At 64.3% G+C, this 111,893-nt stretch carries 109 protein-coding genes, 1 tRNA gene and 2 pseudogenes (2 of these 112 running past the window's edge); 31 read left to right on the top strand and 81 right to left on the bottom strand.

The window, feature by feature from the left end:
* The 9 genes from tolA to aspS form a co-directional block, all read right to left on the bottom strand.
* A protein-coding gene (tolA, locus tag C722_RS0119475; protein WP_026083970.1) for a cell envelope integrity protein TolA crosses the window boundary here: on the bottom strand, window positions 1-526 show its 5' end (the start). It extends 581 nt beyond the left edge of the window; 526 of the gene's 1,107 nt are visible here — the first part of the coding sequence; its start codon is at window positions 524-526; its stop codon lies beyond the left edge, outside the window.
* Window positions 523-969, bottom strand: coding sequence for a protein TolR (tolR, locus tag C722_RS0119470; RefSeq protein WP_017642119.1), 447 nt, complete (start codon window positions 967-969; stop codon window positions 523-525). The genes tolA and tolR overlap by 4 nt, the downstream gene beginning before the upstream one ends.
* Window positions 970-980: 11 nt before the next feature.
* Window positions 981-1,673 carry a protein TolQ gene (gene tolQ, locus C722_RS0119465; protein ID WP_026083969.1) on the bottom strand — a complete coding sequence of 231 codons (693 nt, stop codon included), beginning with the start codon at window positions 1,671-1,673 and terminating at the stop codon, window positions 981-983.
* Window positions 1,674-1,675: 2 nt separating this feature from the next.
* Window positions 1,676-2,125 carry a tol-pal system-associated acyl-CoA thioesterase gene (gene ybgC, locus C722_RS0119460; RefSeq protein ID WP_017642117.1) on the bottom strand — a complete coding sequence of 150 codons (450 nt, stop codon included), beginning with the start codon at window positions 2,123-2,125 and terminating at the stop codon, window positions 1,676-1,678.
* A 51-nt stretch (window positions 2,126-2,176) separates the two neighbouring features.
* Complete coding sequence (gene ruvB, locus C722_RS0119455; protein WP_017642116.1) at window positions 2,177-3,229, bottom strand: Holliday junction branch migration DNA helicase RuvB; 1,053 nt, start codon at window positions 3,227-3,229, stop codon at window positions 2,177-2,179.
* A gap of 4 nt (window positions 3,230-3,233) precedes the next feature.
* A complete protein-coding gene (gene ruvA, locus C722_RS0119450) occupies window positions 3,234-3,836 on the bottom strand; it encodes a Holliday junction branch migration protein RuvA (protein ID WP_017642115.1) in 603 nt (200 codons plus the stop codon).
* A gap of 46 nt (window positions 3,837-3,882) precedes the next feature.
* A complete protein-coding gene (gene ruvC, locus C722_RS0119445; protein WP_007160336.1) occupies window positions 3,883-4,443 on the bottom strand; it encodes a crossover junction endodeoxyribonuclease RuvC in 561 nt (186 codons plus the stop codon).
* A complete protein-coding gene (locus C722_RS0119440) occupies window positions 4,443-5,189 on the bottom strand; it encodes a YebC/PmpR family DNA-binding transcriptional regulator (protein WP_017642114.1) in 747 nt (248 codons plus the stop codon). The genes ruvC and C722_RS0119440 overlap by 1 nt, the downstream gene beginning before the upstream one ends.
* A 105-nt stretch (window positions 5,190-5,294) precedes the next feature.
* Window positions 5,295-7,070: an aspartate--tRNA ligase gene (aspS, locus tag C722_RS0119435; protein ID WP_017642113.1), complete on the bottom strand. Its 1,776-nt coding sequence runs from the start codon at window positions 7,068-7,070 to the stop codon at window positions 5,295-5,297.
* Window positions 7,071-7,281: 211 nt separating this feature from the next.
* Between aspS and C722_RS0119430 the strand changes: the two genes are divergently transcribed.
* The 3 genes and pseudogenes from C722_RS0119430 to C722_RS26785 all read left to right on the top strand — a co-directional run bounded on the left by C722_RS0119430 (window position 7,282) and on the right by C722_RS26785 (window position 8,563).
* On the top strand, window positions 7,282-7,752 hold the full coding sequence (locus C722_RS0119430; RefSeq protein ID WP_017642112.1) for a Dps family protein: 471 nt from the start codon (window positions 7,282-7,284) through the stop codon (window positions 7,750-7,752).
* Between the two features lie 166 nt (window positions 7,753-7,918).
* Window positions 7,919-8,227 (top strand): annotated as a pseudogene (locus tag C722_RS26845) (cold shock domain-containing protein membrane protein); the annotation flags it as partial.
* 120 nt (window positions 8,228-8,347) lie between these two features.
* A complete protein-coding gene (locus tag C722_RS26785) occupies window positions 8,348-8,563 on the top strand; it encodes a cold shock domain-containing protein (RefSeq protein WP_160923550.1) in 216 nt (71 codons plus the stop codon).
* A gap of 58 nt (window positions 8,564-8,621) precedes the next feature.
* Here C722_RS26785 and C722_RS0119420 read toward each other — a convergent pair whose 3' ends face one another.
* Complete coding sequence (locus C722_RS0119420; protein ID WP_017642110.1) at window positions 8,622-10,712, bottom strand: LTA synthase family protein; 2,091 nt, start codon at window positions 10,710-10,712, stop codon at window positions 8,622-8,624.
* Window positions 10,713-11,029: 317 nt separating this feature from the next.
* Between C722_RS0119420 and C722_RS0119415 the strand changes: the two genes are divergently transcribed.
* Genes C722_RS0119415 through C722_RS0119390 form a run of 6 tightly spaced genes read left to right on the top strand, consistent with a single transcriptional unit; the run spans window position 11,030 to window position 17,661 of the window.
* A complete protein-coding gene (locus C722_RS0119415) occupies window positions 11,030-11,989 on the top strand; it encodes a MoxR family ATPase (protein WP_017642109.1) in 960 nt (319 codons plus the stop codon).
* Between the two features lies 1 nt (window position 11,990).
* Entirely contained in the window at window positions 11,991-12,929 is a 939-nt protein-coding gene (locus C722_RS0119410; protein ID WP_017642108.1) for a DUF58 domain-containing protein, read from the top strand.
* Window positions 12,926-13,420 (top strand): DUF4381 domain-containing protein, encoded by a 495-nt coding sequence (locus tag C722_RS0119405; protein ID WP_017642107.1) that lies wholly within the window; start codon window positions 12,926-12,928, stop codon window positions 13,418-13,420. Before C722_RS0119410 ends, C722_RS0119405 begins: the two co-directional genes overlap by 4 nt.
* A complete protein-coding gene (locus C722_RS0119400) occupies window positions 13,413-14,411 on the top strand; it encodes a VWA domain-containing protein (protein ID WP_017642106.1) in 999 nt (332 codons plus the stop codon). Before C722_RS0119405 ends, C722_RS0119400 begins: the two co-directional genes overlap by 8 nt.
* The gene (locus C722_RS0119395; protein ID WP_017642105.1) at window positions 14,408-16,081 is read left to right on the top strand and encodes a tetratricopeptide repeat protein; all 1,674 of its coding nucleotides are present in this window, start codon (window positions 14,408-14,410) and stop codon (window positions 16,079-16,081) included. The genes C722_RS0119400 and C722_RS0119395 overlap by 4 nt, the downstream gene beginning before the upstream one ends.
* A complete protein-coding gene (locus tag C722_RS0119390) occupies window positions 16,078-17,661 on the top strand; it encodes a BatD family protein (protein WP_017642104.1) in 1,584 nt (527 codons plus the stop codon). Before C722_RS0119395 ends, C722_RS0119390 begins: the two co-directional genes overlap by 4 nt.
* Here C722_RS0119390 and C722_RS0119385 read toward each other — a convergent pair.
* Window positions 17,649-18,314, bottom strand: coding sequence for a YceH family protein (locus tag C722_RS0119385; protein WP_017642103.1), 666 nt, complete (start codon window positions 18,312-18,314; stop codon window positions 17,649-17,651). The two genes, C722_RS0119390 and C722_RS0119385, sit on opposite strands and share 13 nt — an antisense overlap.
* 198 nt (window positions 18,315-18,512) lie before the next feature.
* A complete protein-coding gene (gene yedA, locus C722_RS0119380; protein WP_017642102.1) occupies window positions 18,513-19,418 on the bottom strand; it encodes a drug/metabolite exporter YedA in 906 nt (301 codons plus the stop codon).
* A 149-nt stretch (window positions 19,419-19,567) separates the two neighbouring features.
* Between yedA and C722_RS0119375 the strand changes: the two genes are divergently transcribed.
* Entirely contained in the window at window positions 19,568-20,005 is a 438-nt protein-coding gene (locus tag C722_RS0119375; protein WP_017642101.1) for an Lrp/AsnC family transcriptional regulator, read from the top strand.
* A 59-nt stretch (window positions 20,006-20,064) separates the two neighbouring features.
* Here C722_RS0119375 and C722_RS0119370 read toward each other — a convergent pair whose 3' ends face one another.
* Complete coding sequence (locus C722_RS0119370; protein ID WP_017642100.1) at window positions 20,065-20,841, bottom strand: DUF2076 domain-containing protein; 777 nt, start codon at window positions 20,839-20,841, stop codon at window positions 20,065-20,067.
* 274 nt (window positions 20,842-21,115) lie between these two features.
* On the opposite strand from C722_RS0119370, the gene C722_RS0119365 reads away from it, so the two are divergent.
* Both C722_RS0119365 and C722_RS0119360 read left to right on the top strand, forming a co-directional pair.
* A complete protein-coding gene (locus tag C722_RS0119365; protein ID WP_017642099.1) occupies window positions 21,116-21,682 on the top strand; it encodes a cysteine hydrolase family protein in 567 nt (188 codons plus the stop codon).
* Window positions 21,683-21,712: 30 nt separating this feature from the next.
* Window positions 21,713-22,357 carry a YciC family protein gene (locus tag C722_RS0119360; protein WP_017642098.1) on the top strand — a complete coding sequence of 215 codons (645 nt, stop codon included), beginning with the start codon at window positions 21,713-21,715 and terminating at the stop codon, window positions 22,355-22,357.
* Window positions 22,358-22,366: 9 nt separating this feature from the next.
* Here the strand turns inward: C722_RS0119360 and C722_RS0119355 are convergent, their stop codons facing one another.
* Window positions 22,367-22,906: a DUF2058 domain-containing protein gene (locus C722_RS0119355; RefSeq protein ID WP_017642097.1), complete on the bottom strand. Its 540-nt coding sequence runs from the start codon at window positions 22,904-22,906 to the stop codon at window positions 22,367-22,369.
* A gap of 170 nt (window positions 22,907-23,076) precedes the next feature.
* Between C722_RS0119355 and C722_RS0119350 the strand changes: the two genes are divergently transcribed.
* On the top strand, window positions 23,077-24,000 hold the full coding sequence (locus C722_RS0119350; RefSeq protein ID WP_017642096.1) for an aspartyl/asparaginyl beta-hydroxylase domain-containing protein: 924 nt from the start codon (window positions 23,077-23,079) through the stop codon (window positions 23,998-24,000).
* 25 nt (window positions 24,001-24,025) lie between these two features.
* Here C722_RS0119350 and C722_RS0119345 read toward each other — a convergent pair whose 3' ends face one another.
* The 14 genes from C722_RS0119345 to flhA all read right to left on the bottom strand — a co-directional run bounded on the left by C722_RS0119345 (window position 24,026) and on the right by flhA (window position 38,448).
* Entirely contained in the window at window positions 24,026-24,442 is a 417-nt protein-coding gene (locus tag C722_RS0119345) for a DUF2802 domain-containing protein (RefSeq protein WP_007160356.1), read from the bottom strand.
* The gene (locus C722_RS0119340) at window positions 24,442-24,921 is read right to left on the bottom strand and encodes a chemotaxis protein CheW (protein ID WP_007160357.1); all 480 of its coding nucleotides are present in this window, start codon (window positions 24,919-24,921) and stop codon (window positions 24,442-24,444) included. Before C722_RS0119340 ends, C722_RS0119345 begins: the two co-directional genes overlap by 1 nt.
* A gap of 73 nt (window positions 24,922-24,994) precedes the next feature.
* Window positions 24,995-25,900 carry a chemotaxis protein CheW gene (locus C722_RS0119335; RefSeq protein WP_017642095.1) on the bottom strand — a complete coding sequence of 302 codons (906 nt, stop codon included), beginning with the start codon at window positions 25,898-25,900 and terminating at the stop codon, window positions 24,995-24,997.
* Window positions 25,901-25,957: 57 nt separating this feature from the next.
* Window positions 25,958-26,746, bottom strand: a complete 789-nt coding sequence (locus C722_RS0119330) for a ParA family protein (RefSeq protein WP_017642094.1) — start codon at window positions 26,744-26,746, stop codon at window positions 25,958-25,960.
* A gap of 35 nt (window positions 26,747-26,781) precedes the next feature.
* On the bottom strand, window positions 26,782-27,645 hold the full coding sequence (motD, locus tag C722_RS0119325; protein ID WP_017642093.1) for a flagellar motor protein MotD: 864 nt from the start codon (window positions 27,643-27,645) through the stop codon (window positions 26,782-26,784).
* Between the two features lie 173 nt (window positions 27,646-27,818).
* The gene (locus C722_RS0119320; protein WP_026083965.1) at window positions 27,819-28,559 is read right to left on the bottom strand and encodes a flagellar motor protein; all 741 of its coding nucleotides are present in this window, start codon (window positions 28,557-28,559) and stop codon (window positions 27,819-27,821) included.
* 34 nt (window positions 28,560-28,593) lie between these two features.
* Entirely contained in the window at window positions 28,594-29,712 is a 1,119-nt protein-coding gene (locus C722_RS0119315; RefSeq protein WP_017642091.1) for a chemotaxis response regulator protein-glutamate methylesterase, read from the bottom strand.
* An 82-nt stretch (window positions 29,713-29,794) separates the two neighbouring features.
* Entirely contained in the window at window positions 29,795-32,026 is a 2,232-nt protein-coding gene (locus tag C722_RS0119310) for a chemotaxis protein CheA (protein ID WP_017642090.1), read from the bottom strand.
* A 26-nt stretch (window positions 32,027-32,052) separates the two neighbouring features.
* Complete coding sequence (locus C722_RS0119305; protein ID WP_017642089.1) at window positions 32,053-32,841, bottom strand: protein phosphatase CheZ; 789 nt, start codon at window positions 32,839-32,841, stop codon at window positions 32,053-32,055.
* 19 nt (window positions 32,842-32,860) lie between these two features.
* A complete protein-coding gene (locus tag C722_RS0119300; RefSeq protein WP_169853335.1) occupies window positions 32,861-33,235 on the bottom strand; it encodes a chemotaxis response regulator CheY in 375 nt (124 codons plus the stop codon).
* 87 nt (window positions 33,236-33,322) lie between these two features.
* Window positions 33,323-34,063, bottom strand: coding sequence for an RNA polymerase sigma factor FliA (fliA, locus tag C722_RS0119295; RefSeq protein WP_026083964.1), 741 nt, complete (start codon window positions 34,061-34,063; stop codon window positions 33,323-33,325).
* Window positions 34,060-34,890 carry a flagellar synthesis regulator FleN gene (fleN, locus tag C722_RS0119290; protein WP_017642087.1) on the bottom strand — a complete coding sequence of 277 codons (831 nt, stop codon included), beginning with the start codon at window positions 34,888-34,890 and terminating at the stop codon, window positions 34,060-34,062. Before fleN ends, fliA begins: the two co-directional genes overlap by 4 nt.
* Before the next feature lie 92 nt (window positions 34,891-34,982).
* Window positions 34,983-36,311: a flagellar biosynthesis protein FlhF gene (gene flhF / locus C722_RS0119285; protein WP_017642086.1), complete on the bottom strand. Its 1,329-nt coding sequence runs from the start codon at window positions 36,309-36,311 to the stop codon at window positions 34,983-34,985.
* A gap of 10 nt (window positions 36,312-36,321) precedes the next feature.
* A complete protein-coding gene (gene flhA, locus C722_RS0119280) occupies window positions 36,322-38,448 on the bottom strand; it encodes a flagellar biosynthesis protein FlhA (RefSeq protein WP_037064353.1) in 2,127 nt (708 codons plus the stop codon).
* A gap of 225 nt (window positions 38,449-38,673) precedes the next feature.
* On the opposite strand from flhA, the gene sodC reads away from it, so the two are divergent.
* A complete protein-coding gene (sodC, locus tag C722_RS0119275) occupies window positions 38,674-39,201 on the top strand; it encodes a superoxide dismutase family protein (protein WP_017642084.1) in 528 nt (175 codons plus the stop codon).
* Here sodC and flhB read toward each other — a convergent pair.
* From flhB to uvrB, 33 genes and pseudogenes are all read right to left on the bottom strand, one after another.
* Window positions 39,194-40,342 (bottom strand): flagellar biosynthesis protein FlhB, encoded by a 1,149-nt coding sequence (gene flhB, locus C722_RS0119270; protein ID WP_017642083.1) that lies wholly within the window; start codon window positions 40,340-40,342, stop codon window positions 39,194-39,196. The genes sodC and flhB overlap by 8 nt on opposite strands.
* Window positions 40,343-40,354: 12 nt before the next feature.
* The gene (gene fliR, locus C722_RS0119265) at window positions 40,355-41,131 is read right to left on the bottom strand and encodes a flagellar biosynthetic protein FliR (RefSeq protein WP_017642082.1); all 777 of its coding nucleotides are present in this window, start codon (window positions 41,129-41,131) and stop codon (window positions 40,355-40,357) included.
* A 3-nt stretch (window positions 41,132-41,134) separates the two neighbouring features.
* On the bottom strand, window positions 41,135-41,404 hold the full coding sequence (gene fliQ / locus C722_RS0119260; protein WP_017642081.1) for a flagellar biosynthesis protein FliQ: 270 nt from the start codon (window positions 41,402-41,404) through the stop codon (window positions 41,135-41,137).
* Window positions 41,405-41,432: 28 nt separating this feature from the next.
* The gene (fliP, locus tag C722_RS0119255) at window positions 41,433-42,230 is read right to left on the bottom strand and encodes a flagellar type III secretion system pore protein FliP (protein WP_017642080.1); all 798 of its coding nucleotides are present in this window, start codon (window positions 42,228-42,230) and stop codon (window positions 41,433-41,435) included.
* Window positions 42,227-42,640, bottom strand: a complete 414-nt coding sequence (gene fliO, locus C722_RS0119250; protein WP_017642079.1) for a flagellar biosynthetic protein FliO — start codon at window positions 42,638-42,640, stop codon at window positions 42,227-42,229. Before fliO ends, fliP begins: the two co-directional genes overlap by 4 nt.
* Before the next feature lie 3 nt (window positions 42,641-42,643).
* On the bottom strand, window positions 42,644-43,099 hold the full coding sequence (fliN, locus tag C722_RS0119245; RefSeq protein ID WP_017642078.1) for a flagellar motor switch protein FliN: 456 nt from the start codon (window positions 43,097-43,099) through the stop codon (window positions 42,644-42,646).
* Between the two features lie 55 nt (window positions 43,100-43,154).
* Window positions 43,155-44,126 (bottom strand): flagellar motor switch protein FliM, encoded by a 972-nt coding sequence (fliM, locus tag C722_RS0119240; protein ID WP_017642077.1) that lies wholly within the window; start codon window positions 44,124-44,126, stop codon window positions 43,155-43,157.
* An 8-nt stretch (window positions 44,127-44,134) separates the two neighbouring features.
* Complete coding sequence (gene fliL / locus C722_RS0119235; protein ID WP_017642076.1) at window positions 44,135-44,656, bottom strand: flagellar basal body-associated protein FliL; 522 nt, start codon at window positions 44,654-44,656, stop codon at window positions 44,135-44,137.
* Between the two features lie 119 nt (window positions 44,657-44,775).
* Window positions 44,776-46,182, bottom strand: a complete 1,407-nt coding sequence (locus C722_RS0119230) for a flagellar hook-length control protein FliK (RefSeq protein ID WP_017642075.1) — start codon at window positions 46,180-46,182, stop codon at window positions 44,776-44,778.
* A gap of 75 nt (window positions 46,183-46,257) precedes the next feature.
* Entirely contained in the window at window positions 46,258-46,614 is a 357-nt protein-coding gene (locus C722_RS0119225; protein WP_017642074.1) for an Hpt domain-containing protein, read from the bottom strand.
* 46 nt (window positions 46,615-46,660) lie between these two features.
* Window positions 46,661-47,104 carry a flagellar export protein FliJ gene (gene fliJ / locus C722_RS0119220; RefSeq protein WP_017642073.1) on the bottom strand — a complete coding sequence of 148 codons (444 nt, stop codon included), beginning with the start codon at window positions 47,102-47,104 and terminating at the stop codon, window positions 46,661-46,663.
* 6 nt (window positions 47,105-47,110) lie between these two features.
* Complete coding sequence (fliI, locus tag C722_RS0119215; RefSeq protein WP_017642072.1) at window positions 47,111-48,457, bottom strand: flagellar protein export ATPase FliI; 1,347 nt, start codon at window positions 48,455-48,457, stop codon at window positions 47,111-47,113.
* A complete protein-coding gene (fliH, locus tag C722_RS0119210) occupies window positions 48,447-49,226 on the bottom strand; it encodes a flagellar assembly protein FliH (protein ID WP_017642071.1) in 780 nt (259 codons plus the stop codon). Before fliH ends, fliI begins: the two co-directional genes overlap by 11 nt.
* 67 nt (window positions 49,227-49,293) lie before the next feature.
* Complete coding sequence (gene fliG / locus C722_RS0119205) at window positions 49,294-50,304, bottom strand: flagellar motor switch protein FliG (RefSeq protein WP_017642070.1); 1,011 nt, start codon at window positions 50,302-50,304, stop codon at window positions 49,294-49,296.
* Window positions 50,291-52,099 carry a flagellar basal-body MS-ring/collar protein FliF gene (gene fliF / locus C722_RS0119200; protein ID WP_017642069.1) on the bottom strand — a complete coding sequence of 603 codons (1,809 nt, stop codon included), beginning with the start codon at window positions 52,097-52,099 and terminating at the stop codon, window positions 50,291-50,293. The genes fliG and fliF overlap by 14 nt, the downstream gene beginning before the upstream one ends.
* 14 nt (window positions 52,100-52,113) lie before the next feature.
* Window positions 52,114-52,455 (bottom strand): flagellar hook-basal body complex protein FliE, encoded by a 342-nt coding sequence (fliE, locus tag C722_RS0119195; RefSeq protein WP_017642068.1) that lies wholly within the window; start codon window positions 52,453-52,455, stop codon window positions 52,114-52,116.
* 145 nt (window positions 52,456-52,600) lie between these two features.
* Window positions 52,601-52,894: a ComEA family DNA-binding protein gene (locus tag C722_RS0119190; protein ID WP_017642067.1), complete on the bottom strand. Its 294-nt coding sequence runs from the start codon at window positions 52,892-52,894 to the stop codon at window positions 52,601-52,603.
* A gap of 59 nt (window positions 52,895-52,953) precedes the next feature.
* Window positions 52,954-53,868: a dTDP-4-dehydrorhamnose reductase gene (rfbD, locus tag C722_RS0119185; protein WP_017642066.1), complete on the bottom strand. Its 915-nt coding sequence runs from the start codon at window positions 53,866-53,868 to the stop codon at window positions 52,954-52,956.
* Window positions 53,865-54,401: a dTDP-4-dehydrorhamnose 3,5-epimerase gene (gene rfbC, locus C722_RS0119180; protein WP_017642065.1), complete on the bottom strand. Its 537-nt coding sequence runs from the start codon at window positions 54,399-54,401 to the stop codon at window positions 53,865-53,867. Before rfbC ends, rfbD begins: the two co-directional genes overlap by 4 nt.
* Entirely contained in the window at window positions 54,401-55,282 is an 882-nt protein-coding gene (gene rfbA, locus C722_RS0119175) for a glucose-1-phosphate thymidylyltransferase RfbA (protein ID WP_007160390.1), read from the bottom strand. The genes rfbC and rfbA overlap by 1 nt, the downstream gene beginning before the upstream one ends.
* Before the next feature lie 72 nt (window positions 55,283-55,354).
* Window positions 55,355-56,419 (bottom strand): dTDP-glucose 4,6-dehydratase, encoded by a 1,065-nt coding sequence (gene rfbB, locus C722_RS0119170; protein WP_017642064.1) that lies wholly within the window; start codon window positions 56,417-56,419, stop codon window positions 55,355-55,357.
* Window positions 56,420-56,640: 221 nt separating this feature from the next.
* Window positions 56,641-58,623, bottom strand: coding sequence for a nucleoside-diphosphate sugar epimerase/dehydratase (locus tag C722_RS0119165; RefSeq protein WP_017642063.1), 1,983 nt, complete (start codon window positions 58,621-58,623; stop codon window positions 56,641-56,643).
* Window positions 58,624-58,633: 10 nt separating this feature from the next.
* Window positions 58,634-59,692: a glycosyltransferase family 4 protein gene (locus C722_RS0119160; RefSeq protein ID WP_017642062.1), complete on the bottom strand. Its 1,059-nt coding sequence runs from the start codon at window positions 59,690-59,692 to the stop codon at window positions 58,634-58,636.
* Window positions 59,689-60,663 carry an NAD-dependent epimerase/dehydratase family protein gene (locus C722_RS0119155; protein ID WP_017642061.1) on the bottom strand — a complete coding sequence of 325 codons (975 nt, stop codon included), beginning with the start codon at window positions 60,661-60,663 and terminating at the stop codon, window positions 59,689-59,691. Before C722_RS0119155 ends, C722_RS0119160 begins: the two co-directional genes overlap by 4 nt.
* Window positions 60,664-60,802: 139 nt before the next feature.
* Window positions 60,803-61,024, bottom strand: a complete 222-nt coding sequence (locus tag C722_RS0119150; RefSeq protein ID WP_017642060.1) for a hypothetical protein — start codon at window positions 61,022-61,024, stop codon at window positions 60,803-60,805.
* A 244-nt stretch (window positions 61,025-61,268) separates the two neighbouring features.
* Complete coding sequence (gene ihfB / locus C722_RS0119145; RefSeq protein ID WP_007160396.1) at window positions 61,269-61,556, bottom strand: integration host factor subunit beta; 288 nt, start codon at window positions 61,554-61,556, stop codon at window positions 61,269-61,271.
* A gap of 188 nt (window positions 61,557-61,744) precedes the next feature.
* On the bottom strand, window positions 61,745-63,424 hold the full coding sequence (gene rpsA / locus C722_RS0119140; protein ID WP_017642059.1) for a 30S ribosomal protein S1: 1,680 nt from the start codon (window positions 63,422-63,424) through the stop codon (window positions 61,745-61,747).
* 140 nt (window positions 63,425-63,564) lie between these two features.
* Entirely contained in the window at window positions 63,565-64,251 is a 687-nt protein-coding gene (cmk, locus tag C722_RS0119135) for a (d)CMP kinase (protein ID WP_007160398.1), read from the bottom strand.
* 20 nt (window positions 64,252-64,271) lie between these two features.
* Window positions 64,272-65,195: pseudogene (locus tag C722_RS0119130) on the bottom strand (prephenate dehydrogenase/arogenate dehydrogenase family protein); the annotation flags it as partial.
* Window positions 65,188-66,300: a histidinol-phosphate transaminase gene (hisC, locus tag C722_RS0119125; protein WP_017642057.1), complete on the bottom strand. Its 1,113-nt coding sequence runs from the start codon at window positions 66,298-66,300 to the stop codon at window positions 65,188-65,190. The pseudogene C722_RS0119130 and the gene hisC, both read right to left, overlap by 8 nt.
* Before the next feature lie 160 nt (window positions 66,301-66,460).
* Window positions 66,461-66,589: a hypothetical protein gene (locus tag C722_RS26780; protein ID WP_017642056.1), complete on the bottom strand. Its 129-nt coding sequence runs from the start codon at window positions 66,587-66,589 to the stop codon at window positions 66,461-66,463.
* 57 nt (window positions 66,590-66,646) lie between these two features.
* Window positions 66,647-68,128: a glutamate--tRNA ligase gene (gene gltX / locus C722_RS0119115; RefSeq protein WP_017642055.1), complete on the bottom strand. Its 1,482-nt coding sequence runs from the start codon at window positions 68,126-68,128 to the stop codon at window positions 66,647-66,649.
* Window positions 68,129-68,206: 78 nt separating this feature from the next.
* A complete protein-coding gene (uvrB, locus tag C722_RS0119110) occupies window positions 68,207-70,216 on the bottom strand; it encodes an excinuclease ABC subunit UvrB (RefSeq protein WP_017642054.1) in 2,010 nt (669 codons plus the stop codon).
* 247 nt (window positions 70,217-70,463) lie between these two features.
* Between uvrB and C722_RS0119105 the strand changes: the two genes are divergently transcribed.
* Together C722_RS0119105 and C722_RS0119100 are read left to right on the top strand one after the other, a co-directional pair.
* Entirely contained in the window at window positions 70,464-71,666 is a 1,203-nt protein-coding gene (locus tag C722_RS0119105) for an amino acid aminotransferase (RefSeq protein WP_017642053.1), read from the top strand.
* An 82-nt stretch (window positions 71,667-71,748) separates the two neighbouring features.
* Window positions 71,749-71,824 (top strand) — tRNA-Asn (locus C722_RS0119100).
* An 82-nt stretch (window positions 71,825-71,906) separates the two neighbouring features.
* On the opposite strand, the gene C722_RS0119095 is transcribed toward C722_RS0119100, so the two are convergent.
* Window positions 71,907-72,281: a response regulator gene (locus C722_RS0119095; protein ID WP_017642052.1), complete on the bottom strand. Its 375-nt coding sequence runs from the start codon at window positions 72,279-72,281 to the stop codon at window positions 71,907-71,909.
* Window positions 72,282-72,543: 262 nt separating this feature from the next.
* Here C722_RS0119095 and C722_RS0119090 point away from each other — a divergent pair, with 262 nt between their 5' ends.
* The 3 genes from C722_RS0119090 to C722_RS0119080 all read left to right on the top strand — a co-directional run bounded on the left by C722_RS0119090 (window position 72,544) and on the right by C722_RS0119080 (window position 74,592).
* On the top strand, window positions 72,544-73,557 hold the full coding sequence (locus tag C722_RS0119090) for a sensor histidine kinase (RefSeq protein ID WP_017642051.1): 1,014 nt from the start codon (window positions 72,544-72,546) through the stop codon (window positions 73,555-73,557).
* Window positions 73,558-73,635: 78 nt separating this feature from the next.
* Window positions 73,636-73,974: a zinc ribbon domain-containing protein YjdM gene (locus C722_RS0119085; protein WP_026083960.1), complete on the top strand. Its 339-nt coding sequence runs from the start codon at window positions 73,636-73,638 to the stop codon at window positions 73,972-73,974.
* 75 nt (window positions 73,975-74,049) lie between these two features.
* Complete coding sequence (locus C722_RS0119080) at window positions 74,050-74,592, top strand: invasion associated locus B family protein (RefSeq protein ID WP_017642049.1); 543 nt, start codon at window positions 74,050-74,052, stop codon at window positions 74,590-74,592.
* Window positions 74,593-74,595: 3 nt separating this feature from the next.
* On the opposite strand, the gene C722_RS0119075 is transcribed toward C722_RS0119080, so the two are convergent.
* From C722_RS0119075 to C722_RS0119065, 3 genes are all read right to left on the bottom strand, one after another.
* Window positions 74,596-75,333 carry a hypothetical protein gene (locus C722_RS0119075; protein ID WP_051226183.1) on the bottom strand — a complete coding sequence of 246 codons (738 nt, stop codon included), beginning with the start codon at window positions 75,331-75,333 and terminating at the stop codon, window positions 74,596-74,598.
* A 212-nt stretch (window positions 75,334-75,545) separates the two neighbouring features.
* Window positions 75,546-77,039 (bottom strand): CoA-acylating methylmalonate-semialdehyde dehydrogenase, encoded by a 1,494-nt coding sequence (locus C722_RS0119070; RefSeq protein WP_017642047.1) that lies wholly within the window; start codon window positions 77,037-77,039, stop codon window positions 75,546-75,548.
* Window positions 77,040-77,096: 57 nt separating this feature from the next.
* A complete protein-coding gene (locus C722_RS0119065) occupies window positions 77,097-78,443 on the bottom strand; it encodes an aspartate aminotransferase family protein (RefSeq protein ID WP_017642046.1) in 1,347 nt (448 codons plus the stop codon).
* 352 nt (window positions 78,444-78,795) lie between these two features.
* Here C722_RS0119065 and C722_RS0119060 point away from each other — a divergent pair, with 352 nt between their 5' ends.
* From C722_RS0119060 to C722_RS0119010, 11 genes are all read left to right on the top strand, one after another.
* Window positions 78,796-79,641 carry a transporter substrate-binding domain-containing protein gene (locus C722_RS0119060; protein ID WP_017642045.1) on the top strand — a complete coding sequence of 282 codons (846 nt, stop codon included), beginning with the start codon at window positions 78,796-78,798 and terminating at the stop codon, window positions 79,639-79,641.
* Window positions 79,642-79,696: 55 nt separating this feature from the next.
* A complete protein-coding gene (locus C722_RS0119055; protein ID WP_017642044.1) occupies window positions 79,697-80,518 on the top strand; it encodes an ATP-binding cassette domain-containing protein in 822 nt (273 codons plus the stop codon).
* 10 nt (window positions 80,519-80,528) lie between these two features.
* Entirely contained in the window at window positions 80,529-81,200 is a 672-nt protein-coding gene (locus C722_RS0119050) for an amino acid ABC transporter permease (RefSeq protein ID WP_017642043.1), read from the top strand.
* A gap of 7 nt (window positions 81,201-81,207) precedes the next feature.
* Window positions 81,208-81,873 carry an amino acid ABC transporter permease gene (locus C722_RS0119045; protein WP_026083959.1) on the top strand — a complete coding sequence of 222 codons (666 nt, stop codon included), beginning with the start codon at window positions 81,208-81,210 and terminating at the stop codon, window positions 81,871-81,873.
* 25 nt (window positions 81,874-81,898) lie between these two features.
* Complete coding sequence (locus tag C722_RS0119040) at window positions 81,899-82,777, top strand: dihydrodipicolinate synthase family protein (RefSeq protein ID WP_017642041.1); 879 nt, start codon at window positions 81,899-81,901, stop codon at window positions 82,775-82,777.
* 189 nt (window positions 82,778-82,966) lie between these two features.
* Window positions 82,967-84,226 carry an FAD-binding oxidoreductase gene (locus C722_RS0119035; RefSeq protein ID WP_026083958.1) on the top strand — a complete coding sequence of 420 codons (1,260 nt, stop codon included), beginning with the start codon at window positions 82,967-82,969 and terminating at the stop codon, window positions 84,224-84,226.
* A 13-nt stretch (window positions 84,227-84,239) separates the two neighbouring features.
* Window positions 84,240-85,721 carry an aldehyde dehydrogenase family protein gene (locus tag C722_RS0119030; protein WP_017642039.1) on the top strand — a complete coding sequence of 494 codons (1,482 nt, stop codon included), beginning with the start codon at window positions 84,240-84,242 and terminating at the stop codon, window positions 85,719-85,721.
* A 10-nt stretch (window positions 85,722-85,731) separates the two neighbouring features.
* Window positions 85,732-86,757, top strand: coding sequence for a proline racemase family protein (locus tag C722_RS0119025; RefSeq protein ID WP_017642038.1), 1,026 nt, complete (start codon window positions 85,732-85,734; stop codon window positions 86,755-86,757).
* A 57-nt stretch (window positions 86,758-86,814) separates the two neighbouring features.
* Complete coding sequence (locus C722_RS0119020) at window positions 86,815-87,522, top strand: GntR family transcriptional regulator (RefSeq protein ID WP_017642037.1); 708 nt, start codon at window positions 86,815-86,817, stop codon at window positions 87,520-87,522.
* A 356-nt stretch (window positions 87,523-87,878) separates the two neighbouring features.
* Complete coding sequence (locus C722_RS0119015; RefSeq protein ID WP_017642036.1) at window positions 87,879-88,877, top strand: acyltransferase; 999 nt, start codon at window positions 87,879-87,881, stop codon at window positions 88,875-88,877.
* A 62-nt stretch (window positions 88,878-88,939) separates the two neighbouring features.
* Window positions 88,940-89,860: a LysR family transcriptional regulator gene (locus C722_RS0119010; RefSeq protein WP_017642035.1), complete on the top strand. Its 921-nt coding sequence runs from the start codon at window positions 88,940-88,942 to the stop codon at window positions 89,858-89,860.
* Here the strand turns inward: C722_RS0119010 and C722_RS0119005 are convergent.
* Window positions 89,857-90,585, bottom strand: a complete 729-nt coding sequence (locus C722_RS0119005) for an SDR family oxidoreductase (protein WP_017642034.1) — start codon at window positions 90,583-90,585, stop codon at window positions 89,857-89,859. The genes C722_RS0119010 and C722_RS0119005 overlap by 4 nt on opposite strands.
* Before the next feature lie 162 nt (window positions 90,586-90,747).
* On the opposite strand from C722_RS0119005, the gene C722_RS0119000 reads away from it, so the two are divergent.
* The gene (locus C722_RS0119000) at window positions 90,748-91,650 is read left to right on the top strand and encodes a LysR family transcriptional regulator (protein WP_017642033.1); all 903 of its coding nucleotides are present in this window, start codon (window positions 90,748-90,750) and stop codon (window positions 91,648-91,650) included.
* 211 nt (window positions 91,651-91,861) lie between these two features.
* On the opposite strand, the gene C722_RS0118995 is transcribed toward C722_RS0119000, so the two are convergent.
* The 15 genes from C722_RS0118995 to C722_RS26315 form a co-directional block, all read right to left on the bottom strand.
* Entirely contained in the window at window positions 91,862-92,680 is an 819-nt protein-coding gene (locus tag C722_RS0118995) for a Cof-type HAD-IIB family hydrolase (protein WP_026083991.1), read from the bottom strand.
* Entirely contained in the window at window positions 92,662-94,203 is a 1,542-nt protein-coding gene (gene zwf, locus C722_RS25160; protein WP_051226181.1) for a glucose-6-phosphate dehydrogenase, read from the bottom strand. Before zwf ends, C722_RS0118995 begins: the two co-directional genes overlap by 19 nt.
* A 96-nt stretch (window positions 94,204-94,299) precedes the next feature.
* Window positions 94,300-95,277, bottom strand: coding sequence for a phosphogluconate dehydrogenase (NAD(+)-dependent, decarboxylating) (gene gnd, locus C722_RS0118980; RefSeq protein ID WP_017642029.1), 978 nt, complete (start codon window positions 95,275-95,277; stop codon window positions 94,300-94,302).
* A gap of 18 nt (window positions 95,278-95,295) precedes the next feature.
* Entirely contained in the window at window positions 95,296-98,115 is a 2,820-nt protein-coding gene (locus C722_RS0118975; RefSeq protein WP_017642028.1) for a bifunctional transaldolase/phosoglucose isomerase, read from the bottom strand.
* Window positions 98,112-100,196 carry a transketolase gene (gene tkt, locus C722_RS0118970; protein ID WP_017642027.1) on the bottom strand — a complete coding sequence of 695 codons (2,085 nt, stop codon included), beginning with the start codon at window positions 100,194-100,196 and terminating at the stop codon, window positions 98,112-98,114. Before tkt ends, C722_RS0118975 begins: the two co-directional genes overlap by 4 nt.
* Before the next feature lie 240 nt (window positions 100,197-100,436).
* Window positions 100,437-101,819: a sigma-54 dependent transcriptional regulator gene (locus C722_RS0118965; RefSeq protein ID WP_017642026.1), complete on the bottom strand. Its 1,383-nt coding sequence runs from the start codon at window positions 101,817-101,819 to the stop codon at window positions 100,437-100,439.
* Entirely contained in the window at window positions 101,816-103,015 is a 1,200-nt protein-coding gene (locus tag C722_RS0118960; RefSeq protein ID WP_026083957.1) for an ATP-binding protein, read from the bottom strand. The genes C722_RS0118965 and C722_RS0118960 overlap by 4 nt, the downstream gene beginning before the upstream one ends.
* A gap of 193 nt (window positions 103,016-103,208) precedes the next feature.
* Window positions 103,209-104,687 carry a sigma-54 dependent transcriptional regulator gene (locus tag C722_RS0118955; RefSeq protein WP_017642024.1) on the bottom strand — a complete coding sequence of 493 codons (1,479 nt, stop codon included), beginning with the start codon at window positions 104,685-104,687 and terminating at the stop codon, window positions 103,209-103,211.
* A gap of 164 nt (window positions 104,688-104,851) precedes the next feature.
* Complete coding sequence (locus C722_RS0118950; protein WP_017642023.1) at window positions 104,852-105,163, bottom strand: flagellar protein FliT; 312 nt, start codon at window positions 105,161-105,163, stop codon at window positions 104,852-104,854.
* Between the two features lie 14 nt (window positions 105,164-105,177).
* Window positions 105,178-105,558 (bottom strand): flagellar export chaperone FliS, encoded by a 381-nt coding sequence (fliS, locus tag C722_RS0118945; protein ID WP_026083956.1) that lies wholly within the window; start codon window positions 105,556-105,558, stop codon window positions 105,178-105,180.
* A gap of 94 nt (window positions 105,559-105,652) precedes the next feature.
* On the bottom strand, window positions 105,653-107,107 hold the full coding sequence (fliD, locus tag C722_RS0118940; RefSeq protein ID WP_017642021.1) for a flagellar filament capping protein FliD: 1,455 nt from the start codon (window positions 107,105-107,107) through the stop codon (window positions 105,653-105,655).
* A 71-nt stretch (window positions 107,108-107,178) separates the two neighbouring features.
* Entirely contained in the window at window positions 107,179-107,568 is a 390-nt protein-coding gene (locus C722_RS25155; protein ID WP_026083955.1) for a flagellar protein FlaG, read from the bottom strand.
* Between the two features lie 72 nt (window positions 107,569-107,640).
* Complete coding sequence (locus C722_RS0118930; RefSeq protein ID WP_017642019.1) at window positions 107,641-109,083, bottom strand: flagellin; 1,443 nt, start codon at window positions 109,081-109,083, stop codon at window positions 107,641-107,643.
* Between the two features lie 495 nt (window positions 109,084-109,578).
* On the bottom strand, window positions 109,579-110,331 hold the full coding sequence (locus tag C722_RS25915) for a capsular polysaccharide synthesis protein (protein ID WP_081594607.1): 753 nt from the start codon (window positions 110,329-110,331) through the stop codon (window positions 109,579-109,581).
* Between the two features lie 60 nt (window positions 110,332-110,391).
* Window positions 110,392-111,893, bottom strand: partial view of a hypothetical protein gene (locus C722_RS26315; protein WP_157225856.1) — the 3' portion only. It continues 607 nt past the right edge of the window; 1,502 of the gene's 2,109 nt are visible here — the last part of the coding sequence; its start codon lies off the right edge, out of view; the stop codon is at window positions 110,392-110,394.

Raw genomic sequence — 111,893 nt, 5'->3', positions numbered from 1 at the left:
CTTCGTCGGCTTTCTTCTTGGCGATGTCCGCCTGCTTCTTCTGCTCGGCAGCCTGCTTGGCTTCCGCAGCCGCCTTGGCGGCCTCGGACTGTTTCTCGGCCTCAGCCTTGGCCTCGGCGGCCTTGGCCGCCGCTTCCGCTTGCTGCGCCTTTCGAGCGTCGTCGGCTTTCTTTTGTTCCGCGGCCTGGTGCTGGGCTTCCTTCTGTTGCTGAGCCGCCTTGGCCGCCGCCGCTTCACGCTGGGCTTCCTGCTGCTCGCGACGCTGCTCCAGCTGCTCCTGCTCGTACTGTTTGGCCGCGGTCTTCTTCGCCTCCCCTGCCAACTTTTGCTCGGTCTGGACCTGCGCCGAGCTCTTCGACTTGAGCTGGACCAGGGTCGCTTGAACCACCGGGCGCGACTGGGGCAATTCAGGGGTAAAGGCGAAGCTGACAAACAGCAGGCCGAAAATCAGCACATGCAGGGCGACTGCCCAGATGACCGGCCAGAAATAACTTTCGGACGACGAACGCTCGCGGTGTCGCATCAAGGCGCCTCGGTAATCAACCCGACGTTGGGCACGCCGGCCTGTTGCAAGGCACCCATGGCACCGGCGACGACACCATAGTTGGCAGCCTTGTCACCGCGGATGAACACCTGGGTGTCAGCACGCTGACGCATGATGGCACCGACCTGCTGACTCAGTTGCGGCAGCGACACGGCGGTCTCGGACTTGGCCTTCTGATCGGTATCCACCTCGGACCCGACGTTCCAGTAGTAGGTACCGTCGGACTTCACCGAGACGGTGAGGATCTGCTTGTCGTTGTCTTGCGGTAGGGCCTGACTGTCGACCTTGGGCAGGTCGACCTTGACGCCCTGATTGAGCATGGGCGCCGTCACCATGAAGATGACGAGGAGCACCAACATCACGTCGATGTAGGGCACCACGTTCATCTCGGCGACGGGCTTGCGTTTCTGGCGGCGAGGAACCATGGGATACCTCTTTATTCGTCGCTGGCGTGGACTTTGCGGTGCAGGATGGCCTGGAACTCGTCCGCAAAGGTGTAGTAGCGGTTGATCAGCATTTCCGAACGGGCGGCGAAGCGGTTGTAGGCCACGACGGCGGGAATGGCGGCGAACAGACCGATGGCGGTGGCGATCAGGGCCTCGGCGATGCCGGGCGCCACGGTGGCCAGGGTCGCCTGCTGCGCCGTGGACAGGCCACGGAAGGAGTTCATGATGCCCCAGACGGTACCGAACAGACCCACGTAGGGGCTGGTGGAACCGACGGTGGCCAGGAACGGCAGGGCCTGCTCGAGCTTCTCTTCCTCACGGGAGATGGCGACGCGCATGGCGCGCGAGACGCCTTCCATCACGGCATCGGGATCCACGCCGGGCTGCTGACGCAGGCGGGAGAACTCCTTGAAGCCGGCGCGGAAGATCTGCTCGACGCCGGAGTCCGGGTCGGGGTTGCTGCCGGCCTGGCGATACAGCTTGGACAGATCGATGCCCGACCAGAATTTTTCTTCGAAGGCATCCAGGGAACGCTTGGCGGCACGCATGGCATTGCCGCGCTGGATGATCATGATCCAGGACGTGACAGAGGCTGCGACCAGGATGAGCATCACCAGTTGCACTACCAGACTGGCATTGGCGACGAGGCTCCACATGGACATATGGTCGACGTTGGGTTGCACGCTTAATCTCCTGATTGAATTGACGCCGGATTTCCGGCAAGAACCGTTCGCATGGCCGTCGGGATCGCCCGGGGCCTGAAGCTGTCAGCACGCACGCAGGCGACCGTCACCCACCCTTCACAGAGCAGGACCTCGTCTTCTGCCCGCCGCACCTCTTGGTAAAACCTGAGGCTGGCGCGCTTCGCCTCGACCACCTCGGCGCCGATCAGCAGTTCGTCATCCAGGCGCGCGGGCGCATGGTAGCGCGCTTCGCTGCTGTGGACGACAAAGAGCAGACCGTCCCGGGCGAGTTCGGACTGGGCATAGCCCAGCGCGCGCAGTCGCTCGGTGCGGGCGCGTTCCATGAACTTGAGGTAGTTGACGTAGTAGACGATGCCGCCGGCATCGGTATCTTCGTAGTAGACACGACACCTGAGGACGGACGGCGACGGGCTCCGCGATTGCGCGTGCATACTCTAGAACCTAGCCTCGCCGTTGCCAATCAGAAATGTTCGCAACTGCATTTAGTTACCATTGACCTCGAACAGATCGGGCGTACCGCCCTGGGCCAGACGCGTCGGCAGGTTGAGTCCGAAGTGCAGATAGGCATGCCGGGTCACCACCCGCCCGCGCGGCGTGCGCATGATATAGCCTTGCTGGATCAAATAGGGTTCCAGCACGTCTTCGATGGTGTGACGCTCTTCGCTGATGGCTGCCGCCAGGCTGTCCACCCCTACCGGGCCGCCGTCGAACTTGTCGATCATGGTCAGCAGCAGACGGCGATCCTGGTGATCGAAGCCCTGGGCGTCGACGTCCAGCAGGTCGAGGGCACGACTGGCGATGTCGTGGCTGATATGGCCCTGCCCGCGGACCTCGGCGAAGTCCCGCACCCGCCGCAGCAGGCGGTTGGCGATCCGCGGCGTGCCCCGTGCCCGGCGGGCGATTTCCATCGCCCCTTCGGCTTCGATGGCAAGGCCCAGAATGCCGGCCGAACGCGTGACGATGGTGGCCAGGTCCGCGGTGCCGTAGAACTCCAGGCGCTGAACGATCCCGAAGCGGTCACGCAGCGGATTGGTCAGCATGCCGGCGCGGGTGGTCGCCCCGACCAGGGTGAAGGGCGGCAGATCCAGCTTGATGGAGCGCGCCGCCGGACCCTCGCCGATCATGATGTCGAGCTGGTAGTCCTCCATCGCCGGATAGAGCACCTCCTCGACGATGGGCGAGAGCCGATGGATCTCGTCGATGAAGAGCACATCGCCCGCTTCCAGGTTGGTCAGCAGCGCCGCGAGATCGCCCGGGCGCTCCAGCACGGGGCCTGAGGTACTCTTGAGGGAAACCTGCATTTCCTGGGCGATGATGTTGGCCAGGGTGGTCTTGCCCAGGCCGGGTGGGCCGAAGATCAGGGTGTGGTCGAGGGCCTCGCCCCGGCCCTTGGCCGCCTGGATGAACAGGCCCATCTGGTCGCGCACCACCGGCTGGCCAATGTAGTCGGCCAGGCGCACCGGACGGATGGCGCGATCCTGGAATTCCTCTCGGTCGCGGCCACCGGCCGAGATCAGGCGATCGGTTTCTATCATGGGATCAGACCATGCCCTTCAGGGCGCGACGGATGAGTTCCTCGCTGGAAAGGTCTTCCCCTTCCACGGCAGCGACGGCGCGACTGGCTTCCTGGGGCTTGAAGCCCAGGGCGACCAGGGCGCTGACCGCATCGGCCTCGGCGCTGGCGGCGCCGGCGGCCTGGTTCGGCAGAACCAGAGGCGCGATGGTCGGCAGATTTTCCCAGGCCTTGAAGCGGTCCTTGAGCTCGACCAGCAGGCGTTCGGCGGTCTTCTTGCCCACTCCCGGCACCTTGACCAGGACAGAGGTGTCCTGGGCCTGAACACAGCGAACCAATTCATCCACCTCGAGACTGGACATCAACGCCAGGGCCAGCTTGGGGCCGACACCATTGAGCCGGATCAGCTCGCGAAACAGCTCTCGCTCGCGTTTTTCGCCAAACCCGTACAGCAGGTGCGCATCTTCCCGTACCACGAGGTGGGTATGCAATGTGACGACCTCGCCCTGGGCCGGCAGCCGATAAAGGGTCGTCATGGGCACTTCGACCTCATAGCCGACTCCGCCCACGTCGAGCAGGAGATGGGGCGGCTGCTTTTCCGCCAGGGTGCCACGTAGACGACCGATCACAGGGATACCTTCCTACTTCTGGAGCGAGATGTTTGAGCGGATGAAACTAGAGACGCAGCCGGCCGCCGCGGCGGCGAGTCGCCAGCAGGCCATGGGGGACCAGGCTCTGCCGGGTATGGGCATGGCACAAGGCAATGGCGAGGGCGTCGGAGGCGTCGATCTGGGGCTTTTCGGTCAGCCGCAGCAGGTGCATGACCATCAGCATCACCTGCTGCTTGTCCGCTCCGCCGTTGCCGACCACGGCCTGCTTGACCTGACTCGCGGTGTATTCGGAGATCTCCAGGCCACCCTCGGCGCCAGCGACGATGGCCGCGCCCCGAGCCTGACCCAGCTTGAGCGCCGAGTCGGCGTTGCGCGCCATGAACACCTGCTCGATGCCCATGGTGACCGGCCCGTACTGGGCGATGACGTCGCGCACACCGCGATAGACGATCTGCAACCGCTCAGGCAACGGACCGTTACCGGTGCGGATGCAGCCGGAGGCCACGTACTCGCAGCCCCGCCCAGTGTCGCGCACCACGCCGAAGCCGGTCAGCCGCGAGCCCGGGTCGATGCCCAGCACCAGGGTACCGGGCGCATCGGGCGGCAGGCGCTCGTAGAGGGACATCAACCGAGCTGCGCCATGACGTCGTCGGGGATGTCGGCATTGGAATAGACGTTCTGCACGTCGTCCAGGTCTTCGAGCATGTCGATCAGCTTGAGCACCTTCTGCGCGGTATCCAGATCCAGGGTCGCGGAGGTCGAGGGGATCATGGTCACCTCGGCTTCGTCGGCCTTGTAGCCGGCGGCGGTCAGGGCTTCGTTGACGGCGATGAAGTCGGCGAAGCTGGTGAAGACGTCGATGGAGCCATCGTCGTTGGCCACCACGTCATCGGCACCCGCTTCCAGCGCGGCTTCCATCAAGGCGTCTTCGTCCAGGCCAGGGGCGTAGCTGATCTGGCCCTTGCGCTCGAACAGATAGGCGACCGAGCCGTCGGTACCCAGGTTGCCACCGCACTTATTGAAGGCATGCCGGACTTCGGCCGCGGTACGGTTGCGGTTGTCGGTCATGGCTTCGACGATGATGGCGACGCCACTTGGGGCGTAGCCTTCATAGGTCAGTTCCTCGACGTTCTCGCCTTCGCCGGCGCCCACGCCACGGGCGATGGCCCGGTCGATGGTGTCGCGGGTCATGTTGGCGGTGAGCGCCTTGTCCACCGCCAGGCGCAGACGGGGGTTGTCGGCTGGAACGCCGCCGCCCTGGCGCGCGGCCACGGTCAGCTCACGGATGATCTTGGTGAAAATCTTGCCTTTCTTGGCATCCTGGCGTTCTTTGCGATGCTTGATGTTGGCCCATTTGGAATGACCGGCCATAAGCTACTCCAATGTCTTGACGAAGACTGCGCCGGCCGCAAGGGCCGCGACGCAATGAAAAAGGAAACGGAGGGCGCCGACTTGGGCGCCCTCCTCCGATAAGGCTTATTCCGCCTTGGCCTGCTCGCGCAGGCGGATGTGCAGCTCGCGCAGGGCCTTGGCGTCGACGGCGCCGGGCGCCTGGGTCATGACGTCGGCCGCGCTCTGGGTCTTCGGGAAGGCGATGACTTCACGAATCGACGAGGCGCCGGTCATCAGCATCACCAGACGATCCAGGCCGAAGGCCAGGCCGCCATGGGGCGGTGCGCCGAACTTCAGGGCGTCCAGCAGGAAGCCGAACTTCTCTTCCTGTTCCGCTTCGCTGATCCCCAGCACCTCGAAGACGGCTTGCTGCATCTTCTTGTCGTGGATACGAATGGAACCGCCGCCCAGTTCGGTGCCGTTGAGCACCATGTCGTAGGCGCGCGACAGCGCGGCACCGGGGTTGGCCTTGAGCTCTTGCGGGCTGCACTTGGGCGAGGTGAAGGGGTGGTGCATGGCGGTCAGGCTGCCATCGTCGTTTTCCTCGAACATCGGGAAGTCGACCACCCACAGCGGCGCCCACTGGCAGGTCAGCAGGTTGAGGTCGTGACCGAGCTTGATGCGCAGCGCGCCCAGGGCTTCGGAGACGATCTTGGTCTTGTCCGCGCCAAAGAACACGATGTCGCCATCCACCGCGCCGACGCGGTCGAGGATGACGTTGATGTTGTCCAGCGGGATGTTCTTGACGATGGGCGACTGCAGACCCTCGACGCCAGCGGCGCGCTCGTTGACCTTGATGTAGGCCAGGCCCTTGGCGCCGTAGATGCCGACGAACTTGGTGTAGTCGTCGATCTGCTTGCGCGGCATGCTCGCCCCGCCCGGTACCCGCAGCGCGGCGACGCGGCACTTGGGATCGTTGGCCGGACCGGCGAAGACCTTGAAGTCGACGTCCTTGAGCTGGTCTTCCACGTCCACCAGTTCCAGCGGAATGCGCAGGTCCGGCTTGTCGGAACCGAAGCGACGCATGGCTTCGGCCAGGGTCATGTGCGGCAGCGTACCGAATTCGACGTCCAGCACTTCCTTGAACAGGTTGCGCACCATGGTCTCGGTGATGTCCATGATGTCTTTTTCATCGAGGAAGCTGGTCTCGATGTCGATCTGAGTGAATTCCGGCTGGCGGTCGGCGCGCAGGTCTTCGTCACGGAAGCACTTGGCGATCTGATAGTAGCGGTCGAAGCCGGCGACCATCAGCAGCTGCTTGAACAGCTGGGGCGACTGCGGCAGGGCGAAGAAGCTGCCGGGATGGGTGCGGCTGGGCACCAAATAGTCGCGGGCACCCTCGGGGGTAGCACGGGTCAGGATCGGGGTTTCCACGTCGAGGAAACCGTTTTCGTCCAGGTAGCGGCGGATGCTGGAGGTGATGCGCGAACGCAGCTTCAGCTTCTCGGCCATCTCCGGACGACGCAGGTCGATGAAGCGATAGCGCAGGCGGGTCTCTTCACCGACGTCGGTGTATTCGTTGAGCGGGAACGGCGGGGTCTCCGCTTCGTTGAGCACTTCCAGCTCATAGCCCAGCACCTCGATGGCACCGGACGCCATGTTGGCGTTGCGCGCGCCCTCGGGACGCAGGCGTACCTTGCCGGTGAGCTTGACCACGTATTCGCTGCGCACGCGGTCGGCCTTGGCGAAGGTTTCGGCGCGATCCGGATCGAACACCACCTGGGCCAGGCCTTCGCGATCGCGGATGTCGAGGAAGATGACCCCGCCGTGGTCACGGCGGCGGTGGACCCAACCGCAGAGGGTGATTTCCTGGCCGTCCAGGCTCTCGTTCAACTGGCCGCAATAGTGGCTGCGCATCATGGTCGTGGTTTCGCTTCTCTAGAACAGGCTGAATGCGTGGAGGCGCCGGGCCAGCAAGACCGGGCGCTCGACTGAACGGGAGATTCTATATCATCCGCCACGATTTTACCGTAGCCGGGCACGCAGCTCGACATGCCAACACTGGCTAAACGGCCAGCGGTTCTGTGATAGCCTCGGAGCCTTTCGTAACCGCCGCACAGGAGCCATCAGCATGGAAATCAACATCGGCATCGCCGAACAGGATCGCGCCCAGATCGCCGAGGGCCTGTCGCGCCTGCTGGCCGACACCTACACCCTCTATCTGAAGACCCATAACTTCCACTGGAACGTGACCGGGCCGATGTTCAACACCCTGCACCTCATGTTCGAGACGCAGTACACCGAACTGGCCGTGGCGGTGGACGACATCGCCGAGCGCATCCGCGCCCTGGGCTTCCCGGCACCGGGCACCTACGCCGCCTATGCGCGCCTGTCGAGCATCAAGGAAGAGGAAGGCGTACCGGACGCCGAGGCGATGATCCGCCTGCTGGTGCAGGGTCAGGAAGCCGTGGTGCGCACCGCGCGGGGCATCTTCCCGCTGCTGGACAAGGTCAACGACGAGCCCACCGCCGATCTGCTGACCCAGCGCATGCAGACCCACGAGAAGACCGCCTGGATGCTGCGCAGCCTGCTCGCCGCCTGAGTCCGGGCACCGTCGCAGGCGCGGACCTGCGACGGTGCCACGATTGAGTGGCCTTCACCTTTTGGGTTTAATAAGGACGCGCACCTAGCGCCGGGTCACGCCGCTGTCGAGCACTGTTTCGGCAGTTTCGGCAGACCCGTGTTCTCTATCCCAAGGTGATTTCACATTGAACACGTTATCTACTGTCCATGTCGTGGTGGGCGCTGCTGCGCTCCTGTTATCGGCAATTCCCGGACTGCAGTCCGACACCTCGTCCTTCGATCAACCCGAGTCCATCCATCTGGCCCTGCTGGGTCTTGCCACCCTCCTCTTCACGCCTTTCTCCCGTAGCCGCAGCAGCGGTGCCCAGAAACTCGCCAGCGCCCTGCTGGTGATCGCCGTCGTGGCCCAGACCTTTATCCTGCTGGCGCCCCTCGAGCAGATCGGCGGCCTGCCGGCCGAATTGCTGCCGCTGGGGCTGACCCTGGTCGCCGCTCTGGCCAGCCTGCCGGAAAAGTTTCGCCCCACGGCAGGCAACGCCGCGGTGGCCGACAGCGAGATTCGTCCGCGGCAGGCCGCGCGTCCCGCCCCTGCCGCCGCCGCTCCGGCCCGTCCGCTGGCCGATGACCGCGAGCGCGGCACGGTGAAATGGTTCAACACCTCCAAGGGCTTCGGCTTCATCTCCCGCGACACCGGCGACGACATCTTCGTGCACTTCCGCGCGATCCGTGGCGAAGGTCATAGAGTGCTGATGGAAGGCCAGCGCGTGGAATTCTCGGTGATCCAGCGCGACAAGGGCCTGCAGGCCGAAGACGTGGTCATCGCGGCCTGATCGCTGCCGGCAAAAAAGAAAGGCCGCCCTCGGGCGGCCTTTTTCATGGACGACGAGACTACTGCCGCTGAGCCTCGGCAGCCTTGCTGTCGGTCATGCCGGTGGTATTGCCCAGCAGGCTGGCGGTCGCGGTCTGGATAAAGGCCTCCAGGCGCTTCTGCAGCTCGGGCGCACTGGCGTCGCCCTTGAGCACCTCGCCACCGGCCTGGGTGCCCAGGTGATAGCGATAGAGCACGGCGTCGCGGTCGCGCGGCTTGACCAGGATGCGATCGCCGGTGACCAGGGCCACGGTCTGGTCGCTGCCCGAGGGCTTGATCACGGCCACGCCCTGATCGCCCTGGGGCAAGCTCAGCAGGTCACGGCCCCAGCACTGGTGCTGAGTCGGCTTGCCGAAGCGCGCCAGCACGGTGGGCACCACGTCGATCTGGCTACCCACGGTGTCGCGACGGGCGCCAAAGGTGTCCTGCACGCCCGGACCGATCAGCAGCAGCGGTACGTTGAAGCGCGACAGGTCCATCTCGGTGATCTGCTCGTTGTTGCCGAAGCCATGGTCGCCGAGGATGACGAACAGGGTGTCCTGGTACCAGGGCTCGTGCTGGACCTTGGCGAAGAACTGACCCAACGACCAGTCGGCGTAGCGCATGGCGGTCAGGTGCTCGTCGAGCGAGCCGTGGCCAGTGACCGGCGCGACCGGCAGGTCCTTGGGCAGCGCATAGGGGGTGTGGTTGGACAGGGTCTGCAAGAGCGCATAGAAGGGCTTGCCGTCCGGCGCCTTGGCCAGCTTGTCCAGTTCCTGCACCGAGCGATCGAACATGTCCTGGTCGGAGACACCCCAGGTTGGATCCATGAACACCGGATTGACGAAGTCCTCGCGCCCGACGAACCGGGTCATGCCCTGGTTGCTGAAGAAGCCGGACTGGTTGTCCCACTGGAAGTTGCCGTTGTAGACGTAGACGTCGTCGAAGCCACGGGTACTGAGCAGCTGCGGCAGGCCGGAGAACTGGTGCGCGCCCTCGGGCATGCGCATCAGATACTCGAAGGCCGGCAGATTGGGGAAGCAGGCCATGGTGGCGAACATGCCCTGGTGGGTATGGGTGCCGTTGGAGAAGAAGCGGGTGAACAGGGTGCCCTGCTTGGCCAGGGCGTCGAAGTTCGGCGTGATGCCGTCTTCATTGCCCAGGGCGCCGATGTAGCGACCGGCCATGCTTTCCATGAGGATCACCACCACGTTGCGCACCTTGGGCAGCTGGCCGTCGGCGGGCGGGGTATAGATCCGGCGGACGGCGGCCTTGTCGGCGTCGATCAGCTCATCGCGCGGGGTCAGCAGCAGCTGCCGGGTGGTGGCCAGCGCCTCGGCGGCCGGCATGGTGGCCTTCCAGCTGTTGTCGCGGTGATCGGAAAAACTGTTCTCGGCGGCGTCGATCAGGGTCAGGGTACCGTTCAGGCCGAGGTGGTTGGCGAACATCGAATCGGTGGTATAGGCGTCGCCCCAGCGCAGCGGCGGCCCGGATCTCAGGGTGCCGCGGGCGGCGATGACGGCCACCACCAGGCAGAGCATGAACACCGCACCCCGGCGGTACCAGGCGGCCGGTCGCAGCACGGCATGGCGCCGGGTGGCTCGTTCGATGCCAAAGAACACCAGGCCCAGCAGCAGGGTCGCCACCGCCCAGGCCAGCAGCAGGCGCACCACCGGGAAACCGTTCCAGATCATGCTGGTGACGGTGTGCAGGTCCTCCTGCAGGTACTGGAACACCAGGCTATTCAGCCGCTGGTGGAATTCCCGATAGAAGTTTAGCTCGGCGACGCCCAGCAACAGGCAGAGGCTGGCGGCCAGGGTGAACCAGCCGGCCTGCAGCCGGCGTGCGGCCATGGCTCTCAGGCTGAACAGGCAGAACAGCGAGGGGGCGCAGATATAGACCACCAGGCGCAGGTCGAAGCGGGCGCCGTTGAAGAAGGCTTCGGCAAAGGTCGCGAAGGGCGACTCACCGATCAGATCGGTGTTGTAGCCCAGCAGCGCCAGACGCAGCAGGGTGAACATGACCAGCAGCGCCAGGCCGCAGCCCAGGACGAAGCTCAGGTGGCTGCCCAGCGTCGGCAGCGGGCGAGCGCCCGCGGCGCGCGGGGTTTGGGGGACTTCCGTTTGCGACATGAAAACACCTTGTCAAAAGCAGCAGGGATTCGCGGCGGGTGGCCAGCGGCTCGGGATCGGCCACGCAGAGGCCTCGGGCGCGGTCGGTAGGCGTGGGAGTTTAACCATCCAGCGGTAGCACGCCAGTCTTGCCGCACCGCGCCATGCCGAAGCGAGACCTCTGCCGCGTCGACAGTCGCCCAGCCTGAGCAGGAGCACGTCAAAATTTCGTCAAGGGCTGCTCTGGACGCGACGTCAGCGCAGGCATGGGCGGCAGCCGCCGCTTGCAGTAAAATCCAGCACCCTTGACCGCTCCAGCGCCGTATTCAGGATGCCCCATGGCTCACCGTGACGCTCTGCAGGTGCTTCGCACCTACCTGACCAGCCAGATCCTCGGCCAGGAAACCCTGGTGGAGCGCCTGCTCATCGCAGTCCTGGCGGATGGTCACCTGTTGGTGGAAGGCGCCCCGGGGCTGGCCAAGACCAAGGCCATCAAGGACCTGGCGGAAGGCCTGGAAGCGGACTTCCACCGCATCCAGTTCACCCCCGACCTGCTGCCGGCCGACATCACCGGCACCGAGATCTATCGTCCCGACACGGCGAGCTTCTCCTTCCAGCAGGGCCCGATCTTCCACAACCTGGTCCTGGCCGACGAGATCAACCGGGCGCCGGCCAAGGTGCAGTCGGCGCTGCTGGAAGCCATGGCCGAGCGCCAGGTGAGCATCGGCCGCACCTCCTATCCCCTGCCCGACCTGTTCCTGGTGATGGCCACCCAGAACCCCATCGAGCAGGAAGGCACCTATCCGCTGCCCGAGGCCCAGCTCGATCGCTTCCTGATGCACGTCAAGATCGGCTATCCCGACGCCTCGGTGGAGCGCCGCATCCTGGCCCAGGCCCGTGGCGAAGCCCTGGACGGCGAGACCCTGCCGACCGAGCGCGTCACCCAGGCGGCCATCAACGCCGCGCGCCGCGAGGTGCTCGGTCTGTACATGGCCGACGCCGTGGAGGAGTACCTGGTCCAGCTGATCATGGCGACCCGTACCCCGGGCCGTTTCGACCAGGACTTGGCGCACTGGATCACCTATGGCGCCAGTCCGCGCGGCTCCATCGCCCTGGATCGCTGCGCCCGCGCCCATGCCTGGCTGGCCGGGCGAGACTTCGTCAGCCCGGAGGACATCCAGGCGGTCGTGTTCGACGTCCTCCGTCATCGCGTCATCCTGTCCTTCGAGGCGGAGGCCGCCGGCATCGACCATGACCGGGTGGTGCAACGCATCCTCGATCTGGTGGCCGTGGCCTGAGATGCCCGAGCGCGACGGCGTGACCCTGGGCCTGGCCGAGCTCATCGAGATGCGCCACCGGGTGGTCGAGGTGCAGCTGTTTTCCGCCGCCGGACGGCGCAGCCCGCTGATCGGCCTGCACCATTCGCGCCTGCGCGGTCGCGGCGTGGACTTCGACCAGGTACGCGCCTATCAGCCCGGTGACGACGTACGGGCCATCGACTGGCGCGTCACCGCCCGCACCCGGGAACCCCATACCAAGCTGTTCCACGAAGAGCGCGAGCGGCCGGTCTACCTGCTGCTGGAGCAGAGTCCGCGCACCTTCTTCGGCACCCGCCGGCAATTCAAGTCGGTGCTGGCCGGACGCCTGGCCGCGCTGATCGGCTGGGCGGTGCTGGAGCACAACGACCGCATCGGCGGCATGATCTTTGGCGGCGAACGCCTGCACGAGGTCCGCCCACGGCGCAGCAAGCAGAATCTGCTGCGCTTCTTCGATCACCTGATCAACGCCAATCGGGCGCTGCAGGATCCGGCCCTGGCCCAGGTGCCGCGCATTACCTTCAACCAGGTGCTGCGCCGCGCCCGTGAGGTGCTGCGCCCCGGCAGCCTGGCGCTGGTGATCTGCGACGAGCGCAGCCTGGACGTGGCCACCGAGCAGCATCTCACCCTGCTCTCGCGGCACAGTGACCTGGTCCTGCTGCCGCTTTCCGATCCTCTGGATCACGAACTACCCCAGGCCGGTCTGCTGCGCTTCGCCAGCGGCCAGGCGGAAGTGGAATTGGATACCGACCGCACCGACGTCCGCCAGGGCTATGCCGAGCAGGCCGCTCAGCGCCGCGAACGCTGGACGGAACTCAGTCTGCGGCTGGGCATTCCGCTGCTGCCGCTGTCCACCGCGGACGACCTGATCGAGCAGTTGCGGCATCTCTTGCGCCAGCACCGTCCGGGGTACACCTCGTGACGCCCGGGCTGCCGAATCTGGAGCCGCTGCGGCTTCCGCCGGAACCGGCCTTCTGGCCACCGGCGCCGGGCTGGTGGCTGCTGGTATTGGTCGTGGTGGCGCTGGGCTTCTTTCTGCGACACCGCCATGGTCGGCGGCCCCTGGTCAGCGCGCCCCTCGTCGAGCCGACTACCGAAGAGGACCTGCGCACCACCGCCCTGGCCGAGCTGGCGCGGCTGCCGCGCCCCTATGGCGCGCCGGCCGGGCCCTGGTTGCAGGCGCTGAACGCCCTGCTCAAGCGCCTTTGCCGGGCCAGCTATCCGGATCAGCTCAGCCAGACCCTGAGCGGGCGCGACTGGCTGGCCTTTCTCGATTCGCGCTGTCCGGCGGCCGGTCTGACGCGCTACATGATCCTGGTCGATGGCGGCTATCGCCCGGATTGCCGGCTGGACGACCGCGCCATCGACGGCCTGCAGGACGCCGTCGCCACCTGGATCCGCAAGCATGTTTGAATTCGCATGGCCCTGGTTGTGGCTGCTGCTGCCGCTGCCCTGGCTGCTGCGCGTACTCCTGCCGGCGGCCGACAGCGGCCAGGCGGCCCTGCGTGTGGAATTCCTCGGTGAACTCGAACACCTCGGCGGGCGCACCCGCCATACCGGCGGCCTGGGCGGCGCCCGCCGTCTGCTGCCCTTTCTGCTGGGCTGGCTGCTGATCCTGGGCGCGGCGGCCCGGCCGCAATGGGTGGGACCGCCCCAGCCGCTGGACGTGAGCGGTCGCGACCTGCTGCTGGCGGTGGATGTCTCCGGCTCGATGGACACCCCGGACATGCAGCTGGGCGACGAGAGCGTCAGCCGCCTGAGCCTGGTCAAGCAATTGCTTGGCCGCTTCATCGACAGCCGCCAGGGCGATCGCGTCGGGCTGATCCTGTTCGGTTCCCAGGCCTATCTGCAGGCGCCCCTGACCGCCGACCGGCGCACGGTGCATGCCCTCCTCGAAGAAGCCCAGATCGGACTCGCGGGGCGCAACACGGCGGTGGGCGACGCCGTGGGCCTGGCGGTCAAGCACCTGCGTAAGCGCCCGGACAACAGCCGCACCCTGATCCTGGTCACCGACGGGGCCAGCAACGGCGGCGTGCTGACGCCCGCGGTGGCAGCCAGCCTGGCGGCCAGCGAGCGGGTGCGCGTCTATACCCTGGGCATCGGCGCCGACCCGGATACCCTGGGTGCCGGCACGACGCCCAGCGACCTTGACGAACCCATGCTGCGGCACCTCGCCGAGGTCACCAACGGCGCCTACTTCCGGGTGAGATCCAGCGCCGAACTGGCCGCCGTGTCGCACCAGCTCGACCGTCTCGAACCCATCCGCCAGCAGCCGGACCAGGCCCGTCCCACCCGCGAGCTCTATGCCTGGCCGCTGGCCGGGGCGTTGCTGCTCGGCCTGGCCCTGGCCCTTGGCCGCCTGCCGTGGCCACGGCGCTGGCGGCGCGGAGGCAAGGCCACATGAACGACTGGCTGCCGCTGTTCCTGCGTCCCTGGTGGCTGCTGGCGCTGCTGCCGGTCGCTCTGGTGATCTGGTCACTTCGCCAGCGCCGCCATCGCCACGGGCGCTGGCAGGCGCTGCTGCCGCCGGCGCTGCAACCCTGGCTGCTCAGCGACAGCGAGCGCCAGCGCTCGCCCCTCGGCCTGGTGCTGCTGGGTCTGGCCGGCCTGCTGGCCTGCCTGGCCCTGGCCGGCCCCAGCTGGCAGCAGGGCGAACAGCAGAACTTTCGCCGCAACGATCCGCTGGTGGTGGTGCTGGCGCTGACGCCCGACCTGCTCGCCACCGACGTCACCCCCAATCGCCTGCTGGCGGTGCAGCGCAAGTTGCAGGACCTGCTCAAGGCGCGCCAGGACGGCGAGACCGCCTTCGTCGTCTATGCCGGCAGCGCTCACACTCTGGTACCCCTGACCGACGATCTGCCGACCATGGACAATCTGCTCAAGGCGCTGCGGCCGTCGATCATGCCGGTGCCAGGCCAGCGCGCCGACCTGGGCATCGCCCAGGCCCTGGAGTTGCTCGGCCCGGCCCCCAGTGCCAGCGCCCGACTGCTGCTCATCGCCAGCGACCTGGATGACCGCGAACGGCAGGGGATCGAGCGTCAGTTGCAAGGTCGGCTGCGCCAGCTGGCGATCCTCGGTCCGGGTACGCCTCAGGGCGCCCCGGTGGCAGCCGAGACCGGCAACTACCTGAGCGACGCCGCCGGCGGCATCCGCATCGCTCGACTGAACGAAGGCCACCTGCAGGGCGTCGCCCGCGAGCTGGGCGGGCGCTATCAACGTCTGCAGCGCGACGACAGCGACCTGCGTCGCCTCGGTCTGCTGGAACGCCCCGACGCCGTGCGGGCCGGCGATGGCCAGGGCCCCTCGGACTGGCGCGACCAGGGCTACCTGCTGCTCCTGCCCCTACTGCTTCTGGTCGCCTGCGGTGCACGCCGCGGCTGGTTGCTGTGCCTGCCCTTCTGCCTGTTGCTGACGCCGCCTCCCGCCCAAGCCGGCAGCTGGGACGACCTCTGGTTGCGCCGCGATCAACAGGCCCTGCAGCTGCTGGCCGACGACCAGCCCGCGGCGGCCGCCGACCTCTTCACCGACGAGCGCTGGCGCGGCGTGGCACGCTATCGCGCGGGCGACTTCAGCGGCGCCGCCGCGGCCTTCGCCCGGGATCCGTCGGCGGACGGCCACTACAATCGCGGCAATGCCCTAGCCATGGCCGGACGCCTGGAAGAGGCTCTGCGCGCCTACCGGGCGGCGCTGGTGTTGCGCCCCGATCTGACCGCTGCCCTGCGTAATCGCAACCGTCTCGAACGCCTGCTCGCCCAGCGCGCCGCGGCCCAGGCCGAGGCCGCCGCCCGCAGTCGCAAGGCGCAGAACGCCAGCCAGAGCAGCGCCCAGGCGGACGAGCCGGCCAGCAGCAGTACCTCGCCGTCCACGGCGACCGCTGCGGCCAGTCCGCAGCAGCAGGCCCAGGCCGGCGCGGACTGGCTCGTCGCGCCGGCCTATGCCGAAGATCCCCTGGCGGAAGAACAGCGTCAGGCCGCCGAGCAATGGCTGCGAGAGATTCCCGACAACCCGGCCGAGTTGCTGCGCCGCAAGTTCTGGTACCAGCAACAACAACGCGAGGAGAACGCGCTGCAATGAAGTCCCATCCGTTGCTGCTGCCCCTCATGCTGCTCGCGCCCCTGGTCCAGGCGGCGGATCTCAGTGCGCGCCTGGAGCGTAGTCAGCTCAGTCAGAACGAGACCCTGGAACTCATTCTCGAGACCACCGATCCCGCCCAGTTCGGCAAGCCCGATCTCGGCCCACTGGACCAGGACTTCCGGGTACTCGGGGTGCGACAGAACAGCCTGCCGCCCGGCGAGCGGGTGACCACCCGCTGGAACGTGACCCTGCAACCCAAGGCCAGCGGCGCCCTGACCATTCCCGCCCTGACCCTGGGCGGCGCCCGCAGCCAGCCGCTGACCGTCACCGTGGAGGCCACTGCCGCCAAGCGCCAAGCCCGCGAACCGGTCTATCTGGAAGCCGCAGTGGAGCGCACCCGGCTCTATGTGCAGGCGGAAACCATCCTGACCATCCGCCTCTACCACGCCGTGGCGCTCTATGACGACCATGTGCTCACCCCGCCCAACCCCAGCGAGGCGCGCGTGGATCTGCTGGGCACCCCGCAGGTCTACGAGCGCGACGTCGAGGGGGTACGGCATGGCGTGATCGAATGGCGCTACGCCATCCATCCGCTGCAGAGCGGCACCCTGGTGCTGCCGCCCCAGACCTTCAGCGCCACCCTGGCCGGCGGTCTCGACGACAGCTCCCGTGCCGGTCAGCCGATCCAGTTACGCACCCCCGCGCTGACCCTGGAAGTCCTGCCGCAGCCGGCCAGCTATCCGCCGCAGACCCCCTGGGTGCCGGCGCGCAGCCTGACCCTGACGCAGCAATGGAATCCCGCGCCGGCAGACGCCCGCGAAGGCAGCGCCCTGACCCGCACCCTGCAGCTGCGTGCCGAAGGCCTGGCGCCCGGTCAGCTGCCCCCGCTGGTATTGCCCGATATCGAGGGCGTGAAGCGCTATGCCGAGCAGCCGCGGCTGTCCCTGCAGACCCAGGCGCGCGGCCTGGTCGGACAGCGCGAGGAACGGGTCGCCCTGATACCCACGTCCACGGGGGACAAGGTCCTGCCGCCGGTGGAGGTGGTCTGGTGGAACACCGAGACCGATACCCTCGAACGCGCCACCCTGCCCGCTCAGCCGCTGGTGGTCGCCGAGGATCCGACCCTGCAGCCCGTAGCGGCTCCGGTCGCTCCCCAGGCCAGCGTCAATGCCAAGGGACTCTGGCGCTGGCAGTTGGCGACGGCCTTCTTCGCCTTGACCACGCTGCTCGGCTTCGGCCTCTGGTGGCGCGCCCGCCGCCAGCCAGCGGTCCTGCCGACGGCCCCCGATCTCGACAGTCGCCTGCAGCGCGAAGAGCTGCGCCGTGCCTGCCAGAGCAACGATCCCCATGTGACCCGCCACGCCCTGGACGCCTGGGCGCGGCAGCAGCCGGAAACCCTGGCGGCCATGGGCGCGCGATTCGAGCCCCTGGCCGCTGCCCTCGACGATCTCAATGGGGCGCTTTACAGCGAAGCCGGTCAGCGCTGGCAGGGCGAGACGCTGTGGCAGGCGATCAATGCCCTGCCGCCGCTTACACCCGCGGCCGTGCACGATACCCTGCCGCCGCTCTATCCGCGCTGAGTGGCCTCCTCCAGCCGCGCCAGGCGCTCTTCCAGGGCGACGACCCGGGCTTCCAATGCCTCCAGTCGGCCTTCGCGTCCTCCTGCGGACGGGCTGCCTTCGGCGGCGCTGCCGAGCTGGGCGACCTGGGCATCGCGTTCCGCCACATGGCCGAACAGATGCAGATAGCGCTCTTCACGCTGACCGGGTTGCCGACCCAGGCCGGTGGCCAGACCGCGAGCGATCAGGCGCTCCAGGTGGTGGCGCACCTGCTCGGTATCGTCGAAGGCATGCATCCGACCGCTGCGGGCAAGGAGCTCACCCAGGGTCTGGGGGCCCCGCAGGAACAGCAGCGCGCAGAGCACCCACTGGGGCGGCGGTAGCTCCAGGGCCTTGTCCAACCGCTGCTCCCAGCGATCCGCACGGCTGCCCATGACCAGGCGCGCCAGGCCGCGCTCTTCCAGACGCCGCAACCCCTGCCCCACTTCGCCCGGGGTGAGGTTGAGCACCGGCTCGCGGCTGGTCTTCTGGTTGCAGGCCAGCACCAGGGCATTGAGGGTCAGGGGATAGCTTTCCGGCGTGGTCAGCTGCTTTTCGATGAGGCTGCCGAGGACGCGGATCTCGCTGGCTTCGAGCGGCTCTTCGGCAAAGGCGGGGGTGACTGCTTGGCTCATGGCGGACTCCGCTGGGATGACGCGCCAGCCTAGCCTGCCCTCTGAGCCTGTTCAACGTCTCGCGAGCTAGAGCCAAGCAAGGCGAAAATGGCTGAGGAAGCGGAGTTTACGAGCGGTAAATGAGCATTCCGACGGGGCTGGCCTTCCAGGCCTTTTCAACGCAGTTTGGCCGACGCGCAGCAGACTTTGATCAGGCTCTCAGCGCCGTCGCCACTGCGGCAGCCCGATCAGCACCACCGCGCCGACGATGACCAGCATGGCCAGCATTTCCGCCGGACCGATCCGCTCACCGGCGAACAGGGTGCCCAGCAGCACCGCTACCACCGGATTGACGTAGGCGTAGCTGGTGGCGGCGGCCGGACGTACCCGCCCCAGCAGATAGAGATAGGCGCTGAAGGCGATCAGCGAACCGAACACCACCAGATAGCCCAGCGCCAGCCAGCCGCCCAGAGCCGGCCAGTGCTGCAGGCGCTCGCCGCTAAGGTAGCTGGCGCCGAGCAGCACCGCACCGGCCACCAGCATCTCCACCGCGCTGGCCATGGCCCCGCGTGGCAACGGCAGATAGCGACTCCAGATGGAGCCGAAGGCCCAGGCCGCCGCCGCGAGCAGGATTACCGCGGCCCCCAGCGGCGTGGCGCTCATGGTATCGCCCAGGTTGAGCAAGGCGATCCCCACCAGGCCCAGAGCAATACCGGCCCACTCCAGCAGGGTATTGCGCTGCCCCCAGAGCAGGCCGAACAGCAGGGTGAACAGTGGGACCGTGGCGATCGACAGGGCGGCGATACCGGAGGTCACGCCCCAGTGCTCGGCCAGGGTCACGCCGCCGTTGCCCACGCCCAGCAGCAGGATGCCGATCACCGCGGCCGCCGCAGTCTCACGCGCCCTGGGCCAGGGCACCCCGCGCAGGCGCAGCCAGCCCAGCAGCAGACTCCCCGCGATCAGGAACCTCAGCCCCGCCATCAGCAGCGGCGGCCAGTGGGCCACGCCGATGCGGATCACCAAATAGGTGGAACCCCAGACCACATAGAGCGCGAAAAAGGCCGCCAGCAAGGGCAGCCAGGTGGGTAGGCGCGGCGCGAGGCAGGGCGAGGCGGAGGTATCCATGCGCGAGAGATTCCTGATGGGTCAGGCTGACATTGTAGGAGCGCACGACCGGACGGCTAAGATACAGTCGAGACAGAAAGGGCCTAACCAGCCTTTGATTCAGCAGACTTTAAGGACAGTGACCTTCGATTCGAAGGCAGGAAACGGAAATGGACCATATTGATCGCCGCCTCATCGACCTGCTGCTGGTAGAGGGGCGCGCCAGCTACGCCGACCTGAGTCGCCGGCTGGGTCTTTCCGCGCCGGCCATCGCCGAGCGCATCGCCAAACTCGAGGACGCCGGCATCATCACCGGCTATGGCGCCCGCATCGATCGCCGCGCCCTGGGCTACGGCACTGAATGCCTGATCTCCCTGCGTCTGCACAGCACCAGCCAGGGACCGTTGTTGAAGAAACTGGAAGCCCTCCCCCAGCTTCTCGCCTGCCACCGGGTCACCGGCGAGGACTGTCTGATGCTACGCGCCGCCGTGCGCGACATGAGCGAACTTGAGGCCCTCATCGATACCCTCACCCAATTCGGCATGAGCCGTACCGTGGTGGTGCTGTCGACACCCTTCGAACGCCCGCTGCCGCTTGCCTCCAGCTGAAAGCGCCGACAAAGAAGCCCTGGGGCCTCATGGCACCAGGGCTGGCTCGACACGACAGGCTAGATGAAGGAATCGTCGTCGCCACTGTCGTCGAGGAAACCGCCGCCGGTATCGCCATAGTCGGCCGCATCCTGGAAGCCGCCGTTATCCTGGTAGCCGGCATCCTGGAAACCACCACCGTTGTCGTAGCTGGCGTTGTCCGACCAGCCACCCTGGGCGCCGGCATCGGCCAGGCCCTGATCGGCGGCTGGGGTCTCGTTGATGACGTTGACGATCTCCTCGGGTTGCGAATGATGGAACAGACCCGAGATGGCCTGGGCCGCCAGCACGCCACCGGCGACCCCGGCCGCGGTCTGCAGCGCGCCGCCCATGAAGCCGCCCATGCGCGAGGGCGCCGCCTGGGGCGCGCCATAGCCCGGGGCAGGCTGGCCATAGCCGGGGTTGGGCTGGGCATAGCCCGGAGTGCCAGGACGTGAGGCGGCCGGACCAGGATCGTTCCAGCCCCGCGACGGCGCGGCATTGACCGGTGCCTGACCACCCGCGGGCTGATTGCTACCGCCGCCGAACAGGCTGGAGAGAAAGCCGCCGCTGCTTGGACGATTCTGCTGGACCTGGGCCATCTGGCTTTCCAGTTCCTTGACGCGCTGGTCCAGGCGCTTGATGGCGGCCTCCTGGATCAGCATCGCCTGGGCCATGTAATAGGGCGCTGCGGGCTGCTCGCGCAGGCGCTGCTGGATCAATGCCTCGGCTTCCCGGTCACGGGGCGCCGTCTGGGCTTCCGTGGTCTTGAGACGGTCGAACAGACCTTCGATCAGCTGGCTTTCTTCGCGTTGCATGATGACCCTCCCGCAGACGGTCTATTGGTGGCCTTCCCCTGGGAATGGCCTGGATGTCGAAAGGCGCAAGGTTGCGCGCCGTTATGCCAGATAAAGGCGCAGCGGTCGCTTTTCAAGTTGAGTCCACACGGCATTCAGCAGGGGTTCAGCCAGTGACCCGTGGATGCCCTTTCCATCTGAAGAGCCGCCTTAATAGGTAGTTCCGGGTGGGCATCCATGACTGGACAACCGGCCGGGGCTGCGGGAATCTGAGCCTTTGTCAGCGAGGCCTCCCATGCCGCCCCTGCTCATCCTGATCGACCAGCAACAGGGGATCCGCGCCCCGCACCTGGGGCCGCGCAACCATCCCGATGCCGAACGGTGCATGGCCGATCTGCTGGCGGCCTGGCGTCAGGCCCGAGCGCCCCTGCTGCATGTCCGGCACCTGTCGCGCAATCCGAGTTCGGTGTTCTGGCCGGGCCAGCCCGGGGTGGAATTCCAGCCAGCTCTGGCGCCCCTGCCCGGCGAGCCGGTGTTCGACAAGCAGGTCCCCGACGCCTTCGCCAACAGTGGTCTGGAGCGCTGGTTGCACCAGCGCGGCATCGCGTCGCTGCTGATCTGCGGCGTAGCCAGCGAGAATTCGGTGGAAGCCACGGCGCGCAGCGCCGGCAATCTGGATTTCACCACCTGGGTCGCCGAAGATGCCTGCTACACCTTCGCCAAGCGCGACTTCGCCGGGCAGCCGCGCAGTGCCGAAGAAGTCCATGCGATGGCCATGGCCAATCTGCACGGCGAGTACGCCACCGTCACCTCCAGCGCGGCCATGCTCGAACGCCTGCGGGCGACCGGGTCACCCTGCTAGACTGCCCTCCTGCCCGTCTGGAAGAGCTGCATGAACCCTGTCGATATCCTGCGCGACTCGCTGTCTTTCTTTGCTCGCAATCTGCGGCCCCTGGCTGTCCTCACCCTCCCCTGGCTGCTGCTCGAGGCTCTGTTGCGCTATCAGGTGCTGGAACGCTTCGGCGTCGACGGCGGGCTGTGGGACATGCTGGTCAGCCTGCTCTGCTATCCGCTGTACACCGCCGCGCTGCTGATCTTTCTGGAAGCACGCACCCAGGGCACCACACCACGCCTGAGCGGCGCCTGGGCCGCCGCCCTGCTGCTCTGGCCACGCTTCGCCCTCCTCGCGGCCCTGACCTCGGGGCTGGTGATGCTGGGCTTTTCGCTGTTGATCGTGCCGGGCTTCCTGATCATGGCCAAGCTGGCCTTCGCCGAGAATCTGCTGGTCCTTGAAGGACGGGCACCGCTGGACGCCCTGCGCGGCAGTCTGCGTCTGAGCCGCGGGCACTTCTTCACCCTGCTGGCCTGCATCCTGGCTACGGTGCTGCCGGCCTGGCTGCTCGACGCCTGGATCACCCGGCAGTTCGCCGAGGCCGCGGTGCCGGAGATCATGCTGCAAACCCTGTCGGGCTTTCTGCAGCTGATCCCCAGCATCGCCGTCTATCGCATCTATATGCTGGTCAGACAGAACGCCTGACCCGCCGCCTTACCACATCAGGTCGTCCGGCACCTGATAGGCCGCGTAGGGATCGTCCGGATCCGGCTCGCCGCTCTGCACGTTGAGCAGCACCACGCGCTTGGGATCGCGTTCCTGGATGCGTTCGGCGGTAGCCCGCGGCACCACCTCGTAGCGGCCTTCGTAGCGCACGATGGCCAGGCTGCCCTTGCTGAGCTTGTCCCTCATCATGACGTTGACCGACAGGCGCTTGACCTTCTTGTCATCGACGAAGTTGTAGTAGTCCTCGGTGCTCAGCTTGGGCAGGCGGCTGGTCTCGATCAGCTGCTTGATCTGCGCCTGCTCGGCCTTGCGCTTCTTCTTCTCTTCCTGGGCACGGTTGAGTTCCTGGTCCTTGGCCAGTTTTTCCGCCTGGGCCTGCTGGACGGCCAGCTCTTGGGAGCGGTCCTTTTCCGTCTGCCCACGATGCTCCATGCGGGTCTGCTTCTGCTTTTGCTTGACGGCCTGCTTGGCCTGCTTTTCATTGACCAAGCCGGCTTTCAGCAGTTGGTCGCGTAGGGACATGCTCATCGATACGACTCGTCTAGATCATCCAAGGGGGCGCGGCTCGGAAGCGGCCGCGCGCCAGGGTGTCCATCCTGCGCAGCCGACGAAGCGAGTGCAAGCCTTTCTCTGGGGTGAAATAATGCAGTCATTACCTATCCGCCCCTGGTTCGGGCGCTGCCGATCACCATTCGCCCATGATTACCTTCGCGATCGTCCTGCTCTTCGTCGCCAGCGTGCTCTTCGTCCATCTTCGCGGACGCGCTCGCCTGCCCTTCCTGCGCCAACTGGTCAACCACTCCGCGGTGTTCGCGCCCTACAACGCCTTGATGTACCTGTTCTCCAGCGTGCCCTCCAAACCCTACCTGGATCGCAGCCGCTTTCCCGAGCTGGACGTGCTCAAGGACAACTGGCAGGAGATTCGCGTCGAAGCCCTACGGCTGTTCGACGAGGGCTATATCCGCGCCGCGGAAAAGGACAATGACGCCGGCTTCGGTTCCTTCTTCAAGAAGGGCTGGAAGCGCTTTTACCTGACCTGGTACGGCGAACCGCTGCCCTCCGCCCAGACCCTCTGCCCGCGCACCGTCGAACTGGTGCGGCAGATTCCCAACGTCAAGGGCGCCATGTTCGCCCTGCTGCCGGGCGGCAGTCATCTGAATCCCCATCGCGATCCCTTCGGCGGCTCGCTGCGTTACCACCTGGGTCTGGCCACGCCCAACTCGGACGCCTGCCGCATCTATGTCGACGGCGAGCCCTATGCCTGGCGTGACGGCGAGGACGTGATGTTCGACGAGACCTATGTGCATTGGGTCAAGAACGAGACCGACCAGACCCGGGTCATCCTCTTCTGCGACGTGGAGCGCCCTCTGCGCAATCGTCTGCTGACCCGCGTCAACCAGGCGGTCAGCCGCTTCCTGGGCAGCGCCACGGCGCCGCAGAATGTCGAAGGCGAACGCGTCGGCGGCATCAACCAGGCCTATGCCTTCAGCAAGAGATTCGGGGATCGTATCGGCGGCGGTGTGAAGAAATTCAAGCGGCGCCACCCCAAGGCCTATCGCGTCGCCAAGCCGGTGCTGGCGGTGCTGGTGGTGATCGCGCTCTATCACTGGATAGTCAGCTAAGGCGGCGATCCTGCGGCGGCGGCGGTCAGCCGGAACGCTGCTGGCGCTGCCGATGCAAACGGGCCACCAGCTCGGCTTCGGCCTGGGACAGGCCGCAGGCCTGGGTGAGATCATCAGCGCTGGCGCCCAGTCCAACCAGACGCGCGGCCTGGGAAAACGACAGACTGGTGGGGTCGCTCTGCTCGATCTGGGTCAACCGATCGGGCAAGGGTGCCACCACCTTGGCCAGCCCCTGCACCTGCTCACCCATGCGCACCTGCCCGGCCTGGTAGGTTTCTAGACGCTTGAGCAGGATCTGCATGCGCTTGTCGACCAGGGCCTCCCGCTCGGCCAGCTTGGCCGCCTGCTGCTGCTGGCGTTGCCAGAGCAGCCAGCAGCAGCCACCGAGGCCGGCACAGGCCAGCCCCAGGGCGACGCTGAGCAGGATCAGCCCGACGAGCATCAGATGCTTTCCAGCTCCGACCACTCTTCTTCGGTCATCAGCTTGTCGAGCTCGACCAGGATCAGCAGCTCGCCGTTCTTGTTGCACACGCCCTGGATGAACTTGGCGGATTCGTCATTGCCAACGTTGGGCGCGGTCTCGATCTCCGACTGCCGCAGGTAGACCACCTCGGCCACGCTGTCGACCAGGATACCGACGACCTGCTTGTCGGCCTCGATAATGACGATACGGGTGTTGTCGGTCACTTCGGTGGGCAACAGACCGAAGCGCTGACGGGTGTCGATCACCGTCACCACGTTGCCGCGCAGGTTGATGATGCCCAGCACGTAGCTCGGCGCACCGGGGACCGGAGCGATTTCGGTGTAGCGCAGGACTTCCTGGACCTGCATCACGTTGATGCCATAGGTCTCGTTATCCAGGCGGAAGGTGACCCATTGCAGGACCGGATCTTCGGAACCCTGTGCGGACGTTTTTTTCATGTTCCCTAGCCTCGTCAAATACCGCACGTGCGGCGAAGCGGGCGAACCCGCTGGTTAGTTGCAGCGAGCAGCCCTAGCGACGGCCACCCACCACCTGTTCAGCGAGCGCCGCCACATCCAGCAGCGCACACATCTGATCGATCACCGTACCGGCCAGCCACGGGCGAGTGGCCCGCTGATTCCGCCATTTGACCTCGGCAGGATCCAGCCGTACCGAATGGCTGACGCCATGCACGGCCAGCCCCCAATCCAGGCCTTGCAGCGATATCACGAATTTCAGCCCTTCGCGATAGTCGTCACGATAGCGTTCGGGCATTACCCAACGTGCGGCGTCGAGCACGCGCAGGTTACCAGCCTGGCAGGGTAGCAGGCCCAGAAACCAGTCTGGCTGACCGAACAGCGGCGTCAACTCTTCGGCGGCGAGCGGATAGATGGAGCCCAGGCAGACCAGGGGAGCGGCCAGGGTCAGGCCGGCGACGTCGAACAGCAGGCATTCGAAGGGCTCTTCACCCCACTCGGGTCGACCTTCCAGATATACGGCGCTGGGCGGTACGCCAGCCGCCACTACCGGCTGCACCGCCGGAGTCCCCACGGCAATGCCCTCCACCACCGGACGCACCGGCTCGGCGACTGGCGTCAGTTCGGGGACGCGCCAGTCCAGCTCGATGTCGGTTTCCGGCGCCAGCAGCGCCTGGGGCTCAGGCAGCAGCACCTCGGGCGGGGCGATCCCGGCACGGCGGGTGGCCAGCGGCACGACTCGGGGCTGCCACGCGGCATCCCGTTCGAGCTCCTCACGCACCGCAGCGGCGAATTCGTCTTCGCTCACGCTGACGATCGGCGCGGCCGCAGCCACCACGGGAGCCTCCACTGGGGTGGCCTCGGCGGTGGGCAGTTCCAGGAACGCATCCAGCAACAGGGCATCGAGATAGCCCTGGAGGACACGCTGAGGACGATTGTCGAGGGACGTCGGTTGGCTCATGGCGTTCTACGTGGGTGAGTTGTCCAGCCTATCGGCCGGAGGGGTGGAAAACTTGAATCAGGCCACCTGGCTGCTGGGCGCGCCTTCGAGCAGATGCCGCAGCAACGCCCGGTAGGCGATGACGCCGCGGCTGTTGGCCTCGTAGCGCGATGGCACCTGGCCGGAGCGACTGGCATCGCGCAACCGGGTATCGATGGGAATGAAGGCCTGCCACAGCTGGGCCGGATAGGTGTTGCGCAAGACCTTGAGGGTACCGATGGAAGCCTGGGTCCGGCGGTCGAACAGGGTCGGCACTATGGTGTAGGGCAGTGCCTGCTTGCGCGAGCGGTTGATCATGGTCAGGGTGTTGACCATGCGTTCGAGCCCCTTGAGCGCGAGGAATTCGGTCTGGGTGGGAATCACCAGATGCTGGCTGGCCGCCAGGGCATTGACCATGAGTACGCCGAGCAGCGGCGGACTGTCGATCAACACATGATCGAAGTCGTTCCACAGCTGAGCCAGGCTCTTAGAGATCACCAGGCCCAGGCCGCTCTGACCCGGCGACTGACGTTCCAGGGTAGCCAGCGCGGTGCTGGACGGCAGCATCGACAGCTGTGGATGGCTGGTGGGCAGCAGCAGCCGCTTCGGCAGGCCTTCCGGCACCTGGCCACCGTGCTGGAACAAGTCGAACGCGCTGTGTTCGAGACTGTCCGGATCCTGACCGAAATAACTGGTCAGGGAACCGTGGGGATCGAGATCCACCAACAGGACGCGCTTGCCCTCATCGCCGAGCAACCCGGCGAGGGCAACGGTGGTGGTGGTCTTGCCCACCCCACCCTTCTGATTGGCGACAGCCCAGACTCTCATGTGCAGACTTCCTCCCGACGACACGACCAGCCGGGTCAAGGTGCCGGCGTAGCAGCCGGCGACGAAGATTTGACAGGCGCCACCTTGGGCGCCGGTTCTCCAGGCGATGCTGCAGATTGTGTGCCAGTCGACGAATTTTGCAAGGTGCTCTGCGGCCGGAACAGGTCGAGATTGCGCGAGATCAGCAGGACGACCCGCCGATTACGGGCTCGATTGACGTCACTGGTGTTGTCGACCACCGGCTGATAGGCGCCATAGCCCACCACGGCCAAGCGTTGCGGGGCGATGCCATTGCCGATCAGCAGCCGCACGATACTGGCGGCTCGGGCCGCCGACAGTTCCCAATTAGTGGGGTACAGCGCTGTGCTGATGGGGCGGTCGTCCGTGTAGCCCTGTACCTGGATCGGATTCTTGAACGGCGCCAGAATCTTGGCCACCTTCTCCATGAGACCGAAGGCGGGATTGCTCGGCAGCGAATCGCCACTGGCGAAGAGCAGATTGGAGCTGAGCTCGATTTCCAGCCACATTTCACTGGCCTTGATGTTCAGCTGGTCACCGGCGATGAGATCGCCGAAGGTGGCTCGCACGCTGTCGGCGATCTGCTGCAGCGGATCGCTGGGGGTGCCCTTGGCCGGTTGAGCGGCGCTCGCATCCATCACCGTCGGCGTCACGCCCGCCGGACGCTGGTCGCCGAGGGGGATGGGTTTGAGCGAGCGCTCTGGCTGGCTGAAGATGCCCGAGAGGCTGTCCGAGAGCACCTTGTACTTGCTCTCATTCAGCGAGGAGATGGAATACATGACCACGAAGAAAGCGAACAGCAGGGTGATGAAGTCGGCGTAGGAGACCAGCCAGCGTTCGTGGTTCTCGTGTTCTTCGGGACGGCGACGACGACGAGGCATGCGGCGTCCTCTAGTGTGGTGTATCAGGAGTTCGCACAAGAATTGGCGAGTGATTTTTTGATCTGGGCCAGGCGCCGCGACGAGTCATAGCAGGGCTATGGCGAGGAGTGGCAACACCGCCCAGGCCAAAAAAGCGCCGCCAAAATTGTGTATATAACTTCTGATACACCGCACTAGTCCAGAAAACCTTGCAGCTTCATTTCGATGGAGCGGGGATTCTCGCCCTCGCCAATGGACATCAGGCCTTCCAGCAACATTTCCCGATAGCGGGACTGTTGCTGAGCCAGCGCCTTAAGCTTGTTGCCGACGGGCAGCAACAGCAGGTTGGCGAAGCCGACGCCATAGATGGTGGCGACGAAGGCCACGGCGATGCCGCTGCCCAGTTGCGAGGGATCGGCCAGATTCTGCATGACGTGGATCAGGCCCATTACCGCACCGATGATGCCCACCGTGGGCGCATAGCCCCCCATGGCCTCGTAGACCTTGGCGGCGGCGATGTCACGGTCTTCCTGGCCGTAGAGGTCCACTTCGAGAATGCTGCGCAGGGCTTCCGGTTCGGTGCCGTCCACCAGCAACTGCAGGCCTTTGGCGGCATAGGGATCGGCTTCGCGGGCGACCAGGGGTTCGAGGCCCAGCAGGCCTTCCTTGCGCGCCACGTTGCTCCAGTTGACCACCTTGCGGATGCCGCCGACGAGGTCCAGCCGTGGCGGCACGAACACCCAGGCCAGCATGGTCAGGGCGCGGCGCAGCACCGGCAGGCGGGTCTGCAGCAGGACGGCGCCCAGGGTGCCGCCGACCACGATCAGCGCGGCCGGTCCATTGGCCAGGGCGGTAAAGGAACCGCCCTCCAGCAGGTTGCCACCCATGATGGCGGTAAAGGCCAGCAGGATGCCGATGAGACTGAGCACGTCCACGCTCAATGCCCTTCCGGCCGGTGAACGTCTGGCGTCACGAACAGGCCTCGGTCAGGTGTCTGCCGATGTCGTCCAGGCCATAGATGGCATCGGCCAGATTGGCCTTGGCGATGGCCATGGGCATGCCGTAGATGACGCAACTGGCTTCGTCCTGGGCCCATACCTGGCTGCCGACCTGCTTGAGCATCCGCGCGCCTTCGCGACCGTCGGCGCCCATGCCGGTCAGGACCACTGCCAGCACCTTGTCGGCATAGGCCTTGGCCGCGGAGCCAAAAGTCACGTCGACGCAAGGCTTGTAGTTGAGGCGCTCGTCGCCGGGCAGGATCTTCACCATCCCGCGACCGTCCACCATCATCTGCTTGCCGCCGGGTGCCAGCAAGGCCAGCCCCGGACGCAACTGGTCGCCATCCTCGGCTTCCTTGACGCTGATGCGGCAGAGCTTGTCCAGACGCTCGGCGAAGGCCTTGGTGAAGGCCGCGGGCATGTGTTGGATCAGCACCAGCGGCGCCGGGAAATTGGCTGGCAGCTGGGTGAGCACCCGCTGCAGGGCCACCGGGCCACCGGTGGAAGTGCCGATCGCCACCAGGCGATAGTGCTTGCGCTTGGGCGGCGGCGAAGCCGGAGCCACGGGCGCATGCGCGGACTGGGCGCCGCTGGGCGCCGCCGGACGTGGTGCCGGGCGGGCAGCAGCAGGCGCGGCCGAGGCACCAGTGGGCACCGCCGGCGCGACGCTGGGGGCCACGGCGAAGCGCCGGTTGGAACGGGCGATATGGTGGATCTTCTCGCACAGCAGCTTTTGCACGCTGGCCGGATTGCGCGAGATGTCCTCGAAATTCTTCGGCAGGTAGTCCACCGCGCCGGCATCCAGGGCATCCAGGGTGACCCGGGCGCCTTCATGGGTGAGCGAGGAGAACATCAGCACCGGGGTCGGGCACTTCTGCATGATGTGGCGGACCGCGGTGATGCCGTCCATCATCGGCATCTCGTAGTCCATGGTGATGACATCGGGTCGCAGCGCCAGGGCCTGATCGACCCCTTCGCGCCCGTTGCTGGCCGTGCCCACCACCGAGATGTTGGGATCGGCCGCCAGGATTTCCTTGAGCCGACGCCGGAAGAAGCCGGAATCGTCCACCACCAGTACTTTTACCGGCATACGTTGAAACTCCTAACCTGGGGCGGCGCAGGCCACCCGATGGCGCCGGGCACGAGCCCGACGCCGCTCGTACCTGGCCGACTCAGAGCCCGCGACGGGCGTAGCGGTTGAGCATGCTGGGCACATCGAGGATGAGCGCGATGCGCCCGTCGCCGGTGATGGTAGCCCCGGACATGCCGGGCGTGCCCTGCAGCATCTTGCCGAGGGGCTTGATGACCACCTCTTCCTGGCCCACCAGCTGATCGACCACGAAGCCGATGCGCTGGGTGCCTACCGAGAGGATCACCACATGCCCTTCCCCCTGCTCCACATGGGCCGCATTGGGCACCAGCCAGCGCTTGAGGTAGAACAGCGGCAGCGCCTTGTCGCGCACCACCACCACTTCCTGGCCGTCCACCACGTTGGTGCGGGACAGGTCGAGGTGGAAGATCTCGTTGACGTTGACCAGCGGGAAGGCGAAGGCCTGGTTGCCCAGCATCACCATCAGCGTCGGCATGATCGCCAGGGTCAGGGGTACCTTGATGACGATCTTGGAGCCCTGGCCCTTGGTCGAGTAGACGTTCAGGGTACCGTTGAGCTGGCTGATCTTGGTCTTGACCACGTCCATGCCCACGCCGCGGCCGGAGATGTCGGAGATCTCGGCCTTGGTGGAGAAACCCGGAGCGAAGATCAGGTTGAAGCACTCGGTCTCGGTCAGACGATCGGCCGCGTCGCGGTCGAGCAGGCCCTTCTCCACTGCCTTGTTGCGCAGCAGATCCGCGTCCATGCCCTTGCCGTCGTCGGAGATCGACAGGAGGATGTGGTCGCCTTCCTGCTCGGCGGAGAGCACCACCCGTCCGGCGCGGGACTTGCCGTTCTCTTCTCGCTCGGCAGGGCCTTCGATGCCGTGGTCGACCGCGTTGCGCACCAGGTGCACCAGCGGATCGGCCAGGGCCTCGACCAGGTTCTTGTCCAGGTCGGTTTCTTCGCCCACCAGCTCCAGGTTGATCTCTTTCTTCAGACTGCGCGCCAGATCGCGGACCAGGCGCGGGAAACGGCCAAAGACTTTCTTGATCGGCTGCATCCGGGTCTTCATGACCGAGGTCTGCAGGTCGGCGGTGACCACGTCGAGGTTGGACACGGCCTTGGCCATGGCCTCATCGCCGCTGTTCAGGCCCAGGCGGACCAGGCGGTTACGCACCAGCACCAGTTCACCGACCATGTTCATGATCTCGTCCAGGCGCGCGGTATCGACCCGCACGGTGGTCTCCGCCTCGCTGGTGGGACGCTCGGCAGGCGCTGCCGCCACCGCAGGCTTGGGCGCCGCGGCCTCGGCGACCGGCGTCGGCTTCGGTGCGGGTGCCGGCGCAGGCTGAGGCGCGGCGACGGGCGCCGGCGCTGCCGCAACGGGCGCAGCCACGGACTCGGCGGCTACCGCAGGACCACTGAACTTGCCCTTGCCGTGCAATTCGTCGAGCAGGGATTCGAATTCGTCGTCGGTGATCTCGTCACCACCCGTCGCGGCGGCTGGAGCCGCCGCAGCAGGCGCTGCTGCAACCGGTGCCGCGGCCTCGTCCGCGACGAACTTGCCCTTGCCGTGCAACTCGTCGAGCAGAGCCTCGAATTCGTCGTCGGTGATGTCGTCGCCACCAGCCGCAGCCACGGCAGGAGCCGCAGCGACAACCGGCGCGGCGGCCGGTGCCTCGTTGAACTTACCCTTGCCATGCAACTGATCGAGCAGGGCCTCGAATTCGTCATCGGTGATGTCGTCGCCACTGGCGGCCGCAGGCGTTGCCGCTGCCGCGCTCGGCTCGCTGCCCAGGGCATCGAGCAGATTCTGGAAATCGGCATCGCTCAGCTCCGGCTCGGCGGTCGGCGCGGGCGCGGCGGCCACGACCGGGGCGGCAGCCACGGGCGCAGCCGGGACCGGCGCCGGCTCGCTGCCAGCGGGCTCGGCCAGGCGGGCCAGGGCCGCCAGCAATTCAGGCGAGGCCGGGGTCGGCTCTTCGCGTTCACGGACTTGACCGAACATCTCGTTGACGGAATCCAGTGCCTGCAGCACCACATCCATCAGCTCGGCATCCACGCGGCGTTCGCCCTTGCGCAGGATGTCGAATACGTTTTCCGCGATATGGCAGCACTCGACCAGGGTATGGAGCTGCAGGAAACCGGCACCGCCCTTTACGGTATGGAAGCCACGGAAAATGGCGTTCAGCAGATCCATGTCATCCGGGCGGCTTTCCAGCTCGACCAATTGTTCGGACAACTGTTCGAGAATCTCGCCGGCCTCTACCAGGAAATCCTGGAGGATTTCTTCATCGGCGTCGAAGCTCATTCCTGCACTCCCCAAGAGGGTCTGGGTCAGAAGCCCAGACTGGATAGAAGATCGTCGACGTCGACCTGAGCGGCCACGACGTCTTCACGCTTATCGGCATGAATCTGCGGACCTTCACCCTTCATCGTCTTTTCTTTTCGATTCTGTTCGATCAGCGCGGTGTGATCGTGACTGAAGCCGGTATAGCGATCGACCTGACTGGCCATCATCACCAGCTTGACGAGATCTTTCTCGATCTGCCCGACGAGGTTGACCACGCGTTTGATCACCTGACCCGTGAGGTCCTGGTAATCCTGCGCCAGGAGGATGTCGTTGAGCTTGGACGACAGTTGCTCGGCGCTGCTCTCGCTGTGGCTGAGAAAGGCATCGACGCGCTTGGCCAACTCGCGGAATTCGTCCGCGCCCATTTCCCGGCGCATGAACTTCTTCCAGTCGGCATGCACGGCACGGGCTTCGTCACCGAAGTTACCTACCAGCGGGGCACTCTCCTCCACCAGATCCATGGTCCGGTTGGCGGCGTTCTCGGTCATCTTCACCACGTAGGAGAGACGATCGGTGGCATCGCTGATCTGGGAGACCTCTTCGCCGGCCATGCCGCGCGGATCGATCTCGAAGTTGACGATGGCGTTGTGCAGCTCGCGGGTCAGCTTGCCGACTTCCTGGTAGAGCCCCCGGTCACGCAGTTGATTGAGCTCGTTGATGACATGCACGGCCTGGGTGAAATCGCCGCTTTCCAGGCATTTCACCAACTCTTGGGCGTGCTGTTTGAGATTCGACTCGAAGTCGCTGAAGCTGGTGGAGCCAAGCTGATCCATAACGTCCCCGCGGCTTTCTTCAGCCGTTCACCCGCTCGAAGATCTTGTCGATCTTTTCTTTCAGCACCTGGGCGGTGAAAGGCTTGACCACATAGCCGTTCACGCCGGCCTGAGCGGCCTCGATGATCTGCTCGCGCTTGGCTTCGGCGGTCACCATCAGCACCGGCAGGGTCTTCAGCCGCGCGTCGGCGCGGACCTGACGCAGCAGGTCGATGCCGGTCATGCCAGGCATGTTCCAGTCGGTGACGAGAAAATCGAAGTTGCCGCTCTGCAACATCGGCAGTGCGGTGTTGCCGTCGTCTGCTTCGGCGGTATTGGTGAATCCCAGATCGCGCAGCAAATTCTTGATGATGCGTCTCATCGTGGAAAAATCGTCCACGATGAGGATTTTCATGTTCTTGTCCAAGTCGACCTCCGTCCTAATCCGCACACACGCCATGAGGCGCGTCTAAGCAATCGTAGTAGCCTGAGTACCAGCCGGTTAACGCGAACGCCATTCCGCCAGCCGCGCCCGCAGGCGTGCCGCGCATTGACTGTGAAGCTGGCAGACGCGTGACTCGCTCACGCCCAGCACCTCGCCGATTTCCTTGAGGTTGAGTTCCTCGTCGTAATACAGCGAGAGCACCAGACGTTCACGCTCCGGAAGATTGGCGATGGCGTCGGCCAGGGCCTTGCGGAAGCGCTGATCTTCCAGACCGCGACCGGGTTCGAGTTCATGCGAACCGCTCTCCTCGAGCCCATGCTCACCACCCTCCATGAGGTCGTCGAAACTGAACAGGCGACTCCCCATGGTGTCGCCAAGGATGCCGTAGTACTCATCCAGACTCAATTTAAGTTCGGCCGCGACCTCGGAATCTTTAGCGTCGCGACCCGTCCGCGCTTCCACGGCGCGAATGGCGTCGGTGACCATACGCGTGTTGCGATGCACCGAGCGCGGCGCCCAGTCACCCTTGCGTACTTCGTCGAGCATGGCGCCGCGGATGCGGATGCCGGCGTAGGTCTCGAAGCTGGCGCCCTTGCCGGCGTCATATTTGCGCGAGGCCTCCAGCAGCCCGATCATGCCGGCCTGCATCAGGTCCTCGACCTGCACGCTGGCCGGCAGACGCGCCAGGAGGTGGTAGGCGATGCGTTTCACCAACGGCGCATAGCGGTTGATGAGTTGCTCCTGCTGGGTACGTTCCGAGGTTTTGCTGTACATGCGAAGCCCGCTGGATGCTGTCATGCGTGGGTACCGATGGCTGGTTGCACAAGGCGCTCGACAAAGAACTCGAGATGGCCGCGCGGATTGGCGGGCAGCGGCCAGCCATCGACTTTCTGGGCCACCGCACGAAAGGCCAGCGAGGCCTTGGCACGCGGAAAGGCTTCAAACACGGGGCGCTGCTTCTGCACGGCTTTGCGCACCGCCTCATCGAACGGAATGGCGCCCACGTATTGCAGGGCGACATCCAGGAATCTGTCGGTCACCTTGGTCAGCTTAGCAAAGAGATTGCGACCTTCCTGGGGCGTCAGCGCCATGTTCGCCAGAACCCGGAACCGGGTGACGCCATGATCGCGATTGAGCAGCTTGATCAGCGCGTAGGCGTCGGTGATGGAAGTGGGTTCGTCGCACACCACCACCAGGACTTCCTGGGCGGCGCGAACGAAGCTGACCACCTGATCGCCGATGCCGGCAGCGGTATCGACGATGAGCACGTCGAGGTTCTCGCTGATGTCGCTGAAGGCCTGGATCAGACCGGCGTGCTGGGCCGGCGTCAGATTGACCATCGCCTGGGTGCCCGAGGCCGCCGGGACGATGCGGATGCCGCCCGGGCCGTGCAGCAACACGTCGCGCAGCTCGCACTCGCCGGAGATGACGTCGGCCAGGGTGCGCTTGGGCGACAGGCCGAGCAGAACGTCGATGTTGGCAAGGCCCAGGTCGGCGTCGAGCAGCATGACGCGCCGCCCGATATCGGCCAGGGCCAAGGCCAGGTTGACCGACACGTTGGTCTTGCCGACACCGCCTTTACCGCCCGTGACCGCTATGACTTGGACGGGATGCATGCTACCCATTGCCTGATACCTTTGATTGAAATCCGTCACACTTTAGACCAAGTGCATTTGGCGTGCCCAGGCATGCGATGCACCACTACCGTTCGTCTGCGCTAACCGGCGCGGCGGGCATTGCTCTGATACAGGCCGGCCAGCATGCCAGCCATGGTTTCTTCGCTCGGCTCCTCGGGTGCCTGCAGGCTCACGGCGCGGCTTACCAACTGGTGGCTGCGCGCCGGATGCAGGTCGTCCGGGATGCGCGGGCCGTCGGCGATGTAGGCCACCGGCAGGCGCTGGCTGATGGCCAGGCCCAGGGCTTCGCCGAGGCTGGCGGCTTCGTCCAGCTTGGTCAGCACGCAGCCGCTCAGGCCGCAGCGCCGATAGCTGTGGTAGGCCGCCTTGAGCACCTGGCTCTGGCTGGTGGCGCCCAGCACCAGGTAGTTGCGAATCTTCAGCTGGCGGTTGGCCAGGGCTTCGAGCTGCGCCTTGAGCGCCGGATCGTTGGCGGGCATGCCCGCGGTGTCGATCAGCACCAGGCGCTTGCGCGCCAGGGGGGCCAGGGCCTGTGCCAGGGACTGGCCCGGATCGACCAGGGTGACGGGCACGTCGAGGATGCGGCCCAGGGTCTTGATCTGCTCCTGGGCACCGATGCGGAAGCTGTCCATGCTGACCAGCGCCAGGCTCTGGGGGCCGTACTTGAGCACGTAATTGGCGGCGAGCTTGGCCAGGGTGGTGGTCTTGCCCATGCCGGCCGGACCGACGAAGGCGACGACACCGCCCTCCTCCAGGATCTTGGCGTCGGTGGTCTTGGCCAGCTGGGCGAAGTTGGCCAGCAGCATGCGCCAGGCATGGCGCGGATCCTGGATCTTGGCCACGCTGTCGAGCAGGTGCCGGGCCAGATCGGCCGGCAGGCCCATGCGCTGCAGGCGACGCCAGAGGCCAGCCTGCTGCGGACGGGTGGACTGCACCTGGGTCCAGGCCATGGAGCCGAGCTGGACTTCCAGCAGTTCACGCAGGCCGCTGAGCTCGCTGCGCATGGCTTCCAGGGCACGCCGGTCTTCCGGCGCGGCACTGGCGGCAGGCGCGGCGGCGGCCGGCTGGGGCGCGCGCGGCGGCGCGATCACCGGCTCGCGGCGGCTGTCGGCGGCGCTGATGGCGCCGAGCAACTGCTTGTCCTTCGGCGCGGCCGAGGGGACGCCCGGCGCACGGATACTGAGGTCGGCATGGGCCTGGGCGATCTTCGCATGGGTCTTGCGCAACTCCGCCTGCAGCTCTGCGTTGGGCGCGGCCGGTGCCGGAGCCTGGTAGTCCAGCGCCGCGGTCAGCTCGACCCCGCCGGCGACCCGGCGGTTGCTGAGGATAGCAGCGTCCGGGCCCAGCTCGTCGCGTACCAGCTTCATGGCTTGACGCATATCGGCGGCGAAGAAACGTTTGACTTGCATGATCTAGACCTCAGCCATTCTGGCCAACGGTAGCGACGATGGTGACCTGCTTGTTGTCCGGAATTTCCTGGTAGGCCAGCACACTCATGTTCGGTGCCGCCATCCGGGCGAAGCGGGACATCATCCCGCGGATCGCACCGGCTACCAGCAGCACCACTGGCTTACCCATCATTTCCTGACGCTGCGCCGCCTCGACGAGGGAACGCTGCAGTTTTTCGGCCATGCCAGGTTCGAGGAACATACCGTCCTCGGCGCCTTGACCGGCCTTCTGCATACTACTTAGCAACATCTGTTCCAACCTTGGTTCAAGGGTGATAACAGGCAGCTCAGGCTCCATTCCTACGATGTTCTGGACGATTGCGCGGGACAGGGCGACGCGCACGGCACCGGCAATGGCGGCGGGATCTTGACTCCGCGGCCCGACATTGGCGATGGCTTCGGCGATGGTACGGATGTCACGGACCGGTACCTGCTCCTGCAATAGCTGCTGGAGGATCTTGAGCAGGGTCGACAGGGAGACGATGCCGGGCACCAGTTCTTCGGCCAGCTTGGGCGAGCTCTTGGCCAGCACCTGCAGCAATTGCTGGACTTCCTCGTGGCCGATCAGCTCGTGGGCGTGCTTGAAGAGCACCTGGTTGAGGTGGGTGGCGACCACGGTACTGGCGTCGACCACGGTGTAACCGAGGGACTGGGCCTGGTCGCGCTGGGTGACGTCGATCCAGACGGCCTCCAGACCGAATGCCGGATCCTTGGCGGCGACGCCATTGAGGGTGCCATAGACCTGGCCGGGGTTGATGGCCAGCTCACGATCGGGATAGATCTCGGCTTCGGCCACGCTCACCCCCATAAGAGTCAGACGATAGGCGTTGGGCAGCAGGTCCAGGTTGTCGCGGATGTGCACCGACGGCATGAGGAAACCGAGGTCCTGGGACAGCTTCTTGCGCACGCCCTTGATCCGCGCCAGCAGCTGGCCACCCTGGTTGCGATCGACCATGGGGATCAGGCGGTAGCCGACTTCCAGACCGACCATGTCCACCGGGGTCACGTCGTCCCAGCCCAGCTCCTTGGCCTCGGCCGGGCGCTGCACGGGGGCCAGGTCCTGTTGCTTCTTGGCTTCGACCTCGGCGGTCTGCTTGGCCTGGCGCTGGCGCTTGTGGATCAGCCAGGCACCGGCGGCGGCGGCGCCGCCCAGGCCGAGGAACGGCAGGTGCGGCATGCCCGGAACCAGGCCCATGGCGATGATGATGAAGGCCGAGACCGCCAGCGCCTTGGGCGAGGCGAACATCTGACGATTGACCTGCTGGCCCATGTCTTCCGACGAGGACACCCGGGTCACCATGATGGCGGCAGCGACCGACAGCAGCAGCGAGGGAACCTGGGCGACCAGACCGTCACCGATGGTCAGCAGGGCGTAGATGCGCGCCGCTTCGCCGAACGGCAGACCGTGCTGGGCCATGCCGATGGCCATGCCGCCGATGAGGTTGATGAAGAGGATCAGCAGGCCGGCGACGGCGTCACCGCGGACGAACTTGCTGGCACCGTCCATGGAGCCGTAGAAGTCGGCTTCCTGGCCCACTTCGGTCCGGCGCTTCTTGGCTTCGGCCTGGTCGATGATGCCGGCATTGAGGTCGGCGTCGATGGCCATCTGCTTGCCGGGCATGGCGTCGAGGGTGAAGCGCGCCGACACCTCGGAGATGCGGCCGGCACCCTTGGTCACCACCACGAAGTTGATGATCATGAGGATGGCGAACACCACCGCACCGACCACGTAGTTGCCGCCAACCACCACCTCGCCGAAGGCCTGGATGACCTTGCCCGCGGCGTCATGGCCGTCCTGGCCATGCAGCAGCACCACGCGGCTCGAGGCCACGTTCAGCGCCAGGCGCAGCAGGGTCGAAACCAGCAGAATGGTCGGGAAGACCGCGAAATCCAGCGGCCGTAGGGCATAGACGCTGACGAGCAGGACCACGATCGACAGAGCGATGTTGAAGGTGAACAGCACGTCCAGCAGGAACGGCGGCATCGGCAGGGTCATCATGGCGAGCATCGCCAGGACGGCCAGCGGCACGCCCAGGTTACCGCGCGCCAGACCACGCATGTTGCCCATCATCAGGGATTTGTCGACTTTCACACCCATTCCTCGCTTGCCGGTGCCGTCGTCACGGAAAGTTGACGCAGCGCACTGTTCGCAAGGGCTTGAGCAAGCTCCGGGCCAACTGCTCAAGGCGTTGAATCAGCGAGGTTTTCCCGCGGGTGATACAGGACTGGTTACGGATCGCCTGAGCCGCTGGCTGAACCGCGGGCACAGGCCATGAGTCTGTCTAGGGACCCGCGCTAGCGCGCCTATCCGAGGAACATCACCATGAAAATCTGGACCGCGACGCTGTTGGCCACCTGCCTGGTCGGTACCGCCCAGGCGGCCGAATCCCTGACGATCCCGGTGAACAAGGTCACCACCGACGGTGTAGGCGAAAGCGTCGGCAGCGTGCAGGTGACCCGTTCCAAGTACGGTCTGGTCTTTACCCCCGACCTCAAGGGCCTGGAGCCCGGCATCCACGGCTTCCATGTCCATACCAAGCCCAACTGCGGCGCGGCCGAGGTGAACGGCACCCTGACCGCCGGGGGCGCCGCGGGCGGCCACCTGGATCCACGCAATACCGGCAAGCACAGCGCGCCCTGGTCGGACGACGGTCACCTGGGCGAATTGCCGGCGCTCTATGTGACCGCCGACGGCCAGGCCACCCAGCCGGTACTGGCGCCGCGGCTGAAACGTCTGGAAGAGATCAAGGGGCATGCGTTGATGGTGCATGCCGGTGGCGACAACTACTCCGACCAGCCCAAACCCCTGGGCGGTGGCGGCGCCCGTGTCGCCTGCGGCGTCATCAAGTAGGCGCCTTCCCCTCCTCATCCCGCCGCAAATCTGGCGGGATGGGCAGATCGGACAGCTTGGGCTTGCGCCCGCGCCCCGCACGGAACTGCCGGAGCTGATAGACATAGGCCAGGACCTGAGCCACGGCGACGTAGAGACCGGCCGGGATCTCCTGATCCACCTCGGTTGAGAAATACACCGCCCGCGCCAGTCCCGGCGACTCCAGCAGCGAGACCTGGTGCTCCTGGGCGATCTCGCGGATCTTCAGCGCGGTGAAATCGCTGCCCTTGGCCACCAGCACGGGCGCCCCGCCCTTGGCCGCGTCGTACTTGAGCGCCACGGCGAAGTGGGTCGGGTTGGTGATGACCACATCGGCATTGGGTACTTCGGCCATCATCCGCCGCTGCGCCATCTCTCGCTGCATCTGGCGGATCTTGCCCTTGACCTCCGGCTTGCCCTCGCTGTCCTTGTACTCGTCCTTGATCTCCTGCTTGGTCATCATCAGCTTCTTGCGATTGCTGAAGATCTGAAAGGGCACGTCCACGGCGGCGATGATCAGCAATCCCAGGGCCAGCAGCAGGGTGGCATGCCCCACCACCTGCATGCTGTGCAGCAGCGCCTGCTCGGTCGGCAGCTTGGCGATCTGCAACAGTGCCGTGCGCTCGCTCATCAGCACCAGTACCGACACGCCGAGGATGATGAAGAACTTGCCCAGGGCCTTGAGCAATTCCACCAGGGAATTCTTGGAAAACATCCGGGCGATGCCGGACATGGGATTCATCCGGCTCGGCTTGGGCGCCAGCATCTTGCCGGAAAACAGGAAGCCGCCCAGGGCGATATGACCGACGATGGCGGCGATCACCACCAGGACGATCATCGGCAGCATCCCGATCATCGCGGCCTTGCCCGAGGCCAGCAGGAAGGTGCCCATGAAGCGCTCGTCCATGACCTCTTCGCGCCGCAGGGAGAAGTTGCTGCGCATCACCTCCAGCAGCTTGCCGCCTAGAAAGGCGCCATACATCAGCAGGCCGCCGACTCCCGAGAGCATGACCGCCACCGTACCGAGTTCGCGTGATCGTGGGAGCTGACCCTCCTCCCGGGAATCACGCTTGCGTTTCTCCGTGGGGTCTTCTGTGCGGTCTTCGCCATCGGATTCAGCCATGTGGCGTATCTCCTAGCGGGCTCGGGCGAGTTCGCGCAGCCATCGCAGCGCCTCGCTGGCGAGACTTTCATAGTGAGAGAGGATATCGGCGGTACCGAGCCAGACAATGACCATGCCCAGCACCACGATCAGCGGCATGCCGACGGAAAAGATGTTCAGCTGCGGTGCGGCGCGGGTCATGATGCCAAAGGCGATATTGACCACCAGCAGCGCGGTGATGGCCGGCAGCACCAGCAGGACGCCGGCGCCCAGGACCCAGCCCAGTCGTCCGGCGACCTGCCAGAAGTGCTCGACGCTCAGGGTATCGCCCACCGGCAGGGTGACGAAGCTTTCCGCGAGGATCTCGAACACCACCAGATGACCGTTCATGGCCAGGAACAGCAGCGTCACCAGCATGGTGAAGAACTGCCCCATGACCGGGGCCGAGGCGCCGTTGACCGGATCGATCATGGACGCGAAGCTCAGGCCCGCCTGAGTGGAAATGATCTGCCCCGCCACCACGAAGACATGGAAGAACAGCTGCAGACTGAACCCCATCACCGCGCCGATGAGGATCTGCTCGACGATCAATGGCAGCGCCTGGGGACTGATGGCGTCCACCTGAGGCATCGGTGGCAGGGTCGGTACCAGCACCAGGCTCAAAGCCAGAGCCAGGTACATCCGCACCCGCACCGGGACCAGGGTGGTGCCGATGATCGGCATGGTCATCAATAGCGCGGCGATGCGGAACAGCGGAAACAGGAAGCTGCCGACCCAGCCGCCGATCTGCGCGTCGCTGAGGGCCAGCATGGCCTAGCCGATCAGCCGCGGGATGTTGGCGACCGAGGTTTGGATGAATTCCATCAACTGCCTGATCATCCAGGGTCCCAGGACGATCAGCGTCAACAGGGTGACGATCAGGCGTGGCAGAAAGCTCAGGGTCTGTTCGTTGATCTGGGTCGCGGCCTGGAAGACCGCCACGATCAAACCGACGATCAGACTCGGCACCACCAGCACCGTTACCAGCAGCGCGGTGAGCCAGAGACCCTGGCGGAACAGGTCGACGGCGACTTCAGGGGTCATTTCGCTTCTCCACGCAAAGGGGGCACCGCTAGACGGTGCCGAAGCTGCTGGCCAGGGTGCCCATGATCAATGCCCAGCCATCCACCAGCACGAACAGCATCAGCTTGAACGGCAGGGAGATGATCATCGGCGACAGCATCATCATGCCCATGGCCATCAGCACGCTGGCGATCACCAGATCGATGACCAGGAAGGGAATGAAGATCATGAAGCCGATCTGGAAGGCGGTCTTGAGTTCGGAGGTGACGAAGGCCGGCACCAGGATCGACAGCGGTGCCTGATCGGCGCTGGGGATGTCGGTGCGCTTGGACAGCCGCATGAACAGCTCCAGGTCCGATTGCCGGGTCTGTCCCAGCATGAAGTCCTTCATCGGCACCTGGGCCCGGGCGATGGCGTCCTGGGCACTGAGCTGCTCGTTGAGATAGGGCTGCACGGCGGTGGTGTTGATACGGTCGAACACCGGCGCCATGATGAACAGCGAGAGAAACAGCGCCATGCCCACCAGCACCTGGTTGGACGGCGTGGTCTGCAGCCCCAGCGCCTGGCGCAGGATGGCGAAGACGATGACGATGCGGGTAAAGCTGGTCATCAGCATGACGAACGCCGGGATGAAGCTCAGCGCCGTCATGATCAGCAGGATCTGCAGGCTGACCGAATACTCCTGCTGCCCCTCGCCATTGGTACTCAGGGTGATGGCGGGAATCGACAGCGGATTGGCCTGCCCGGCCTGCTGCGCCAGCGCCAGGGGCGCGAACAGCAGCACGGCCAGTCCCAGCAACCAGCCCAGGGTACGTCCCGAGCCGGCCGGTAGACGCAAAGGGGTCATGGTTTCGCCTTGGGATCGCGGCTGATGAGTTCCAGCAGGCGCTGGGCGAATTCCGGAGCCGGCGCTTCCGTCTCGCCGAGCCGCACCGGCTCGCGCAGGTTGTGCAACGGCGTGATGCGCCCCCCGGCGACGCCGATCAGCAACTGCTCCTGACCGACCTGCACCAGTACCAGCCGCTCGCGCGGCCCAAGGTGCTGGGTGGAGATCACCTTGATCAGCTGCTGGCCGCGTGGCCCCTGCTGCTGTACCCGGCGCACCAGCCAGGCCAGACCGAGAATCAGCGCGATCACCAGCAGCAGGCCGAGCAGCAGCTGGCCGAGCTGGGCCCCCACATCCAGCCCCGGTGAAGTGGCTTCGGCAGCACGCGCGGTCAGGGGCAGGAGACCCAGCGGCAGGAGCAGACTCTTCATGGATCACCGCAGCTTCTTGATACGTTCCGTGGGGCTGATGACGTCGGTCAGGCGGATCCCGAATTTCTCGTTCACCACCACCACCTCACCATGGGCGATCAGCGTACCATTCACCAGCACGTCCAGCGGTTCGCCAGCCAGACGGTCGAGCTCGATGACCGAGCCCTGATTGAGTTGCAGCAGGTTGCGGATGGAGATATCGGTATGGCCGACCTCCATGGAGATGGTCACCGGGATGTCCAGGATCACATCCAGGTTGGGACCTTCCATGCCGCTCACCGCCAACCCCCCACTGCTCTGACCAAATTCTTCCACCGGCGCCTTGGGCGGCTTGGGAGTTTCGACCTGGGTACCCTGAGCCATCAGGGCGTCGATGTCGTCCTGGCTGGCGTCGCCGGCCTCGACCAGGGCCGCAGCCCACTCATCCGCCAGGGCTTGTTCTTCGGGGTTGTCTGCCATCGTCTGGGTCTCGTGCTACGCCGGGCCTCGGCCCGGACAAGAAAACGGTTGTCGCTCAGCGGCCGCGGCTGACCGGTTCGAGAATCTGTAGGGCCAGGTTGCCCTTGCGCGCGCCCATCTTGACCTTGAAGGTGGGCATGCCGTTGGCTCGCATGAGCATCTCCTCCGGCATTTCTACCGGAATCACGTCGCCGGGCTGCATGTTGAGGATATCGCGGAGTTTGAGTTGGCGCCGGACAACCGTCGCCTCCAGCGGCACGCGCACATCGAGCAGGTCCTCGCGCAGGGCCTTGACCCAGCGTTCGTCCTGGTCGTCCACGTCCGACTGGAAACCGGCGTCGAGCATTTCGCGGATCGGCTCGATCATCGAATAGGGCATGGTCACGTGCAGTTCGCCGCCACCGCCATCCAGTTCGATGTTGAAGGTGCTCACCACCACCACTTCGCTGGGGCTGACGATGTTGGCCAGCGCCGGGTTGACCTCGGAGTTCATGTACTCGAACTGGCAGTCGAGCATGGCGCCCCAGGCTTCCTTGAGGTCGACGAAGCACTGGTCGAGCACCATGCGCACCACGCGCAGTTCGGTGGGGGTGAATTCCCGGCCTTCGATCTTGGCGTGGCGGCCGTCACCGCCAAAGAAGTTGTCTACCAGCTTGAATACCAGCCGGGCATCAAGGATGAACAGCGCGGTGCCGCGCAGTGGCTTCATCTTGACCATGTTGAGGCTGGTGGGGACGTATAGCGAATGGATGTACTCGCCAAACTTGGTAACCTGCACCCCACCCACGGAGACGTCCGCCGAACGCCGCAGCAGGTTGAACATGCTGACCCGGGTGTAGCGGGCGAAGCGTTCGTTGATCATTTCCAGAGTCGGCATGCGTCCGCGGACGATGCGATCCTGGCTGGTGAGGTCATAGCCCTTGATGGTGCCCGGCTCGGCATCGGTCTCGGTCTCGACGATGCCATCGTCGACCCCGTGCAGCAGGGCATCGATTTCATCCTGAGAGAGCAGATCTTGCACGGCCATGGTGTTACCTATTGCAGGACGAGATTGGTGAACAATACCTGTTCGATGGCAGTCTGGCCGGTCAGTTTCTTCGCCAGCTCCTGAACCTTGCTGGTGGCCTGCTGGCGCAGCATCTCTTTGCCCACCGGGGTAAGGAGGCTGTTGAAGTCCTGGCCGGAAAACAGCATCACCAGCTGGTTGCGGACCTGCGGCAATTGCGCCTTGAGCGCATCCATCTGCCCCTGGTCGCGTCCCATCAGGGTGACCGTGACCTGCATGTAGCGCTGACGACCCTCAGCGTTGTAGTTGACCACGAAGGCTGGCACCAGCGCCTGGTAGACCGCGGCGAGATGCACCGGTGCCGCCGGCGCGGCCGGCGCCGCGTGCTCGGGTTCGGCGCTCTTCTTGCCGAGCAGGAACCAGGTCGCGCCCACCGAGGCCCCGATGACCAGCAGCAGGGCCACGACGATGATGATGATGAGTTTGAGCTTGCCCTTGCCCTTGCCTTCTGCGGCTGCACCCTCTGCCGCAGGGGCCTGCTTCTTCGCCATAAGTACTCGACCGAATCCTGTGCTGCCCGTCACCCTTGCCGAGTGACGCAGCTAACCTATTGATACGAAGGGGATATAGCAGGTGCGGCCGAGGCTGTCACCTGGCAGCCGGCGGCCTGTCACGCGTAGTAGTCGACCAGACTGCGCGCCGCGAGCGTGGCCGAGCCGCGCGTTTCGGCGACGTTCGCCACCGCTTCTTCCTCGCCACCACCTGCCACACCGCCTCGACCCCGACGCGAGCCGTCGTCCTGGCCGCCCTGCTGCGACTGCTGCCAGGCCTGACCGGACGACTGGTCGGAGACGTTGACGTTGGCCAGGTTCATGCCCTGCTGAGCGAAGAGTTCGCGCAGCCGCTGGCTGCCATTGTCCAGGGCCTCGCGCACGTCGGCGTGGGGGCTGGCGAAGGTGACCTGGGTCTGGTCCTGGGTCATGTCGATGCGCACCTCCAGCTTGCCCAGTTGCGCCGGTTCCATCTGGATGTCGGCGGTCTTGAGATTCTGGCTGGACATCCACATGACCTTGTCGACCACCGCCTCGCTGAAGTTGCCGGCCTGCGGACTGAGCGGCTGGCCAGGCACAGTGGCGGTGACCGGGCGAGCCGTCGCCGCGGGCGTACTGAGCGCTTGCGATAGGGAGGTGAGTTTATCGGCAAAGGCCTCGGCCTTGCTCGGTACCGCCGCGTCCTGGCCATCCCCCTGATCCAAGACCGCGACCAGCGCAGCGCTGGCCGCCTGATCCGCTGCGGGGGCGGGCGTACCATCCCCTGGCAACAGCCCCTGCAGCTGCGTTGCTGCCAGGTTGTTGGCGTTGGTGGCGGCCTTGTTGGCATCACCCTGAGCCTGAGGCAGCTGACCCAGCAGTTGCGCCAAGCCGGCATCCGGCGCCTGCTGCTCGCCGGTCTTGGTCGCGGTGGCCGTTGCGCCAGCCGCCACTCCCGTGGCGGTTCCCGGAATGGCAGAGGCCAAGGCGCCGCCCAGCACCGCTGTCGGATCAGGGGTCTCGGTAGCGGTGGCGGTGGTGGTCGCTTCGGCGGTCGTCCCGGTCGGGGCCTGGGCGGTCGCCACCGGCACGGCTACCGGCTGCGGGAGCTGACCGGTCATACCGAACATGAACAGCGGATCCAGTACCGCATCGAGCGGCGCCTTGGCGTCTTCGTCCTTGGCCACCGGCAAGGCCTTGCCGCTGTCGTCGGTGGCGGCTGCCGATTGCTCGCCGCTCTTGGCGGTGCTGTCGGCCTGGGGCTTGGCGTCCGCCGTGCGGTCGTCATCAGCAGCGCGTGGCGTCTGGTCATCGGCATCCCGGGCACGCCCGGATTCGCTCTTGCGCGCCTGGCTGGGCGCCTTGCTATCGCTGGTATCGCGCGGCTTTTCGCTGCGCGCCGGCTCCCGCGGCTGCTCCTGGGCAAAGACGTCGGCGAACCGCTCCTGCGCCGCCGGGCGATCCTGGGAAGGGGTCTTGGCCGCTGCCCTGCCGGTAGCGGCTGGAGAGGTGGCGGTATTCAGAAGGAAATCGGGCACGACTGCCATGGAAAGCTCCGAACGACGGGTTTTCGGATACCTAGCAAGTTACGCGCCAGCCGCAAACGCCAGCGCTTTGACGAGTCAGCCGGCGTAGCGTTGCCGCTCGACCTTGAACAGGATGCGGACAATGGCGAATTCGCGCTCCATGGCGGAGATGCCCATGGCCAGCTCGGCGGTGGAGGCCCGCCGCCGAGCGCCCTCCTCCACCTCCCGACACAGCTGCGCCAGAGGCGCTGCGCCCATGTTGCCGGCACTGCCCTTGAAGCTGTGTGCCAGCTGACGAACCTGCTCAGCATCAGCACCGATCACGCTACGCTTGAGCTCGGCGATACGCTCTTCGCAATCGACCAGAAAGGTTTCGATGAGGTCGACGTACTCCTCCTCCATGCAGTCGCGCAGGGCGGCGAGCGTTTCCGGATCGAGGTGGGAGGAAAACATCGGCATTCTCACTGGCTAAGACAAGGGACGAGGGGCAAGGCCCGGCCTATATATAGGTCGAACGGGCCCGCTGGGCGTACTCGTCCATCTGTTTCTGCTCGCGCTTGTCCTCGACCAGGCGCTGCTCCTGGCGATAGCGCTCGACCAGCTTGCGCAGGCCTTCGAGACGAGCATAACGCTCCTGCCACTGGGTGCGCGCCTTGGCCACCACGTCGCGGTGCCATTGGGCGTTACGCTCCTGTTGACCAATCGCCTCTTCCAGCTGGCTGAGAAAGCGCTGATAGCCGATCAGCCATTGTCCGGTGACACCACGGCTGCCGTTGACCACCAGCCGTTGCTGGTAATCCTCGCGATAGCGCTGCAATTCCCCCAGCTTGAACTCGGCCTGGGCCAGCTGCTGCTGGCACTGCCCCAGGCGCTGGGCGGCATCGCGCTCGTCGCGTTCGCTCATCTCCACCACCGGCCCCAGACGTTCGGCTCTGCCTTTCATGATCTATCAGCCTCCCAATACGGCTTGGAGATTGGCGGAACTCTGCTCCAGCGATTCGCTCTCGCGCAGGCCCTGACGCAGGAACTGCTGCATGGGCGCATAGCGGGCGATCGCCAGATCGGTTTCGGCATTCCCGCCGGGTACATAGGCACCGACGCTGAGCAGGTCCTTGGCCTGCTGATAGAGCGACCAGAGCTGCTTGACGCGCTGGGCGTTGCGCAGATGCTCCGGGCTGACCACCTGGGGCATGACCCGGCTGATGGACGCCTCGATGTCGATCGCCGGATAGTGCCCTTCCTCGGCCAGCCGCCGCGACAGCACGAAGTGACCATCCAGCACGCCACGCGCCGAGTCGGCGATGGGATCCTGCTGGTCGTCGCCTTCCGAGAGCACAGTATAAAACGCCGTGATCGAACCCCCACCTTTTTCTGCGTTGCCGGCCCGCTCCACCAGGCGCGGCAGCTTGGCGAACACCGACGGAGGGTAGCCCTTGGTCGCCGGCGGCTCGCCGATGGCCAGGGCGATCTCCCGCTGCGCCTGGGCATAGCGGGTCAGGGAATCCATCAGCAGGAGCACGTTCTTGCCCTTGTCGCGGAAGTATTCGGCGATGCGGGTGCAGTACATGGCCGCGCGCAGGCGCAGCAGGGGCGCATCGTCCGCCGGCGAAGCCACGACCACGGCCCGCTTGATGCCCTCCTCGCCAAGGATGTGCTCGATGAATTCCTTCACTTCGCGGCCCCGCTCGCCGATCAGCCCGACCACGATGATCTCGGCCTTGGTCAGCCGGGTCATCATGCCGAGCAGCACGCTCTTGCCCACGCCGGTACCGGCGAACAGACCGAGACGCTGGCCGCGACCCACCGTCAACAAACCGTTGATGCTGCGGATGCCGACATCCAGGGGCTCGCTGATGGGCTCACGCTTGAGCGGGTTGATGGTGGGACCATCCATCGGCACCCAGTCTTCGGCACGCATGCGGCCCTTGCCGTCCAGGGCATTGCCCAGGCCATCCAGTACGCGGCCGAGCATGGACATCCCCATGGGCAGGCGGCCGGTATCCGGCACGGGCACCACCCGGGCGCCGGGGGCGATGCCGGCCAGGCTGCCCACCGGCATGAGAAAGGTCTTGTTGCCGTTGAAGCCCATCACCTCGGCCTCGACTTCCACGGGCTGGTAGCCACCGCCATTGATCAGTCGGCAGCGGCTGCCAACGGCGGCGCGCAGGCCTTCGGCCTCCAGGGTGAGACCGACCATGCGCAACAGGCGGCCTTCGATCACCGGCTGCTGCTCGACCCGGATGGCTTCATCGTAACCGCTGAGGCGGCGTTCGAAACTCAGACGCTCAAGACGCATGGGAGGCATCCTCGATGTCGATGTGCAGATCGGCTTCCTGGGGCTGGGTCGCCTGGTGGCGCTGCTGTTCGGCCAGCTGGGTCAGGGCCTGGGTCAGACGGGTCTCGATGCTGGCATCGATGACGCTGCTCTCGGTCTCGATACGGCAGCCGCCGGGCATCAGGGTCTCGTCTTCGAGGATGCGCCATTTTTCCTCGTGGCGATCGCGCAGGGCCTTCATCAATTCAAAGTCCTGGGGGCTGACCTGGATACGGATGTTCTCGGCCCCCATGGGCAGCAGCTTCAGCGCCGTGCGCACCACCTGAACCAATTGACTGGAGTCTAGCGTGAGTTCGCGCTGGATGACCTCGCGGGTGATGTGCCGGACCAGCTGCACCATGCCGGCCTCCAGGGCCTGGTCCTGCTCGCCGATGGGATCGAGCAGATGACTCATCAGGGTTTCCAGGCTGGCCAGCCGGGCAGCCAGCGCCGCCTCGGCTTCCTGGCGCGCCCTGAGCTGGCCAGCGTGGTAGCCGTCACGCTCGCCGGTGGCGAAGCCCTCGTTGTAGGCCTCCTGACGGATCGCCTCCAGCTCTTCGAGGGTGATCGGCTGGACCTCTTCGGCCGGTACCTCTTCGATCTGGGGTTCCGGCTGGGCCTCGGGCTCGGCAGCGGTGGGCGCTGGGATCACCTCGGGCTCGTCGAAGCTGTCGAAGGCTGGCAGGCGCCAGACATCGAAGGCTTCCAGGTCCCGCGCTCTGATCAGTTCGCTTGCCGCTTCTTTGCTCATTACCTGTCCGTCAGAAAACCGCTACTGACCAGACCTTAGCAAAGCACAGGCCAATCCTTGCAAGCCGTCAGACCATTTCCTCGCCACCCTTGCCACCGAGGACGATCTCGCCGGCGTCGGCCATGCGGCGGGCAACGGCGAGCACCTCCTTCTGCGCCCCCTCCACCTCGGAGAGCCGCACCGGGCCCTTGGCCTCCAGATCGTCGCGCAGCAGTTCCGCCGCGCGCTTGGACATGTTGCGGAAGAACTTCTCCTTGATGCCGTCGTCGGCGCCCTTGAGCGCCAGCACCAGCACATCGGAAGACACCTCCCGCAAGAGCGCCTGGATGCCACGATCGTCGACGTCGGCCAGATTGTCGAAGACGAACATCAGGTCCTCGATCTGCCCCGACAGATCCTGGTCCGCGTCGCGGATCGCCTCCATCAGCGGGCCTTCGACCGAGCTGTCCAGATAGTTCATGATGTCGGCGGCGCGTTTCACGCCGCCCAGCGCGGTACGGGTGGTGCTGGCGCTGCCGGAGAACTGCTTCTCCAGGATCAGGTTGAGTTCCTTGAGCGCCGCCGGTTGCACGGTGTTCAGCGAGGAGACGCGCAGGACGATGTCCAGGCGCACCTTGTGATCGAAGTGCCCGAGCACCTCGGCGGCCTGGTCGGGATCCAGGTAGGCCACCACGATGGCCTGGATCTGCGGGTGCTCATAGCGAATAACGTCGGCCACGGCGCGCGGCTCCATCCACTTCAGGCTGTCCAGGCCGCTGGTGTTGCCGCCCAGCAGGATGCGGTCGATCAAGCCGCTGGCCTTGTCTTCGCCCAGCGCCTGGGTGAGCATCTTGCGGATGTAGCCATCGGCGCCCACGCCCAGACTGGTCTGGTCGCCCACCACCTCGATGAAGTCGCCCAGCACCCGCTCGACCTGCTCGCGGTTGACGTTGCGCATCTGGGCCATGGCGGTACCGACCTTCTGCACCTCCTTGGGCCCCATGTGGCGCAGGATCTGCGCGGCATCGGCTTCGCCCAGCGACAGGAGGAAGATGGCGGCCTTCTCTACCTTGGAAAGTTGCGCTTCATTCGTCGCCATTGATCCAATCCTTCACTACCTGGGCGACACGGCCCGGATCATCGTTGACCAGCTGCTTGATGGCGGTCAGTTGAGCGTCATAGCCCTCGCTCGGGCTCGGCAGCAACAGCGGTGCCGGACCGGCCAGGCTCACCTTGTCGTCGGCCAGATCGTCCGACAGGCCATCCAGACCACCGGCACCCAGGGCCCCGGCACCACCGGCAGCGGCCAGGGCGGCGGCGTCCTTGGTGTTGCCGCCGGACAGATTCTTCAGCACCGGACGCAGCACCCCAAAGACTAGCACCAGGATGAAGAGGACGCCGAGGGCCTGCTTGATCACCCCCCAGAACCAGGGCTGCTGGTAGAAGGGAATGCTCTCGATCTCTTCCTGCTGCACCGGGGCGAAGGGCGCATTGATCACGCTCACGCTGTCGCCACGGCTGGCGTCGAAGCCCACGGCATCCTGCACCAGGCGGGTGAAGCGAGCCAGGTCTTCGGGGGTCCAGGGCTGATGGCTGACCTTGCCGGCCGCATCGACCTTGACCTGATCGTCCAGCACCACCGCGACGGAAAGCCGACGCAGACGACCCTGCTGCTGACGGGTATAGCTGATGCTGCGGTCAAGCTCGTAGTTACGGGTGTTCTGCTCACGCTTGTCGGTCGGGTACGGCAGGGTCGCCGGCAGGCTGGTCTTGCTGTCGTAGATGTACTGGTCATTGGCGTCGCGCAGCGGCTGACCCGGCGCGATGTAGTTGGCGCCGCCACCCTGGGCACCGGCCTTTTCCGGGGTCGAGGACGGACCGGGTGGCTGGTTGGACAGGGCACCGGGCACGCCCTGGGCGCCGCCGCCGGAAGTCTGACGCTGCTCGCTGTTCTGCTGCTCGCTGCGCAGCGCCGGCTGATCCGGGTTGAACTGCTCGGAGGTCGACTCTACGGCATTGAAGTCCACATCGGCAGCCACTTCGGCCTTGAAGCGACCGTTGCCCACCACCGGCTGCATGATGTTCTGCACGCGCTGAGTCAGGGAGCCTTCCATCTTGCGGGTGTAGTCCAGCTGCTTGCCGGCGATCGACAGCTCGGAAAGATTCTGCTGATCGGACAGCAATTGCCCCTTCTGGTCGACGATGGTGACCTGGGACTTGTCCAGTTCCGGCACGCTGGTGGCGACCAGATTGATGATGGCCATGACCTGACCGGCATCCAGGGTACGGCCGGGATACATCTCGACCAGCACAGAAGCGCTCGGCTTGCGCTCGTCGCGGACGAACACCGAACTCTTCGGGATCGCCAGGTGTACCCGGGCGCCCTTGATGCCATTGAGACTGGAGATGGTCCGGGCCAGTTCGCCTTCCAGGCTACGACGATAGTTGGCCGCCTCCATGAACTGGCTGGTGCCCAGCGGCTGCTCCTTGTCCAGCAGTTCGAAGCCGACATTGCCATCGGAGGGGGTGATGCCGGCTGCGGCCATCTTCATGCGCGCGCGGCCAATGTCATCGGACTTGACCAGCAGGGCACCGGAATTCGGATCGACCTTGTAGCCGATGTCGGCCGCGCCCAGGGCCTGCAGCACCTGATTCGCGTCGAGACCATTCATGCTGGTGTACAGCGGCCGATAGTCCGGCTGCTGGGTCCAGAGCACCACGGCGAAACCCAGGGCGACGCTGGCGGCGAGGCCGATCAGCAGCCCCATCTGCCGCAGCAGCGGCATGTCGGCCAGGTTGTCGAGAAAGCTGAGACCCAGCAGCGACTTCTTGGGCTTGTCTTCAGCCTCGGGCTTGGTCGTGGGGACGGGGGCGTTGGTAAGAGCGTCAGCCATTTTCTAGACCGTCCTCAAATCGACATTTGCATGATGTCTTGGTACGCCTGCACGAACTTGTTGCGTACCTGGGTCAAGGCCTGCACGGAAACGCTGGCCTTCTGCGAAGCGATCATGACTTGAGTGAGGTCGACGCCACCCTGACCCAGCTCGAAGGCCTTGGCCATCTCGCCGGCGGTCTGCTGGGTCTCGTTGACGGAGCCCACGGCCTTGCTGAGCATGTCGGCGAAGCTCGGACCCTGGACCTGTTCCGCGCCGGCAGCAGGCGCTGCGACGGCTTTCGACCGGGCCATGGCTTCGGTCTGCATGGAGCGCATTTCCAGCATCAACCGATTGAACTCGACACCTTGAACCATTTTGCTCTGCTCCTCTGGCACGGGAAATTGACGCCGTACCCACTCGTGTCAGAGATAGAGCAATGCCTGTGCCAGATCCTAAAAATCCAGCTAAAACAATGGCTTGGTAGAAAGGTGCCGAGAACCGGTTAAAGTTTGCCGAAAATCAGTCGACGCTGAGGAGTTCACGGTTGCGCTGCAGCAGGGCCTTGCCGATGCCCTTGACCTCGAGCAGCTCGTCCACCGAGGTAAAGGCGCCATGGGCTTGGCGATGGTCGACGATGGCTTGTGCCTTGACCGCCCCGATACCCCGCAGCCGTTGCAGCGCGGTGGCGTCGGCGACATTGATGTTCAGCGGCGCCGGGTCGGCAGGTTTGGTCGCGGCAATCGCGCTGGGCTCGCAAGCACCCGCCCAGGGACTGAGCAGGGCCAGCAACGTCACTATCCAGATGAATCTCATAGAGGAACCTCCTTGTTCCGCTGTTTGATTCGAGGAGCTTAACGCAAAGGATCAGGCGGTCAACTCACCAGCGACCCTGCCTGGGCGCGCTCGGTCCTGAGCGCCAGCAGGGTCTGGCGCACACCCTGGCGCCAGTCGCTGGGCGGGATAGCGAAATGCTGCTCCAGGGCGCTGGAATCCAGCATGGAATAGGCTGGGCGCTTGGCCAGGGTGGGAAACTCGGAGGTGGCGATGCCAGTGATCAGCGGCGCGCGCTCCAGCATGCCCAGCTCCTGGCCGGCATCGATGATGTAGCGCGCGAAGTCGCACCAGCTCAGGCCGCTGTCGCCACCGAAGTGATAGAGCCCGTAGGCCACCTGCTCGGGCTGAGCCTTAGCCTGGACGGCGATCTGCAACAGGGCGTCGGCGATATGGCCAGCATAGGTCGGGCAACCCACCTGATCGCTGACCACGCGCAATTCGTCGCGATCGGCGGCAAGTCGCAGCATGGTCTTGAGAAAGTTGTTGCAGTGTTCGCTGAATACCCAGGCTGTTCTCAGCACCACCGAGCGCGGGCAAGCGGAGAACACCCGATTCTCCCCTTCCAGCTTGGTCATGCCGTAGACCCCGGAGGGGCTGACTGGATCCTCGACCTGGTAGGGCTCGGTCGCCGTACCGTCGAAGACATAGTCGGTGGACAGATGCAGCAGCGCGATACCGGCAGCGCCGCAGGCCTGGGCCAGAACTGCGGGACCTTCGATATTGCCACGGGCGGCGATCTCCGGCTCCTGCTCGGCCTTGTCGACCGCCGTGTAGGCGGCCGCATTGATCACGACGTCCGGCGCGAATCGCTCGAGATGGCTGGTTACCGAGCCTTCGTCAGCGATATCCAGAGTGGCACGTCCATGGGCCTCCCATGCCAGTTCTGAACGCTGAAGCCGGTCGGTCAGACAACGTCCGACCTGACCGTTCGCGCCGGTAACCAGTATCTTCATCTATACAGCTCCGCCAATCGAAGACCTTGTGCATCTTTGGCGGACAGGATGGGATCCGTTACCCGCCAGTCGATATTCAGATCCGGATCATTCCAGATCAAAGACCCTTCATCAGAGGGATCGTAATAATCTGTGCACTTGTATTCAAAATCAGCGGTTTCCGACAGCACCACGAAGCCGTGGGCGAGGCCCGGCGGTATCCAGAGCTGGCGCTTGTTGTCTTCCGAGAGGATCTCGGCGACCACGTTGCCGAAGGTCGGCGAACCACGACGGATGTCGACGGCCACGTCCAGCACCTCGCCGCGCACGACGCGCACCAGCTTGCCTTGCGGTTTGCTGCGCTGGAAATGCAGACCACGCAGCACGTTCCGGGCGGAACGCGAATGGTTGTCCTGGACGAAGGCCAGGGTGATCCCCGCCTGCTGGGCATAGCGCTCCGCCTGGAAGGACTCCAGGAAGAAGCCGCGGTCGTCACCGAAGACCTTGGGTTCGATCAGCTTGACGTCCGGGATCGCGGTGTCGAAGACCTGCATCAGTCCTGCTCCTTGCACAAACGGGCCAGGTACTGGCCGTAGCCGGTCTTGCTCAGGGCTTCGGCCTGCAATGCCATCTGCTCGCAGGTGATCCAGCCTTTCTGGAAGGCGATCTCTTCGAGGCAGGCGACCTTCAGGCCCTGGCGTTTCTCGATGGTCTGGACGAAATGGCCGGCTTCCAGCAGGGCATCGTGGGTACCGGTATCCAGCCAGGCGAAACCACGACCCAGCAGGGAAACGTTCAGCGAGCCACGGCGCAGGTACTCGTTGTTGACGTCGGTGATTTCCAGCTCGCCGCGGGGCGACGGCTTGATGTTGGCAGCGATGTCCAGCACGTCGTTGTCGTAGAAATACAGACCGGTGACGGCGTAGTTGGATTTCGGCTTCTTGGGCTTCTCTTCGATGCTCAGGGCCTTGCCCTGCTCGTCGAACTCGACCACACCGAAACGCTCGGGGTCGGCCACGTAGTAGCCGAAGACGGTGGCGCCCTTCTCCACGCTCGCCGCCTTGAGCAGCGTCTCGCTGAAGCGCTGACCGTAGAAGATGTTGTCGCCCAGGACCAGACAGACGTTGTCATCGCCGACGAATTCGCGACCGATGATGAAGGCCTGAGCCAGGCCGTCCGGACTGGGCTGCTCGGCATAGCTCAGCTGCATGCCGAAGTGGCTGCCGTCACCGAGCATGCGCTGGAAGCCGGGCAGGTCGGCCGGCGTCGAGATGATCAGGACTTCCTGAATACCGGCCAGCATCAGCACGGACAGCGGATAGTAGATCATGGGCTTGTCGTAGATCGGCAGCGACTGTTTGGACACGCCCAGGGTAATGGGGTGCAAACGGGTACCGGAGCCACCGGCCAGCAGAATTCCCTTGTATTTGCTCATGGCAATCGTCCTCTGAAAATTGACTGTTGCTGTCGGTCGGACACGCCTGCAGGCGTGCCCGCGATAGGATCGTTAAACGGCGTCGCCGAGACGTTCGAGGCGATAGGCGCCGGACAGTACCCGCTGCCACCACTCACGATTATTCAGGTACCAGGTTACGGTCTTGCGCATGCCGGTCTCGAAGGTCTCTTCCGGCGTCCAGCCCAGTTCGCGACCGATCTTGCTGGCGTCGATGGCGTATCTCATGTCGTGACCGGGACGGTCCTTGACGAAGGTGATCAGGTCGCGATAGCGCTCGACGCCTTCGGGCTTCTGCGGAGCCAGCTCTTCGAGCAGGTCGCAGATGGTCTCGACGACCTGCAGGTTGCGCTTCTCGTTGTGACCGCCAATGTTGTAGGTCTCACCGATCTCGCCCTGAGTCACCACGGTGTAGAGGGCGCGAGCATGGTCTTCGACGAACAGCCAGTCACGCACCTGGGAGCCGTCGCCATAGACCGGCAGCGGCTTGCCGTGGATGGCATTGAGGATGACGTGGGGAATCAGCTTCTCGGGGAAGTGATAGGGGCCGTAGTTGTTCGAGCAGTTGGTCACTAGCACCGGCAGACCGTAGGTCCGGCCCCAGGCACGCACCAGGTGGTCGCTGCCGGCCTTGCTGGCCGAATAGGGCGAACTCGGCGCATAGGGGGTGGTCTCGGTGAAGAGGTCATCGGTACCGTGCAGGTCGCCGTAGACCTCGTCGGTGGAGATGTGGTGGAAACGGAAGGCGGCCTTGGCTTCCGGCGCCAACTCGTTCCAGTAGGCGCGGGTCACTTCCAGGATGACACCGGTGCCGACCACATTGGTCTGGATGAAGGCGGCAGGGCCCTCGATGGAGCGGTCCACGTGGGACTCGGCAGCCAGGTGCATGACGACATCGGGCTGGAAGGACACGAAGACCTGCTGCAGGGCGGCGAAGTCGCAGATGTCCACCTGGTGGAATTCGTAGCGGTCGGAGTCGGCGACTTCGGCCAGGGAGTCCACGTTACCGGCGTACGTCAGCTTGTCGACGTTGGCAACCTTGCATTGGGTTTCGTTGATAAGAAAACGTACCACGGCGGAACCAATGAAACCCGCGCCACCTGTTACCAGTACCTTCATCCTGAATCCTGCCTATATCGATTTGTACATCATCGCGCCCGGCGCTGCGGACGAGACATCGGAGGACGGCGCAGCCATCCCTGGCTCGGGTCACAGCCACAGCCATGCACCCAAAGACCTGAGTTAAACAGTGGCAGGAAAAGAAAGTTCAGCCTAGCGCTGGGAGGCTGCCGCTTCTGTGCTCGGCTTCAAATCCAGGCCGAGGGAAAGCGTGGACGGGATCACTCGATGGATCTCTTGCCGTGCAGCCAGTCGACGATGTCTCCCTCTGGCGAATAGCCGGCGACGGTGTCGCGCAACAGCTGCCGGACGCGAAGGTAATCACCCGCCTCGATCGCGCGATTGAGCTCGACGAGGGCGGTGCGAAAGGCATCCCAGGCCAGGAAATCTTCACTGGCGCGCATGATCTTCGGATGGGAGGTCGGACTGACATCGTCACCGATGAGCAACTCTTCATAGAGCTTTTCACCGGGTCGCAGCCCGGTGAACTCGATGGCGACATCACCATGGGGATTGGTGGGCGAGCGTACGCTCAGGCCCGACAGCTTGATCATCTGCTCGGCCAGTTCGACGATGCGCACCGGCTCGCCCATGTCGAGCACGAAGACATCTCCCCCCTCGCCCATGGCGCCCGCCTGGATGACCAGTTGGGCGGCCTCGGTGATGGTCATGAAGAAGCGCGTGATCTTGGGATGGGTGACGGTGACCGGCCCGCCCTTGCGGATCTGGGTCCGGAACAGCGGGATGACCGAACCGGACGAACCTAGCACGTTGCCGAATCTCACCATGGTGAAGCGGGTGCGATTGACCTGGTGGATGCCGTCGGCCTGACCATGCAGCACAGGCGCCGCTTCACGGCTGAGCGCCTGCAGGATCATCTCGGCCAGGCGCTTGGTACTGCCCATGATGTTGGTAGGCCGTACCGCCTTGTCGGTGGAGATCAACACGAAGCTGGTCACGCCGGCCTGGATGGCCGCCTGGGCGGCATTGAGGGTACCCAGCACGTTGTTGCCGAAACCCTCGGCGATGTTGTGCTCGACCATGGGCACGTGCTTGTAGGCGGCCGCGTGGTAAAGCGTGGCGACCTTCCAGTGTCGCATCACCTGCAGGAGCAGCGGCGCGTTGCGGATGGAACCCAGCACCGGCACCAGGGTGACCGGCAGGGCTTCGCGCTGGATATAGGCCTCCAGCTCGCGGTGGATGCTGTAGAGATTGAATTCGGCATGGTCGAGCAGGATCAGGGTGCGCGGCTTCTGGCCGATGATCTGCCGGCACAGCTCGGAGCCGATGGAGCCCCCTGCCCCGGTCACCATGACCACCTGACCGGTGATGCAGCGCGCGAAGAGTTCGGGCCGGGGGGTAACGGGATCCCGACCCAGCAAATCGGCGATGTCGACCTCCTGGAGATCGTCTACCTGCACCTTGCCGCAGGCCAGGTCGCTGATCCGCGGCACGGTTCTGACGTGCAGCGGATAGGGTTCCAGCAGCCCAAGTACTTCGCGCCGGCGTGCACGCGTAGCGGAGGGTATCGCCAAGAGGATCTCCTCGGCGCCCGTCTCGTCGATCATCTGCTGGATGTGTTTGGGAGTGTAGACCTTGAGCCCGGCGATGATGCGATTGGCGATGCTCTTGTCATCGTCGATGAAAGCTACCGGACGCATGGCCCGGCCCATGCGCAGCGCCGCGACCAGTTGGTTGCCCGCCGAGCCGGCGCCGTAGATGGCGACACGGGGCAACTCGTCCGGCTGCTTGATGAAGGGCACTGTGATAGCGCGATACCAGTCGCCCAGGAAGTACTGGCGCAGCGCGAGACGCAGGCCGCCGATCAGGATCAGGCTGACGATCCAGTAGTTGAAGATCATCGAACGCGGGACGATCTCGGGTAGATCGCGATACCAGTAAATGACTACCGATAGCAGCAGCGTCGACAACGTCACCGCCTTGGCGATGGCAATCAGAGCGTCGTTGCCTAGGTAGCGCATGACCGCGCGGTACATGCCGAAGCGGATGAACAGGGGAATGGCGATGGCCGGCGCAGTGATGAACAGCCAGGCATGCCCGCTGAAGGGCTCGATCATCTGCACGGAACCCAGGCGCAGATAGAAGGCCAACCAGAGCGAGAGCCAGATCAGCAACAGGTCGACCGCGACCTGAATGACTCGTTTTGTACGCCGGTTCAGCTTGACCAGGTGGTCACGCAACATGTCAGTGTCCCTAATCCCTGAATCCGGTGGACTGCGCAGCCATGGCTACCTCATCGGTCCCAGCATGGTATCGAAGGGCCAGGCAAAGCAAAGGCCCATAGGCAAGCAAGAGCCCCAGTATGGCACTTAAAAGCCCCAGCCCCACCAGCAAAGCGATAGGCAGCAACCAGAACAGGTTGATGGCGAGCACCGCCAGGGTCACCGGGCGATGGGCCCCGTGCCGGCGCGACGCCCACTGGTAGGCGTGGGTGCGGTGGGCTTCATAGGGCTTCTTGCCCCGGCTCAGCCGCCGCAACAGGGTCCAGGTCGCATCCACTACGAAGACGCCGAGCAGGATCAGCCAGGCCCAGAACAGCGCCAGGTCGGCCAGTGCCGCCTGCAACGACAGCATGCCGAGGATCAGACCGAGAAAACCACTGCCGACATCGCCCATGAAGATGCGCGCGGGCGGAAAATTCCAGCATAGGAAGCCACCCACGGCCGCCGCCAGCAGCAGCGGTGCGCCCAGCAAGGCGCCATGGCCGGTCATGGCATAGATCAGCGCCATGCCCAGACAGACGACGAGCGCCTCGACGCCGGCGATACCATCGATGCCGTCCATGAAGTTGTAGAGATTCAGCATCCAGACCAGATAGAGGACGCCAAGGGGCATCACCAGCCAGCCGGGCAGCCCCAGAACAGCGGACAGCTGCGCAGGAAGCGCGCCATAGCCGCCCAGCCACAGCAGGACAGCGACCGCCGCCAGGAAGTGACCCAGCAGACGCCAGCCGGCGCCCACGTGCCGATGATCGTCGACGAAGCCGAGCACCGCCACCAGCAATCCCGCCCCGATCAGTACCCCGGAAGAAGCCGCATCGAGTTGCCCCAGCAGCTGCAGCACCACACAGCCGAGCACGAACACCACGACGATCGCCAGACCGCCACCGCGCGGGGTCGGAACCTGGTGCGAACTGCGGGCATTGGGTTCATCCAGCAGGCCACCGGACAGGGCATAGCGGCGGAGCGCCGCCGTGCCTAGCCAGCTGCAGCCGCCGGCCAGGAGCAATAGGAGCAATAGGAGCAGCATCATTTCCGGCCCTCCGCACCGACCCGTTGCGCGCCCAGCGCACGCAAGGCGGCGCGTGCCGACAGCGGGGGCTGCCAGCCCAGCAAGGCCTTGGTGGGCTGGATGTCGACCTGCAGCGACCCACAGAGACGCTGCGCCACCGCACTCCGCCCCAGCAATCTGGCGCCCCATTCGAGCCAGGCAGACGGAACGGCGATCAGCCGGGGTTTCCGGCCCAGGCCTTCACCGAGGGCTTCGAGCAACTCGGCGGTGGAAAGATCGTCATCGTCGCTGACCAGCAGGATGGCACCTGCTGCCTTGGGCTCCGCGATGCACAGGATCAACAGATCGAGCAGATTCTCCAATGCGAGCAGGCTACGCCTGTTGTGCCGAATGCCTCCCAAAGGAAGCGGCACTCCCCGCGCCAGGGTGTCCAGCAGGCGGGCCACATTGGCCTTTACCCCAAGCCCGTAGATCAGCGGTGGACGCACGATGACCACTTCCAGCCCGGTCTCGGCCATCAGCGCCAACAGCTGCTGTTCGGCAGCGGCCTTGGAACGCGCGTAGGCATCGGTGGGTGCGGGAAGATCGTCAGCGCGAAAGGGCTTGCCGGGAAGGGTCCAGTCACCATTGACCTTGATGCTGCTGACGAAGATGAAGCGACGGACGCCGGCAGCCTGGGCATCCCGGGCCAACTTGAGAGTTGCCGCCCGATTCACCTCGTCGTAGCGCGCCTCGCTGGCTGCGCCGGGCTGCTCGCCCAATTGGTGGACGCGGGCGGCGAGGTGGATGACGGTATCCACCCCTGTCAGAGGCGCGGACCAATCGGTAGCGGCGGACAACTCGCGAATCACCGGAGTGACCTTGCCGTCGTCGGAGGCAGCTGCCACCTGACGTTGCGCCGCGACCACCGAATAGCCCTTGGCCTGTAGTTGCCGGACCAGGGCCGCGCCAACGAAGCCCCCCGCCCCTGTCACCAGAATCTTGCGTTCCATCAAGGTGTTGCGCCGTGCAGTCAGCCAGGAAAGGGCGCTTATGGTAAGACATTGCCCCGCAGGGGCCTAGCGACGCAAAACGCAGGCATAAAAAAGCCCGCCGAACCTGAGCGCGGCGGGCCGAAAAAACTTAAGAACCTTAGAAGGTCTTGGCGGAAGTCTGGACTTCAACGGCCTGGAAGCGCGCGGCCGGCTGGGCGACATAGTGACGCGAGAAGCTCTCGACACGCTGAGCGGGCTGCAGGAACAGCGCAACCATCCAGCTACCGGCCAGAGCGGCTACTGCCAGGAAAGGGTGGCCGAAGTGCATGCTGGTGAAGCAGGCGGCGATACCGATCCAGATGAAAAGATAGTGGCGCATGACAACTTCCTCACTCGGCGTGGACTACGAGGTCACCCAAGACCTTATGTGAAGGAAGTCTCATACAAAAATCGGAACCCGTCTACAAAAATATCAAAACGTCTTGACTTTTTTTGTAAACGTCAAAATACCGATAAAGACCTTATCGATAACGCTTTTTTGACAGCTTTGAGGAAAGCAAAAAAGACAGGAAAATCAAAACTTTGGCGAGAGACGAAGAAAAGGCGGGAAACCAGCGACGGCTTTATGGCTCCAGCTCGTTGACCCTGTCCCTCAACTCCTTACCCGGCTTGAAGTGCGGAACGAACTTGCCGTCCAGCAAGACCGACTCGCCAGTCTTGGGATTGCGCCCGGTACGCGGAGCCCGATAGTGCAGAGAGAAGCTGCCGAAACCTCGGATCTCGATACGGTCCCCGGTGGAAAGCGCCTGGGCCATCTGCTCCAGCATGGTCTTGATCGCCAGCTCGACGTCCCTGGACGACAGCTGCCCCTGATAGGAAACGATGCGCTCGATCAACTCCGACTTGGTCATGGATTTTTCCTTCGTTATCAAGCGGCTAGATCACCTTCAAGGACTTTTAGCACGCTGGCCGATTTTTGAAAAGTCAAGCTGGCGGCTTTGGCCTCCACAACTTTTTACGGGTCGTGACCACCCTGCCCGCTTTCTTCCAGACAAAAAAAAAGCGACCCCGAAGGGCCGCCTTTTATTCAAGCTCGAACTTAGTTCTGGCTTTCCATCTGCGCCTTGATCAGGTCGCCGATGGTGGTGGGGCCAGCAGCAGGCTCTTGCTTGCTACGCAGGGAGCTCATGGCTTCCTTCTCGTCGTCGACGTCCTTGGACTTGACGGAGAGGCTGATCACGCGGCTCTTGCGATCGATGCTGATGATCTTGGCTTCGACTTCGTCGCCTTCCTTCAGCACGTTACGGGCGTCTTCAACGCGATCACGGCTGATTTCGGACGCCTTCAAGACGCCTTCGATCTCGCTGCCCAGGGTGATGACAGCGCCCTTGGCATCGACTTCCTTGACGGTACCGCGCACGATGGTGCCTTTCTCGTTCAGGGAGGCGTAGTTGGAGAACGGATCGTCTTCCAGCTGCTTGATGCCCAGGGAGATGCGCTCGCGCTCCGGATCAACGGACAGGATCACAGTGTCCAGCTCGTCACCCTTCTTGAAGCGACGCACGGCTTCTTCGCCGGTTTCGTTCCAGGAGATGTCGGACAGGTGTACCAGGCCATCGATGCCGCCTTCCAGACCAATGAAGATACCGAAATCGGTGATCGACTTGATGGTGCCGGAGATGCGGTCGCCCTTGTTGAACTGACCCGAGAACTCTTCCCACGGGTTAGCGCGGCACTGCTTGATGCCCAGGGAGATACGACGACGCTCTTCGTCGATATCCAGAACCATGACTTCCACTTCGTCGCCGACCTGAACGACCTTGGACGGGTGGATGTTCTTGTTGGTCCAATCCATTTCGGAAACGTGCACCAGGCCTTCCACGCCCTCTTCCAGCTCGGCGAAGCAGCCGTAGTCGGTGAGGTTGGTGACGCGCGCCTGAACGCGGGTGCCTTCCGGGTAACGGGCCTTGATGGCGACCCACGGATCTTCGCCCAGCTGCTTCAGACCCAGGGAGACGCGGTTGCGCTCGCGGTCGAACTTCAGCACCTTGACGTCGATCTCGTCGCCGACATTGACGATTTCCGACGGATGCTTGATACGCTTCCAGGCCATGTCGGTGATGTGCAGCAGGCCGTCTACGCCGCCCAGGTCGACGAACGCACCGTAGTCGGTGAGGTTCTTGACGATACCCTTGACTTGCTGGCCTTCCTGCAGGGATTCCAGCAGAGCTTCACGCTCGGCGCTGTTCTCGGCTTCCAGGACGCTACGACGGGAAACGACAACGTTGTTGCGCTTCTGGTCCAGCTTGATGACCTTGAACTCGAGTTCCTTGCCTTCCAGGTGAGTGGTGTCACGCACCGGACGGACATCGACCAGGGAGCCCGGCAGGAACGCGCGGATGCCGCTGACGTCGACGGTGAAACCGCCCTTGACCTTGCCGTTGATGACACCCTTGACCACTTCGTCGGCGCTGAACGCGGCTTCCAGGACCAGCCAGGACTCGGCGCGCTTGGCCTTTTCGCGAGACACTTTGGTTTCGCCGAAACCGTCTTCGACGGCATCCAGGGCTACGTGGACTTCGTCACCCACGTTGATGGTCAGCTCGCCTTGTTCGTTGTAGAACTGCTCGAGCGGAACCAGGCCTTCGGATTTCAGGCCGGTATCGACCACAACCCAGTCGCCATCGATCGACACCACGGTGCCGACGATGATGGCGCCCGGCTGCATGTCGAGGGATTTCAGACTTTCTTCAAAGAGTTCTGCGAAGCTTTCGCTCATGTTTATACCTGTTGTATGGATACCCGATGTATCCGGCTACCGCATGACCAGCCCATGCGGGGTGAGTGGTTACCATCCGGCTGCCGGGATGCGACTGGTTCCCGGCAGCTTTCACCGACGACTCGGATGAGTCTCGGCCTTCATCCCGCCAGGTCGCGTTCGGCGGCCAGGGTCAGGATGCGTTCCAATACCTGTTGTATGGAGAGATGCGTGGAATCCAGCTCGACGGCATCGTCGGCCGGCTTGAGCGGAGCAACGCTACGCTGACTATCGCGGGCGTCCCGCTCACGGATCTCTTCCAGGAGGGCAGGCAAGCTAACATTTTCGCCCTTCTGCTTCAACTGAAGATAACGCCTCTGTGCCCGTTCCTCGGCACCGGCGGTCAGAAAGATCTTCAGCTCGGCGTCCGGGAACACCACGGTGCCCATGTCGCGACCGTCGGCGACCAGACCGGGCGCTTCGCGGAACGCCTGCTGGCGCTGCAGCAGGGCATCGCGCACGGCCGGCAGGGTGGCGACCTGGGAGGCACCGGCGCCGACTTCCTCGGTCCGGATGACATCGGTGACGTCCTCGCCTTCGAGAATGATGCGCTGGCCGTGTTCATGGCCGGCGAGGAACTGGACGTCCAGATGGGCCGCCAGCAGCTTGAGCGACTCCTCGTTGGTGTAGTCCACGCCATGGTTGCGCGCAGCGAAGGCCAGCAGGCGATAGAGCGCGCCGGAATCCAGCAGATTCCAGCCGAGCTGCCGGGCGACCAGCGCCGCGAGGGTGCCTTTCCCCGAACCGCCGGGACCATCGAGGGTGATGACGGGTGCGGTACTGCTCATGAGTGCCCCTCCGTAAGAGAATGATGGGCGGCGACCTGGGCGCCAGCCTGGGTACGACTGGCGAGGATGCGCCCGAAGTATTCGCGCGCGCCGCGCGCATGGGTCAGCACCTCCATGAGGAACTGACCATCGCCGGCCTGGATGGCGCCGCGCAGTTCGTCGAGATCGGTGCGATAGGTGTCCAGCGCCTGCAGCACGGCTTCGCGGTTGGCGATGAAGATGTCGTGCCACATGGTCGGATCGCTGCCGGCGATGCGGGTGAAATCGCGAAAGCCACCAGCGGCGTAGTGGAAGATTTCGCGGTTCTCGCTGCGCTTGGCCAGGGAGTCCACCAGATTGAAGGCAAGTAGATGGGGCAGATGGCTGGTGGCGGCGAGAACCTGGTCGTGGTGCTCGACGGTCATGTGCTCGACATCGGCCCCTATGGCGCGCCAGAGCCGATCGACCTTGTCCAGATCGGTCGGCAGGGTTTCTTCCAGGGGCGTCAGGATGACCTTGTGGCGATTGAACAGCGCCGCATTGGCCGCCGTGACGCCACTGCGCTCGGAGCCGGCGATGGGATGACCCGGCACGAAGCGCAGCGACTGGCCGGCGAAGGCCCGCCGCGCAGCGCGTACCACATTGCCCTTGGCGCTGCCGACGTCGGTGAGGATGGCGCCCTGCAGTGGCAGGGCCGCAAGATCGGCCAGCACCCGCTCCATGGCGAGAATCGGTACGGCGAGCTGGATGACGTCGGCACCCGGGCAGGCCTCGGCCAGCTCGGCGACGCAGCGGTCGACGACGCCCAGTTCGACCGCCAGCCGGCGAGTCTCCGGATCCCGGTCGACCCCGACCACCTCACGGCAGAGGCCGCTGGCGCGGGCGCCCTTGGCGAAGGAGCCGCCGATCAGGCCCAGGCCGACAACGACGAGACGTTCGATCAGGGGGGTGGCCACTTCAGCCACGACCCAGGACCTTGCTCAGCGCCGCCAGGAAACGAGCATTTTCCGCTTCGGTGCCGATGGAGACGCGCAGGAAGGTAGGCATGCCATAGCCGGCGACGGGCCGCACGATGACGCCCTCCTGCAGCAGCCCCTGGTTGATCGGCGCGGCCTCGCGCCCCAGGTCCACGGCAATGAAATTGCCACGGGAGGGGATCCACTTGAGGTCGAGATCGCGGAAACCGGCTTCCAGCTGGGCCATGCCGGCATCGTTGAGGGCGCGGCTGCGGGCCAGGTAATCGCTATCGGCCAAAGCCGCACAGGCCGCCGCCTGGGCCAGGCTGTTGACGTTGAACGGCTGGCGCACCCGGTTGAGGACATCGGCCACGGTCGGCGAGGAGAAGGCATAGCCGACGCGCAGGGCAGCCAGGCCATAGGCCTTGGAAAAGGTCCGCGAGACGATGAGGTTGGGATACTGGGCCAGGAACGCCAGGCCGTCCGGCAGTTCATCACCTTCGGCGTATTCGATGTAGGCCTCGTCCAGTACCACCAGGACGTGCTCGGGTACGCGGGCGAGGAAGCGCGCCAGGGCCTCGCTGTCGAACCAGGTGCCGGTGGGATTGTTGGGGTTGGCGACGAAGACCACCCGGGTGTCGGCATCGACGGCGGCGAGCATGGCCTCGAGGTCATGCCCGTAGTCCTTGGCCAGGACGCTACGGCCTTCCGCACCGATGGCCAGGGTCACCAGGGGATAGACGGCGAAGGCATGCTCGCTGAACACGGCGTTGTAGCCGGGTGCCAGGTAGGCGCGGGCGACCAGTTCGAGGATGTCGTTGGAGCCGTTGCCCAGGGTGATGCCAGTGGCGGCCACGCCGAAACGCTCGCTCAGGGCCTGCTTGAGGTCGAAGGCGTTGCCATCGGGATAGCGGGTCAGCTCGGCCAGTTCGGCGCGGATGGCGTCGAGGGCCTTGGCGCTGGGCCCGAGGGGGTTCTCGTTGCTGGCGAGCTTGACGATGCTGGCCGGCGCCATACCCAGCTCGCGGGCCAGTTCATCGACGGGCTTGCCGGGCACGTAGGGCGAAAGTTTCTGTACGCCGGGAAGGGCTTGTGCCAGGAAATCGCAGCTCATGGAGACCTCTTCAACTTGCGATGACGACGGTCGGGCCGCCGAAAATGGGCGCCATCTTAAAGCCAAGGCGGGTCGCGGACCAATCGAAGTTGCGCCTGCGCGACGGAAAGCCCCTCGCTGATGGCGCTGTAACGACCCGGTCACGGGTTGATCGTCAGGGTCAGATCGAGGATCGCGCGCCGGTCGGCAATCCGGCCTGGCGATGGAGATTGACCGCCAGGGCGATCATCCGCGTCGCGTTGAGCAAGGCCAGCACGTGTTCCGGCACAGTGTGCCGCTGGGAGGTCATGGGTCCGTCCTGGCGCAAGCGAGAGGCCGACCCCAGGGCGGGTCGGCCGGAAGCCGGTTAGCCGAGTTCGGCCAGCAGCTTCTCCCACTCCTTGGTTTCCTTCTTGGAAGGCGCACCCAGCAACTCGACCGCCTGGCGCAGGCGGAAGCGGGTGAGGTCCGGCCCGAGGATTTCCATGGCATCCAGCACCGAGACCGAACTGGCCTGGCCGGTGATGGCGGCGAACAGCAGCGGCATGACGTCGCGCAGCTTGAGCTGCTGGTGCTCGGCGACGGCCTGGATCACCGCGGTGATGCGCTCCTTGTCCCACTGGCGCAGGGCTTCGAGCTTCCACAGCAGCAGCTGCATGACCAGGCGGACCTGGTCGGCGGACAGCTTCTTGTGCTGGAACAGCGCCGGATCCAGATTCAGGGCGCCACTGAAGAAGAAGCCGGCCAGTGGGGCGATCTGGCTGAAGGTCTCGACGCGCTGCTGCACCAGGGGGGCGATCTTGAGCAGGTACTCGGGATTGAGCGCCCATTGCTGCACCTCGGCGGCGAAGCGCTCGGGGCTCAGCTCGCGCAGCCACTGGCCGTTGAGCCAAGAGAGCTTCTCGACGTCGAAGATCGGACCGCCCAGGGACACGCGCTGGAGGTCGAAATGCTCGACCATCTCGTCTAGGGTGAACTTCTCGCGCTCGTCGGGCATGGACCAGCCCATGCGGCCGAGGTAGTTGAGCATGGCCTCGGGCAGGTAGCCCATGCGCTGGTAGAAGGTCACCGAGGTGGGATTCTTGCGCTTGGAAAGCTTGCTCTTGTCCGGATTGCGCAGCAGCGGCATGTAGCAGAGTTGGGGCTGTTCCCAGCCGAAGTACTCGTAGAGCTTGATCAGCTTGGGCGCCGAGGGCAGCCACTCCTCGCCACGCAGGACGTGGGTGATGCCCATCAGGTGGTCGTCGACCACGTTGGCCAGGAAATAGGTGGGCAGGCCGTCGGCCTTCATCAGCACCTGCATGTCCATGCGATCCCAGGGGATCTCGACATCACCACGCAGCAGGTCGGGAACGACGCAGACGCCCTCCTCCGGCACCTTCATGCGGATCACATAGGGCTGGCCGGCGTCCAGGCGCTGTTGCACCTCGTCCTGGCTCAGGCGCAGGCCGCGACCGTCGTAGCGCGGGGTCTCGCCGCGCGCCTGCTGCTCGGCACGCATCTGGTCGAGTTCTTCGGGCGTGGCGAAGCAGTAGAAGGCATGGCCCTTCTCCACCAGCTCACGAGCGTACTTCCAGTAGATCTCACCGCGTTCGCTCTGCCGATAGGGGCCATGGGGGCCACCGACGTCCGGGCCCTCGTCCCACTCGATGCCCAGCCAGCGCAGAGCATCGTAGATCTGTTGTTCGGATTCGCGGGTCGAACGGACCTGGTCGGTATCCTCGATGCGCAGAATGAACTGCCCCCCGTGCTGACGGGCGAAGCAGAGGTTGAACAGGGCGATATAGGCGGTACCGACATGCGGGTCGCCGGTGGGCGACGGCGCGATGCGCGTGCGAACGGTGGTCATCGGCTTTCTCGAAAAACGCGAAGGGGCAAAGGCGGAATGGTAGCAGCGCCGGGGTCGGCGCTGCCAGTTGGAGCAGGCTTACACCTGGACCAGGCGCTCGCGCAGCGCCTGGATCTCGTCACGCAGCTGGGCAGCGGACTCGAACTGCAGGTCGCGCGCCAGTTGCAGCATCTTTTCTTCGAGCTGACGGATGCGCTTGCCGATCTCGCTCGGCGAGCGCAGTTCGGCGGCGTACTCACCCTGCTCCTCGGCGGCCTTGGCCACGCGACGCTTGCCCTTGGCACCCGGGGCCGCGGCGCCTTCCATGATGTCGCGAATGTCCTTCTTGATACCCTGGGGCACGATGCCGTGCTCTTCGTTGAAGGCCAGCTGCTTGTTGCGCCGGCGTTCGGTCTCGTCGATGGCCCGCTGCATGGAGCCGGTCATGTTGTCGGCATAGAGGATGGCCTTGCCGTTGAGGTTGCGCGCCGCCCGGCCGATGGTCTGGATCAGCGAGCGCTCGGAACGCAGAAAGCCTTCCTTGTCGGCGTCGAGCACCGCCACCAGGGAGACCTCGGGCATGTCCAGGCCCTCGCGCAAGAGGTTGATGCCCACCAGCACGTCGAAGGTGCCCAGGCGCAGGTCGCGGATGATCTCCACCCGCTCCACGGTGTCGATGTCCGAGTGCAGGTAGCGCACCCGCACGTCGTGATCGGCCAGGTAGTCGGTGAGGTCCTCGGCCATGCGCTTGGTCAGGGTGGTACAGAGCACCCGCTCCTCCTGGGCCACGCGCAGGCGGATCTCGGAGAGCAGATCGTCCACCTGGGTGGTGGCCGGACGGATCTCGATGATGGGGTCGACCAGGCCGGTGGGGCGCACCACCTGCTCGACCACGCGGCCGGCGTGTTCTTCCTCATAGGGACCGGGGGTCGCCGAGACGAAGATGGTCTGGGGCGCGCCGGCTTCCCATTCCTCGAACTTGAGCGGCCGGTTGTCCAGCGCCGAGGGCAGGCGGAAGCCGTATTCCACCAGGGTTTCCTTGCGCGAGCGGTCGCCCTTGAACATGGCGCCGATCTGCGGAACGGTGACGTGGGATTCGTCGATTACCAGCAGGGCATTGCTCGGCAGATAGTCATAGAGGGTGGGGGGCGGCTCGCCCGGACCACGCCCGGACAGGTAGCGGCTGTAGTTCTCGATGCCGTTGCAATAGCCCAGTTCGAGGATCATCTCCAGGTCGAAGCGAGTGCGCTGCTCCAGCCGCTGGGCTTCGAGCAGACGATTCTGGCTGCGCAGCCATTCGAGGCGGTCGGCGAGCTCCAGCTTGATGTTCTCGATGGCGCCCAGCAGGGTCTCGCGCGGCGTGGCGTAGTGGGTCTTGGGATAGAAGGTGAAGCGCGGCAGTTTGCGGATCACCTCGCCGGTCAGCGGATCGAAGGCCGACAGACTCTCCACCTCGTCGTCGAACAGCTCGATACGCACCGCTTCCAGATCGGATTCCGCGGGGAAGATGTCGATGACGTCGCCGCGTACCCGGAAGGTGGCGCGGGCGAATTCCATGTCGTTGCGGCTGTACTGCAACTCGGCCAGCCGGCGCAGGATGGTGCGCTGGTCGATGCGGTCGCCGCGATCCAGGTGCAAGACCATCTTCAGGTAGGCCTCGGGACTGCCCAGGCCGTAGATGGAGGATACCGAGGCGACGATGATGGCGTCCTTGCGCTCCAGCAAGGCCTTGGTGGCGGACAGGCGCATCTGCTCGATGTGATCGTTGATGGACGAGTCCTTCTCGATGAAGGTGTCCGACGAGGGCACATAGGCTTCCGGCTGGTAGTAGTCGTAGTAGGAGACGAAGTACTCCACCGAGTTGTTCGGGAAGAAGGCCTTGAATTCGCCATAGAGCTGGGCGGCCAGGGTCTTGTTCGGCGCCAGCACCATGGTCGGGCGCTGCACCTGGGCGATGACGTTGGCGATGCTGAAGGTCTTGCCCGAGCCGGTCACGCCGAGCAGGGTCTGATGCGACAGGCCCGCCTCCAGGCCTTCCACCATCTGGCGAATGGCTTCGGGCTGGTCGCCGGCCGGGGTGTAGCGGGTGGAGAGCTGGAATGCGGACATGGCTGCCTCAGTAGCGCGGAAATGCACGGACACCACCGCGCTGACGCAAGGCCAGGGCGGTGTGGGCGAGGAAAAAGCTGGAAGCCCCTAGATGAGGTCGCATGCGCCCCTTTGCAATCCGCCCGCAGCGCCGCACGTCAGGAAATCTCCTACCGAGGTCGGGTCGCGATGGTGCCTGCAGGGGGCTATACTCCTGGTTCCTAAGCGTTCCGCCCTTCCCTTCACCCCTCATTCGAGCCCCTGCCCCATGAGTTTGTTCTCCGCCGTCGAAATGGCACCCCGCGACCCCATCCTTGGCCTGAACGAGGCCTATAACGCCGACGCCCGTCCGCACAAGGTCAATCTGGGCGTGGGGGTCTACTACGACGAGCAGGGCCGCATTCCGCTGCTGCGCGCCGTGGCCGAGGCCGAGCGCCAGCGCGTGGCCGCTCAGGCGCCGCGTGGCTACCTGCCCATCGAGGGCATCGCCGCCTACGACCAGGCCGTGCAGCACCTGCTGTTCGGCGCCGAGTCGAGCCTGGTGCGCGAAGGTCGCGCCATCACCGTCCAGGCCGTCGGCGGCACCGGCGCCTTGAAGATCGGTGCCGACTTCCTCAAGCGGCTGCTGCCGGATGCCGTGGTCGCCATCAGTGACCCGAGCTGGGAAAACCACCGCGCGCTGTTCGAGGGCGCCGGTTTTCCCGTGCAGAACTATCGCTACTACGACGCCGCCAGCAATGGCCTGAACCGCGCCGGTTTCCTGGCCGACCTCCAGGCATTGCCGGAGCGCTCAGTGGTAGTGCTGCACGCCTGCTGCCACAACCCCACCGGCGTGGATCTGCAACCGGCCGATTGGCAAGCGGTGCTGGACGTGGTCAAGGCGCGTAACCTGGTGCCCTTCCTCGACATCGCCTACCAGGGCTTTGGCGACGGCATCGAGGAAGACGCCCAGGCCGTACGCCTGTTCGCCGATTCCGGTCTGACCTTCCTGGTCTCCAGCTCCTTCTCCAAGTCCTTCTCCCTGTACGGCGAGCGGGTCGGCGCCTTGACCCTGGTCAGCGAAAGCCGCGAGGAAAGCGCCCGGGTGCTGTCCCAGATCAAACGGGTCATTCGCACCAACTACTCCAACCCGCCGACCCATGGCGCCACCATCGTCGCCAGCGTGCTGAGCAATCCCGAGCTGCGCGCCCTGTGGGAAGCCGAGCTGGGGGAAATGCGCCAGCGCATTCGCACCATGCGCAACGCCCTGGTGGAAGGCTTGGCCGCGGCTGGCGCTACCCGCGACTTCGCCTTCGTCAACGCCCAGCGCGGCATGTTCTCCTACTCCGGCCTCACCGCCGAGCAGGTCGAGCGGCTGAAGAGCGAATTCGGCATCTATGCGGTCAGTACCGGACGCATCTGTGTGGCCGCGTTGAACGAGCGCAATCTGCCGCCCACCATCCAGGCCATCGCCGCGGTATTGCAGGGCTGACGACGAGCGTTCGGCGGCCCGTTTTTCTGGTGCCACCGAGGCTTGACTTCCCGTTATCTATCAGTAAGATACGCCCCGTTGTTCCGCGATAGCTCAGTCGGTAGAGCAAATGACTGTTAATCATTGGGTCCCTGGTTCGAGTCCAGGTCGCGGAGCCAAAATCTGAAAAAGCCCGTAGCGGGCGACCGCTACGGGCTTTTTCATGGGCGCGATTTGGTCAGCGCCACAGCTGTCGAGTACTTAGACAGGATTCATTTGAGCACCGGGCGCTGGGCAACTGCGGTGCAACGCCTCCAGATCCCAGGGTTTGGGCAGAAAGGTCGCCCGCGCCGCGCGAGCAGGGTTGTCGTCGCAATAGCCCGAGGTGATGACGATGGGCAGGTGGGCCTGACGGCCACGCGCCTGGAGTGCCAGATCCACACCACTCAGAAGACCCGGCATCCGCACATCGGTAAAGAGCAGATCCAGCTTGGGCTGCGCTTCCTGCAAGAAGGCGCAGGCGGCATCCGCGCTGCCAAAGGCATACACCTGGTAACCCCAGCCTTCGAAGAGTTCCTGCAACAGCTCGCGCAGAACAGGCTCATCCTCGGCGACTAGCACACGCTGGCGATTCATGAGCGGATCCTGTGATTGAAAGATTTCAATCGTTTGACCATAGCAATCCACTAGCGTCTTGAGCTGTACGACCAAGGGCACTGTTGTACAAGAAACATACCTGACCGATTAGCGAGCGGGGGAAACGGCCGAGGCGGTCCAACTCTTGTACAAGCTGCCGCCGTCGGACCGGGCAAAGCCACCTTTGGTGCGCTCATCCCCCTAAGCGAGACCGCTATACGTTAAGCTTGCGCCGCCGTTGTCTACCCCACAGGTTAGAGCCTTGGATCCGTCGTCTCGTTGTCATTGGATCAGCGATCTCAGCAGCAGGATCCGCGCTCGCCCGGTACTGGCCTACGGCCTCGCGCTGCTGGCGTTCGCCCTGGCCCTGGCGGCACGCTTCGCCCTGGTGGACGTCCTGCTGCAGGGCTTTCCCTACCTCACCTTCTTTCCCGCCGTCATCCTGACCACCTTCTTTTGCGGCAGCCGCGCCGGCACCCTGTGCGCCGTGCTGTCCGGGTTGGCCGCCTGGTACTTCTTCATTCCTCCGGGCTGGACCTTCGATGTCGGCGCCCAGGGCTTTCTGGCCCTGGCCTTCTACGTGGTCATCGTCGGTGTGGACATCGCCCTGATCCACTACATGCATAGAGCAAGCGCCCGGCTGCGCGCCGAACAGAAGGTGATCCACGACCTTTACAACGTCCAGACGACGATGTTCCAGGAGTTGCAGCACCGGGTCGCCAACAACATCCAGTTCATCGCCTCGTTGCTCATGCTGCAGCAACTCAAGTTGCCCGGAGACAGCCAGGCGTCCCAGGCCCTGGAAGAGGCGCGCTCGCGACTGGAGAGCATCTCGCGCATTCATCGGCGCCTGCACGACCCCGCCGATGCCGACCAGCCAGTGGCTCACCACCTGCAGCTGCTGACCAATGACCTGCTGGCCGCCGCGGGACAGGCCAATGTCTCCTGCGCCATCACTGCCGAGCCGCTGAATTTCGACCTTCCCCGCCTGACCACCCTGTCGATGCTGGTGGCCGAGGTGGTGACCAACTCCCTCAAGCACGCCTTCGACGCCAGCCAGCGTGGGCTGATCAGCATCAGCCTGCAACGCGACGACGATCAGCGACTGCTGTTGCGCATCGCCGACAATGGTCGGGGCATGCCGCAGCAGTTCAATCCGCGCACCAGCCAGCGCCTGGGCTTCAAGATCATCAACAGCCTGGCCGAACAGCTCGGCGGCGAAGCCCGCTATCGCAACGACAATGGCACCGTGGTCGAGGTGCAGCTGGCCGCCTAGTGCAACGGCCTCACAGACACCCGGGCGCGGCTAAAACCCTATACAATGCGCGGCTTTTCCAGCCAGGTGTCCTTCGACATGACCGCTCTGCCGCCCTGCCCCCTCTGTGCTTCCGAATACACCTACGCCGACGGCGCTCAGCTGATCTGTCCGGAGTGCGCCCACGAATGGACGCCCGGTGACACCGGCGCCACGGACGAGGCCAAGGTGATCCGCGATGCGGTCGGCAATACCCTGCAGGACGGCGACACCGTCAGCGTGATCAAGGATCTCAAGGTCAAGGGCTCGTCCCTGGTGGTCAAGGTCGGCACCAAGGTCAAGAACATCCGCCTGGTCGATGGCGATCACGACATCGACTGCAAGATCGAGGGCATAGGTGCGATGAAGCTCAAATCCGAGTTCGTCAAAAAGGTCTGATCGTCGTGCCGGGGTGTTCCCTGGCGGAGCGATGGCCTACCCTTGAGGCTCTTTTCCTCCTGCCAAGGACTCTCCATGTCTTATCGCTTTCTCCGCCCGGCCCTGTTCCTCGCGCCCCTGCTGCTCGCCGGCCAGGCCTTCGCCCAGTCGGCGCCTGCCAACGCCCAGGAACCCCAGCCGTCGGTCACGGAGAAGTATGGCGACTGGCAGGTGATCTGCCGCATCGCCCGTAATGCGGACCGTTCCGTACAGCTGTGCGCCATCACCCAGCAGAAGGACAGCGCCAAGGGCCAGCGCATGCTGGTCACCGAGCTGCGCCCCAATCGCGAAGGCGTGGACGGCATCCTGGTGCTGCCCTTCGGCGTGGCGGTGACCAAGCCGATCTCGCTGCAGATCGACAAGCGCAGCCTGGAGAATCGGCCCTTCCATACCTGCATCCCCCAGGGCTGCGTGGTGCCGGTGGAATTCGTCGGTGACGTCTTCAAGCAGCTGCAGCGCGGTGGGCGCCTGACCGTGACCACCCCGGTCGCCAACGGCGAGACCGCCAGCGAAAGCCTGTCGCTCAAGGGCTTCTCCAAGGCCTATGACCGCGCCAAGGAACTGACCAAGCCGCTGTGATCGCTACTGCACCGGCAGGAAGTTGATGAACAGCAGGCTCTGGGCGTAGTTGACGCCGATGCGCCGATAGCGCTCGTCCAGCAACTGGGCGAGCAGGTCCAGGCGAGCGACGATCTTGCCGAACTCGGTGGCGAAGCTGAGGTTGCTGCCCTCCTCCGAGATCTCGTTGGCGAACAGCAGCGGTTCGCCCTCGGCGTTCTTGCGCTGGCCGAGCAGCCAGGTGGCCTTCTCGATGTTGCGGGCCGCGTTGTTGACGAAGCGCGCATTCACCACATCGGTGATGTAGAACTCGGTGCGATTGCCGTGGGCGGCGATGATCATGCTGCCGATGGCATAGATGAAAGCACCGACGCGGTCACCCTGGTAATCGTCACCCAGCACGTAGCTCAGGGCCGCCACGTCCTTGCGTCCGCCCAGTGCCGGCAGGCTGCGCTGCTGCTCGATGGCCATGCGGATCTCGCGCTCGGCGCTGGCGGCATCGGGCAGCCCAGTCTTCTTCCATTCGGCCGGATTGCGCAGGTAGAGCTTGTTCATCAGCCGGTAGAGACTCTGCAGATTGGCCTGCATGGCGAGGGTAGCCATGCGGTCGGAGCTGGTCTGCAGGAATTCGCTGGGGCGGGTCTTGCCGAATTGCCGGGCAATGTCCTGAGCGGACTGGCTGCTACAGCCGGTCAGACTCGCGAGCAGGAGGCCAATCACACACCCGAGACGGGCGACGGCTGTGAAGGTAGGGGCAGGCATGGAAGCTTCGGCAATGGAGGGCAGCCGAAGGGTAAAGCCTTCCCTGGCCGGCCCGCTGTGCGGCAGGCCAAGGAATGAGCCTTTCCGAGCTTATTTAAAGGCTCGCGAGCTAGAGACAAACAAGGCGAAAATGCCTGAGGAAGCGGACCGGGCTGGCGACCCAGGGCATTTTCAACGCCGTTTGGCCGACGCGCAGCAGCCTTTAAACAGGCTCAACCGTTGCTGGGGAAGGCGAACTGCGAAGCCTCCTGGGTCTCACGTTGCGGCCAACGCTGGGTGATGGTCTTGCGACGGGTGTAGAAGCGCACACCGTCGGGGCCATAGGCGTGGAGGTCGCCGAACAGCGATCTCTTCCAGCCGCCGAAGCTGTGGTAGGCCACCGGCACTGGCAACGGCACGTTGATGCCAACCATGCCCACTTCGATCTGATCGGCGAACAGCCGCGCCGCTTCGCCGTCGCGGGTGAAGATGCAGGTGCCATTGCCGTATTCGTGGGCATTGATCAGGGCGATGCCCTCTTCCAGGCTCTTGACCCGCACCACGCAGAGCACCGGTCCGAAGATCTCTTCCTTGTAGATGCGCATCTCCGGGGTGACCTGATCGAACAGGCAGCCACCGAGGAAGAAGCCTTCTTCGTGATCGGCGACCTTGAGGCTGCGGCCGTCCACCACCAGCTTGGCGCCAGCGGCGACGCCATCGACGACGTAGCCGGTGACCTTGTCCAAATGCGCGCCGGTCACCAGTGGGCCCATGTCCAGGCCGCACTGGGTGCCGGGGCCAACCTTGAGCTTCTCGATCTCTGGCACCAGTCGGGCGATCAGGGCATCGGCGACCTGGTCACCGACGCAGACCGCCACCGAGATGGCCATGCAGCGTTCGCCGCAGGAGCCATAGGCGGCGCCCATCAGAGCATTGACGGTATTGCCGAGGTCGGCATCGGGCATGACCACCGCGTGGTTCTTGGCGCCGCCCAGGGCCTGGACGCGCTTGCCCTTGGCGGTGCCGCGGGCATAGATGTATTCGGCGATGGGGGTGGAGCCGACGAAGCTCAGCGCCTTGACCTCGGGGGCGTCGATCAGGCCGTCCACGGCTTCCTTGTCACCGTGCACCACGTTGAGCACGCCCTTGGGCAGGCCGGCTTCCTCGAACAGCTGGGCGATGGCCAGGGTGGAACTGGGGTCGCGCTCGCTGGGCTTGAGGATGAAGGTGTTGCCGCAGGCGATGGCCAGCGGATACATCCACAGCGGCACCATGGCCGGGAAGTTGAAGGGGGTGATGCCGGCTACCACGCCCAGGGGCTGGAAGTCGGACCAGGTGTCGATGCTCGGACCGGCGTTGCGGTTGTATTCGCCCTTGAGCAGCTCGGGTGCGGCAGTGGCGTATTCGACGTTCTCGATGCCACGGCGCAATTCGCCGGCGGCATCTTCCAGGGTCTTGCCGTGCTCTTCGCTGATCAGCTGCACCAGGCGGTCTTCGTTGCTTTCCAGCAGCTGCTTGAAGCGGAACAGCACCTGGGCGCGCTTGGCCGGTGGGGTGTTGCGCCAGGCGGGAAAGGCGGCCTGGGCGGCGTCGACGGCCTGCTGCAGAGTGGCCGCATCGGCCAAGGGCACTTCGCGGATCACTGCACCCGTGGAGGGGTTGTAGACGGGTGCGCGACGGCTGCCACCGTCGACCAGCTGGCCGCCGATGAGATGCTTGAGGCTCATGAAAGGACTCCTTGTACGAGGGATGGGCGCTCCCGCTGAGGAGCGCCGGAAAGAGGGTCAGTCGAGGCGATTGAGGACATCACCGACCGCGGCGAAGACACGATCCAGGTCTTCGATCCTGGCGTTGAAGGTAGGCCCGAATTGCAGGGTGTCGCCACCGAAACGCACATAGAAGCCGGCCTTCCACAGGGCGATACCGGCCTCGAACGGGCGGATTACCGCATCGCCATCGCGCGGGGCGAGCTGCAGGGCACCGGCTAGGCCGCAATTGCGAATGTCCACCACGTGCTTGGCCCCCTTGAGGCCATGCAGCGAGGCCTCGAACTTGGGTGCCAACTCGGCGGCCTGTTGTACGAGGTTCTCCCGCTCCATGAGCTCCAGCGCCGCCAGACCCGCGGCACAGGCCACCGGATGAGCCGAATAGGTGTAGCCGTGGGGAAACTCGACCATGTGCTCAGGGGTGGCCTGGTTCATGAAAGTGTCGTAGATGGCGCTGCTGGCGATCACCGCGCCCAGGGGCACGGCGCCGTTGGTGACTTGCTTGGCGACGTTCATCAGGTCTGGCGTCACGCCGAAGTATTCGGCGCCGGTGTGACGTCCCATGCGGCCAAAGGCAGTGATGACCTCGTCGAAGATCAGCAGGATGTCGTGCTGGGTGCAGATCTCGCGCAGGCGTTGCAGATAGCCCACCGGCGGCACGATCACCCCGGCCGAGCCGGACATGGGCTCGACGATGACGGCCGCGATATTGGAGGCATCGTGCAGCTCGATGAGCTTGAGCAGCTCGTTGGCCAGCTCGACGCCGCCGGTCTCGGCCATGCCCTTGGTGAAGGCCATGCCCGGTTGCAGGGTATGGGGCAGATGGTCGACGTCCATGAAGGAGCCGTACAGCTTCCGGTTGCCGCCGATGCCGCCCAGGCTGGTGCCGGCAATGTTGACGCCGTGGTAGCCGCGGGCCCGGCCGATCAGCTTGGTCTTGGCCGGTTGCCCCTTGATGCGCCAGTAGGCCCGCGCCAGCTTGACCGAGGTGTCGGCGCTCTCGGAACCCGAGCCGGTGAAGAAGACATGATCCAGACCGGCCGGGGTCAGTTCGGCCATCTTTTCGGCCAGCTGGAAGGACAGCGGATGGCCGTACTGGAAGCCTGGCGAATAGTCGAGGGTACCCAGCTGACGTGCCACGGCCTCCTGGATCTCCTTGCGCGAGTGACCGGCGCCGCAGGTCCAGAGTCCGGAGAGGCTGTCGTAGATGCGCCGACCCTGGTCGTCCGTCAGCCAGCTGCCCTCGGCGGCCACCACGATGCGCGGATCCTTCTGGAAGGCGCGATTGGCGGTGAAGGGCATCCAGTGGGCGCGCAGATTGAGCTGCGCGGCGACGGGTGGGGAAACGGTCAGCGGCTGGTTCATGACAGGGCCTCGGGGCGGTGACGTTGAGCCTGCAGAGTACGTTCAGCTTTGCGTGAGTTAAATGGTTTTTTTCTCACACTTGGATTCAGTAAAAATCACGTTAAGTCTCTGGTTCCGTTTTTGGGAAATTTTTTTCCTGCCGCGGTAAGTAGCCTTTTATTTCGGCATATCAAGGATTTACCGGCTGAGCTCAACTGGAGCTGCAGCACTTTTACGGCAGCGCTGCTGAGGAAGCCCGTTGACAGTCCCAATTCGCCACTCCTAATCTGCATGCAGCGCTGAATACAACGAAATACACAAAAAAGCTTTTTTGCCTCCTGCCTATAACAATCGTCCAAATGGAGTAGCAGCTATGGCTCGGCGTCTATCGCGTTCGCAATCCCTTCGTGCAGTCCTAGGTAGTCTGGCAATCGCCGGCGCCCTGCTCTGGCAGCCGGCCGCTCAGGCCGAGCAGGCCGGCGTGTGGCAGCAAGTCCAGAAAGCCGGCGTCTTGAAATGCGGGGCCGCAGTCGCCGCGCCCTATGTGATGCGTGATGCCGCCTCGGCGAAATACAGCGGCTACTTCGTCGATCTGTGCCGCGACTTCGGCGAGCGGGTGCTCAAGGTCAAGGTGGAGTTCGTCGACACCAACTGGGACAACCTGGTCGCCGGCCTGCAGGGCGGCAAGTGGGATCTGGCCATGGCACTCAACCAGACACCCGAGCGGGCCCTGGCCGTGGCCTTCAGCACGGCCGCCACTGACTATCAGATCTCGCTGTTGCTGAACAAGGACAACCCCAAGTTGGCCCAAGCCGGCGAGACCTTGGCGGACTACGACAAACCCGGCGTGACCTTCGCGGTGATGTCCGGTACGGCCGCGGACAAGGCGATCTCGGCCGTCATCAAGCAAGGGACCGTGATGCGTCTCCCCGGTATGGACGAGACACGTCTGGCGGTGATGTCCCGCCGCGCCGACGTGCTGGTCGATGCCAGCGACACCAATCACCTCTTTGCCATCGCCAACCCCACCTGGGCCAAAGAAGTGATGCCCAAGCCGGCGCTGGCCAAGCAGGGCGTGGCCTTCGGCGTGCGCCGCGACATCTCCTGGGCCGACATGCAGGTGTTGAACATCTATCTCACCCAGCGACGCGAAACGGGTGAGATCGCCGCCCTCGTGGACAAGGCCTCCGAGCAGGTCAACGCCCAGAAAGCCCCGTAATCCGCCGCTGAGACAAAGGACTCGTCCTGACGAGTCCTTACCGGAGTTCGCCCCTATGAAAGCCGTTTCCATCATGCCGACGCCCCTTGCCACTGCCGCACCGGAGGCCCGCCCGGGTCCCGATGGCTTCGTCCAGTTCCAGCACGTGTGCAAGAGCTATGGTCCGGAGCTCAAGGTCATGGACGACTTCTGCCTGGACATGCGTGCCGACGACCGTCTGGTGATCATCGGCCCGAGTGGCAGCGGCAAGAGTTCGCTGCTACGCGTGATGATGGGGCTGGAAAGCATCCAGGATGGCCGCATCCACTTCCAGGGTCAGCCCTATATAGAAGGTCGCAACGGACGCAGTCAGGTGCTGGATCGAGAACTGCACCGGCAGATCGGCATGGTCTTCCAGCACTACACCCTGTTTCCCCACCTGTCGGTGCTGGGCAATCTGGTCCTGGCGCCCATGAAGGTGCGCGGGCTGTCCCGCGCGGAAGCCACCGAAAAGGCCCGGCTGTACCTCGCCCGCCTGGGCCTGGAAAGCAAGCTGCACGCCTACCCCAGCCAGCTCTCGGGTGGCCAGAAGCAGCGGGTCGCCATCGCCCGCGCGCTGATGCTCGAACCGGCGCTGATGCTCTTCGACGAGGTCACCTCCGCCCTCGACCCGGAAATGGTGATCGAGGTGCAGAACGTGATGCTGCAGCTGGCCGAGCAGCGCATGGCCATGATCATCGTCACCCACGACATGCACTTCGCCAAGCACATCGCGACCCGCGTGGTGTTCTGCGCCAACGGCCGGCCGGTCGAGGAAGGCCCGCCCGAGGAACTGTTCCGCCGTCCACGCGAGCCCCGTACCCGGGAATTCCTGGAAAAGGTCCTGCACCTGGATTGAGGACGGCGCCATGAACTACCAATTCGACTTCCATTTCCTCAACGGCACCCTGGGCCCGCTCTGGCAGGGCCTCAAGGTGACCCTGCAACTCGCCCTGGCCGCCAATCTCATGGGCCTGGTGCTGGGTTTCCTGCTGTGCCTGCTGACCCTGAATCGCTGGCGCCTGGTACGGCTGCCCGCCCAGCTGTTCATCGAGTTCTTCCGCTGCACCCCGGTCCTGCTGCAGATCGTCTGGTTCTTCTATTGCGTGCCCATGCTGTTCAACGTCTTCGTCGACCCCATCACCATGGGCGTGCTGGCGCTGGGCCTGAACCTCACCGCCTTCAATGCCGAGGCCTACCGCGCCGGCGTTCAGGCCGTGCCGCGCGAACATCTGGACGCCAGCGTCGCTCTCGGCCTGGGACCGCTGAACCGTACCCTCTATGTGGTGCTACCGCAGGCGCTGCGCAGCGCCCTGCCGGTACTGATGACCAATGGCATCGGCATCCTCCAGCAGAGCGCCCTGGTCGCCATCGTGGCCGTGGCCGACCTGATGTACATCGGCAAGTCCATCGCCACCGAAGCCTATCGCCCGCTGGAAACCTACTCGCTGATCGCTCTGATCTACTTCGCCCTGTCCCTGCCGATCGCCCAGCTGGTGCGGTTCGTCGAACGCCGCCAAGACGCGGCCCTGGAGCGCTGAGATGGATATGCACCTCGACTTCTCCATCGTCCTCGGCTACTGGCAGGTGCTGCTCAAGGGCCTGGGGCTGACCTTGACCATTACCCTCGGCTGCGCCCTGGTGGGCAGCCTGCTGGGCTTCGGGCTGAGCCTGGTGCAGCTGGCACCCAGTCGCCTGCTGCGGGCGCCGGTCCGGCTCTATGTGGAATTCTTTCGCGGCACGCCATTACTGATCCAGCTGTTCTGGGTGTTCTTCTGCTTTCCCGTGGTGTTCGGCCTGTCGATCTCGCCCTATGTGTCGGTGGTGATCTCCCTCACGCTGTTCATGGCGGCCATCACCAGCGAGACCTTTCGCGGCGCCCTCAAGTCCATCGCCGGCGAACAGCACGATGCCTGCGTGGCCCTCGGCCTGACGCCCGGGGTGAAGGTGCTCTATGTGATCTTTCCCCAGGCGCTGCTGCGCGCCATACCGCCGCTGCTCTCGAACGTCATCAGCCTGTTCAAGGAAAGCGCCCTGATCTCCTCGGTCGGGGTGGCGGACCTGATGTTCGTCGGCCAGAACCTTTCCAACAGCACGGCGCGACCGGTCGAGTTCCTCTCGGCGGTCGCCGTCATCTACTTCTGCATCGCCTTTCCCCTGACCCGTCTGGTCGGCCTCGTCGAGGCCCGGCTGCTGAGACGCTTCGCCTACTGAACCCCCATCCCGAAGAGGTAACTCCATGAACATGCACGGCATCCTTCCCGCTCTCGTCACCCCCTTCGACAAGGCCGGCAAGGTCGATTGCGCGACGCTCGCCTCCATCGTCGACTACCAACTCAAGGCTGGGGTGTCCGGCTTCGTGGCCCTGGGCTCCACCGGCGAGTACTACGCCCTCGACAACGCCGAACGCCGCCTGGTCCTGCAGACGGTCAAGGAGGTAGCCGAAGGCAAGGGCACCCTGATCGCCAACTGCAACGGTGCCAGCACCCGTGAGGTGATCGAGCAGATTCGCCAGGCCATCGAATGCGGCTTCAGCAACATCCTGCTGGCCCCACCCTTCTATGCCCTGCCGACCCAGGAAGAGCTGATCAACCATTATCAGGTCGTGCTGGATACCTTCGCCGACATTAACGTCATCCTCTACAACTACCCCATCCGCACCAACGTCGAAGTCGGCACGTCGGTGCTGGAAGCCTTTCGCGATCACCCGCGCGTCATCGGCATCAAGGAAAGCTCCGGCAATCTGTTGCGCGCCATCGAGATCGGCGAGACCTTCAAGGGCGCCTACCAGTTGTCCTGCGGCTCGGATGACCAGGCACTGGACTTCTTCCTGTGGGGCGCCACCAGCTGGATCTGCGGGCCGGCCAACTGTTTCCCGGATCAGATCGTCGCCTTCCACAAGGCCTTCACCGCCGGCGACATCCAGGGGGCTCAGGCGGTCATGCGTTCGCTGTTCCCGGTGATGGCGAGCATGGAGCAGGGCAAGTTCATCCAGAAGGTGAAGTACGGTTGCGAGCTGGCCGGGTTCAACTCGGGTAACGCGCGCCTGCCGCTGTTGCCGCTGAGCGACGCCGAGAAGGCCGACTTCCGCGCCGTCTTCGAAGCCTCGCAACGCTGACCCAGAGCCTACCCCGCTGCCATGGGGTAGGCGGAGGATTTCCATGAGCCCAAGCTTCAACGGCGCCCAAGGCCAGGTGTGGAGAACGCGAGCGGCGTCTTGCGCCCCTAGCGTGGACGCCTCTGCGCCGGCCTGGCAGGGTTGGCCATCCGGTCCGCGCGTCAGGCAGTCATCCAGCGAGAGAGCACTATGAATCAGGAGTCAGGCGTTCCCAGGACCGCGATCGTCGTCGGAGGCGGTATCGTCGGGGTGTGCTGCGCCCTCTGGCTGCAACGCGATGGCCTGGCGGTCACGCTGGTCGATCCCGCTGCACCGGGCGACAGCACGGCCAAGTGGAGCTGCGGCCAGATGGCCGTCAGCGAGGTGGTCCCCCTTTCCAAGCCGGGCATCCTGAAGAAGATCCCCGGCTGGCTGCTGGATCAACAGGGTCCGCTGGCCCTGCGGCCCAGCGCCTTACCCGGCATCCTGCCGTGGTTCCTGCGCTTCCTGGCCTGCGCCCGGCCCGCGCGCATCCAGGCGATCGCCGCGGAACTGGCGACCCTGACCCGGGAGGTCTACCGCGACTACGCCGTGCTGCTGGAGGCCTGCCCTGACAAGCGCCTGCTAGGCGAACGCCCCATTCTCGAGGTCTTCGACACGCCCCAGGGGCTGGCCCAGGAGCGCCATCATTTCGAGCTGCGCGAGCGACTGGGCTTTCAGGTGGAAGAACTGGACGCCGCCGCCATCGCCGATCTGGAACCAGCCCTGGCCGGCCGCTTCAAGCACGGGCTGCTGTTTCCCGACTGGCGCGCGGTCAGCGACACCGAAGGCTTCATCGCCGCCCTCACCGCCAGCTTCGAGCAGGCTGGCGGACGTCGGATCCGCGAACGAGTCGCGCGCCTCGACGAACATCAGGGTCAGGCCACCGGGGTGACCCTGGCCGACGGAAGACGACTGCCGGCCGAGCGAGTGGTCATCGCCGCAGGCAATGGCTCACGGGCCTTCTTCGGCCAACTCGGACTCTCCATCCCCCTGGCGGGAATCGCCGGCTACCAGGTGGTCCTGCCAGAGCCCGAGGTCGAAATCCACCACTCCACCATCTACGCCGATGGCGGTTTCTGCTTCGCGCCCATGACGCGCGGGCTGCAGATCGGCGGCACTATCGAATTCGCCGGTGAAGGCGCCAAACCCAACTTCGCACGGGCCGACATCATCCTGGAGAAGGCACGGCGCGTGCTGCCGCAGCTGCGTACGACCGACTTCGAATACGGCATCGGCTATCGCCCCTTCCTGCCCGACACCAAACCGATCATCGACCGCAGCCAGCGCCTGCCCAACGTACTGCTCGCCTTCGGCCATGGCCAACTCGGCCTGACCCTGGGCGCCACCACCGGGCGACTCATCGCCGATCTCGCCAGCGGTCGTGCCACCTCCCTCGACCTCCACCCTTTCCGCGCCTCGCGCTTCTGACAGGACTTCGCCGATGGCTTCCTATGACCACCTGTACATCGACGGCCAATGGGTGCGCCCCCTGCGCGGCGGCACCTTCGAGACCGTCGACCCGGCCCTCGAGACACCCCTTGCCCAGGTCGCCGCGGCGACCGCCGAGGACATCGACCTGGCCGTGCGCGCGGCCCGCCGTGCCTTCGACGAAGGCCCCTGGCCGCGACAGAGCGGTGCCGAACGGGCGACGGTGCTGCGCCGCATCGCGGCGACGATCCGTGAGCGCCAGCAGCAACTCGCCGAACTGGAGGTGCGCGACAACGGCAAACCGCTTCCCGAAGCGCTATGGGACATCGGCGACGCGGCTGGCTGCTTCGACTTCTACGCCGACCAGGCCGAACGCCTAGACCGCGACCGCGAGCGCGCCATCACCCTGAGCGATGCGCGCTTCAGCGCCGTCGCACGCCAGGAACCCATCGGCGTGGCCGGGGCCATCATTCCCTGGAACTTTCCGCTGCTGATGGCCGCCTGGAAGGTCGCCCCGGCCCTGGCCGCCGGCTGCACCCTGGTGCTCAAGCCCTCGGAACTGACCCCGCTGACCGCCCTGGAACTGGCCGACATCTGCCACCAGGCCGGGCTGCCTGCCGGCGTGCTCAACGTGGTCACCGGCCTGGGGGCCGAAGCGGGCGCTCCGCTGGCCGAGCATCCAGACGTCGACAAGCTGGCCTTTACCGGCAGCGTGCCCACCGGCAGCCGGATCATGCAGGCCGCGGCCCGCGACATCAAAAACATCAGCCTGGAGCTGGGTGGTAAATCGCCCTTCGTCATCTTCGCCGACGCCGACCTGGAAGCAGCGGTCGAATGGATCCTGTTCGGCATCTTCTGGAATCAGGGCGAGGTCTGTTCGGCTACCTCGCGCGTCCTGGTGCAGCGAGATCTCTATGAACCGCTGCTGCAGCGTCTGGCCCAGGAAGCCCAGCGCATCACCATCGGTCCGGGGCTCGAATCCGGCGTGCTGCTGGGCCCCCTGGTGGGCCGTGGCCAGCACGAGAAGGTGCTGGCCGCCATCGCCCGGGGTGAAGAGGAAGGCGCCCGCCTGGTCACTGGCGGTAAGCGTCCCACGCAGCTGCCCACCGGGTACTACGTGCAACCCACGGTGTTCGCCGACGTCGCCGAGGACAGCTGGATCTGGCGCGAGGAAATCTTCGGCCCGGTGGTCTGCGTGCGGCCCTTCGACAGCGAAGCCGAGGCGGTGCGCAGCGCCAACGATTCCCGCTTCGGACTGGCCGCCGCGGTGATGTCTCGCGACCTGGACCGTTGCGAGCGGGTGGCCCGCGCACTGCGTGCCGGCATCGTCTGGATCAACTGCTCGCAGCCGACCTTTACCGAGGCGCCCTGGGGCGGCTACAAGCAGAGCGGCATCGGTCGCGAACTGGGTGAATGGGGTCTGCAGAACTACCTGGAAACCAAGCAGATCACCCGCTACGACAGCGACCAGCCCTGGGGCTGGTACATCAAATAGGACGCCCATCATGCGCTGGAAGAAGACCCTGCAGCTGGCGGAAGTCCACTGCGAAGGCGAGATCGGCAAGGTCATCACCGGGGGCGTGCTGGACGTGCCCGGGCGGACCATGCTCGACAAGATGAACCATATCAACGAGGTGGATGACAGCCTGCGGCGCCTGGTGACCTTGGAGCCGCGGGGCTGCCTGCAGATGTCGGTCAATCTGCTGCTGCCGCCGACCCGCCCGGAGGCCCAGGCGGGGTTCATCGTGCTGCAGGCGGACAAGGCCCATCCCATGTCGGGCAGCAACTGCATCTGCGTGGTCACGGCGCTGCTGGAGCTGGGTATCCTGCCGATGCAGGAGCCGCTGACCACCGTGACGCTGGATACACCGGCCGGTCTGGTGGTGGCCCAGGCCGAGTGCCGTGACGGCCGCTGCCTGAATGTCTCCCTGGACATGGTGCCGGCCTTCGTCGAGGCGCTGGATCTGCAGGTCCCTACCGCCCAGCATGGCACCCTGACGGTAGACGTGGCCTTCGGTGGGGTCTACTACGCGTTGATCGATGTCGATCAGGTCGGGCTGAGCATCGCACCGGAGCATGCCCGAGAGCTGGCCGAACTCGGTGTAGAACTAAAGCACGAGATCGGGCGGCAGGTCCGCGTTCAGCATCCCCTGCTGTCCAGCGTGAACGAGATCGCCTACGTGATGTTCCGCAAGCGCCTGGACGCCTGCACCTACCAGACCTGCACCACCTTGCCGCCAGGCCGGGTGGATCGCTCGCCCTGCGGCACCGGCAGCTCGGCGAATCTGGCCACCCTCGCCGCGCGCGGACTGGTCGCGGTAGGCGATCAGCTCACCTCACGCTCGACCATTGGCGGCGAATTCACTCTTGGCTTGCGCGGACTGACCGAAGTGGCGGGTCGGCCAGCGGTCCTGCCCAGGGTCACCGGGCGAGCCTGGCTCTATGGCCTGCAACAGCTGGGTATCGATCCTGACGATCCGCTCGCCGCCGGCTTCATGCTCAGCGATACCTGGGGCGCCGGGTTCGGTTAGCGCTGCAAACGCGATGCTAGACTGGCCCTCCAACCTCCGAGCGTGAAGAACTCCTCGATGGCTCCCAAAGACGCTGATCCCACCGTTGCCGCCCGCCGTCACGGTGGGCGTTACATCTATGAAGAGCTGCGCCGGCAGATTCTCACCCTGCAGCTCAAACCAGGGATGCCCCTGGATGAAACATCGCTGGCCACCCAGTTCGGGCTGTCACGCTCGCCGGTCCGCGACGCCCTGGCGCGCCTGGCAAGCGAGGGCCTGGTCACCATCCTGCCCAATCGCACCCTGCTGGTAACGCCCTTCGAGATCGAGGAATTCCCCAACTACGTGTCCGCGCTGGATCTGTTGCAGCGCGCCGTAACCCGCCTGGCCGCCATCCGGCGGACACCGCGCGAGCTGGACCTGATCAAACAGGCGGACGCGCGCTACCTGGACGCGGTCGCCAGCGGTGATTTCCAGGCCATGTCGGAACTGAACAAGGCTTTCCACCTGGAGATCGCCCGTGCCGGCAAGAATGCCTATCTCACGGCCAGCTACGACCGATTGCTGGGCGAGGGACAGCGACTGCTGCACCTGCACTTCGACTACATCATGAACAGTGCTGGCTCCACCCAGCTCGGTCGCGACCATGATCGTATCGTCACCGCCATCGAACACCAGGACGGCGACGAGGCCGAAGCCGCAGCCCATGAACACACCATGCTGTTCCGCCAGCGCTTTCTCAGCTTTCTCGAACAGGATCTGTTGCGCGGTATGGCAGTCGGCTGACAGTGAGCCCTGCTTGGTGTGTCTGCCAGGCCCAACGTCAGCTTCGATCCATGACTGGGAAACCCCAGGCCAGAGATCATGGGCGTGCCAACTCCATCGACAGAAACATCTTGAAAACAACAAATTTGATTAGTGATCAGTAATTTGCCTGAAACACTTTAAGCTGGCCGCCTGCCACCGTAGTCCCGTGGCGCCGAGGCCTCCTCGCCTCACCTCTTTTCCCGGCGCGTAGTCCTGCCGGGCGCGGTAGCCTGTCCGCCGTCTCTGCCGCGTACCCCACTGTCCGCTTTCGCTAACCCGTGCCCCTCCTCTGAGGCAGAGCGCGTGGTTTACCTATTCCTCAAGGAAACCTCTCCATGCTGATTCAGCTCAACTGGATCCGCGGCCTGGCGGCCGTCCTCATCGTTTTCCACCATATGACCGTGGGCAGCTACCAGACCACCGAGCACCAGCAGATCGCATTGAATCTGCTATCGCTGGAAACCACCTGCATCTTCGTCGCCCTCTCCGGTTTCTTCTTTCGCTACAACCTCGGCAAATACAGCTACCAGGTCTATCTGGGCAAGAAGCTGCAGAACGTCATCCTGCCCTACCTGCTGATCTCGATTCCTGCCGTGCTGCTCTATGTTTCCGGGCTCAAGCAGGAGCACGAGTGGATCGACATGAACGCCTTCCATGACTGGCCGCCCTTCGCCCAGACCGCCCTGCTGCTGGCCACTGGCGCCCACCTGGGCCCGCTGTGGTTCATCCCGGCACTGACGCTGATCTTCCTGCTCGCGCCGGTCCTGGAGTGGATCGTCCAGCGTGGCCTGTTGCCGGCGGCGACCATGGTCGGCCTGCTCTATTTCCTGGTGTCCGACCGCCCGGCCAATGATGCCGATCCGCTGCTGGCCGCCCTGCATTTCCTGCCGATCTACCTCTGCGGCATGCTGGCCTGCGAACAGCGCGAACGCCTGCAGCGCCCCCAGGCGCGCTACTGGCTGCTGGCGGCCCTGGTGCTGCTGAGCGGTGCGGCGGTACTCGACAGTGCCTTCTATGGCCTGCAGAAACTGGCGCTGTGCCTGTTGCTCTTCGCCGTCTTCAGCCAGCAGGTCAAGACCACGGGACGTACGGACGGCCGTCTGGCCAAGGGCATGGCCCTGCTCGGTGCCTACAGCTTCGCCATCTATTTTCTGCACGGCTATCTGGCTGGTGCCTACCGGGTGCTGGGTCGCCTGCTGGGTGAGCAGAACTTCGCCCAGTACCTGGGCACTCGCCTATGCCTGACATTGATCACCTTGCTCTGCTGCATCGCCGCGGTCTGGCTGGTCAAGCAGGTCAGCCAGCAGCGCAGCCGGGTGTTGATCGGCGCCTGAAGCCAGTCGCTGGCGCCGTGCCAAGCGGCGCCTTATGCTGTCCCGCATTTGCGGTGGCAGCCATGAAGACGACGCGCAAGGCCCTGCTCGCCCAAGTCGGCGATTTCGAGATCCGCCTGCTGCGGCTGTTCAAGACGGTGGTGGAATGCGGCAGCTTCACCGCCGCCGAAGGTCGCCTGGGCATCACCCGCTCGGCCATAAGCCTGCACATGAACGACCTGGAAAAGCGCCTGGGCATGCGCCTCTGCCAACGCGGTCGCGCCGGCTTCTCGCTGACCGACGAAGGCCGCGAGGTGCTCAAGGCCAGCCAGTCGCTGTTCGCCGCCCTGGAAGGCTTTCGCAGCGAGGTCAACCAGCTGCACCAGCACCTGCGTGGCGAGCTGAACCTGGGCATCATCAACAACCTGGTGACCCAGCCGCACATGCGCATCACCCATGCCCTGGCGGCGCTCAAGCGTGCTGCGCCGGGGGTGGTGGTCAACATCGGCATGACCCTGCCCGGCGAGATCGAGACCGGCGTGCTCGACGGCCACCTGCACCTGGGCGTGCTGCCGCTGATCAATGCCCTGGCCGGTCTCGACTACCTGCCGCTCTACGAAGAGCGCGCGCTGCTCTATTGCAGCCGCAGTCATCCGCTGTTCGCGGTGGCCGACGCGGCGCTGGACGAGAGCACCCTGGCCACCCAGGATGCGGTAGGCCCCAACCATCTGCTCAACCAGGACGGCCACGAGCGCCATGCCGCGCTGAATTGCACGGCGCGGGCCTCGGATCGCGAAGGCGTGGCCTTTCTCATCCTCACCGGCTGCTACATCGGCTACCTGCCCGACCACGTCGCCCAGCCCTGGGTGGCCCAGGGCCAGTTGCGCGCCCTCAATCCCGAACGCTTCCACTTCGACACCACCCTGGCCGCCGTCACCCGCAAGGGACGGCGACCGAATCTGGTGTTGGAGCGCTTTCTCGAAGCCCTGGCCGAAACGGTCTAGTTGGCGCTGCGGGTCGGGCGGACGACGATCTCGTTGACGTCCACGTCGTCCGGCTGTTCGATGGCGTAGCGCACAGCCCGGCCGATGGCGTCGGGTTGCAGAGCGATGGCGCGGTAGCCATCCATCATCGCTCGCGCCGCCGCATCGGTGATGGTCGAGGCCAGCTCGCTTTCCACCACGCCCGGATGGATGCAGGTGACCCGCAGATCGTCACGCTCCTGCCGTAGTCCTTCGGAGATCGCCCGTACCGCGTGCTTGGTGGCGCAATAGACCGCCGCCGTGGGCACCACCGACAGGGCGCCGATGGAGCCCAGGTTGATGACATGGCCAGCGCCGCGCGCGGTGAATTCCGGCAGCACCGCGGCGATACCGTTGAGCACGCCCCTGATGTTGACGTCGACCATCTGCATCCACTCTTCGGTCTTGAGCGAGGCCAGGGGCGACAGCGGCATGATCCCGGCGTTGTTGACGATGACGTCCACCCGGCCCCAGCGCTCGCGAGCTGCCTCGGCGAAGGCAGCCACGTCGGCGCTGTCGGTGACATCCAGCCGGCGGCAGGCGGCTTCGCCACCCGCGCCGTTGATCTCGGCTGCCAGGGCCTCCAGCCGTTCGCTGCGGCGCGCGCCGAGCAGCAGCTTGCAGCCGGCCGCGCCCAGTTCACGCGCGATGCCCGCGCCTATGCCACTGGAGGCGCCGGTGATGAGTACGACCTTGTCGATAGTCATGAGGTGTTCCTCTCGAATGGGGGTGAATTGCCTGGACGACCTGCTGGTCAGCTGCGTGCCCTTCCAGCACTGCGCCCTTCCAGGCTTGCCACCACCTTAGCGAAGGCTCATTGTCGTGATAATTCCCCCGCTCCTGACTGCCATGGTTAGCCAGACTCACCAATGCACACCGATCTGAATCTGCTCAAGGTCTTCGTCGTGGTGGCCACGGCCGAGAATTTCCGGGTGGCAGCTGATCGCCTGGGCGTCAGTCGCTCCGCGGTCAGCCAGGCCATCCGCCGTCTGGAAGACGAACTGGGCAGTTCGCTGGTGCAGCGCACCACCCGCAGCGTGCGCCTGACCGAGGCCGGTGAACGCTTGCAACGGCAGGTCGCAGGCCCCCTGGCCGGTCTGCTGGGCGCCCTGGAAGACGCTAGCCACGCCGGACCACCGCGGGGCCTGTTGCGGGTCGCGGTCACCTCCATCGCCGAGCGCTTTCTCGATGGCCCACTGCTGGCCGGCTTCGTCGAGGCCTATCCGGAGGTGACCCTGGACATCACCGTTACCGACGAGGAATTCGATATCGTCGCCCGTGGTTTCGATGCCGGAGTACGGCTGGGCGAGGTGATCGAGCAGGACATGATCGCCATTCCAGTGACCGGACCGCAGCGCGAAGTGGCGGTGGCGACCCCAGGCTATTTCGCCTGTCATGGCCGACCCCGGCACCCGCGCGAACTGGCGGACCACCGCTGCATCGGCTGGCGCCCGGCCCCGGAGGTGGCGCCCTGGCGCTGGGAATTCAGCGAGAACGGTCGCGCCTTCGATGTGGCGGCTGCACCCCGGATCACCACCAACGACATGCTGCTGATGGTACGCACCGCCCTGGCCGGCGGCGGCATCACCTTTGGCATGGAGGACACCTTCAGGCCCTATCTGGACCGTGGCGAACTGGAGCGGGTGCTGGAAGATTACCTGCCGCCCTTTCCCGGCTTCTATCTCTACTATCCGAATCGCCACAACCTGGCGCCCAAGCTGCGGGCGCTGGTGGAGCATGTGCGGGGGTATCGGGCGGAGAACGGGGGGTAGCGCGGGGTTTGGGTGGCGCTCACCCCGGCCCTTTCCCAAGGAGAGAGGAGGCGCACAGGCGGGCCCTGTAGCAAGGAGGTAAATGGCGCAGCCTTTTCCACATGGTCGAGGGTGAGCCTTGTTGGGCTTCGCTGCGCTCAACCCAACCTACAGGACTACCGACACGTAGGTTGGGTTGAGCGCCGCGAAGCCCAACATCACCAACCAGCCATCAGCTCCCCAGGATCCACCGATCGATGGCCTGGGCCAGGCCGTCTTCCTGATTGCTGGCGGTGACCCGGTCGGCCGCTTCCCGCACTCCTGCCCCGGCCTGGCCCATGGCGATGGCCAGGCCCGCCTGGCGGAACATGGGCACGTCGTTGCTGCCATCGCCGATGGCCGCAGTGCGCGCCACGGGCACGCCCGCGGCCTGGGCCAGCTCGATGAGGGCATCGCCCTTGTTGGCCTTGGGGTGGGTGATGTCCAGGTAATAGAGCTGGGAGCGCAGCACCGTGGCGCCCTCCCTCAACCGCTCACCCAGTTCGCCCTCCAGGGCTTCCAGGCCCGCGTGATCGCTACCGGCCGCGACAATCTTGTCGACGCGATCCAGGTAGGGTTCGAAGGAGTCCACGACGGTGGGGCCATAGCCCAGTGCCCGGGTCTCGCGGGGGACGTAGGGCCCCTCCCCGTCGCGGGTCAGCCAGAGGTCGTCGGCGAACAGCCAGACTTCGAAGGCCTCGCGCTCAAGGCGCTCCAGCACCTCGCGGGTGACCTGCTCCGCCAACCGATGGGCGCGGATCAGGGTGCCATCCGCTTCCACCAGATTGCCGCCATTGAACCCGGCCACCGCCTGGTCGATGCCCAGCTGCCGCACCAGCGGCAGCAGCGCCCGCGGAGGGCGGCTGCTGACCAGGGTGATGGCTTTACCAGACGCCTGGAGCCGCTTGACGGCAGCGATCACCGCCTCGCTCAGGCTCTTGTCGTCACGCACCAGGGTGCCATCGATATCCGACACCAGCAGGTCGATGGGGATCAGGTCAGGGGATGCCATGAGCGGCCGTCCTTTTGCAGAAGTTCGTCGGCACCGGCGGGACCGGCGCTGCCCGCGGCATAGCTTTCCACCTCACCGCCCTGCTGCCAGGCGTCGAGGAACGGCTGCACGGCGCGCCAACCGTTCTCGATGTTGTCGGCGCGCTGGAACAGCGTCTGGTCACCGATCAGGGAATCGTAGATCAGAGTTTCGTAGCCGGTGGACGGCTGCATCTCGAAGAAGTCGGTATAGGCGAAGCCCATGCGGATGTTTTCCAGCTCCACCAGGGGCCCCGGGCGCTTGGCATGGAAATCGAACCACATGCCTTCGTCGGGCTGGATCTGGATGATCAGGTAGTTGGGCTTCATCCGGTCAATCTTGGTATCGCGGAATTGCGCATAGGGCGCGTGCTTGAAGCAGATGGCGATCTCGGTGTCGCGCGCGGTCAGGCGTTTGCCGGTACGTAGGTAGAAGGGCACCCCGGCCCAACGCCAGTTATCGACGAACAGCTTGAGCGCCACATAGGTCTCGGTCTGGCTTTGCGGATCGACCCGCTCTTCCTCGCGATAGCCTTTCACCGGCTTGTCATTCATGGTCCCGGCGGCGTACTGACCGCGCACCGAATTGACCAGGGCCTCTTCGGTGGTCTGGGGCCGGATGGCACCCACCACCTTGGCCTTCTCATCGCGCACCGAGGTGGCGTTGAAGGACGCCGGCGGCTCCATGGCGACCATGGCCAGCAGCTGGAACAGATGATTGGGCACCATGTCCCTCAGGGTGCCAGTCTTCTCGTAGAAATCGCCACGCGACTCCACGCCCACGGTTTCCGCTGCGGTGATCTGCACATGGTCGATGTAGTGGTTGTTCCAGAACGATTCGAACAGGGCGTTGGAGAAACGGCTGACCAGGATGTTCTGCACCGTCTCCTTGCCCAGGTAGTGGTCGATCCGATAGATCTGCTTTTCTTCCATGTTCGCCAGCAGGCGCTGGTTGAGCGCCTGGGCGCTGGCCAAGTCGGCGCCAAAGGGCTTTTCCACCACCAGTCGGCGGTAGGCGTCTTCGCGTTCTTCCAGCAGCCCGGCCTTGCCCAGGCGCTCGGCCACATCGCCAAAGAAGCGCGCGGCGGTGGCCAGGTAGAAGACGGCGTTGTCGGTGTCGGCCTGGGCAATGCGCTCGCCTACCGCCTGGTAGGTGGCGTCTTCGAGGAAATCGCCCTGCAGATAGCGGATGCGCCCACGCAGCTGGCCCCAGAGATCGGCATCCAGCGCCTCGTCCCGGGACTTGCCCTTGGCTTCGGCCTGGTCGCGGATGAAGGCTTCCAGCCGGTCGGCAAAACCTTCGTCGGTGTTGGGATTGTGATCGACGCCGATGATCTGGGTGCGGTCGTCGAGCAGACCGTCACGCAGCAGGTTGTACAGCGAGGGGATCAGCAGTCGCTTGACCAGATCGCCATTGGCGCCGAACAGAAAGAGCGTGGCTGGCGGTGCGGTGTGCCTTGGTGCAGGAGCGGCGCGCCTGGGCGGCGGTGCTGGGTGTGACGGCAGGAGAATCGGTCATGACGGGGCCTTATCCACGAGGGCGGCTGGTGCCGTCCCCCGGGACGCGGCCCGTGGCCGCTCCACAGGGGAACGGCCGGGGTTTTATTGCGGGATTTCGACGTGGCCGCCGAAGCCGAAACGCATGGCCGACAGCAGCTTGTCGGCGTAGGTGGCTTGCTGGCGGGAGCGGAAACGCGCATAGAGGGCGGCGGACAGGACGTTGACCGGTACCGCTTCCTCGATGGCCGCTTCGATGGTCCAGCGGCCTTCACCGCTGTCGGCCACCGAGCCGGAGAATTTCTCCAGTTCGACGTCACCGGCCAGGGCCTGGGCGGTCAGGTCCAGCAGCCAGGAGGACACCACGCTGCCACGACGCCAGACCTCGGCGATGTCGGCCAGGTCCAGGTCGAAGCGCTCGTCTTCCGGCAGCTTGCTGCTGTTCTTCATCTTGAGGATGTCGAAGCCCTCGGCATAGGCCTGCATCAGGCCGTATTCGATGCCGTTGTGCACCATCTTGACGAAGTGACCGGAACCGGCCGGACCGGTAAAGATGAAGCCGCGCTCGGCCCGCTCATCCGGGGCGTTGCGGCCACGGGTACGCTCGATGCTGCCATAGCCAGGGGCAAGGGCTTCGAAGATGGGCTCCAGGCGCTCGACGGCTTCGGACTTGCCGCCGATCATCATGCAATAGCCACGCTCCAGGCCCCAGACGCCACCGGAGGTGCCGACGTCGACATAGTCGATGCCTTTCTCGGCCAGGGTCTTGGCGCGACGGATATCGTCCTTGTAGTAGGTGTTGCCGCCATCGATGATGACGTCACCGGGAGCCAGGCGGTCGGCCAGCTCGGCGATGGTCTGCTCGGTCGGCTCGCCGGCCGGCAGCATGACCCAGATGGCCCGCGGCTGTGCCAGGGCGGCGATGACACCGTCCAGGCTGTCGGCGGTGATGGCGCCTTCCTGGCCGAGGCCGGCCACGGTTTCGGCACTGCGGTCATAGACCGCGACTTCATGCCCATGCTTCATCAAACGCCGTGCGATATTGCCGCCCATGCGGCCCAGTCCGATGATTCCCAATTGCATGCTGATGACTCCTTGAGGTCAGGCGACCGCCGCCTCGACCAGTTCGACGATTTGTTGCAGGCCGGCGTCGATGTCGCCGCCCTTGATATGCACACGCAGATAGCGCCGTCCCCGTTCGGCCAGCACCTCGAGGTCGCCCTTGGCCTGGGCGGCCTCGACGACACCAAAGCTCAGACTCCGCCCTGGAATCTCCAGGTCGTTCTGGGCATCGGCGGTAATCTGGATGAATACACCCGAGTTGGGACCGCCCTTGTAGGCCTGTCCCGTGGAGTGCAGAAAGCGGGGGCCGAAGCCGCCGACGGTCGCTACGCGCTTGCTGTCGCGAATGCTATCACGCATGGCGCTCAAGGCCTCCTCGTGCACGGCATTGCGCTCCAGATAGGCCAGCACCGCCAGGTAGTCGCCGGGCTGCAGACGTGCCAGGTGCGCCTTGATCGCCGCGCGGGCGGTGTCCTGCCCCTGCAGGTCGGCATCGCCGAACAGGGTCAGGGCGCCCTCCTCCAGCAGCGGCTCATCACCGGCCAGACGACCGTCGCGCTCATAGCCATCGGTTAGCGCACGGGTCTTGATCTTGCTGGCTTCCACGTCGGGCTGATCGAAGGGATTGATGCCGATGACGGCACCCGCTACTTCGGTAGCCACCTCCCAACGGAAGAATTCCTGACCGATCAGCTCGGCACGGGCCAGACGGATGTCCACCACCGGATGCCCGGCCGCGGCCAAGGCCTCAAGGTGCCGGTCACGCTCGGCGTCGTCTTCACCGGCCAGCACCAGGCTGACGAACACCCGATCCGCACCATAGACGTCCGGACTGCCCAGCGGCTCCAGATCCACCGGGATGATGCCCTTGCCCTGCTTGCCGGTGCTCTCGGCGAGCAGCTGCTCCAGCCAGGCGCCCAGACTGGCGACACCCGGTGAAGCGATCAGAGTGACCTTGTCACGTCCGGCACGCACCGCCTCGCCCAGGACCACGCCAAGACGGATACCGGGGTTGATGGCAGGCGGCGCACTGGGACCGCAGGCCAGCACCATGGGCTGGGTCACCTGGAAGAAATCGGCCACCGAGTGCCCGAGCAGCGCCAGAGGCACCATGCCGAACACCGACAGCACCGAATAGCGCCCACCGATGTGGGGATCGCCCTGGAAAATGGCCCGGTAGCCTTCGGCCGTGGCGCTGGCTTCGAGTTTGGAGCCGGGATCGGTAATGGCGACGAAGCGCTGTTGCACCTCACCCGCGCCCAGCGTGCGCTCGACAGCCTGGTGAAAATAGGCACGCAGGATTTCTGGCTCCAGGGTCGAGCCGGATTTGCTCGATACCAGGAACAGCGTCTTGCGCAGGTCCAACTGCTCTTCCAGCGCGGTGATCTGCGCCGGATCGGTAGAATCCAGCACCTTGAGGGTGAGTCCGCCCGTAGCGGTACCCAGGGTATTGGCCAGCACTTCCGGGCCCAGGCTCGAACCGCCCATGCCCAGTAGCACCACGGTATCCAGGCCTTCCTTGCGCACGGCGTCGGCCAAGGCCTCCAGGGCTACGGGATCGGCTTGACGCCCCTGGGCGGCGGCTAGCCAGCCGATCCACTGGTCTTCGTCGCGACCGGTCCAGAGCGAGGCATCACCCTGCCACAGCCGGCGCGACCAGCCTTCACGTCGTGCCTCGTCGACGCGGGCCTCGACGGCTTCATTCAAATCGTGCGGCAGCCGATAGTCCGCCGCATTCAAGCGCTCGCCAAGAAAATCGAGGCGCTTCTGCCCAACCGCACCCAGCAGGGCATCGGCGGCGTCCTCGAATTGGCGGGCGCCATCCTTGACCAGCCGCTTGGCCACACCATCGAGATCCAGCCCGAAACGGGCAGTCGCGTCCACCACCCGCTGCGCGGCTTCGATATCGGTGCTCAGCATGGGAGCTGCCGTGCCATGGTCGCGGAAGGCGTCCATGGTCTTGGGCGGCATGGTGTTGACGGTATCCGGACCGATCAGTTGGTCAACATAGAGGGTATCGGGATAGGCCGGATCCTTGGAGCCGGTGGAAGCCCACAGCAGTCGCTGCGGATGGGCGCCCCTGGCTTCCAGCACCTTCCAGCGTGGCGACTGGATCAGCCGCTGGTAGTCCTGATAGGCCAGCTTGGCATTGGCGATGGCGACCTTGCCGCGCAGCTCGCCCAGCTCGGCCTCCTCGCCCTTGCGCTCGTCGATCAGCTTGTCCAGCACGCCGTCGACCCGACTGATGAAGAAGCTGGCGACGCTGGCGAGCCGACTGATGTCCTTGCCCTGGTGCAGCCGTGCTTCCAGACCCGCGATATAGGCCTCCGCCACTGCCATGTAGGCATTGCGATCGAACAGCAGGGTCACGTTGACGTTGATCCCCTCCTCGATCAGTTTGCGGATGGCCACCGCCCCTTCGGGCGTACCGGGCACCTTGACCATGAGGTTGGGCCGAGCCACGGCCTGCCAGAGGCGCCGCGCCTCCTCCAGGGTGGCACGGGTATCCAGCGCCAGGTAGGGCGAGACTTCCAGGCTCACATAGCCATCGCGCCCTCCGAGCCGGTCATAGACCGGCCGCAGGATGTCGGCGGCCTGCTGAATGTCCTCGATGGCCAGATGCTCGTAGACGTCCACCGGCTCGGCATCGGCCTGTTCCAGAAAGGCCTCGAGGCTTGCATCGTAGTCACTGCCGTGGCCCATGGCCTTCTCGAAGATCGAGGGGTTGGAGGTGACACCGGTAAGGCCGTCACGCTCGATTAGCTTTTGCAGCTCACCCTTGGCGAGGAACTCGCGGCTGACGAAGTCGAGCCAGACCGCCTGGCCCTGCTCCGTCAGCTGTTTGAGTGGATTGCTCATGTGGCGCTCCCTTTACGTTGCGCCTGTTCCTTGGCCAGCTTGACCACGTTTTCCACGGTGTAGCCATATTTCGCCTGCAGCTTGCCGATGGGCGCGGAGGCACCGAAGGTGCTCATGGTGACCGAGGCACCCTTGCGACCGATGTAGCGCTCCCAGCCCAGGGGACCGGCCTGTTCGATGGCGACGCGGCCCAGGACCTCGTCGGGCAACACGGACTGCTTGTAGGCCTCGTCCTGCTCCTCGAACAGCTCCCAGCAGGGCATGGAGACGACTCGTGCCTTCACCCCTTCGCCCTGGAGCTGCTCATAGGCCTGCATCGCCAGGCCCAGCTCGCTGCCAGTGGCCATGAGGATCACCTGGGGCGTACCGCCCTCGGCATCGGCTACCACGTAGGCCCCCTGGGCCACGCCTTCGGCGCTGGCGTATTTGCTGCGATCCAAGGTCGGCAGCGGCTGGCGCGACAGCACCATGCAGGACGGTCTATTGGTTTGCTGCAGGGCGATCTTCCAGGCCTGCACCGCTTCGTTGGCATCGCCCGGACGCAGGGTCAGCAGACCGGGCGTGGCACGCAGCTGCGCCAGGTGCTCGATGGGCTGGTGGGTCGGGCCATCTTCGCCGACGCCGATGGAGTCGTGGGTAAAGACGAACACCACCGGCAGCTCCATGATGGAGGCCAGGCGGATCGGCGGCTTCATGTAGTCGCTGAACACTAGGAAGGTGGCGGTGAAGCTGCGCAGGTAGCAGAGCGCCATGCCATTGGCGATGGAGCCCATGGCGTGCTCGCGGATGCCGAAGTGCATATTGCGCCCGGACGGCTCACGAGCGGAGAAGCTGCCCGCGCCGTCGAACTTGAGATTGGTCTTGGTGGACGGCGCCAGATCCGCTGCCCCGCCGACCAGCCAGGGAATGTTCTGGGCAAAGGCATTGAGCGCCTTGCCACCGGACTCGCGGGAGGCCACGCCCTTGGCGTCGGTGTCGAAGCTGGGCAGCTTGGCGTCCCAGCCGTCAGGCATCTCGCCGGCGCGCATGCGCTGGAGTTCATCGGCACGAGTCGGATCGTCCTGACGCAGGCGATCGAAGGCACGGTTCCAGGCTTCGTAAAGGCCGCTGGCACGCTCCAGCAGGGCGTCGCGCAGGTGGTGACGGGCTTCGTCGGGCACCAGGAAGTCGGCGTCCTCCGGCCAGCCATAGGCCTTCTTGGCCAGCTTGATCTCGTCCGCGCCCAGGGGCTCGCCGTGGGCCGCCGCGGTGTTCTGCTTGTTGGGCGCGCCGTAGCCGATGAGGCTGTCGACCACGATCAGGGTCGGCTTGCCGGTATTGCCCTTGAAGCGATGCAGGGCGGCGGCCAGGGCTTCAGCGTCGTTGGCATCCTTGACGTGCAGGGTGTGCCAGCCATAGCCGCGGAAGCGTTCGGCCACGTCTTCGCTGAAGGCCAGTTCGGTGTGGCCTTCGATACTGATGGTGTTGTTGTCGTAGATCCAGCAGAGGTTATCCAGGCCCAGGTGGCCGGCCATGGAGGCCGCCTCGCCGGTGACTCCTTCCATCATGTCGCCGTCGCCGCAGAGGACGTAGACGTCATAGTCGAACAGGGTCACGCCCGGCTGGTTGAACCGCGCGGCCAGCCACTTCTGCGCCAGCGCCATGCCGACGCTGTTGCCACAGCCCTGACCCAGGGGCCCGGTGGTGGTCTCGATCCCGGTAGTCATGCGGTACTCGGGATGGCCTGGCGTCTTGGAATCCAGCTGGCGGAATTGCTTGATGTCGTCGAGGCTGACCGCCTCCTTGCCGGTGGCGGTGCCGTGCTCGTCGATTTCCTTGACCCCGGCCAGGTGCAGCAGCGAATAGAGCAGCATGGAGGCATGGCCGACCGACAGCACGAAGCGGTCGCGGTTGGGCCAGTCCGGATGCTCGGGGTGATAGCGGAGGAAGCGGCTCCACAGCGTGTGGCCGACCGGGGCCAGGGCCATCGGCGTACCGGGGTGGCCGGAGTTGGCCTTCTGTACCGCATCCATGGACAGGGTACGGATGGTATTGATGGTCAGTTGGTCGGCGTTGGAGCTGGAAGGTGCGGTGGAACCCATGGCAAGCGTCCTCGTGCTGGCAGACACGCCACCCGCGGCGAAAACGGTCTTTACGGTCCCTGAAACCGTTTTCAACAAAGGCAGCGCCTAAGAGAAAAAGCAAAGCGGCCGGACGAGGTCCGGGACGGCGGGGGCAGGCATCCTCTGCGACCCCACGCCGCAGTCGCGATCCTTTCTCTAGAACAGCACGCCGGAGGGTTGGTTCCATGGCGGTAGATAGCCGACTATCGACTTGCGCGATCAGTGTCCGGCGGCAAGCGACTGCTTGACGTCCAGTCCGGCGTCACGCATCTGCGCCAGCTTGTACCTCAAGGTGCGGGCACTGATGCCCAGGCGTTCAGCGGTCTCCTTGCGCCGACCGCGCTCGGCCCTGAGGGTATCGAGAATCACCTGGAATTCCCGGTCGCGCAGATCGGCATCCAGCGGGCGCAAGGCCTCGTCAGGGTGTGCCTCGGGTACGGGCGCCGCCCGAGGCGCCAGGGATACACCCGTGGCCAACCAGTGCAGCCCGAAATCCTCGGCCTGGATCTGTTGGCCCGGTTGCAGGATCAGCGCCCGCTGCACGGCGTTGTCCAGTTCGCGCACATTGCCCGGCCAGGGGTGCTCGGCCAGGGCCTGGCGCGCACCAGCGCTCAGGATCGGTACCGGCCGATTCATCCGCGCGGCCTGGACCGCCAGCAGCCGTTCGGCCAGGGGTACGATGTCGGCCGGCCGCTCGCGCAGCGGTAGCCAGGCCAGCGGAAAGACCGACAGCCGATAGAAGAGGTCTTCGCGAAAGCGTCCGGCGGCCACCTCCTCCGCCAGCTTGCGGTTGCTGGTGGCCACCACGCGGATGTCCAGGGCCATCGGCTTGCGCGCCCCGACCCGCTCCACCTCGCGCTCCTGCAGGACGCGCAGCAACTTGGCTTGCAGGCCCAGAGGCATTTCGGAAATCTCGTCCAGCAACAGGGTGCCGCCCTGGGCCAGTTCGAACTTGCCGGGCTGGGTGGCGATCGCCCCGGTGAAGGCGCCCTTCTCGTGACCGAAGAGAATGGCTTCCAGCAGGTGATCGGGAATGGCCGCGCAATTGACCGCCACGAAGGGGCCTTCCGCCCGTGCCGATTGATCGTGGATGAAGCGCGCCAACACTTCCTTGCCGGTACCGGATTCGCCGGTGATCAGCACCGTGGCCTCGCTCTGGGCCACCCGGCTGGCCAACTCCAGCAGTTGTCGACTCTGGGGATCGGCCGCCACCGGCTGGCGAGCACCGGGCACGCGTCGTCCCTGGGGGCAGCAGCGCGCCAGGGTATCCAGCAGCAGGCGCGGCTCGAAGGGCTTGACCAGGTAATCCGCCGCGCCGCCACGCATGGCCTCGACGGCGCGTTCGATGCTGCCGAAGGCGGTCATCAGCAGTACCGGCAGCGCCGGATCGCGCAGCCGGATACTGGCCAGCAACTGATGCCCATCGATGCCCGGCATGTTGACGTCGCTGATCACCAGGCCGAAGGGTTCCTCGGCCAGCGCCAGCAGGGCCGCCTCGCCGCTGTCCACGGCGCGATAAGGGTAGCCGCCGAGCTCCAGGGTATCGGCCAGGGCTTCGCGCAGGGCGCGGTCGTCTTCCACCAGCAGGATGGGCAGGGTCATGCCGAGATTTCCTCGCCCGCCAGCAGCGGCAGGATGAAGGTCACCAGCGTGCCACGACCCAGCCGCGAGCGCACGGTCAGACGGCCACCATGGGCCTTGGCCATTGCGAGGGCGACGGGCAGGCCGAGACCGGTGCCGGTGGTCTTGGTGCTGAGAAAGGGTTCGCCCAGCCGTTGCTGGACCGCCAGCGGGATGCCAGGGCCGCTGTCGCTGATCGCCAGGCGCAATTCTCCGCCACGGCGATGGAGATGTATCTTGAGACGCGCCGGGCGACCGCCGCCGGCCATGGCCTGCAGGGCGTTATGGATGAGGTTCAAGGCAGCACCTACCAGCATGTCGCGATTGCAGGCGAGCAGCCCACCCTGGGTGTCGAGTTGCCAACGCACGGGACAGTCGCCCAGGTGAGGGATGGCGGCCTCGCGCAGGGCATTGAACAGCGCGTTGGTCGTCAGTCGATCCGCCAGGGGCAATTCGCCGCGGGCGAACACCAGCATGTCGCGGACCTGGTTCTCCAGTTCGTGCAGTCGCTCCTTAAGCCGACCGGCGAAGCGCTGCTGCTGCGCCAGCGCCAGACCGCCCTCCTCCAGGTGGCTGGCATAGAGCAGCGCCGCAGTCAGCGGGGTACGGATCTGGTGGGCCAGCGAAGCCATGGTCCGCCCCAGTGCCGAGAGCCGTTCATGCCGCGCCAGTTCGCCTTGCAGATGGCGGGTTTCGGTGAGGTCGTTGAGCAGCACCAGTTGACCCGGCTCACCGTCCAGGGAGCGAATGGCGATGGACAGGCGGCGCCCATCACGCAGGGAGACTTCATGGCCGTCGTCATGACGCGGAGCGAAGGCCCGTGCGATGACCGAGCGCCACAACTCGCCTGCCAGCGGCTCGCCGAGCAGGGCCTCCGCTACGGGGTTGGCATCACGCACGCGCCCGGCACCGTCCAGCACCACGATGCCGGCAGGCAGGACGTCAAGCAGATTCTGCAGCCGGCTGGCTAGGCGTTCCTTTTCCGCCAACTCCTGCAAGCGCTGGGCGGACACCCACTCCAGTTCACCCTGCAGCGAATTCATCCGGGCTTCGAGCAACTGGAAAGATTCGCTCAGCTGACGCGACATCTGCCCCAGGGCTTCACGGGCCTGCGCCGAAGCGGAGGCCTCCACGGCAGCGTCGGCAGGGACAGCAGAAGAAAGGGCTTGCGCAGGCATTGGCTAGGGCTCGCGACGGACAATTGACATTGTCCGGGCTGGAGCAAGACCCATGCCGCTTAGTAGTGACGCTTGTTGGGAGAGAAACGAGCCGTAGGTTGGTGGAGGCGGCTTCATCGTCGAAGCCCAACCGCATGGCCGAGTTGAGCACCGTTGGGCTTCGCTGCGCTTAGCCCAACCTACAAAGAGCCCGCTAGATCTCTTCGTCGAACTCGTCGTCGCGACGGCCCATGCCGTACTTGCGCATCTTCTCGACCAGGGTGGTCCGGCGGATGCGCAGCCGCTCGGCAGCACGGGCCACGACGCCACCGGCATCGTCCAACGCCTGTTGGATAAAGCTCTTTTCCAGATTGGCCAGGTAGTCCTTGAGATCCAGGCCTTCGCTGGGCAGCAACGCAGAGGACGACACCTCGACGGTGCCGATCCCGGCCATGGCCTCGCGCTCCTGCAACTCCTCGCGCAGGGACTCCACCATGGGATCGGCTTCGTCTTCCACGTAGCGGAACTTGAGTGGCAATTCGGCCACGCCGATGACGCCATAGGGATGCATGATCGCCATGCGCTCCACCAGGTTGGCCAGTTCGCGGACGTTGCCCGGCCACTCATGGCGACACAGCGACATGATGGCGGCCGAGTTGAAGCGGATGGAGCCACGCTTCTCGTGCTCCATCCGAGCGATCAATTCGTTGATCAGCAACGGGATGTCTTCACCCCGCTCGCGCAGGGGCGCCATGTCGATGGGGAAGACATTGAGGCGATAGTAGAGGTCTTCGCGGAAGGTGCCCGCAGCGATCATCTGCTCCAGATTCTTGTGGGTCGCGGCGATGATGCGCACGTCCACGCTCTGGGTCTTGTTGCTGCCTACCCGCTCGTAGGTCCGTTCCTGCAACACGCGCAAGAGCTTCACCTGCATGGGCAGCGGCATGTCGCCGATCTCATCGAGAAACAGGGTGCCGGTGTTGGCCAGCTCGAAGCGGCCGGCGCGGCTGGTGATGGCGCCGGTGAAGGCGCCCTTCTCGTGGCCGAACAGCTCGCTTTCCAGCAACTCGGCCGGAATGGCACCGCAGTTGACCGGCACGAAGGGCGCCTCGCGGCGCTTGGAGTGGAAGTGCAGGTTGCGCGCCACCACCTCCTTGCCGGTGCCGGACTCGCCGAGGATAAGCACCGTGGCCTCGGTATCGGCCACCTGCTGCATCATCTTGCGCACACCCTGAATGGCGCGGCTGGTGCCTACCAGGCTGCGGAACAGTTCGGGCTCGCGCTGACGCCCGCGATCCCGGGCCTGGTCATACATCTCGCGATAGACCTGGGCGCGGTGCAGGGAATCCAGCAGCTTATTGTAGGCCAGCGGATATTCAAGGGAGACCAGCACACGACGGCGAACGTCGTCCGGCCACTCCGGTTGCGCCGATTCACCGAGCAGCAGCAATGGGACCATCTCGTCCCAGGCGACGATCTGCTTGAGCAGCTCGACACTGTTGCCGCGACTGTCGACGCGCCCAACCAGCACGCAGCTGACTTGCCGACTGCTGTCGAGCGCTTCGAGGGAGGACTGCCAATCGGAACTGGTGCAGGCGAGATGAGCCTCGCCGAGAAAATCGAGAATGACCGATACCGCCTTGCGCCGCTCGGCTTCATCGTCGATCAGAAGGATCTTGGTTTCACGCCACATGTCCCTGCCCCAATTCGGCTTGTCGGTTCGCTACGCGCAGGTGTCGCCTGCATCCAAGTGCCAACTGGTCGGCATCTTGCGCAAGTTAAGACAAATTGTGATGCGGGGTCAATTTTATGGCGGCGAAATATCCAAACTTTGAATTACCGTCCAACAGATGACAGTCAACCGAACAGTTGATAGACCTTAGCAGCCTGGTTCGATTTGTTGAGCCTGGTCAGCTCCTGGGCGGTGGCGTCCCGCTCTGCCTTGCAGCTCTGCAGCAGGGAGGTATAGAGCGACAGCAGGCGCTCGAGGCTGGCACGCAGGGCTACGGCCTCGTCGCCCGTGGCATACATGGCTTCGTCGACGAACAGGCGGCAATCCAGATCCAGCTCGGCGATCCGCGTCCAGTCTCCGGCCTTGAGCGCAGCGGCCATCTGCTCATAGACGAGCTCGACGCGTTCCACCGGGGTCTTTTGCATGGCGACGTTCATCGGTCGACTCCAGATCAGGGGGCAATGGCATCCCAGCCGGATTTGATCTCGCGGATCAGGCCGGATACTTCTTCCAGGATAACAGGATCATTGTTGCGGTTGGCTTCGCTGAGCCGGCGGATCATGTAGTCGTACAACCGATCCAGGTTGGTGGCGAGCTCGCCACCCTGCTCGAAATCCAGGACGTCCTTCAGACCCGCGATGATGGATACCGCCTTGCCGATCAGCTCGCCTTTCTCAGGCAGCCAACCACGCTCCAGCGCACCTTGCGCCTTGGCCAGACGGTCCAGAGCGCCCTGCATGAGCATCTGGATCAGCTGATGGGGACTGGCTTCGAACACCTGCGCCTGCAGGCCTACCTGCTGGTACTGGCGCATGGCTGTCATTGCGTTCATGTCATGACCTCTGTGTGTTTCCGATACTTCCTTTATCGGTCAGGACGCGAAGAACTTGACCCCTTTATCGACCGGATGGGCCGAATCCGCCTACTTAACTCTTGTTGGCAAATGGCATGGCCGCCAGCTGCTGGGAGAGCGAAGACGCTGTACTCGACAACGACGAGTACAGCTGGTCCATGGTGTTGTACTGCTTGTAGAGACGGTCCGAGAGCGCGGTCATCCGGGTATTCAGCGTCGCGGTCTGGGCGTCGACCTTTTTCAGGGTATCGCTCAGGGAATTCGAACGCTGCTCGAGGATGCCATTGGTCATGGTGTAGGGATCGAGCTTGCCCTTGAGGCGCGCTGCCAGGCCCTGGTCGCCGGTGAAGAAGCCGGGCAGATCGCTGAAGTTGGAGCTGACCATCTTGCTAAGCTTGGTGTCGTCGATGGCCAGGGTGCCGTCTTTCTGAGTCGTGATGCCCAGATCGGCAAGCGCCTTGACCGCGCCCGTCCCCTGCATGGTGCTCAGCTCACTGCGGATGGTGGTGGTGAGGCCGCGGGCGGTCGCATCCCCCACCAGCGCGGCCGTAATGGGCGCACTGTTTTCCCCGACAGTCGTGACCGAGGTCTGGGTCTTGATCACGCCCATGAGCTTGTTGTAGGAATCGACGAACTTCTGGATATTGCCCTTGACGCCCGACTCGTCCTGGCTGACGCCGACGGTCATCGGGCTGCCCGCTGGGGTGGTCGCCTTGAGCGTGAAACTCAGACCATCGACCGCACCGCTCACCGTGTTCGAGGCGCTGGTGATCTTCAGACCATCGATGGTCATCTGGGCGCTTTGGGCTTTGGTGAGCGAATGGGCGGCAGCGGGATCGCTGGACTCGCTGTCACTTGGGTTATAGGCCAACTTGGTCAGGCTCTGTTTGCCCGAACCGTCGTCACCGCTCACCGATACCGAGATGTTGTTACCGTCTCCGGTCTTGGTACTGCTCAGTACCAGCCGTGACCCAGAGTCGTCATTGACGACGCTGGCGCTGAGCCCCTGGCTCTGCCCAGCCTTGTTGATGGCATCGCGGATGCCACTCAAGGTGTTGTTGGTGGCATCGACCTGGATATCCGACAACTTGGTATCGCCGATCTTGATGCTCAGCGTGCCCTTGCCGAAGGTGGTGGGAGACGTAGAGGTAGTTCCGTTGCTGGCAGTCGTGGTAGAGGTGGCCGGCACGGATGCTAGGGCCACCTTGCTGCTAGTAGCCAGCTTGCTGACCTCGACCTGATAGCTGCCGACACTGGCACTGGTACTGGCCGTTGCCGTGAGGTAGTCGCTCTTCGACAGGGTAACGCCCCTAGCCTGAAAGCTGGTGGGGCTGTTGAGCGTGGTCAGCGCGGTCTGGAATTCGCTGATGGCGCCCTTCAGGGACCCGATCGCCGTGAGCTGCGCGGTCGCCTTGCTCTGGGTCTTGGTGAGCTGATCCTGTTTGGGTGCCTTTTCGGCTGCCACCATCTTGGTGACGATGGAGTCGATGTCCAGCCCCGAGCCACCAATCCCGCTGATACCTGCCATTTCACTATCCCCCTGCCAACGTTACGTCGTCGCCTCAGCTTTCAGTGAGCTTGATACAAGTTCCGCGCCAACTAGGCTTCGGCCTTGAACATCAGGCTGCGCATATCATCCAGCTGCTTGGCCAGCTTGAGCACTTCCTCACTGGGCATCTGCCGAATGAGCTTGCCGGATTCGCCGTCCAGCACCTTGACCACCACCTCGCCGGTGGAGTCGTCGATGCTGAAGTCGAGGTTGCGGTGATCCTCTTGAAACTTCGATTTCAGCTTCGACAGGGCGCCATCTACATTGCCGTCTTTCGGCTTTTCGGCATTGTCCCCGTCCACCTTGCTGGCCTGGGAAACCGGCTTGACCGAGGAATCCGCCGTAGGCGCCGAAGTGCTTAAGGACGTCGCGGCCGCAGGGCTCGATTGAGCGCTATAGGGCATTACCGCTGAAAAACCCGTTGTCTTGACGATGTCCATTGTAATGTCCTCACAACGCATGAAAGGGAGAAGGGGCGTCCCCCTTCTCCCTGCCTAGACCGATCTCTGCCCTTACTGGAGCAGGCTGAGAACCGACTGCGGCAGCTGCTTGGCCTGAGCCAGGATCGCAGTACCAGCCTGTTGCAGCACCTGGTTCTTCGACAGGTTCGCGGTTTCCGCGGCGTAGTCGGTGTCCTTGATGCGGCTACGGGCGGAGGTGGCGTTCTCCGAGATGTTGGTCAGGTTGCTGATGGTGTTGTCGAAGCGGTTCTGCACCGCACCGAGGTCAGCGCGCTGGGAGTCGATGTTGGCCAGGGCCTGGTCGATCACGGACAGGGCCTTCTGGGCACCGTCGGCGGTGGAGATGTCGACGTCGGAGACCTTGCTCAGGGTGGACTTGGTCGCACCGAAGATCGGAGCGGTATCGCCAGTCATGGCGAAGGTAGTCGGTGAGTCCAATTTGACGTAACCCATTGCGGAAGCGCCATTTCCCGCAATGATGTCTTGGGCCGTGCTAGGAGTTCCATCGGATCCTAGCGAAGCCACGCTGATCGACCCCCCTGCGGTACCGGTGTCTTTCTCAAAGCTTATGTTTTCACCAGTAGCAGAAGTGATTGTAAGCTTCTGGGCTTGAGTGTCGTAGTTAGCAGTAACACCTAGCTTTGCAGCGTTGGCATTAATCTGGTCAGCCATGTCCTTGGTACTGGTAACACCCACGAGGTTCAGGGACTGGCTGCCAACATTCATCTTAATGTTAGCTGAACCACTGCTGATGCTATCGGTGACGGTCACAACAGTACGTGCCGAGGCAGTAAGACCAGGTATCTGGCCGTTCATGCTCGCAGCGATAGTCTTGGCCGAGCTACCAGATGCATAGGTCACAGCCTGACTCTTACCGCCACCTACCAGCGTGATGCTGCCACTAGTGGTCAACACACCGGCGCTACCAGAGGCGACGTTACCTGCAGCAGCGCCGCTGGCAGTGCTGCTGCCTACTTGATACGAGCCCAAAGCAGTCGCTGAGGTATCCTTCAGAGTGACGTCGATGGTTTCGTAGGCGTTGGCGCCGATCTGGAAGCTGGTGGTGCCGAAGGAACCGTCCAGTAGCTTGCGGCCACCGAAGGTGGTGGTCTGGGCGATCCGAGTCAGTTCGTTCTGTTGCGCGGTCACTTCTTTCTGCAGGGCGGAACGGTCGGCGTCGCTGTTGGAACCGTTGGCGGACTGTACGGCCAGATCGCGAATACGCTGCAGGATGTTGGTGGACTGCTGCATGGCGCCTTCAGCGGTCTGCGACAGGGAAATACCGTCGTTGGCGTTGCGAGTCGCCTGGTTCAAACCGTTGATCTGATTGGTCAGACGGTTGGAGATCTGCAGACCGGCGGCATCGTCTTTGGCGCTGTTGATACGGCTACCGGTGGACAGGCGCTGCATGGAGGTAGCCAGCGAGCTAGACGCGTTCTGCAGGTTACGCTGAGTGTTCAGGGAAGGGATGTTGGTATTGACGGTAAGTGCCATGATGCTGTCCTCCGAAGGACGTGTGCTGTTTGCCTGAGCATGCGACCTCGGGGAGGGGCTGTACCCAGGCATCCCATGAAGTTCGCGTTCATCCTCTTTATCGACGCTCTCAAAAAAACCTTTAATTTTTTTTTGAAAGCCCTTGACGTGCTATGGACATGACATGCTGCATCTTGTCTTCCAATGCATCTATTTATCGGCAGGGAGGAAATTTTCTTGAGGCAACGGCAAGCACGTAGAAATCAATTATTACCAACAGTGAAAAGAAACACCAAAGACCTAGATATCAATCTCAACCTTTTGATCGCATCAAATTTTTTGAAACCTCAAATGCGCATGACGCATGACGCATGACATAACGCAAAAGATAGAAAAGATAGAAAAGATAGAAATTTAGGCCATTAAAATAAATTTTAAGACACAAAACACCAACATCTGAAACAAGCAACGCACCGATCTAGTAAAATTAAAAAATTTGATCACAATAAATCCGTGTTACCTATACGGCAGCCCAAGATTTTCAACCTCATCCACTGGCAAACTTCTCAAGATACTTTTTCTATATTTATATACTAAAGGGTGAAAAAAATCACCTATAAAGGTCCATTGTATCGGGTAACTAGGAATAGATTTTGCCAGCGGATTGGCGTTAGGGCGCAAACAATCATAAGGACCTTTAGCTGGACTCCTCAAAAGCGCCATATGTTTACGACTCAAGAAATCGTTCATATTTTCGAGCAGTTCCGCGCTGAAAGGAGTGTCAGATCTCCCTATCCAGCGATTTGTTGCCACAAGATTCTGCCATTCATCAGGCAGCCATTTACCGCACACTGAGTGTACGGCCGCTGCACCCCCTTCGATTTCCGGCTTACCCATAAGTAAGGCATCACTGCTCGAAAACAAAATCATGGCTTCAGCATAGCTTACCTCTATTGGCTTTATATCGCTCCAACAACCTCCATAACAATGTAGGAGATAAGCCCTTATGTAATCCGATTTATGCACGTCCGACAAAAGCGAAAAAGCCGAATGTAAAGGCCTTTCCTTCAAAATAAATTCTGCTATGTTATTTTTCGTTACCAAACAAACCGGGATATTCAAGTTCTTCTGTATGAGCTCAAGACCTACGCGCCTATTAGGAGTCAAATCGCCATCCCACCAAAAGCACCAAACCACTTTCGTCACGCCATCTTCACCACAGAGTCCGACCAAATCGCCTTTATTAATTATCTCTTTTCTAAGACTCAAGACTTCCCCTCCGAAACTTCAAGTAAAAAATCGTCTAAAAACAGCCAGGGACTACTTCCTTCATTGAAGCCAACCCTCATACCATTTTTTAAGATTGTCACCTTCCAGCATCCACTGGTCGTTTACTGCTTTCCTCAAGTTACAACCCGCTGATTTCAAAATATTTGGCTCTGCAATTAATGACCTTATAGAGTCGACCCAGTCTCTATAACGATTTTTCACTTTGAAAATAGGAAGACTGGAACTTGCATAGCAGCCGACATCGCTGGCCAGGACGGGATAGCCACAAGCTCCATACTCCAGCAATTTTAGATTCGTCTTACAACGATTAAATAAATTATCCTCAAGAGGTGCTATAGCCAGGCTAAGCCCAAGAGATGCCATTTTTTCAGGATACTTTTCAATAGGAACGCCAGCATGGAACTCTCTTACGTATGGCTTAATAATTTCAGGACAAAATCCAAAGAAAACCCAATCCACATACGGTGCTAGATCCCTGACGACATCTGCTATCATTTCCAGGTCGCCCGTATGACTCACTCCCCCCACCCATCCGACACGTGGCTTATCAGATAAGATCTCAAGCGGTTGCAATTGCAGCCACCACCTAACGGGCAGATAGTTCTTGACTACCCTTATATCCGAGTGAAGCCCATCAAATCCTTCAGCCAATGCATTGGAAGAGACGACAAATCTGTCTACACAAGACAAAACCTTTCTCAAGCTCCTTAAGATATCGCGTGGCATATCATTACGGTGCAAGCTTTTCATAGGCAGATTGGGAAGATAATCATCTAGCTCGAAGACCTTAAAAGCTTTATTATAGGTACTATTACGAGATATTATTTCGAATTGCTCGGAGGTAATTTGCCGCTGAAATACGACACTGTCGGCTTTAAAGCGCTCCAACTCGACAACATCAAGAAGTCTATCGCCAATTGAGCCATCGACAAGTCCCTGTTCCCTCAATGCCAAGTGAGGTTGTAGAACTCTATAGTGACCACAGCCATGCATATCGGCCGGATAGGCCAACACTCGTGGCTGCTGCAATATGGTACGAGGATGCCAGCCGACAGGTTGAGCGTAGTTTATCGAAAAACCGCCCGACTCCAATCCCAACCTGCTGTTATAAAAGATGTCTGCTGACAAACGAGAAAGCCAAACGCTATAAAAATAATCTAAATCACTAGCGGAAGGTTCTTCCTTCGCTACCTCAGCCTCCGCCACGGACATCAAGACATCAGGGACCCAAACATTGAGGTACCCTATACTGGTAAGTCTAAATCCTAAATCAATACAAGCGGACAGCTCGCTTTCTAACGATTCGTTGAACCCTCCAACCTCTATCAAAGCGCTTCTTGAAATCAGAAGAGCCTCAGGTGGTAAAGCGCTGAAATTCTGAGAAAGCTGTAGCCTCTTTAGATATCCGGCATCGTTCGGGCCGTTGCCTACAAAGGAACTCCGCACGTAGCCTTCTAATCCAGGTATCAACCCCGCTCCAGCGATGCTTCCTGAAAAAGACAAAAACTTAGGCGAAACCATAGCAACCTCTGAGCGACCGC

The sequence above is a fragment of the Pseudomonas sp. 313 genome, from assembly GCF_000316965.1.
GTDB lineage: Bacteria > Pseudomonadota > Gammaproteobacteria > Pseudomonadales > Pseudomonadaceae > Chryseomonas > Chryseomonas benzopyrenica.
The sequence above is the reverse complement of the archived record's forward strand: the minus strand, read 5'-3'. Positions and strand labels throughout refer to the sequence as shown.

Excerpts from the sequence above, each read along its gene's own strand:
- ybgC (WP_017642117.1), bottom strand. The coding sequence starts at position 2,125 with ATGCACGCGCAATCGCGGAGCCCGTCGCCGTCCGTCCTCAGGTGTCGT.
- C722_RS0119350 (WP_017642096.1), top strand. The coding sequence starts at position 23,077 with ATGATTACCTTCGCGATCGTCCTGCTCTTCGTCGCCAGCGTGCTCTTC.
- C722_RS0119230 (WP_017642075.1), bottom strand. The coding sequence starts at position 46,182 with ATGGCAGTCGTGCCCGATTTCCTTCTGAATACCGCCACCTCTCCAGCC.
- rfbD (WP_017642066.1), bottom strand. The coding sequence starts at position 53,868 with ATGAAGATACTGGTTACCGGCGCGAACGGTCAGGTCGGACGTTGTCTG.
- fliP (WP_017642080.1), bottom strand. The coding sequence starts at position 42,230 with ATGACCCCTTTGCGTCTACCGGCCGGCTCGGGACGTACCCTGGGCTGG.
- C722_RS0119190 (WP_017642067.1), bottom strand. The coding sequence starts at position 52,894 with ATGAGATTCATCTGGATAGTGACGTTGCTGGCCCTGCTCAGTCCCTGG.
- C722_RS0119370 (WP_017642100.1), bottom strand. The coding sequence starts at position 20,841 with ATGCAACGCGAAGAAAGCCAGCTGATCGAAGGTCTGTTCGACCGTCTC.
- C722_RS26780 (WP_017642056.1), bottom strand. The coding sequence starts at position 66,589 with ATGACCTCCCAGCGGCACACTGTGCCGGAACACGTGCTGGCCTTGCTC.
- ruvC (WP_007160336.1), bottom strand. The coding sequence starts at position 4,443 with ATGTCCCTCTACGAGCGCCTGCCGCCCGATGCGCCCGGTACCCTGGTG.
- C722_RS0119105 (WP_017642053.1), top strand. The coding sequence starts at position 70,464 with ATGAGTTTGTTCTCCGCCGTCGAAATGGCACCCCGCGACCCCATCCTT.
- C722_RS0119330 (WP_017642094.1), bottom strand. The coding sequence starts at position 26,746 with ATGAGAGTCTGGGCTGTCGCCAATCAGAAGGGTGGGGTGGGCAAGACC.
- fliR (WP_017642082.1), bottom strand. The coding sequence starts at position 41,131 with ATGCTGGCCCTCAGCGACGCGCAGATCGGCGGCTGGGTCGGCAGCTTC.
- C722_RS0119065 (WP_017642046.1), bottom strand. The coding sequence starts at position 78,443 with ATGAACCAGCCGCTGACCGTTTCCCCACCCGTCGCCGCGCAGCTCAAT.
- C722_RS0118975 (WP_017642028.1), bottom strand. The coding sequence starts at position 98,115 with ATGAGCAATCCACTCAAACAGCTGACGGAGCAGGGCCAGGCGGTCTGG.
- C722_RS0119305 (WP_017642089.1), bottom strand. The coding sequence starts at position 32,841 with ATGGATCAGCTTGGCTCCACCAGCTTCAGCGACTTCGAGTCGAATCTC.
- C722_RS0119315 (WP_017642091.1), bottom strand. The coding sequence starts at position 29,712 with ATGCCGGTAAAAGTACTGGTGGTGGACGATTCCGGCTTCTTCCGGCGT.
- gnd (WP_017642029.1), bottom strand. The coding sequence starts at position 95,277 with ATGCAATTGGGAATCATCGGACTGGGCCGCATGGGCGGCAATATCGCA.
- C722_RS0119375 (WP_017642101.1), top strand. The coding sequence starts at position 19,568 with ATGGACCATATTGATCGCCGCCTCATCGACCTGCTGCTGGTAGAGGGG.
- fliQ (WP_017642081.1), bottom strand. The coding sequence starts at position 41,404 with ATGACCCCTGAAGTCGCCGTCGACCTGTTCCGCCAGGGTCTCTGGCTC.
- C722_RS0119035 (WP_026083958.1), top strand. The coding sequence starts at position 82,967 with ATGAATCAGGAGTCAGGCGTTCCCAGGACCGCGATCGTCGTCGGAGGC.
- fliG (WP_017642070.1), bottom strand. The coding sequence starts at position 50,304 with ATGGCGACGAATGAAGCGCAACTTTCCAAGGTAGAGAAGGCCGCCATC.
- C722_RS0119355 (WP_017642097.1), bottom strand. The coding sequence starts at position 22,906 with ATGAGCATGTCCCTACGCGACCAACTGCTGAAAGCCGGCTTGGTCAAT.
- ihfB (WP_007160396.1), bottom strand. The coding sequence starts at position 61,556 with ATGACCAAGTCGGAGTTGATCGAGCGCATCGTTTCCTATCAGGGGCAG.
- C722_RS0119430 (WP_017642112.1), top strand. The coding sequence starts at position 7,282 with ATGGAAATCAACATCGGCATCGCCGAACAGGATCGCGCCCAGATCGCC.
- fliA (WP_026083964.1), bottom strand. The coding sequence starts at position 34,063 with ATGACAGCATCCAGCGGGCTTCGCATGTACAGCAAAACCTCGGAACGT.
- fliL (WP_017642076.1), bottom strand. The coding sequence starts at position 44,656 with ATGGCGAAGAAGCAGGCCCCTGCGGCAGAGGGTGCAGCCGCAGAAGGC.
- sodC (WP_017642084.1), top strand. The coding sequence starts at position 38,674 with ATGAAAATCTGGACCGCGACGCTGTTGGCCACCTGCCTGGTCGGTACC.
- flhB (WP_017642083.1), bottom strand. The coding sequence starts at position 40,342 with ATGGCTGAATCCGATGGCGAAGACCGCACAGAAGACCCCACGGAGAAA.
- C722_RS0119310 (WP_017642090.1), bottom strand. The coding sequence starts at position 32,026 with ATGAGCTTCGACGCCGATGAAGAAATCCTCCAGGATTTCCTGGTAGAG.
- C722_RS0119055 (WP_017642044.1), top strand. The coding sequence starts at position 79,697 with ATGAAAGCCGTTTCCATCATGCCGACGCCCCTTGCCACTGCCGCACCG.
- C722_RS0119365 (WP_017642099.1), top strand. The coding sequence starts at position 21,116 with ATGCCGCCCCTGCTCATCCTGATCGACCAGCAACAGGGGATCCGCGCC.
- fliM (WP_017642077.1), bottom strand. The coding sequence starts at position 44,126 with ATGGCCGTGCAAGATCTGCTCTCTCAGGATGAAATCGATGCCCTGCTG.
- fliD (WP_017642021.1), bottom strand. The coding sequence starts at position 107,107 with ATGGCAGGTATCAGCGGGATTGGTGGCTCGGGGCTGGACATCGACTCC.
- gltX (WP_017642055.1), bottom strand. The coding sequence starts at position 68,128 with ATGACCACCGTTCGCACGCGCATCGCGCCGTCGCCCACCGGCGACCCG.
- C722_RS0119225 (WP_017642074.1), bottom strand. The coding sequence starts at position 46,614 with ATGTTTTCCTCCCACCTCGATCCGGAAACGCTCGCCGCCCTGCGCGAC.
- hisC (WP_017642057.1), bottom strand. The coding sequence starts at position 66,300 with ATGAGCTGCGATTTCCTGGCACAAGCCCTTCCCGGCGTACAGAAACTT.
- C722_RS0119335 (WP_017642095.1), bottom strand. The coding sequence starts at position 25,900 with ATGAGCCAACCGACGTCCCTCGACAATCGTCCTCAGCGTGTCCTCCAG.
- C722_RS0119165 (WP_017642063.1), bottom strand. The coding sequence starts at position 58,623 with ATGTTGCGTGACCACCTGGTCAAGCTGAACCGGCGTACAAAACGAGTC.
- C722_RS25155 (WP_026083955.1), bottom strand. The coding sequence starts at position 107,568 with ATGGACATCGTCAAGACAACGGGTTTTTCAGCGGTAATGCCCTATAGC.
- C722_RS0119400 (WP_017642106.1), top strand. The coding sequence starts at position 13,413 with ATGTTTGAATTCGCATGGCCCTGGTTGTGGCTGCTGCTGCCGCTGCCC.
- C722_RS0119420 (WP_017642110.1), bottom strand. The coding sequence starts at position 10,712 with ATGTCGCAAACGGAAGTCCCCCAAACCCCGCGCGCCGCGGGCGCTCGC.
- C722_RS0119070 (WP_017642047.1), bottom strand. The coding sequence starts at position 77,039 with ATGAGCCTCAAGCATCTCATCGGCGGCCAGCTGGTCGACGGTGGCAGC.
- C722_RS0118995 (WP_026083991.1), bottom strand. The coding sequence starts at position 92,680 with ATGGCATCCCCTGACCTGATCCCCATCGACCTGCTGGTGTCGGATATC.
- uvrB (WP_017642054.1), bottom strand. The coding sequence starts at position 70,216 with ATGTCCGCATTCCAGCTCTCCACCCGCTACACCCCGGCCGGCGACCAG.
- C722_RS0119410 (WP_017642108.1), top strand. The coding sequence starts at position 11,991 with ATGCCCGAGCGCGACGGCGTGACCCTGGGCCTGGCCGAGCTCATCGAG.
- C722_RS0119005 (WP_017642034.1), bottom strand. The coding sequence starts at position 90,585 with ATGACTATCGACAAGGTCGTACTCATCACCGGCGCCTCCAGTGGCATA.
- C722_RS0119390 (WP_017642104.1), top strand. The coding sequence starts at position 16,078 with ATGAAGTCCCATCCGTTGCTGCTGCCCCTCATGCTGCTCGCGCCCCTG.
- aspS (WP_017642113.1), bottom strand. The coding sequence starts at position 7,070 with ATGATGCGCAGCCACTATTGCGGCCAGTTGAACGAGAGCCTGGACGGC.
- tolR (WP_017642119.1), bottom strand. The coding sequence starts at position 969 with ATGGTTCCTCGCCGCCAGAAACGCAAGCCCGTCGCCGAGATGAACGTG.
- C722_RS0119060 (WP_017642045.1), top strand. The coding sequence starts at position 78,796 with ATGGCTCGGCGTCTATCGCGTTCGCAATCCCTTCGTGCAGTCCTAGGT.
- C722_RS0119415 (WP_017642109.1), top strand. The coding sequence starts at position 11,030 with ATGGCTCACCGTGACGCTCTGCAGGTGCTTCGCACCTACCTGACCAGC.
- cmk (WP_007160398.1), bottom strand. The coding sequence starts at position 64,251 with ATGAGCAGTACCGCACCCGTCATCACCCTCGATGGTCCCGGCGGTTCG.
- C722_RS0118950 (WP_017642023.1), bottom strand. The coding sequence starts at position 105,163 with ATGAACGTCGCCATGCAAAAGACCCCGGTGGAACGCGTCGAGCTCGTC.
- fliI (WP_017642072.1), bottom strand. The coding sequence starts at position 48,457 with ATGCGTCTTGAGCGTCTGAGTTTCGAACGCCGCCTCAGCGGTTACGAT.
- fliF (WP_017642069.1), bottom strand. The coding sequence starts at position 52,099 with ATGGCTGACGCTCTTACCAACGCCCCCGTCCCCACGACCAAGCCCGAG.
- motD (WP_017642093.1), bottom strand. The coding sequence starts at position 27,645 with ATGCCTCGTCGTCGTCGCCGTCCCGAAGAACACGAGAACCACGAACGC.
- rpsA (WP_017642059.1), bottom strand. The coding sequence starts at position 63,424 with ATGAGCGAAAGCTTCGCAGAACTCTTTGAAGAAAGTCTGAAATCCCTC.
- C722_RS0119340 (WP_007160357.1), bottom strand. The coding sequence starts at position 24,921 with ATGAAAAAAACGTCCGCACAGGGTTCCGAAGATCCGGTCCTGCAATGG.
- C722_RS0118965 (WP_017642026.1), bottom strand. The coding sequence starts at position 101,819 with ATGACCCTGCCCATCCTGCTGGTGGAAGACGACCGCGCCCTGCGCGAA.
- C722_RS0119040 (WP_017642041.1), top strand. The coding sequence starts at position 81,899 with ATGAACATGCACGGCATCCTTCCCGCTCTCGTCACCCCCTTCGACAAG.
- rfbB (WP_017642064.1), bottom strand. The coding sequence starts at position 56,419 with ATGAAGGTACTGGTAACAGGTGGCGCGGGTTTCATTGGTTCCGCCGTG.
- fleN (WP_017642087.1), bottom strand. The coding sequence starts at position 34,890 with ATGGGTAGCATGCATCCCGTCCAAGTCATAGCGGTCACGGGCGGTAAA.
- fliH (WP_017642071.1), bottom strand. The coding sequence starts at position 49,226 with ATGAGCAAAGAAGCGGCAAGCGAACTGATCAGAGCGCGGGACCTGGAA.
- C722_RS0119160 (WP_017642062.1), bottom strand. The coding sequence starts at position 59,692 with ATGATGCTGCTCCTATTGCTCCTATTGCTCCTGGCCGGCGGCTGCAGC.
- rfbA (WP_007160390.1), bottom strand. The coding sequence starts at position 55,282 with ATGAGCAAATACAAGGGAATTCTGCTGGCCGGTGGCTCCGGTACCCGT.
- C722_RS0119155 (WP_017642061.1), bottom strand. The coding sequence starts at position 60,663 with ATGGAACGCAAGATTCTGGTGACAGGGGCGGGGGGCTTCGTTGGCGCG.
- C722_RS0119345 (WP_007160356.1), bottom strand. The coding sequence starts at position 24,442 with ATGCTCGTCGGGCTGATCCTGCTCAGCGTCGCCCTGGGGCTGGCCTGT.
- C722_RS0119015 (WP_017642036.1), top strand. The coding sequence starts at position 87,879 with ATGCTGATTCAGCTCAACTGGATCCGCGGCCTGGCGGCCGTCCTCATC.
- C722_RS0119085 (WP_026083960.1), top strand. The coding sequence starts at position 73,636 with ATGACCGCTCTGCCGCCCTGCCCCCTCTGTGCTTCCGAATACACCTAC.
- C722_RS0119000 (WP_017642033.1), top strand. The coding sequence starts at position 90,748 with ATGCACACCGATCTGAATCTGCTCAAGGTCTTCGTCGTGGTGGCCACG.
- C722_RS0118955 (WP_017642024.1), bottom strand. The coding sequence starts at position 104,687 with ATGTGGCGTGAAACCAAGATCCTTCTGATCGACGATGAAGCCGAGCGG.
- C722_RS0119385 (WP_017642103.1), bottom strand. The coding sequence starts at position 18,314 with ATGAGCCAAGCAGTCACCCCCGCCTTTGCCGAAGAGCCGCTCGAAGCC.
- C722_RS0118930 (WP_017642019.1), bottom strand. The coding sequence starts at position 109,083 with ATGGCACTTACCGTCAATACCAACATCCCTTCCCTGAACACTCAGCGT.
- fliJ (WP_017642073.1), bottom strand. The coding sequence starts at position 47,104 with ATGAAAGGCAGAGCCGAACGTCTGGGGCCGGTGGTGGAGATGAGCGAA.
- C722_RS0119045 (WP_026083959.1), top strand. The coding sequence starts at position 81,208 with ATGCACCTCGACTTCTCCATCGTCCTCGGCTACTGGCAGGTGCTGCTC.
- flhA (WP_037064353.1), bottom strand. The coding sequence starts at position 38,448 with ATGGGTGTGAAAGTCGACAAATCCCTGATGATGGGCAACATGCGTGGT.
- fliS (WP_026083956.1), bottom strand. The coding sequence starts at position 105,558 with ATGAACGCAATGACAGCCATGCGCCAGTACCAGCAGGTAGGCCTGCAG.
- C722_RS0119050 (WP_017642043.1), top strand. The coding sequence starts at position 80,529 with ATGAACTACCAATTCGACTTCCATTTCCTCAACGGCACCCTGGGCCCG.
- C722_RS0119020 (WP_017642037.1), top strand. The coding sequence starts at position 86,815 with ATGGCTCCCAAAGACGCTGATCCCACCGTTGCCGCCCGCCGTCACGGT.
- C722_RS0118960 (WP_026083957.1), bottom strand. The coding sequence starts at position 103,015 with ATGCCTGCGCAAGCCCTTTCTTCTGCTGTCCCTGCCGACGCTGCCGTG.
- C722_RS0119150 (WP_017642060.1), bottom strand. The coding sequence starts at position 61,024 with ATGCGCCACTATCTTTTCATCTGGATCGGTATCGCCGCCTGCTTCACC.
- fliN (WP_017642078.1), bottom strand. The coding sequence starts at position 43,099 with ATGGCAGACAACCCCGAAGAACAAGCCCTGGCGGATGAGTGGGCTGCG.
- C722_RS0119010 (WP_017642035.1), top strand. The coding sequence starts at position 88,940 with ATGAAGACGACGCGCAAGGCCCTGCTCGCCCAAGTCGGCGATTTCGAG.
- rfbC (WP_017642065.1), bottom strand. The coding sequence starts at position 54,401 with ATGCAGGTCTTCGACACCGCGATCCCGGACGTCAAGCTGATCGAACCC.
- flhF (WP_017642086.1), bottom strand. The coding sequence starts at position 36,311 with ATGCAAGTCAAACGTTTCTTCGCCGCCGATATGCGTCAAGCCATGAAG.
- yedA (WP_017642102.1), bottom strand. The coding sequence starts at position 19,418 with ATGGATACCTCCGCCTCGCCCTGCCTCGCGCCGCGCCTACCCACCTGG.
- ruvB (WP_017642116.1), bottom strand. The coding sequence starts at position 3,229 with ATGATAGAAACCGATCGCCTGATCTCGGCCGGTGGCCGCGACCGAGAG.
- C722_RS0119395 (WP_017642105.1), top strand. The coding sequence starts at position 14,408 with ATGAACGACTGGCTGCCGCTGTTCCTGCGTCCCTGGTGGCTGCTGGCG.
- C722_RS0119025 (WP_017642038.1), top strand. The coding sequence starts at position 85,732 with ATGCGCTGGAAGAAGACCCTGCAGCTGGCGGAAGTCCACTGCGAAGGC.
- fliO (WP_017642079.1), bottom strand. The coding sequence starts at position 42,640 with ATGAAGAGTCTGCTCCTGCCGCTGGGTCTCCTGCCCCTGACCGCGCGT.
- C722_RS0119080 (WP_017642049.1), top strand. The coding sequence starts at position 74,050 with ATGTCTTATCGCTTTCTCCGCCCGGCCCTGTTCCTCGCGCCCCTGCTG.
- C722_RS0119075 (WP_051226183.1), bottom strand. The coding sequence starts at position 75,333 with ATGCCTGCCCCTACCTTCACAGCCGTCGCCCGTCTCGGGTGTGTGATT.
- C722_RS0119030 (WP_017642039.1), top strand. The coding sequence starts at position 84,240 with ATGGCTTCCTATGACCACCTGTACATCGACGGCCAATGGGTGCGCCCC.
- C722_RS0119300 (WP_169853335.1), bottom strand. The coding sequence starts at position 33,235 with ATGAAAATCCTCATCGTGGACGATTTTTCCACGATGAGACGCATCATC.
- C722_RS0119440 (WP_017642114.1), bottom strand. The coding sequence starts at position 5,189 with ATGGCCGGTCATTCCAAATGGGCCAACATCAAGCATCGCAAAGAACGC.
- C722_RS0119095 (WP_017642052.1), bottom strand. The coding sequence starts at position 72,281 with ATGAATCGCCAGCGTGTGCTAGTCGCCGAGGATGAGCCTGTTCTGCGC.
- C722_RS0119360 (WP_017642098.1), top strand. The coding sequence starts at position 21,713 with ATGAACCCTGTCGATATCCTGCGCGACTCGCTGTCTTTCTTTGCTCGC.
- tkt (WP_017642027.1), bottom strand. The coding sequence starts at position 100,196 with ATGGGTTCCACCGCACCTTCCAGCTCCAACGCCGACCAACTGACCATC.
- fliE (WP_017642068.1), bottom strand. The coding sequence starts at position 52,455 with ATGGTTCAAGGTGTCGAGTTCAATCGGTTGATGCTGGAAATGCGCTCC.